103 protein-coding genes, 9 tRNA genes, 1 other RNA gene and 3 pseudogenes (1 of these 116 running past the window's edge) are annotated in these 115,343 nt (G+C 41.7%); 58 read left to right on the top strand and 58 right to left on the bottom strand.

Annotated elements, in window-relative coordinates:
* Nucleotides 1–12, top strand: partial view of a bifunctional methylenetetrahydrofolate dehydrogenase/methenyltetrahydrofolate cyclohydrolase FolD gene (gene folD / locus ACU0NF_RS03900; RefSeq protein ID WP_445660199.1) — the end only. The gene continues 837 nt to the left of window position 1, outside the view; only the last 12 of its 849 coding nucleotides appear in the window; the start codon falls outside the window, past its left edge; the stop codon is at nucleotides 10–12.
* A 165-nt stretch (nucleotides 13–177) separates the two neighbouring features.
* Nucleotides 178–846: a class I SAM-dependent methyltransferase gene (locus ACU0NF_RS03895; RefSeq protein WP_445660198.1), complete on the top strand. Its 669-nt coding sequence runs from the start codon at nucleotides 178–180 to the stop codon at nucleotides 844–846.
* A 36-nt stretch (nucleotides 847–882) separates the two neighbouring features.
* On the opposite strand, the gene ACU0NF_RS03890 is transcribed toward ACU0NF_RS03895, so the two are convergent.
* The 3 genes from ACU0NF_RS03890 to ACU0NF_RS03880 all read right to left on the bottom strand — a co-directional run bounded on the left by ACU0NF_RS03890 (nucleotide 883) and on the right by ACU0NF_RS03880 (nucleotide 4,359).
* On the bottom strand, nucleotides 883–1,311 hold the full coding sequence (locus tag ACU0NF_RS03890) for a hypothetical protein (protein ID WP_131266778.1): 429 nt from the start codon (nucleotides 1,309–1,311) through the stop codon (nucleotides 883–885).
* A 153-nt stretch (nucleotides 1,312–1,464) separates the two neighbouring features.
* Nucleotides 1,465–2,784 carry an MFS transporter gene (locus ACU0NF_RS03885; RefSeq protein ID WP_131383023.1) on the bottom strand — a complete coding sequence of 440 codons (1,320 nt, stop codon included), beginning with the start codon at nucleotides 2,782–2,784 and terminating at the stop codon, nucleotides 1,465–1,467.
* A 267-nt stretch (nucleotides 2,785–3,051) separates the two neighbouring features.
* Nucleotides 3,052–4,359: an MFS transporter gene (locus tag ACU0NF_RS03880; RefSeq protein ID WP_131383022.1), complete on the bottom strand. Its 1,308-nt coding sequence runs from the start codon at nucleotides 4,357–4,359 to the stop codon at nucleotides 3,052–3,054.
* 312 nt (nucleotides 4,360–4,671) lie between these two features.
* On the opposite strand from ACU0NF_RS03880, the gene glpD reads away from it, so the two are divergent.
* Complete coding sequence (gene glpD, locus ACU0NF_RS03875; RefSeq protein ID WP_445660197.1) at nucleotides 4,672–6,192, top strand: glycerol-3-phosphate dehydrogenase; 1,521 nt, start codon at nucleotides 4,672–4,674, stop codon at nucleotides 6,190–6,192.
* Between the two features lie 120 nt (nucleotides 6,193–6,312).
* On the opposite strand, the pseudogene ACU0NF_RS03870 reads toward glpD, so the two are convergent.
* Both ACU0NF_RS03870 and ACU0NF_RS03865 read right to left on the bottom strand, forming a co-directional pair.
* Nucleotides 6,313–6,531: pseudogene (locus ACU0NF_RS03870) on the bottom strand (hypothetical protein); the annotation flags it as partial.
* Nucleotides 6,532–6,628: 97 nt separating this feature from the next.
* Nucleotides 6,629–8,461 carry a phosphoenolpyruvate carboxykinase (GTP) gene (locus tag ACU0NF_RS03865; RefSeq protein ID WP_445660196.1) on the bottom strand — a complete coding sequence of 611 codons (1,833 nt, stop codon included), beginning with the start codon at nucleotides 8,459–8,461 and terminating at the stop codon, nucleotides 6,629–6,631.
* 417 nt (nucleotides 8,462–8,878) lie between these two features.
* Here ACU0NF_RS03865 and ACU0NF_RS03860 point away from each other — a divergent pair, with 417 nt between their 5' ends.
* The 4 genes from ACU0NF_RS03860 (at nucleotide 8,879) to groL (ending at nucleotide 12,736) form a co-directional block, all read left to right on the top strand.
* Complete coding sequence (locus ACU0NF_RS03860; RefSeq protein WP_445660195.1) at nucleotides 8,879–9,817, top strand: diacylglycerol/lipid kinase family protein; 939 nt, start codon at nucleotides 8,879–8,881, stop codon at nucleotides 9,815–9,817.
* Nucleotides 9,798–10,571 (top strand): metallophosphoesterase family protein, encoded by a 774-nt coding sequence (locus ACU0NF_RS03855; protein WP_445660194.1) that lies wholly within the window; start codon nucleotides 9,798–9,800, stop codon nucleotides 10,569–10,571. Before ACU0NF_RS03860 ends, ACU0NF_RS03855 begins: the two co-directional genes overlap by 20 nt.
* Nucleotides 10,572–10,754: 183 nt before the next feature.
* On the top strand, nucleotides 10,755–11,045 hold the full coding sequence (locus ACU0NF_RS03850; protein WP_131213838.1) for a co-chaperone GroES: 291 nt from the start codon (nucleotides 10,755–10,757) through the stop codon (nucleotides 11,043–11,045).
* A 56-nt stretch (nucleotides 11,046–11,101) separates the two neighbouring features.
* The gene (gene groL, locus ACU0NF_RS03845) at nucleotides 11,102–12,736 is read left to right on the top strand and encodes a chaperonin GroEL (RefSeq protein ID WP_445660193.1); all 1,635 of its coding nucleotides are present in this window, start codon (nucleotides 11,102–11,104) and stop codon (nucleotides 12,734–12,736) included.
* A gap of 68 nt (nucleotides 12,737–12,804) precedes the next feature.
* Here the strand turns inward: groL and ACU0NF_RS03840 are convergent, their stop codons facing one another.
* On the bottom strand, nucleotides 12,805–13,560 hold the full coding sequence (locus ACU0NF_RS03840; protein ID WP_445660192.1) for a copper resistance protein NlpE N-terminal domain-containing protein: 756 nt from the start codon (nucleotides 13,558–13,560) through the stop codon (nucleotides 12,805–12,807).
* Between the two features lie 176 nt (nucleotides 13,561–13,736).
* Entirely contained in the window at nucleotides 13,737–14,231 is a 495-nt protein-coding gene (locus ACU0NF_RS03835; protein ID WP_445660191.1) for a copper resistance protein NlpE, read from the bottom strand.
* 343 nt (nucleotides 14,232–14,574) lie between these two features.
* On the opposite strand from ACU0NF_RS03835, the gene ACU0NF_RS03830 reads away from it, so the two are divergent.
* On the top strand, nucleotides 14,575–15,162 hold the full coding sequence (locus ACU0NF_RS03830) for a 1-acyl-sn-glycerol-3-phosphate acyltransferase (RefSeq protein ID WP_445660190.1): 588 nt from the start codon (nucleotides 14,575–14,577) through the stop codon (nucleotides 15,160–15,162).
* 205 nt (nucleotides 15,163–15,367) lie between these two features.
* Here ACU0NF_RS03830 and ACU0NF_RS03825 read toward each other — a convergent pair whose 3' ends face one another.
* Both ACU0NF_RS03825 and ACU0NF_RS03820 read right to left on the bottom strand, forming a co-directional pair.
* Nucleotides 15,368–15,697 carry a hypothetical protein gene (locus ACU0NF_RS03825; RefSeq protein ID WP_445660189.1) on the bottom strand — a complete coding sequence of 110 codons (330 nt, stop codon included), beginning with the start codon at nucleotides 15,695–15,697 and terminating at the stop codon, nucleotides 15,368–15,370.
* A 187-nt stretch (nucleotides 15,698–15,884) separates the two neighbouring features.
* Nucleotides 15,885–16,619, bottom strand: a complete 735-nt coding sequence (locus tag ACU0NF_RS03820; RefSeq protein WP_171538051.1) for a sulfite exporter TauE/SafE family protein — start codon at nucleotides 16,617–16,619, stop codon at nucleotides 15,885–15,887.
* 243 nt (nucleotides 16,620–16,862) lie between these two features.
* On the opposite strand from ACU0NF_RS03820, the gene ACU0NF_RS03815 reads away from it, so the two are divergent.
* Nucleotides 16,863–17,066, top strand: a complete 204-nt coding sequence (locus ACU0NF_RS03815) for a hypothetical protein (RefSeq protein WP_131383011.1) — start codon at nucleotides 16,863–16,865, stop codon at nucleotides 17,064–17,066.
* An 87-nt stretch (nucleotides 17,067–17,153) separates the two neighbouring features.
* Here the strand turns inward: ACU0NF_RS03815 and rsmD are convergent, their stop codons facing one another.
* Both rsmD and mrdA read right to left on the bottom strand, forming a co-directional pair.
* Nucleotides 17,154–17,711, bottom strand: a complete 558-nt coding sequence (gene rsmD, locus ACU0NF_RS03810; protein ID WP_445660188.1) for a 16S rRNA (guanine(966)-N(2))-methyltransferase RsmD — start codon at nucleotides 17,709–17,711, stop codon at nucleotides 17,154–17,156.
* Nucleotides 17,712–17,714: 3 nt separating this feature from the next.
* A complete protein-coding gene (gene mrdA / locus ACU0NF_RS03805) occupies nucleotides 17,715–19,748 on the bottom strand; it encodes a penicillin-binding protein 2 (protein WP_445660187.1) in 2,034 nt (677 codons plus the stop codon).
* Nucleotides 19,749–19,981: 233 nt separating this feature from the next.
* Between mrdA and ACU0NF_RS03800 the strand changes: the two genes are divergently transcribed.
* From ACU0NF_RS03800 to ACU0NF_RS03785, 4 genes are all read left to right on the top strand, one after another.
* Nucleotides 19,982–20,500 (top strand): hypothetical protein, encoded by a 519-nt coding sequence (locus tag ACU0NF_RS03800; protein WP_445660236.1) that lies wholly within the window; start codon nucleotides 19,982–19,984, stop codon nucleotides 20,498–20,500.
* 63 nt (nucleotides 20,501–20,563) lie between these two features.
* Nucleotides 20,564–21,880 carry a hypothetical protein gene (locus ACU0NF_RS03795; protein ID WP_131383008.1) on the top strand — a complete coding sequence of 439 codons (1,317 nt, stop codon included), beginning with the start codon at nucleotides 20,564–20,566 and terminating at the stop codon, nucleotides 21,878–21,880.
* Nucleotides 21,881–21,962: 82 nt separating this feature from the next.
* Nucleotides 21,963–22,622, top strand: a complete 660-nt coding sequence (gene adk, locus ACU0NF_RS03790) for an adenylate kinase (RefSeq protein ID WP_370983843.1) — start codon at nucleotides 21,963–21,965, stop codon at nucleotides 22,620–22,622.
* 96 nt (nucleotides 22,623–22,718) lie between these two features.
* Nucleotides 22,719–22,901 carry a hypothetical protein gene (locus tag ACU0NF_RS03785; protein ID WP_131316340.1) on the top strand — a complete coding sequence of 61 codons (183 nt, stop codon included), beginning with the start codon at nucleotides 22,719–22,721 and terminating at the stop codon, nucleotides 22,899–22,901.
* 2 nt (nucleotides 22,902–22,903) lie between these two features.
* Here the strand turns inward: ACU0NF_RS03785 and nth are convergent, their stop codons facing one another.
* Nucleotides 22,904–23,599, bottom strand: coding sequence for an endonuclease III (nth, locus tag ACU0NF_RS03780; RefSeq protein ID WP_445660186.1), 696 nt, complete (start codon nucleotides 23,597–23,599; stop codon nucleotides 22,904–22,906).
* 3 nt (nucleotides 23,600–23,602) lie between these two features.
* Entirely contained in the window at nucleotides 23,603–24,397 is a 795-nt protein-coding gene (locus ACU0NF_RS03775) for an RnfABCDGE type electron transport complex subunit B (protein WP_445660185.1), read from the bottom strand.
* 345 nt (nucleotides 24,398–24,742) lie between these two features.
* Between ACU0NF_RS03775 and gdhA the strand changes: the two genes are divergently transcribed.
* Nucleotides 24,743–26,089 (top strand): NADP-specific glutamate dehydrogenase, encoded by a 1,347-nt coding sequence (gene gdhA / locus ACU0NF_RS03770; protein ID WP_370983840.1) that lies wholly within the window; start codon nucleotides 24,743–24,745, stop codon nucleotides 26,087–26,089.
* Nucleotides 26,090–26,161: 72 nt separating this feature from the next.
* Here the strand turns inward: gdhA and ACU0NF_RS03765 are convergent, their stop codons facing one another.
* The 3 genes from ACU0NF_RS03765 to rlmH form a co-directional block, all read right to left on the bottom strand.
* Nucleotides 26,162–26,926, bottom strand: coding sequence for a DUF4377 domain-containing protein (locus tag ACU0NF_RS03765; RefSeq protein WP_445660184.1), 765 nt, complete (start codon nucleotides 26,924–26,926; stop codon nucleotides 26,162–26,164).
* A 139-nt stretch (nucleotides 26,927–27,065) separates the two neighbouring features.
* Nucleotides 27,066–27,842 carry a DODA-type extradiol aromatic ring-opening family dioxygenase gene (locus ACU0NF_RS03760; RefSeq protein ID WP_445660183.1) on the bottom strand — a complete coding sequence of 259 codons (777 nt, stop codon included), beginning with the start codon at nucleotides 27,840–27,842 and terminating at the stop codon, nucleotides 27,066–27,068.
* A 232-nt stretch (nucleotides 27,843–28,074) separates the two neighbouring features.
* The gene (rlmH, locus tag ACU0NF_RS03755) at nucleotides 28,075–28,557 is read right to left on the bottom strand and encodes a 23S rRNA (pseudouridine(1915)-N(3))-methyltransferase RlmH (protein WP_131266736.1); all 483 of its coding nucleotides are present in this window, start codon (nucleotides 28,555–28,557) and stop codon (nucleotides 28,075–28,077) included.
* A gap of 155 nt (nucleotides 28,558–28,712) precedes the next feature.
* On the opposite strand from rlmH, the gene ACU0NF_RS03750 reads away from it, so the two are divergent.
* Nucleotides 28,713–29,669, top strand: a complete 957-nt coding sequence (locus ACU0NF_RS03750; RefSeq protein WP_445660182.1) for a M28 family peptidase — start codon at nucleotides 28,713–28,715, stop codon at nucleotides 29,667–29,669.
* Between the two features lie 236 nt (nucleotides 29,670–29,905).
* Here the strand turns inward: ACU0NF_RS03750 and lon are convergent, their stop codons facing one another.
* The 3 genes from lon to ACU0NF_RS03735 form a co-directional block, all read right to left on the bottom strand.
* Nucleotides 29,906–32,332, bottom strand: coding sequence for an endopeptidase La (gene lon / locus ACU0NF_RS03745; protein WP_445660181.1), 2,427 nt, complete (start codon nucleotides 32,330–32,332; stop codon nucleotides 29,906–29,908).
* 146 nt (nucleotides 32,333–32,478) lie between these two features.
* A complete protein-coding gene (locus ACU0NF_RS03740; RefSeq protein ID WP_445660180.1) occupies nucleotides 32,479–33,066 on the bottom strand; it encodes a 5-formyltetrahydrofolate cyclo-ligase in 588 nt (195 codons plus the stop codon).
* A gap of 48 nt (nucleotides 33,067–33,114) precedes the next feature.
* On the bottom strand, nucleotides 33,115–33,495 hold the full coding sequence (locus ACU0NF_RS03735) for a MerR family transcriptional regulator (RefSeq protein ID WP_131382998.1): 381 nt from the start codon (nucleotides 33,493–33,495) through the stop codon (nucleotides 33,115–33,117).
* A gap of 83 nt (nucleotides 33,496–33,578) precedes the next feature.
* Between ACU0NF_RS03735 and ACU0NF_RS03730 the strand changes: the two genes are divergently transcribed.
* From ACU0NF_RS03730 to ACU0NF_RS03720, 3 genes are all read left to right on the top strand, one after another.
* Nucleotides 33,579–36,623 (top strand): heavy metal translocating P-type ATPase, encoded by a 3,045-nt coding sequence (locus tag ACU0NF_RS03730; RefSeq protein ID WP_445660179.1) that lies wholly within the window; start codon nucleotides 33,579–33,581, stop codon nucleotides 36,621–36,623.
* A gap of 93 nt (nucleotides 36,624–36,716) precedes the next feature.
* The gene (locus tag ACU0NF_RS03725) at nucleotides 36,717–37,037 is read left to right on the top strand and encodes a hypothetical protein (protein WP_445660178.1); all 321 of its coding nucleotides are present in this window, start codon (nucleotides 36,717–36,719) and stop codon (nucleotides 37,035–37,037) included.
* A gap of 332 nt (nucleotides 37,038–37,369) precedes the next feature.
* Complete coding sequence (locus ACU0NF_RS03720; protein ID WP_370983831.1) at nucleotides 37,370–37,510, top strand: hypothetical protein; 141 nt, start codon at nucleotides 37,370–37,372, stop codon at nucleotides 37,508–37,510.
* Between the two features lie 331 nt (nucleotides 37,511–37,841).
* Here the strand turns inward: ACU0NF_RS03720 and ssrS are convergent.
* From ssrS to ACU0NF_RS03705, 3 genes are all read right to left on the bottom strand, one after another.
* A non-coding RNA gene (ssrS, locus tag ACU0NF_RS03715) (6S RNA) lies at nucleotides 37,842–38,025 on the bottom strand.
* Between the two features lie 100 nt (nucleotides 38,026–38,125).
* Nucleotides 38,126–38,410 (bottom strand): cell division protein ZapA, encoded by a 285-nt coding sequence (locus ACU0NF_RS03710; RefSeq protein ID WP_131382995.1) that lies wholly within the window; start codon nucleotides 38,408–38,410, stop codon nucleotides 38,126–38,128.
* 2 nt (nucleotides 38,411–38,412) lie between these two features.
* On the bottom strand, nucleotides 38,413–38,964 hold the full coding sequence (locus ACU0NF_RS03705; RefSeq protein ID WP_131382994.1) for a hypothetical protein: 552 nt from the start codon (nucleotides 38,962–38,964) through the stop codon (nucleotides 38,413–38,415).
* Between the two features lie 64 nt (nucleotides 38,965–39,028).
* Here ACU0NF_RS03705 and ACU0NF_RS03700 point away from each other — a divergent pair, with 64 nt between their 5' ends.
* The 7 genes from ACU0NF_RS03700 (at nucleotide 39,029) to ACU0NF_RS03670 (ending at nucleotide 46,056) form a co-directional block, all read left to right on the top strand.
* Nucleotides 39,029–39,658: a UPF0149 family protein gene (locus ACU0NF_RS03700; protein ID WP_445660177.1), complete on the top strand. Its 630-nt coding sequence runs from the start codon at nucleotides 39,029–39,031 to the stop codon at nucleotides 39,656–39,658.
* A 78-nt stretch (nucleotides 39,659–39,736) separates the two neighbouring features.
* Complete coding sequence (pepP, locus tag ACU0NF_RS03695) at nucleotides 39,737–41,068, top strand: Xaa-Pro aminopeptidase (RefSeq protein ID WP_445660235.1); 1,332 nt, start codon at nucleotides 39,737–39,739, stop codon at nucleotides 41,066–41,068.
* Between the two features lie 216 nt (nucleotides 41,069–41,284).
* Complete coding sequence (locus tag ACU0NF_RS03690; RefSeq protein ID WP_445660176.1) at nucleotides 41,285–42,235, top strand: sensor domain-containing diguanylate cyclase; 951 nt, start codon at nucleotides 41,285–41,287, stop codon at nucleotides 42,233–42,235.
* A 240-nt stretch (nucleotides 42,236–42,475) separates the two neighbouring features.
* Nucleotides 42,476–42,712, top strand: a complete 237-nt coding sequence (locus ACU0NF_RS03685) for a DUF378 domain-containing protein (protein ID WP_131266712.1) — start codon at nucleotides 42,476–42,478, stop codon at nucleotides 42,710–42,712.
* 472 nt (nucleotides 42,713–43,184) lie between these two features.
* Complete coding sequence (gene ubiH, locus ACU0NF_RS03680) at nucleotides 43,185–44,393, top strand: 2-octaprenyl-6-methoxyphenyl hydroxylase (protein WP_445660175.1); 1,209 nt, start codon at nucleotides 43,185–43,187, stop codon at nucleotides 44,391–44,393.
* Nucleotides 44,390–45,631, top strand: a complete 1,242-nt coding sequence (locus tag ACU0NF_RS03675; RefSeq protein WP_445660174.1) for an FAD-dependent monooxygenase — start codon at nucleotides 44,390–44,392, stop codon at nucleotides 45,629–45,631. The genes ubiH and ACU0NF_RS03675 overlap by 4 nt, the downstream gene beginning before the upstream one ends.
* 176 nt (nucleotides 45,632–45,807) lie before the next feature.
* On the top strand, nucleotides 45,808–46,056 hold the full coding sequence (locus ACU0NF_RS03670; protein ID WP_445660173.1) for a hypothetical protein: 249 nt from the start codon (nucleotides 45,808–45,810) through the stop codon (nucleotides 46,054–46,056).
* 79 nt (nucleotides 46,057–46,135) lie between these two features.
* On the opposite strand, the gene rsmI is transcribed toward ACU0NF_RS03670, so the two are convergent.
* Entirely contained in the window at nucleotides 46,136–46,975 is an 840-nt protein-coding gene (rsmI, locus tag ACU0NF_RS03665; protein WP_445660172.1) for a 16S rRNA (cytidine(1402)-2'-O)-methyltransferase, read from the bottom strand.
* Nucleotides 46,976–46,987: 12 nt separating this feature from the next.
* Between rsmI and ACU0NF_RS03660 the strand changes: the two genes are divergently transcribed.
* From ACU0NF_RS03660 to ACU0NF_RS03645, 4 genes are all read left to right on the top strand, one after another.
* The gene (locus tag ACU0NF_RS03660; protein ID WP_445660171.1) at nucleotides 46,988–47,923 is read left to right on the top strand and encodes a penicillin-binding protein activator; all 936 of its coding nucleotides are present in this window, start codon (nucleotides 46,988–46,990) and stop codon (nucleotides 47,921–47,923) included.
* Nucleotides 47,924–47,934: 11 nt separating this feature from the next.
* Nucleotides 47,935–48,354, top strand: a complete 420-nt coding sequence (locus ACU0NF_RS03655; RefSeq protein WP_445660170.1) for a YraN family protein — start codon at nucleotides 47,935–47,937, stop codon at nucleotides 48,352–48,354.
* A 65-nt stretch (nucleotides 48,355–48,419) separates the two neighbouring features.
* Nucleotides 48,420–49,103 (top strand): BON domain-containing protein, encoded by a 684-nt coding sequence (locus ACU0NF_RS03650; protein WP_131316299.1) that lies wholly within the window; start codon nucleotides 48,420–48,422, stop codon nucleotides 49,101–49,103.
* The gene (locus ACU0NF_RS03645; RefSeq protein ID WP_445660169.1) at nucleotides 49,093–49,980 is read left to right on the top strand and encodes an alpha/beta hydrolase; all 888 of its coding nucleotides are present in this window, start codon (nucleotides 49,093–49,095) and stop codon (nucleotides 49,978–49,980) included. Before ACU0NF_RS03650 ends, ACU0NF_RS03645 begins: the two co-directional genes overlap by 11 nt.
* Nucleotide 49,981: 1 nt before the next feature.
* On the opposite strand, the gene nudC is transcribed toward ACU0NF_RS03645, so the two are convergent.
* The 3 genes from nudC to dnaQ form a co-directional block, all read right to left on the bottom strand.
* Nucleotides 49,982–50,755 carry an NAD(+) diphosphatase gene (nudC, locus tag ACU0NF_RS03640; protein WP_445660168.1) on the bottom strand — a complete coding sequence of 258 codons (774 nt, stop codon included), beginning with the start codon at nucleotides 50,753–50,755 and terminating at the stop codon, nucleotides 49,982–49,984.
* Nucleotides 50,755–52,398, bottom strand: coding sequence for a chemotaxis protein (locus tag ACU0NF_RS03635; protein WP_445660167.1), 1,644 nt, complete (start codon nucleotides 52,396–52,398; stop codon nucleotides 50,755–50,757). The genes nudC and ACU0NF_RS03635 overlap by 1 nt, the downstream gene beginning before the upstream one ends.
* Before the next feature lie 127 nt (nucleotides 52,399–52,525).
* On the bottom strand, nucleotides 52,526–53,938 hold the full coding sequence (dnaQ, locus tag ACU0NF_RS03630) for a DNA polymerase III subunit epsilon (protein WP_445660166.1): 1,413 nt from the start codon (nucleotides 53,936–53,938) through the stop codon (nucleotides 52,526–52,528).
* A gap of 219 nt (nucleotides 53,939–54,157) precedes the next feature.
* Between dnaQ and ACU0NF_RS03625 the strand changes: the two genes are divergently transcribed.
* From ACU0NF_RS03625 to ACU0NF_RS03600, 6 genes are all read left to right on the top strand, one after another.
* Nucleotides 54,158–57,460: a LysM peptidoglycan-binding domain-containing protein gene (locus ACU0NF_RS03625; protein WP_445660165.1), complete on the top strand. Its 3,303-nt coding sequence runs from the start codon at nucleotides 54,158–54,160 to the stop codon at nucleotides 57,458–57,460.
* Between the two features lie 27 nt (nucleotides 57,461–57,487).
* The gene (locus tag ACU0NF_RS03620; RefSeq protein ID WP_445660164.1) at nucleotides 57,488–59,326 is read left to right on the top strand and encodes an extracellular solute-binding protein; all 1,839 of its coding nucleotides are present in this window, start codon (nucleotides 57,488–57,490) and stop codon (nucleotides 59,324–59,326) included.
* 39 nt (nucleotides 59,327–59,365) lie between these two features.
* Entirely contained in the window at nucleotides 59,366–60,430 is a 1,065-nt protein-coding gene (locus tag ACU0NF_RS03615; RefSeq protein WP_370983818.1) for a microcin C ABC transporter permease YejB, read from the top strand.
* Complete coding sequence (locus ACU0NF_RS03610; protein ID WP_171536673.1) at nucleotides 60,430–61,443, top strand: ABC transporter permease; 1,014 nt, start codon at nucleotides 60,430–60,432, stop codon at nucleotides 61,441–61,443. Before ACU0NF_RS03615 ends, ACU0NF_RS03610 begins: the two co-directional genes overlap by 1 nt.
* On the top strand, nucleotides 61,418–63,007 hold the full coding sequence (locus ACU0NF_RS03605; RefSeq protein ID WP_445660163.1) for an ABC transporter ATP-binding protein: 1,590 nt from the start codon (nucleotides 61,418–61,420) through the stop codon (nucleotides 63,005–63,007). The genes ACU0NF_RS03610 and ACU0NF_RS03605 overlap by 26 nt, the downstream gene beginning before the upstream one ends.
* 100 nt (nucleotides 63,008–63,107) lie before the next feature.
* Complete coding sequence (locus tag ACU0NF_RS03600) at nucleotides 63,108–64,352, top strand: NADH:flavin oxidoreductase/NADH oxidase family protein (protein WP_131384986.1); 1,245 nt, start codon at nucleotides 63,108–63,110, stop codon at nucleotides 64,350–64,352.
* Nucleotides 64,353–64,622: 270 nt separating this feature from the next.
* Here the strand turns inward: ACU0NF_RS03600 and ACU0NF_RS03595 are convergent.
* The 10 genes from ACU0NF_RS03595 to pyrC all read right to left on the bottom strand — a co-directional run bounded on the left by ACU0NF_RS03595 (nucleotide 64,623) and on the right by pyrC (nucleotide 71,527).
* A tRNA-Glu gene (locus ACU0NF_RS03595) sits at nucleotides 64,623–64,698 on the bottom strand.
* Between the two features lie 12 nt (nucleotides 64,699–64,710).
* Nucleotides 64,711–64,786 (bottom strand) — tRNA-Glu (locus ACU0NF_RS03590).
* Nucleotides 64,787–64,913: 127 nt separating this feature from the next.
* The gene (locus ACU0NF_RS03585; protein ID WP_445660162.1) at nucleotides 64,914–65,807 is read right to left on the bottom strand and encodes a hypothetical protein; all 894 of its coding nucleotides are present in this window, start codon (nucleotides 65,805–65,807) and stop codon (nucleotides 64,914–64,916) included.
* A gap of 81 nt (nucleotides 65,808–65,888) precedes the next feature.
* Complete coding sequence (locus ACU0NF_RS03580; RefSeq protein ID WP_445660161.1) at nucleotides 65,889–67,307, bottom strand: amino acid permease; 1,419 nt, start codon at nucleotides 67,305–67,307, stop codon at nucleotides 65,889–65,891.
* Nucleotides 67,308–67,418: 111 nt separating this feature from the next.
* A tRNA-Glu gene (locus ACU0NF_RS03575) sits at nucleotides 67,419–67,494 on the bottom strand.
* 156 nt (nucleotides 67,495–67,650) lie between these two features.
* Nucleotides 67,651–69,075 (bottom strand): amino acid permease, encoded by a 1,425-nt coding sequence (locus tag ACU0NF_RS03570; protein ID WP_445660160.1) that lies wholly within the window; start codon nucleotides 69,073–69,075, stop codon nucleotides 67,651–67,653.
* 134 nt (nucleotides 69,076–69,209) lie between these two features.
* Complete coding sequence (locus ACU0NF_RS03565; RefSeq protein WP_445660159.1) at nucleotides 69,210–69,371, bottom strand: hypothetical protein; 162 nt, start codon at nucleotides 69,369–69,371, stop codon at nucleotides 69,210–69,212.
* 381 nt (nucleotides 69,372–69,752) lie between these two features.
* A tRNA-Glu gene (locus ACU0NF_RS03560) sits at nucleotides 69,753–69,828 on the bottom strand.
* 20 nt (nucleotides 69,829–69,848) lie between these two features.
* Nucleotides 69,849–70,508: a ribonuclease T gene (rnt, locus tag ACU0NF_RS03555; RefSeq protein ID WP_067724098.1), complete on the bottom strand. Its 660-nt coding sequence runs from the start codon at nucleotides 70,506–70,508 to the stop codon at nucleotides 69,849–69,851.
* Nucleotides 70,493–71,527: a dihydroorotase gene (pyrC, locus tag ACU0NF_RS03550; protein ID WP_445660158.1), complete on the bottom strand. Its 1,035-nt coding sequence runs from the start codon at nucleotides 71,525–71,527 to the stop codon at nucleotides 70,493–70,495. The genes rnt and pyrC overlap by 16 nt, the downstream gene beginning before the upstream one ends.
* 154 nt (nucleotides 71,528–71,681) lie before the next feature.
* Here pyrC and ACU0NF_RS03545 point away from each other — a divergent pair, with 154 nt between their 5' ends.
* Complete coding sequence (locus ACU0NF_RS03545; protein ID WP_445660157.1) at nucleotides 71,682–72,941, top strand: GGDEF domain-containing protein; 1,260 nt, start codon at nucleotides 71,682–71,684, stop codon at nucleotides 72,939–72,941.
* Nucleotides 72,942–73,002: 61 nt separating this feature from the next.
* On the opposite strand, the gene argG is transcribed toward ACU0NF_RS03545, so the two are convergent.
* Nucleotides 73,003–74,346, bottom strand: a complete 1,344-nt coding sequence (gene argG / locus ACU0NF_RS03540; RefSeq protein WP_131266664.1) for an argininosuccinate synthase — start codon at nucleotides 74,344–74,346, stop codon at nucleotides 73,003–73,005.
* 788 nt (nucleotides 74,347–75,134) lie between these two features.
* Here argG and lldP point away from each other — a divergent pair.
* The 6 genes from lldP (at nucleotide 75,135) to ACU0NF_RS03510 (ending at nucleotide 83,274) form a co-directional block, all read left to right on the top strand.
* Nucleotides 75,135–76,799, top strand: coding sequence for an L-lactate permease (gene lldP / locus ACU0NF_RS03535; protein WP_445660156.1), 1,665 nt, complete (start codon nucleotides 75,135–75,137; stop codon nucleotides 76,797–76,799).
* A gap of 20 nt (nucleotides 76,800–76,819) precedes the next feature.
* Nucleotides 76,820–77,563: a transcriptional regulator LldR gene (lldR, locus tag ACU0NF_RS03530; protein ID WP_445660155.1), complete on the top strand. Its 744-nt coding sequence runs from the start codon at nucleotides 76,820–76,822 to the stop codon at nucleotides 77,561–77,563.
* Between the two features lie 2 nt (nucleotides 77,564–77,565).
* Nucleotides 77,566–78,720, top strand: a complete 1,155-nt coding sequence (lldD, locus tag ACU0NF_RS03525) for an FMN-dependent L-lactate dehydrogenase LldD (RefSeq protein ID WP_131213714.1) — start codon at nucleotides 77,566–77,568, stop codon at nucleotides 78,718–78,720.
* 452 nt (nucleotides 78,721–79,172) lie between these two features.
* Nucleotides 79,173–80,870, top strand: coding sequence for a D-lactate dehydrogenase (gene dld / locus ACU0NF_RS03520; protein WP_445660154.1), 1,698 nt, complete (start codon nucleotides 79,173–79,175; stop codon nucleotides 80,868–80,870).
* Nucleotides 80,871–81,053: 183 nt separating this feature from the next.
* Nucleotides 81,054–83,087 carry an oxidoreductase gene (locus ACU0NF_RS03515; RefSeq protein WP_445660153.1) on the top strand — a complete coding sequence of 678 codons (2,034 nt, stop codon included), beginning with the start codon at nucleotides 81,054–81,056 and terminating at the stop codon, nucleotides 83,085–83,087.
* Between the two features lie 97 nt (nucleotides 83,088–83,184).
* A tRNA-Ser gene (locus tag ACU0NF_RS03510) sits at nucleotides 83,185–83,274 on the top strand.
* Between the two features lie 302 nt (nucleotides 83,275–83,576).
* Here the strand turns inward: ACU0NF_RS03510 and ACU0NF_RS03505 are convergent.
* The 3 genes from ACU0NF_RS03505 to ACU0NF_RS03495 form a co-directional block, all read right to left on the bottom strand.
* Nucleotides 83,577–84,548: a methyltransferase gene (locus tag ACU0NF_RS03505; RefSeq protein ID WP_445660152.1), complete on the bottom strand. Its 972-nt coding sequence runs from the start codon at nucleotides 84,546–84,548 to the stop codon at nucleotides 83,577–83,579.
* Between the two features lie 352 nt (nucleotides 84,549–84,900).
* A complete protein-coding gene (locus ACU0NF_RS03500) occupies nucleotides 84,901–85,599 on the bottom strand; it encodes a pirin family protein (protein WP_445660151.1) in 699 nt (232 codons plus the stop codon).
* A 231-nt stretch (nucleotides 85,600–85,830) separates the two neighbouring features.
* Nucleotides 85,831–87,063 (bottom strand): L,D-transpeptidase family protein, encoded by a 1,233-nt coding sequence (locus tag ACU0NF_RS03495; RefSeq protein ID WP_131316252.1) that lies wholly within the window; start codon nucleotides 87,061–87,063, stop codon nucleotides 85,831–85,833.
* 203 nt (nucleotides 87,064–87,266) lie between these two features.
* Between ACU0NF_RS03495 and hemE the strand changes: the two genes are divergently transcribed.
* The 6 genes from hemE (at nucleotide 87,267) to ACU0NF_RS03465 (ending at nucleotide 94,185) form a co-directional block, all read left to right on the top strand.
* Nucleotides 87,267–88,337 carry a uroporphyrinogen decarboxylase gene (gene hemE / locus ACU0NF_RS03490; RefSeq protein ID WP_445660150.1) on the top strand — a complete coding sequence of 357 codons (1,071 nt, stop codon included), beginning with the start codon at nucleotides 87,267–87,269 and terminating at the stop codon, nucleotides 88,335–88,337.
* A 39-nt stretch (nucleotides 88,338–88,376) separates the two neighbouring features.
* Entirely contained in the window at nucleotides 88,377–89,177 is an 801-nt protein-coding gene (locus tag ACU0NF_RS03485) for a DUF817 domain-containing protein (protein ID WP_445660234.1), read from the top strand.
* A gap of 143 nt (nucleotides 89,178–89,320) precedes the next feature.
* On the top strand, nucleotides 89,321–89,791 hold the full coding sequence (locus tag ACU0NF_RS03480) for a DUF3015 family protein (protein ID WP_131269520.1): 471 nt from the start codon (nucleotides 89,321–89,323) through the stop codon (nucleotides 89,789–89,791).
* 76 nt (nucleotides 89,792–89,867) lie between these two features.
* A complete protein-coding gene (locus ACU0NF_RS03475) occupies nucleotides 89,868–91,754 on the top strand; it encodes an Lnb N-terminal periplasmic domain-containing protein (RefSeq protein WP_445660149.1) in 1,887 nt (628 codons plus the stop codon).
* A 141-nt stretch (nucleotides 91,755–91,895) separates the two neighbouring features.
* The gene (locus ACU0NF_RS03470) at nucleotides 91,896–93,299 is read left to right on the top strand and encodes a diguanylate cyclase domain-containing protein (RefSeq protein ID WP_445660148.1); all 1,404 of its coding nucleotides are present in this window, start codon (nucleotides 91,896–91,898) and stop codon (nucleotides 93,297–93,299) included.
* Nucleotides 93,300–93,777: 478 nt separating this feature from the next.
* Nucleotides 93,778–94,185: a hypothetical protein gene (locus ACU0NF_RS03465; protein WP_445660233.1), complete on the top strand. Its 408-nt coding sequence runs from the start codon at nucleotides 93,778–93,780 to the stop codon at nucleotides 94,183–94,185.
* Between the two features lie 203 nt (nucleotides 94,186–94,388).
* Here the strand turns inward: ACU0NF_RS03465 and ACU0NF_RS03460 are convergent, their stop codons facing one another.
* The 6 genes from ACU0NF_RS03460 to ACU0NF_RS03435 form a co-directional block, all read right to left on the bottom strand.
* Nucleotides 94,389–94,748 (bottom strand): cupin domain-containing protein, encoded by a 360-nt coding sequence (locus tag ACU0NF_RS03460; RefSeq protein WP_445660147.1) that lies wholly within the window; start codon nucleotides 94,746–94,748, stop codon nucleotides 94,389–94,391.
* A 96-nt stretch (nucleotides 94,749–94,844) separates the two neighbouring features.
* On the bottom strand, nucleotides 94,845–95,393 hold the full coding sequence (gene folE, locus ACU0NF_RS03455) for a GTP cyclohydrolase I FolE (RefSeq protein ID WP_174559560.1): 549 nt from the start codon (nucleotides 95,391–95,393) through the stop codon (nucleotides 94,845–94,847).
* 94 nt (nucleotides 95,394–95,487) lie between these two features.
* Entirely contained in the window at nucleotides 95,488–96,174 is a 687-nt protein-coding gene (locus ACU0NF_RS03450; protein ID WP_171536664.1) for a Smr/MutS family protein, read from the bottom strand.
* A gap of 15 nt (nucleotides 96,175–96,189) precedes the next feature.
* Nucleotides 96,190–96,996, bottom strand: coding sequence for an indole-3-glycerol phosphate synthase TrpC (trpC, locus tag ACU0NF_RS03445; protein WP_445660146.1), 807 nt, complete (start codon nucleotides 96,994–96,996; stop codon nucleotides 96,190–96,192).
* A gap of 19 nt (nucleotides 96,997–97,015) precedes the next feature.
* Complete coding sequence (trpD, locus tag ACU0NF_RS03440) at nucleotides 97,016–98,062, bottom strand: anthranilate phosphoribosyltransferase (RefSeq protein ID WP_370984722.1); 1,047 nt, start codon at nucleotides 98,060–98,062, stop codon at nucleotides 97,016–97,018.
* 8 nt (nucleotides 98,063–98,070) lie between these two features.
* Nucleotides 98,071–98,655, bottom strand: coding sequence for an anthranilate synthase component II (locus ACU0NF_RS03435; RefSeq protein WP_445660145.1), 585 nt, complete (start codon nucleotides 98,653–98,655; stop codon nucleotides 98,071–98,073).
* Nucleotides 98,656–99,619: 964 nt separating this feature from the next.
* Here ACU0NF_RS03435 and glnA point away from each other — a divergent pair.
* The 4 genes from glnA (at nucleotide 99,620) to ubiA (ending at nucleotide 102,938) form a co-directional block, all read left to right on the top strand.
* On the top strand, nucleotides 99,620–101,035 hold the full coding sequence (gene glnA / locus ACU0NF_RS03430) for a type I glutamate--ammonia ligase (RefSeq protein WP_171458424.1): 1,416 nt from the start codon (nucleotides 99,620–99,622) through the stop codon (nucleotides 101,033–101,035).
* Between the two features lie 98 nt (nucleotides 101,036–101,133).
* Nucleotides 101,134–101,412, top strand: coding sequence for a hypothetical protein (locus ACU0NF_RS03425; protein WP_445660144.1), 279 nt, complete (start codon nucleotides 101,134–101,136; stop codon nucleotides 101,410–101,412).
* Between the two features lie 114 nt (nucleotides 101,413–101,526).
* Entirely contained in the window at nucleotides 101,527–102,027 is a 501-nt protein-coding gene (locus ACU0NF_RS03420) for a chorismate--pyruvate lyase family protein (protein WP_445660143.1), read from the top strand.
* A gap of 32 nt (nucleotides 102,028–102,059) precedes the next feature.
* Nucleotides 102,060–102,938, top strand: coding sequence for a 4-hydroxybenzoate octaprenyltransferase (ubiA, locus tag ACU0NF_RS03415; protein ID WP_445660142.1), 879 nt, complete (start codon nucleotides 102,060–102,062; stop codon nucleotides 102,936–102,938).
* 310 nt (nucleotides 102,939–103,248) lie between these two features.
* Here ubiA and ACU0NF_RS03410 read toward each other — a convergent pair whose 3' ends face one another.
* The 7 genes from ACU0NF_RS03410 to ACU0NF_RS03380 form a co-directional block, all read right to left on the bottom strand.
* Entirely contained in the window at nucleotides 103,249–103,692 is a 444-nt protein-coding gene (locus ACU0NF_RS03410; protein ID WP_445660141.1) for a DUF2726 domain-containing protein, read from the bottom strand.
* A gap of 56 nt (nucleotides 103,693–103,748) precedes the next feature.
* Nucleotides 103,749–103,824: transfer RNA gene (locus ACU0NF_RS03405), tRNA-Asn, on the bottom strand.
* Nucleotides 103,825–103,927: 103 nt separating this feature from the next.
* A complete protein-coding gene (locus ACU0NF_RS03400) occupies nucleotides 103,928–104,179 on the bottom strand; it encodes a hypothetical protein (RefSeq protein WP_445660140.1) in 252 nt (83 codons plus the stop codon).
* Between the two features lie 257 nt (nucleotides 104,180–104,436).
* Nucleotides 104,437–104,512: transfer RNA gene (locus tag ACU0NF_RS03395), tRNA-Asn, on the bottom strand.
* A gap of 5 nt (nucleotides 104,513–104,517) precedes the next feature.
* Nucleotides 104,518–104,593: transfer RNA gene (locus ACU0NF_RS03390), tRNA-Asn, on the bottom strand.
* Nucleotides 104,594–104,751: 158 nt separating this feature from the next.
* Nucleotides 104,752–105,378 carry a superoxide dismutase gene (locus ACU0NF_RS03385; RefSeq protein ID WP_445660139.1) on the bottom strand — a complete coding sequence of 209 codons (627 nt, stop codon included), beginning with the start codon at nucleotides 105,376–105,378 and terminating at the stop codon, nucleotides 104,752–104,754.
* A gap of 153 nt (nucleotides 105,379–105,531) precedes the next feature.
* On the bottom strand, nucleotides 105,532–106,290 hold the full coding sequence (locus tag ACU0NF_RS03380) for a Nif3-like dinuclear metal center hexameric protein (RefSeq protein ID WP_445660138.1): 759 nt from the start codon (nucleotides 106,288–106,290) through the stop codon (nucleotides 105,532–105,534).
* 171 nt (nucleotides 106,291–106,461) lie between these two features.
* Here ACU0NF_RS03380 and ACU0NF_RS03375 point away from each other — a divergent pair, with 171 nt between their 5' ends.
* Nucleotides 106,462–107,643 (top strand): trypsin-like peptidase domain-containing protein, encoded by a 1,182-nt coding sequence (locus ACU0NF_RS03375; RefSeq protein ID WP_445660137.1) that lies wholly within the window; start codon nucleotides 106,462–106,464, stop codon nucleotides 107,641–107,643.
* A gap of 290 nt (nucleotides 107,644–107,933) precedes the next feature.
* Here the strand turns inward: ACU0NF_RS03375 and ACU0NF_RS03370 are convergent.
* A tRNA-Asn gene (locus ACU0NF_RS03370) sits at nucleotides 107,934–108,009 on the bottom strand.
* A 239-nt stretch (nucleotides 108,010–108,248) separates the two neighbouring features.
* On the opposite strand from ACU0NF_RS03370, the gene ACU0NF_RS03365 reads away from it, so the two are divergent.
* Nucleotides 108,249–108,707, top strand: a complete 459-nt coding sequence (locus ACU0NF_RS03365; protein WP_445660136.1) for a hypothetical protein — start codon at nucleotides 108,249–108,251, stop codon at nucleotides 108,705–108,707.
* Nucleotides 108,708–108,790: 83 nt separating this feature from the next.
* Here ACU0NF_RS03365 and ACU0NF_RS03360 read toward each other — a convergent pair whose 3' ends face one another.
* Complete coding sequence (locus ACU0NF_RS03360) at nucleotides 108,791–109,222, bottom strand: PaaI family thioesterase (protein ID WP_445660135.1); 432 nt, start codon at nucleotides 109,220–109,222, stop codon at nucleotides 108,791–108,793.
* Nucleotides 109,223–109,277: 55 nt separating this feature from the next.
* Between ACU0NF_RS03360 and ACU0NF_RS03355 the strand changes: the two are divergent.
* Together ACU0NF_RS03355 and ACU0NF_RS03350 are read left to right on the top strand one after the other, a co-directional pair.
* Nucleotides 109,278–109,708 (top strand): annotated as a pseudogene (locus ACU0NF_RS03355) (GFA family protein).
* Nucleotides 109,709–109,839: 131 nt separating this feature from the next.
* The gene (locus ACU0NF_RS03350; protein ID WP_445660134.1) at nucleotides 109,840–110,691 is read left to right on the top strand and encodes a DMT family transporter; all 852 of its coding nucleotides are present in this window, start codon (nucleotides 109,840–109,842) and stop codon (nucleotides 110,689–110,691) included.
* Nucleotides 110,692–110,815: 124 nt separating this feature from the next.
* On the opposite strand, the gene ACU0NF_RS03345 is transcribed toward ACU0NF_RS03350, so the two are convergent.
* Both ACU0NF_RS03345 and map read right to left on the bottom strand, forming a co-directional pair.
* Complete coding sequence (locus tag ACU0NF_RS03345) at nucleotides 110,816–112,051, bottom strand: pyridoxal phosphate-dependent aminotransferase (RefSeq protein ID WP_445660133.1); 1,236 nt, start codon at nucleotides 112,049–112,051, stop codon at nucleotides 110,816–110,818.
* A gap of 306 nt (nucleotides 112,052–112,357) precedes the next feature.
* Nucleotides 112,358–113,182: a type I methionyl aminopeptidase gene (gene map, locus ACU0NF_RS03340; protein WP_445660132.1), complete on the bottom strand. Its 825-nt coding sequence runs from the start codon at nucleotides 113,180–113,182 to the stop codon at nucleotides 112,358–112,360.
* Between the two features lie 208 nt (nucleotides 113,183–113,390).
* Between map and rpsB the strand changes: the two genes are divergently transcribed.
* Together rpsB and tsf are read left to right on the top strand one after the other, a co-directional pair.
* A complete protein-coding gene (gene rpsB, locus ACU0NF_RS03335) occupies nucleotides 113,391–114,140 on the top strand; it encodes a 30S ribosomal protein S2 (RefSeq protein ID WP_067724130.1) in 750 nt (249 codons plus the stop codon).
* Between the two features lie 140 nt (nucleotides 114,141–114,280).
* Entirely contained in the window at nucleotides 114,281–115,156 is an 876-nt protein-coding gene (gene tsf, locus ACU0NF_RS03330; protein WP_445660131.1) for a translation elongation factor Ts, read from the top strand.
* 103 nt (nucleotides 115,157–115,259) lie between these two features.
* On the opposite strand, the pseudogene ACU0NF_RS03325 reads toward tsf, so the two are convergent.
* Nucleotides 115,260–115,343 (bottom strand): annotated as a pseudogene (locus ACU0NF_RS03325) (IS5/IS1182 family transposase); the annotation flags it as partial.

The raw sequence follows: 115,343 nt of genomic DNA, 5'->3' as shown, positions 1-115,343 counted from the left end.
GCTTTAGGTTGATTCATATGGATGTTCCTTCTCCCTCAGGGAGAAGGTTAGGATGAGGGTGCTTTTGAAAATAATCCTCTCCCTAACCCTCTCCTTTAAAAGGAGAGGGGATTTTCATTATGATTTTAGACGATTGTATTTCTTCATATCCCAATTTTAAAACGAATAAAAAATCTAATGAGCTGTACATTCCAATTTCCTAAAGCCCCTGAACATTTAATTCAAGCTTTGCATGAGGTGATTCCCGGTTGTGAGCTGATGGCGCAGCAATTGCCTGAAACACCGATTTCACTGTGGCTGATTCCACCGGTATTTCCAACCGATCGCCTAGATGATGAAGTGATCCGCCGGATCTGGAACGATACACCGTACTGGATTTTCTGTTGGGCGTCAGGGCTTGCCATGGCGCAGTGGTTGCTTGCAGAGCCGCATCACGTTAAAGATAAGGTCGTTCTCGACTTTGGTGCCGGATCGGGCGTAGTCGCGATTGCAGCGAAAATGGCAGGAGCTAAACGTGTTATTTGTTGTGATATCGACAAAGTCAGTCTGGCGGCCTGCCGTGCTAATGCAGAATTGAATGATGTAGAGCTTGAATATCTGGATGATTTGTATAAGGCAGAACAGGTCGATGTATTGCTTGCAGCGGATGTTTTATATGACCAATGCAATCGCTTTTTTCTGGATGAGTTTTTAAAATTCGCATCTGAGGTGTGGGTTGCAGACAGTCGGGTAAAAAACTTTAGCCATCCAAAATATCAAAAATTAGATGAACGAAGTGCCACGACTTGGCCAGATTTGGATGAATCTAAAGAATTTCGAAATGTGAGTTTGTATAAGACGCTGTAAACAGCGTCTTGGTATTTAATAAGTCACTTAAAGCGATTAAGAACAGGTATAACGAACCACGCTGAGAGTTGTTGGACGCGCTTCTAAAGCTTCGCGGGTCGCCATATTTTCTCTGTTGTGTAAGTCAGGAGTATTACTTAAGCTCAAACTGGTGCGACTTTGACCCAGTTGACGGCCATATTGTGGCGTCTGTATTGCCGGGTTGGCAATTTCACTAATGCTTAAAATATCTACTTTGTATTGTTTATTTAAGCCCAATACTTTTTGACAAGCGCGTTGTAATTTTGTCTCATCGACTGTCTGGTTTTTACGACCTGACAGAGTATAAGCCAAGGTTGCCGAGTTGGCTGACTGGCTTTCAATCTGATAGCCGACATTACCATTGTATTGACGCGGTGTGCTTTGACACGCAGCAAGTCCAAGCGCCATAAAACCTAAGCCAAGCAATTTATAGGTATTGTTCATCTTCAAAAGTTCCAAGCGTTATTATTGTCTTTAGTATGCCATAAGCCTGCTTTTTTAACGATGTGATCAAGGCGTATATCCCATAAAAAAGCTTTCCAATTGTGACAACTTGGAAAGCTTTTTTAGATGATTATTCAAATAATTACATTGGACTTAGTCGTCGGTAATCATGCTGTGTTTTTTGGTGTCTTTCATAAATACATAGGTAATGAGAGATAAGCCAATCATGAAAGTAATGTAGTAGAAGAAGTAGTTTTCATGCCCCGCGTTTTTAAAGCTAAGCGCTACAAGTTCTGCTGTACCACCAAACAGGGTATTGGCAATGGCATAAGGTAAAGCGACACCCAGTGCACGAATGTGGGCAGGGAACAGTTCCGCTTTTACTACCGCATTAATGGCAGTATAGCCAGTGACAATGACCATGCCGCTCATGCAAAGCATGAATGCAGTGGTTGGATTTGTTGTTGATCCCAAGCCATTAAAAATTGGAATGGTAAACAATACACCCAATACACCAAAGGCGATCATAACCGGTTTACGACCAATTTTATCGGATAGCGCACCCACAGCAGGCTGAAGCAACATGAAGATAAAGATGGCAGCAGTGGTGATTTCGGTTGCAGTGGTTTTCTCAAAGCCAGACGTATTGACTAAATATTTTTGCAAATAGGTCGTAAATGTATTGAAAGCAAGCGTACCGCCGGCAGTCAGCATAATTACCGTAAAGGCTTGTTTTGGATATTTGGTAAATAAAGCCAGTGCGCCTGATTTAGGTCCACCATTTTTTGCTTGTTCCTGAACTTCTTTAGAAGATTGTGTTTCAACCAGACCGCGACGAATCCAGAATACGACAATTGCAAGTAAGGCACCAATTGCGAAAGGAATACGCCATCCCCATTCAGACAGCTGACCTTCAGTAAGTGTGCGTTGTAAAATGATCAGTACACATAGCGCAAGCAACTGACCTGAAATTAAAGTCACATACTGGAAACTTGAGAAAAAGCCACGATGTTTTTTACCCGCCATTTCAGTCAAATAGGTTGCACTAGAACCATATTCACCACCGACACTAAGACCTTGCAATAAACGCGCAAACAATAATAGGGCAGGTGCAAGCATACCCACAGATGCATAGGTTGGTGCACAGGCAATAATGAGCGAGCCGACACACATTAGTGAAACCGAAAGGGTTAAACCTGCTTTACGGCCTTTGCGGTCTGCATAAATACCCATAATCCATGCGCCAATTGGACGCATGAGGAAGCCGAGTGCAAATACCGCTGCTGCTTGGAGCAGTTTGACAGTATCATCGCCTTCAGGGAAAAATTGGGAAGCAAAATACAAGGTGAATGCGGCATAAACATACCAGTCATACCACTCAACTAGGTTCCCAGCGGAGCCGCCAAGGATAGATTTGAAACGAGTTTTTCCGTCAAGTTGCGGAGCTGCAACCTGAGAAGATGAATCTGTCACAACAATTCTCCAAAAGAATGTTGGCAAAACACATCCTTTTAAATTCTTCAAAACGAAAAAAATTTAAAAACATATATTTTGTTGTAGGAGGTAGAAATAAATTTTTACAGGTACGTTATACGCTCATGGTTTGGCTTCTTCATTCGACTTTAGTCTAGAAGTTGTTATGATTTTGACCGTTTAGTACATCTAATTCATTATTTTTATTTAATAGAATAGATAAATAAAAAAGCCTCTCAAAGAAAGGCTTTTAAAAATGAGGGTGGATTAGTGTTCTTTAATTTCTGAGTTATGTTTCGTATCTTTCATAAAGATGTAAACAATCAATGAAATCGAAATTAAGATAGTGACATAAATAAAGAACCACGATTCATGTCCAGCTTCTTTGAAACTCAGTGCAAAAAACTCTGCTGTTCCGCCAAAGAGGGTATTGGCAAGTGCATAGGGAAGTGCGACTCCTAATGCACGAATATGTGCAGGGAATAGTTCGGCTTTCACCACGGCATTAATTGAGGTATAGCCTGTGACAATGACCAATCCGGCTAAACAGATCCAGAATGCGGACCAGTAATCTTGGGTCTGGCCTAATTTATCAAACAGGAAATAGGTAAATAAGACACCGAGTACCCCAAAGGAAATCATCAGCGGTTTACGTCCAATTCTATCTGACAATGCACCCGCAGCTGGCTGCAAACACATGAAAAGAAACAGCGCCAATGTGGTGATTTGCGTAGCTTCAGGTTTGCTGAATCCGGAAGTATTGACTAAATATTTTTGCAGATAAGTGGTGTAGGTATAGAAGGCCACCGTACCGCCAGCGGTTAAAAATAACACCGTAAATGCCTGTTTGGGATAATGCTTAAACAGCGCAAACATACTGGATTGAGGCTGGGTTTTATCTTGTTGTGCATTTTTAAAAGATTGGGTTTCGAGCAGTCCACGACGGATATAGAACACAACAATCGCCAAACATGCACCAATAAAGAAAGGAATACGCCAACCCCAGTCATGCAGTTGTTCTTCAGTCAGGACAAACTGCAAAATCAGTAGCACGCAAAGTGCGGTAAGCTGACCGGCAATTAAAGTGACATACTGAAAACTGGAAAAGAAACCACGTCGGTTTCTTTCTGCCATTTCACTTAAATAGGTGGCACTGGCACCATATTCTCCACCGACACTTAAACCCTGAATGAGTCGGGCAACCACTAAAATAATAGGCGCAAATATTCCGATTTGATCATGGGTGGGGGAGACCGCAATCATCAGGGAACCAATACACATGAGCGTCACAGAAAGAGTGAGACCGGATTTTCGTCCTTTTTTATCTGAGTAGATGCCCATAATCCAAGCGCCAATCGGACGCATTAAAAAGCCGACTGCGAAAATGGCGGCAGCTTGAAGGAGTTGTGCGGTTTGACTGCCTTTGGGGAAGAATGCATGAGCAAAATATAATGTAAATGCCGCATAGACATACCAGTCATACCATTCAACCAGGTTACCTGCTGAGCCACCCAGAATGGATTTGACCCGTGTCTTGGTGTCCAGATTTACTTGAGGAACGTTTTGTTCAATCATGTATCAAAGTCCATTTTGTTATTGCTTTTAGATATTAAACCTATTGTTTTGACGGCATAAGCGTAGCGGTTTCCAGTTTTGTATAAAAAATGTGCGGAATTTAACTGCTTGAAAGTGAAGTAGTTGAAATAATAGTTGGATTGATGATTTATATGCTGAGTTTATTTTTTGATCTGACAACCCCATTATTATTTTATATTCATTCCATTCACCCCTGATTTCCAAGTGTCATTTTACTTTAAATAGTGTTAAGTTTCCTGGAACAACAATAAATTTAAGTCAGCTGTTTTAATATAATTAGAGGAGGTGATCATGCAAATGAGTCATCCGGTCTATGATGTGGTCGTGGTTGGTGGAGGCATCAATGGCGTTGGTATTGCAGTTGATGCAGCAGGGCGAGGGTTGTCTGTATTTTTATGTGAAAAGGATGATTTGGCCAGCCATACATCTTCTGCAAGCAGCAAGCTTATTCATGGTGGTTTACGTTATCTTGAACATAAAGAGTTTCGTTTAGTGCATGAAGCGCTGGTTGAGCGCGAAGTCTTATTGGCCAAAGCCCCGCACATTATTCGTCCCTTGCGTTTTATCATGCCTCATCAGCCATATTTACGTCCTGCATGGCTCATTCGGACGGGTTTATTTGTTTATGATCATCTGGGTAAACGAGAAAAATTAGCCGGTTCAAAGCATATTACTTTTGATGCCGCAACCATTCCTTTAAAAGAAGAAATAACGCAAGGCTTTGAATATTCAGACTGCGCTGTAGATGATGCGCGTCTGGTGGTTTTAAATGCGCTGCAAGCCCATGAGCTGGGTGCGCATATTGTTACTCAAACACGATGTAGCTCTGCATATCGTGAAAATGGATTGTGGCTGGTGCATTTGGAGAATGCGCAAGGTACTTATCAGATTCAGGCTAAAGCATTGGTGAATGCTGCGGGGCCGTGGGTCGCGCAATTTATTCAACAGAACTTGAAACAAAAATCGCCTTATGGGCTTCGACTTGTTCAAGGCAGTCATATTATTGTGCCGAGAATATATGAAGGCGATCAAGCTTTTATTCTGCAAAATGATGATCAGCGGATTGTTTTTGCGATTCCTTATCTGGAGCAATACACCCTGATTGGAACCACTGATCATGAATACCAAGGTGATTTGGATCGGGTCAAGATTACCCCAGCTGAAATTGATTATTTGCTGGATGTTTATAATGATCATTTCAAGCATCAGTTAGGTGTTGAAGATATTTTATGGACTTATTCAGGGGTTCGGTCTTTATGTGACGATGAGTCTGATAATCCATCTGCGATTACCCGCGACTATACTTTGGCAATGTCGCATGAGCAGAAAGATGATGCGCCTTTGCTTTCAGTGTTTGGCGGAAAACTGACCACCTATCGAAAGCTGGCAGAATCTGCAGTTGCACATTTGCAACCTTTCTTTCCGGAAATGAACAAGCCCTGGACTGAAAAAGCATTATTACCTGGCGCAGAAAACCTGGTTTCGGTTGAACGCTTAATTCAGAAAATTATGCAAAGCATCGAAGATGCGCCGTTGCAGTTGGCTTCGCGCTGGGCGCATGCTTATGGTTCACGGGTGTGGAAATTTATAAATGGTATTGCAGCGATGGATGAACTTGGCGAAGACTTTGGACATGGCTTATTTGCCAAAGAAGTCGATTATCTGGTAGATCAAGAATGGGCCAAAACCAGCCAGGATATTTTATGGCGCAGAACCAAGCTAGGCTATCAATTTACCGATGAGCAGATTCAGCTATTGGATCAATATCTTGCGAAGTTACTGGTTAAGAGATCGCAGGATAGTGCAGCTTAAGTTTTTTAAACATGAAATAAAAGACCGTTTTAACGGTCTTTTATTTGAGTTAAATTGCAGTATTGATCTTCAATTAAGTTTTTAGCTGAGAATGCATTTAACTTTATATTTTAGATTGTTTTAAATTTCAACGCCGCCCATTGCTGCACAGTTGACAGGCGTATTCCATTTAACTGCAGTACCCAAAATTACTGGACGTACCATGCGCCAAGGCCAGAAACCAAATCGTTGGCTGGCATTGTAGTTAATTACCACGTTACCGCCGACCTGATGTGCACGTTCTGCAAAGCGTGAATATAACTCTTCTACGCTACCATAAGTCCCTTTGGCAACTTTAATGAGATTTTCCTCTTTTATTGTTATGGAATTATTTGCGGGCTTATATTAGCGTAAAAAAAGGCCACCGAAGTGACCTTTTATAAATTAATTCAAAAAATTAAGCAGATTTTTTAACAGCTTCTAAAAGCTCGTTTTGACGTGCTTTAAGCGCAGTTGGTAAACGTTCACCCAATTTAGTGAACAATTCAGTGTGGCTTTCCAACTCTTTGATCCATTGATCTTTGTCTTGTGCCGTAACAGTTTCGAATTGCTCTTTAGAGAAGTCGATACCTGTCCAGTTCAATTGTTCATACGTAGGAACCAAGCCGATTGGAGTTTCAGTCGCTTCAGCGCGGCCTTCGCAACGATCAATCATCCACTCAAGAACACGCATGTTTTGACCGAAACCAGGCCATACGAAGTTACCTTCAGCATCACGACGGAACCAGTTTACATTAAAGATTTTAGGAAGTTTGTTGCCAGCAGCTACAGCTTTAGCACCCACTTCTTCACCAAGTTCTAACCAGTGAGAGAAGTAATCAGCCATGTTGTAGCCAGCAAATGGAAGCATCGCAAACGGATCACGACGAACAACACCTTGTTGACCCACAGCAGCAGCAGTCGTTTCAGAACCCATGGTTGCAGCTTTGTAAACGCCATCAACCCAGTCAAAAGCTTCAGAAACTAAAGGCACTGTGTCTGCACGACGACCACCGAAGATGAATGCAGAGATTGGAACACCCGCTGGATTTTCCCAGTCAGCATCAATTGAAGGGCATTGACCAGCAGCAACAGTGAAGCGAGCATTTGGATGCGCAGCTTTTTCACCAGCAACGTGTGGCTGACCTTTCCAGTTAGTCAGGTTTGCAGGCGCTTCTTTAGTCAGACCTTCCCACCAAACTTCACCGTTGTCAGTCACAGCAACGTTGGTATAGATCACGTCTTTGCTCAGTGTAGCCATACAGTTCGGATTGGTTTTGGTATTTGTACCCGGTGCTACACCGAAGAAACCAGCTTCTGGGTTGATTGCATATAAGCGACCGTCTTCACCTGGTTTAATCCAGGCAATATCGTCACCTACAGTTTCAATTTTCCAGCCTTCATAGCCTGCTGGCGGAATCAACATGGCAAAGTTGGTTTTACCACAAGCAGATGGGAATGCAGCTGCGATGTAATGTTTTTCACCTTGTGGGTTTGTCACACCAAGGATCAACATGTGTTCAGCTAACCAGCCTTGTTGACGACCCATTGAAGATGCAATACGTAACGCCAGGCATTTTTTACCCAACAATGCGTTACCGCCGTAACCAGAACCGTAAGACCAGATTTCACGAGTTTCAGGATAATGCACGATGTATTTTTCAGGGTTGCAAGGCCATGCAACGTCTTTTTGACCTTCTTCTAGCGGAGCACCTACAGTGTGTACGCAAGGAATATAGTCGCCATCCGTGCCAAGAACGTCATAAACAGCTTTACCCATACGAGCCATTTTAGACATGCTTACTGCTACGTAAGGAGAATCAGTTAATTCGATACCGATGTGTGCAATATGAGAACCTAAAGGACCCATAGAGAAAGGAACAACGTACAAAGTACGACCTTTCATAGAACCATCGAACAAACCGTTTAGACGAGTACGCATTTCAGCTGGAGCTTCCCAGTTGTTTGTCGCACCTGCATCTTCTTGTTTTTCTGAACAGATATATGTACGACCTTCAACACGAGCAACGTCAGAAGGATCAGAATTAGCTAAGTAAGAACCAGGATGCTTTTCTGCATTAAGCGCTTGCATAGTGCCGTTAGCGATCATCAAGTCGATATAACGTTGATATTCTTCTGCGCTACCGTCACACCATTCAATTTTCGCTGGTTTCGTTAATTTTGCAATTTCTTCAACCCATGCAATAAGCTTAGGGTGACGAACGAATTCTGGTGCGTTCACTTGGGTCATGGTGAGGCCTATCTCAAATGTGTACAATTGAAATGTACAAAGTACAATCCAAGCAATGGGATACATCGCCTGGATGAAAATATAAAAAAAAGTGGCTGTATTAAAGCATAAAATCGTGAAAAAAATAAGACTAAAGAAGTATGGGGAATAGGTTGGTAGATTATGCGTATTCTTGTTTAATATTTATTAAAACAATGACTTACGATTTTATTATTTACTTGTTTTTTGTATTTTTAATTATTATGAGTATTATTTATTTTAATTATGTATTTTAAAAACAATAACTTATAATTATTTTTTTTGTGAGAGTTATTATTGATTAAATAAATGGTAGTCATTCGAATTTTACATAAAGAGGCTTTTAATTGCTGATAATTTGGACAAAATTAGAGCAATTGCTTCAAAATAGTATAGAAAATGTCAGAATGTTTAAAACCCTTGTCACTCATTTACAATGAAAAGTCTGGATTTCATGCTGCAAATAAAGATGAAATTTTTGAGCAACTTATGACATGTTTAACGACGTATGGTTTTGAAATTCAGACTTTTGAAATTGGTTCTGAGGAAAATTTTGAGGACTTATTGAAAAAAATTATTTCACGGCATCAACAGGCGAGTGAACTGGGCGTGGTGGTTGCTGCGGGTGGTGATGGTACTTTAAATGCTGTAGCAGCAAAATTGATGGGAACAGAAATTCCAATGGGTATCTTGCCACTTGGAACATTTAATTATGTAGCGCGATTACTGAATATTCCACTCGATTTGTTGAAAGCTGCGGATGTAATTGCGACAGGAAAGATGCGTGAAGTGCATGTGGCACAGATTAATGATCATATTTATTTAAATAATGCCAGTTTGGGGCTATATCCCTTATTTATTCAAAAACGTGAACTCTATAATCAGCGTTTTGGGCGCTTTCCTTTAAATGCCTATACCTCTGGTCTGGATGTGCTGATTCGTGACCGTAAAGAGTTGAAACTTGAAATAGAAGTGGATGGGAAACAGTATCCTGTGAAAACGCCACTGATTTTCTTTGGTAATAACCAGTTGCAACTGGCAGAGATGAACCTGCGTATTGCTGAAGCTGCTGAAAAAGGCAAGGTCGCAGGCATAGTGGTCGCCAAAAGTGATAAACGCACCTTGTTTAAAATTTTATGGCAATTAATAAAGGGAAACTTGGACAAAGCACCAGATGTGTATAGCTTTTCTGGAGATGAAGTCGAAGTGCATTCGAAACGAAAAAAATTAACGGTTGCACTGGATGGTGAAATTGTTGAAATGCAGCCTCCGCTTAAAATTTCAGTCCGTAAAAATGCATTGAAAATACTGGTGCCTCATGATTCTGCATCTGTCTGATTTACATTTTGGGACGGAAAAGCCCGCCTGTATAGCTGCAATCCGTCTCTTTTGCCAAGAGCATCCCATAGAAGCGGTCGTGGTAAGTGGTGATTTAACCCAGCGTGCACGCTATAGGCAGTTTTATGACTGTAAACAGTTTTTGGAAAGTTTAAATCTGCCGTATTTGGTGGTGCCAGGTAATCACGATATTCCGTTGTATCAGCTGTGGAATCGCATTTTTAGTCCATTTACCCGTTATAAATTATTCTTTGGTAACATGGAAACCACCTTAGAAACTGCACATTTTTATATTATTGGGGTAAACAGTATTCGACGTCGTTATCACACCCGGGGTCATATCTCGTTGGAGCAAATCCAGCAGATTGACCAGTCGTTAATGATCGCACCTGAAGATAAAATCAAACTGATCGTGGCACATCAGCCTTTTTATACGCCACCGAATAATCCGCATGGGGTCAAAGACTGTCCGATGCTGGGACGGATGGCGTTGGAGTCCTGGAGTCAAAGTGGCTTGAATGGATTGTTGCATGGACATCTGCATCAATCGGCAGTTTATGATTTAAACCAGATTTATCATTTAGGCGTTGCACATCCTGTACTGGATATTCATGCTGGAACGGCGACTTCATATCGGCTGCATCGTGGCTTACCTAATAGTTTTAATGTCATTTATGCAAATGCAGATGTAGAGCATTATTACTTTGATGGGAAACAAAAAGAATTTGTATTAAAAGAAGAAAATGCTGAATAAATACAGAAATATTTGAGATTGAATAAAAAATATACAAAAAACAGCACTTTTTTTTGCTTACCCCCTTGAAGCGTTTTTTTCCATCCCCACAAAAGTGTCATCGAAATTATTTTGATGATGACCGATGGAATAACAAAGTCATCATTACTTCACTATAAAAGACTTAGTCTGATGGAGTTTCCAATGAGCAACATTCGTCCATTACATGATCGCGTAGTTATTCGTCGTGTTGAAGAAGAAACTAAAACTGCTGGCGGTATTTTACTTCCAGGTTCTGCTGCTGAAAAACCGGCTCAAGGTGAAATCATTGCAGTAGGTAATGGTCAGATTACTGACAATGGTGTACGTGCTTTAGACGTTAAAGTAGGGGACAAAGTATTGTTCGGTACTTACGCAGGTACGACTGTCAAAGTACAAGGCGAAGAACTTCTTATTATGAAAGAGTCTGACATTTTAGCCGTTTTAGAAGACTAATTCAGACCTGTTCCAGTCAATCAAATTTTTGAAAATTAAAATATTTGGAGTAAAGCATGTCAGCTAAAGACGTAAAATTTGGTGATTCAGCCCGCAGCAAAATGATTGCAGGCGTAAACGTACTTGCAGATGCGGTAAAAGTAACTTTAGGCCCTAAAGGCCGTAACGTAGTGATTGACCGTTCTTTTGGTTCACCACACATCACTAAAGATGGTGTGACTGTTGCGAAAGAAATTTCTCTAAAAGACAAATTCGAAAACATGGGCGCACAATTGGTTCGTGAAGTATCTTCAAAAACCAATGACATCGCAGGTGACGGTACAACAACTGCAACTGTATTGGCTCAAGCAATTTTGAACGAAGGGATCAAATCAGTGACTGCGGGTATGAACCCAATGGATTTGAAACGTGGTATCGATCTTGCTGTTCGCGCTGTGGTTGAAAACATTAAAGCAACGGCTAAACCTGCTTCTGATACAAAAGCGATTGAACAAGTCGGTTCGATTTCTGCTAACTCTGACACCACTGTAGGTAAACTTATTGCGCAAGCAATGGAACGCGTGGGTAAAGAAGGCGTGATCACTGTTGAAGAAGGTTCGGGCTTTGAAGATTCGCTTGACGTTGTTGAAGGCATGCAGTTTGACCGTGGTTATATCAGCCCGTACTTTGCAAACAAACAAGACACTTTAACTGCTGAACTTGAAAACCCTTTCATTCTTCTTGTTGATAAAAAAATCGGCAACATCCGTGAATTGATCAGTGTGTTAGAAGCGGTTGCTAAAACAGGTAAACCACTGCTTATCATCGCTGAAGATGTTGAAGGCGAAGCGTTGGCAACGCTTGTAGTGAACAACATGCGCGGTATTATCAAAGTATGTGCGGTTAAAGCACCTGGTTTTGGTGATCGTCGTAAAGCAATGCTTCAAGACATCGCGATCTTGACTGGTGGTACTGTAATTTCTGAAGAAATTGGCATGTCACTTGAGCAAGCAACTCTGGAAAACTTGGGTACAGCGCATAAAGTGACTGTTTCTAAAGAAAACACGGTGCTTGTTGATGGTGCAGGAAATGCAGCTCAAATTTCAGACCGCGTTCAACAAATCCGTGCGCAAATTGAAGAATCAACTTCTGAATACGACAAAGAAAAACTTCAAGAACGCGTTGCTAAATTAGCAGGCGGTGTTGCAGTGATCAAAATCGGTGCTGCAACTGAAGTTGAAATGAAAGAGAAAAAAGACCGTGTTGACGATGCACTTCACGCGACTCGCGCTGCGGTTGAAGAAGGTGTTGTTGCAGGTGGTGGGGTTGCGCTAGTACGTGCAGCTAAAGCACTTGATGGTGTTGTTGGCGCAAACGATGACCAAAATGTCGGTATCAACATTTTACGTCGTGCGATTGAAGCACCGCTTCGTCAAATCGTTGCAAACGCAGGTGATGAGCCTTCAGTTGTCATCAACGCTGTTAAAAATGGTGAAGGTAACTTCGGTTATAACGCTGCAACTGGCGAATATGGCGACATGCTTGAAATGGGTATTCTTGACCCAGCAAAAGTAACGCGTTCTGCACTTGAGCACGCTGCTTCTGTTGCTGCATTGATGCTTACAACTGAATGTATGATTACTGATATCCCAGAAGACAAGCCTGCAATGCCTGATATGGGCGGCATGGGTGGTATGGGCGGTATGATGTAATTCATACTGATCATTCGATCTAAAAAAATCCCCGCTTGATGCGGGGATTTTTTATATCTGTTTTTAATTTATTTAATGTTGATATAAGCCGCCTGATAAGATTCAGGATAAATAAACGATATCAGCTCATGTTGGGTTTTATTCGCTTTAATCGGTGAGATTGGATTATTTTCAAATGTAGAAATATGTTCATTATTCTTGGCATCTACTAAAACAATATCGCTGTCGCGTAATTTAAGCGCTCGATCTGAGTGATTATTAATTTCAAAAAAATATGTCAGTTTGGTGCTTTTAATGCCATTCGATTCTACTTTTTCTGATTTAAATAAATCTGCCTGAATATCTACATATTTGAGTGCATTATTCACTTCAATATTTTTCACTTGGGGAATTTGGTACTGCTCAAAATCTTTGAATTGGCTTTTATTCTGATCAAGTGCTTCTATTGAATGATCATGCAAAGAAAAATAACGATTTTGCTTGGTTTTATCGTCAATTAATTGCAATAAATTTGAATTTTTCTCATCGAAAACGAATGTGCCTGAAGACTCTTTTTGTTTCATCTTTTGTTTAAAAAGACTCGCTTCTTTTAGAGTATAAGTTTTGTCTTGATGAAGTCGCAGTGAAACAAGTTGTTTTTCACAAGCAGCACAGGGAATAAATGCTTTGTAATGGCCCACCCAATTTGGAATTTGAACGGGTATAGGCTTTGAAGGTTGTTCAGCTGGTTTAACTTTTTCATTCAGGGATGAGGTACTCGTATTATCGCAGCCACTTGAAAATAACATGGCAAAAAAACTAAGTGTAATCATCGCTTGTTTCATAATGATCATTTAATTAGGAAGATATTTTTTAACCATAAGCGTAAGTGATTAATCTCGCTAGTATTAAGCCGTCAAATAAATGATTTATTTGTAGCAAATCGTGACGAATAGATAAAAACAAAGGGACTAAAAAAGCCCTGTTTCAGGCTTTTTGTGTAGAGAAGAAAGGCATTCAATTAATTCAGATCTTTCAGTAATTTGTAGTTCAGCTTTGAATCAATCGCTTTGCCTGTATTTATGTCGCGTGCTTCAACAAAATTTTCACCTACAAAGAATTTACGATTTTCACCTGCCTTATCTAAGCGAATGACCGATGGATAATCGGGATCGAAGCTAAAAGTGCCTTTGACTTTAGATTCATTATTTTTTCCTTTACCCAAGTATTCTTGCGTTAATTCATAGGTCTTGTCTGCTTTTAACTCAAGTTCGGTTTCAATGCCTTGGCAATCCGCACATGGGAAAATACCCTTATATTCACCAATCCAATCTAGTGAGGTTTCCGCAGTATCACCGACTGATGTAGTGGGCTGTGTATTGGTGGGCTGCATAGATTGCGTTTGAGCCGCCGTATTTTCAGGTGCCTGATTAGTTTCATGCGTATCGGTGTTTGGTTTGCTGCATGCAGCTAAAGCGAGAGTGATCAGAGGCAGGATTAATATTGTTTTTTTCACGATTTATTTCCTTTTATATGACAACGCAACTTTTAAAGCTACCTATAAAATTACGAAGAAAAGGATCTTTATTAAAGAGTGATATTGTTCCTGCTTTGTTATTGTTTGCCTTGTTTTTAAAATAGATATTGCTGTTTTTACTTAACCTTTGAAATATAAATTCAATCCTGCATTAAAAAAGAATAAATTTTTCACGGTATATCAGGGTAAAGTAAAGATATATTTTATTTAAATTCCAAGTTATACATTTATATATTAATTGAGCATTAATTATACGTATTGAGCTATCTTATTTTAATGACCTTGTTAAAATCTGCGCACTTTATTAGGGTGTGGTGTTTTTGTGTTCGAAAAATTAGCTGAACAAAGTTTAAAAATGATGGGCTGGGAAATTGATAATCATTGGCCACTTGATTTAGATCAGTGCGTGATGATTGCGGCACCACACACCAGTAATTGGGACGCTTTATATGCTCGTTTAGCCCTGAAAGCGTTAGGGGTGAATGTTCGTTTAACCATTAAAGACAGCTATATGAAGTTTCCATTTGGGCCATTTGTACGTGCGTTGGGTGGAATCGGGATTGACCGTACACCAAAAGCAGAAGGCGAGCCGCGCCCAAGTATGGTTGAGCTCATGACCGATTTATTCAAAGAGCATCCAAAGTTAGTGATGCTGGTGACCCCCGAAGCAACACGTGCAAAACAAGAGCAATGGAAAACCGGGTTTTATCATGTGGCAACGAGTGCAGGTGTACCGATTGCCTTGGCCTACATGGATTATGCCAAGAAAAAAACCGGTGTAGGGAAAATTGTATATCCTACAGGGGATTATGAAAAAGATATGGCCGAAATTATGGACTTCTATTCACAAATCAACGCCAAATTCCCAGAAAACTTTAGCGTCGATAAGCGTTATTACACTGAAGCTTAATGTTTACAGGACAGGGAACATCTCCCTGTCCTGCTTTAAAAATGTGAATTGTATTTAAAAACGAGGATTGCATTTAAAAACAGGGATTGTATTTAAAAAGCATAAAAGCATTGTCTCGAGATTTCAGTATTTAGCAGCTATGGGAGTAAGTATTTTCTAGTGGGAATCAGAGCCATATGACATGAACTTAATGAGAGAAATAAGCTCATTTATTTGCTGCCGGATTAATTCCACCTAAATGCTGGCAAGCCTCCTGGTAAATAAAATATTGTTCCTTAATCACATCACTTAATGGAACATCAAATAACTCTTCACCTTCTTTATAACTTTGCACATAAGATTCGGCTTTTTGACGGCTAGAAGCCAGTGCTTGTTCGTGATATGAGGTAATGGAACTATGCGTCATTTGTGCAGTTTCAATTTTATTACACTGAAAGTATGAAAGCATTTTTTCGGCATGTTTGACATCGCGAGATGTGCCTAAGCTACAGCCTGTTAGCAGCATTATCCCTGCTAACAAAATCAAGGTTTTCATTTTTAGAAAAACTAATGGAGGGGATAAGTTATTGTATAAAACTTTCTCTTTCATTAATGGAATATGAAATATCAAGTGAGTGTTTTTTGATTAAATGAGATTTATCCCGCTTTTTGGATTGTCTTTTCAAAAAAAAATAATCCTAATTCTCGGCATATGCGTTTTAAATATTTCATGCTTCATCAGTTTAGATCCAGGTACTGAAAATTAAAAAGCCACCTGAAGCAAATAACAGACTTAACACGGTATGTTTAAATTGTCGTTCTGAAATTTTATAAAATAACTTTGCTCCCAAGATTGCCGGGAAACTGACACTGACCAGCAAGATGGCCATATAAGGCAGCAGTTGTATGTCCAGTGTGCCTTGCAGCAAATAAGCAGCTAAAGTAAATAGCTGAATGCCGAAATTGAAATGCCGTAAAATATAGCGCTGCTCTTGTTTGGATAAATTTTTCAGCATGACCCAAGCCGAAGGCAGTGAACCACAAAATCCGCCTAGACCACCCAGTATTCCCCCCATAAATCCAACCAGACTATCTGCAAATTTGCCTGATTGTTGCAGTCGAGGAAATTGCGGGTTAAAGAACATAATCGGACACCACAGCACTAAAAATAAACCTAAAACCAATTTAAAAGTTTCTGGCTGAATAATATGCAGTAAATAAGTACCTAAAGGCACACCAATCAGTCCCGCAATTAAATAGGGTAAAACCAGCGATTTATTGAGATGAGGATGCTTTTGTTCATTGGACAAGGAGATGATGTGACTCCAGACCGAAGCAAACACCACCAGAGGCGCAGCAATTTGCGGAGACAGAACCCAGACCCAGAAAGACATGGCAATTAAGGCAAAAGCAAAACCTGTGAGTCCCTGTACAAAACCTGCGACCATCGCACCAAGAATAAATAACAGCCAAGTCATAGCGATCAGGTCAAAAGGAAAGGCAGCAGTATTCTAAAGATTGCTGCAAAAGCCAAGCTTATATTTATCTGTATTTGTGCAAATCTAAGTAGAACTTTTAATAAAAGGATTTAAAGGGATGCAGATTGGATATTTTGACTATGAATAAAAAATGAATAAATCCCTACAAGAGTGCAACAATGAATCCGTTTACTCTTCATTAAATCATTTGATAATAAATGCATGCAGTGAGAGGTGATCAATATGATGAAAAAAATGATATTACTTTCTGTATTGGCAGTGTCGTTAACTGGCTGTGTGGTTGATCCTTATGATGACGATTATCGTGGTCATCGAGACCGCGACGGACATTATGACCGACAACATGGTGACCGGGATTGGAAAAATAAAGATCGTCCAAACTGGAATCATGACAGAAACGACCGTGATCGACACGATCATCGTTAACAGGTCGATAAGCTGGCCTTAAATTGACAGACTACATTTGACTAAAAAGGATTCCATTTGGGAATCCTTTTTTATTGCTTCTAATAATTAAGCCCTATTTTTTTGATACAGCCCAGCGCGAACGGTTCCTGCCTTGGTCTGTTTAATCTGTTGCCATGAAGATGGAAGTTTGAGCTGGTTTAAATCACGATCGGCTTCAACATAGATAAAAGCCTTGTCCTTAAGTAAAGGATCGGCAAGTTGTGCCAGTTCTTCCCATAAGTCCAAACTATAAGGTGGATCTAAAAACACCAGATCAAATTGTTCCTTAAGCGTTGGTAAAACCTGTTGAGCCGTGGCGACTTTTAATTTTGCATGTTGACTGGTGACTTTAAGCAACTGCAAATTATCTGTTAAAAGTGCAGCTTGAGTCCGATTCGGTTCAATCATCACCACTTGTGTCGCGCCACGTGACAAAGCCTCAAAACTTAAGGCACCCGAGCCAGCACAAAGGTCTAAAACATTCGAATTTTGAATGTCCCACATTAACCAGTTAAACAAAGTTTCACGGACTCGATCTGGCGTAGGACGTAAACCATCAGCACTGGCAAAAGCAAGCTGGCGACGTTTCCATTCACCACCAATAATGCGGAGTTGATTTTTCATTGATCATTCACTCTCTACGGGTTGTGAGTTGGTTGATGGTGATGTACTTGGTGATGTATTTGGTATTGCTTGGCTTGCAGGCTGTGCTGATTGTGCAGCATGAGCATCGGCTGCCACGGGTGTTGTACCGCTTGGCAATTCACCCGGTTTAATGCCTGCAGTCATTAGGCCGCCACTAATTTGATGACCGGCTGGACGGATTGGATCTTTTTTACGTTTAAGCAGCCAATAATCAAACATGGGACGCGCCAATTGCGCTGCTGAACCACCGTGTTTACCATTTTCCCAAACAATCGCAATGGCAATTTCAGGGTTTTCAGCAGGAGCAAAACCAACAAATAAACCATGGTCAAGTTGACGCTCGGTCAATAGTGATTCGTTATATCTTTTACCTTGGGCAATACTTTTAACCTGTGCTGTCCCGGTTTTACCTGCAATGTGATACATCGGGGTACGGATACCACGGCCGGTACCACTTTCAACCACATCAACCATGGCATCGCGCATTTTAATCCAGTCTTCGGGTTTACCATTAAACTGAATGACTCCATCTGGAGCATTGTGGGTTTCATGCGGTTTTGCACCATGACTTTCACGCAGTACGTGAGGAGTGATGTGGGAACCCTGATTGGCGGTAATGGCAGTGGCCATGGCGAGTTGTAATGGTGTGGCAGTAAACGCACCTTGCCCAATACTGACAGAAATGGTTTCACCTTTCAGCCATTTGCTTTTACGGGTACGCATTTTCCAGTCCGGGCTTGGGTATAAACCGGTACTTTCACTGGGTAAATCTACACCTGTTTTTTCACCAAAACCAAACTGACGCATCCAGGCATTCATTTTTTCAATGCCCATACGATAAGACAGAACATAAAAGTAAGTATCGCAAGACACCACCTGGGCTTTATGCAAGTTTACAGAACCATGACCGGTTTTTTTATGGTCACGGAAACGGTGGCTGTCACCCGGCAAGGTAAAATAGCCAGGGTCAGATATGGCCGTTGCCCAGTCGACATAACCATAATGAATGCCGCCTAAACCGAACATCGGTTTAATGGTTGAACCGGGAGGATAGGCCCCTTGTACGGCGCGGTTGTAAAGCGGTTGATCAAGATTATCGCGCAGGGCACTATAGTCGGTATTGCTAATCCCGGTAACGAACAGATTCGGATTAAAACTTGGACTTGAAACCAGCGCTAAAATTTCCCCAGTTTTAGGACTCAATACGACAATTGCGCCACGACGTCCGGCCAGTTGTTCAGTTGCGATCACCTGTAAGCCATAATCAATCGACAGATATAAGTCATTGCCGCGAACGGGATCTTTACGGCCTAAATTACGCAGCACATTACCGTGTGCATCGGCTTCAACCGATTCATTGCCCGGTACACCGTGTAAAAGATCCTCATAGGATTTTTCAACACCAATTTTTCCAATCAGGTTGGTGCCTGCATATAAATCTTTATCAATCGATTTTAATTCTTTGTCATTAATCCGGCCGACATAACCAATCACATGCGCAAACAGTTCACCATGCGGATAGTAGCGGGTCATTTGGGTTTCTATATTGACCCCGGGGAACTGAAATTTTACTTCACTAAATTTGGCGATATCGGTTTCAGTCAAATTTAATTTGAGTGAAACACGCTCGGTCTTTTTGGAGGTTTTTATTCGGCTGCTAAAACGGTCTATATCTTCTTCAGTTAAGGCTAAAATAGGGGTTAAACGCTTAACCGTATCGTCAATATCCTGAACATCAGCCCGTGAAATGGTCGCTGAAAACACAGGATAGTTGTCTGCAAGTAAAATGCCATTACGGTCATAGATATAACCACGTGCAGGCGCTAAAGGTTGCAGTCGAATCCGGTTCTGATCTGAGGCAGTAGAAAACTCGTCGTAATGCGCAATTTGCAAATACGCATAACGCGAAACGAGCAATAAAAGAAAGAAGGCAACAATCCCGACCGCGATAAACACCCGATTGCGATAAATGCGCTTTTCTTGTTGGACATTTTTTAAAGGAAAGTGCTGCTTCATACGCGATCGACTTACATCCAGGGGAGTGGGAAAAACTGGTGGGGTATTCTAACGCATGTCATGATTTTTTGATATTTGTTCAGGAGAACCCTTGGACTGGTTTAGCTTAAACTTTGACTTTACAGACATTAAAATTGTAAAGTGCAGTATATAAGAGTTCTGATAATTCTGCTAAAGTCAAAATTGAAAAAAGGACTGTATTAAAAATAAAATTAGGGATAACCATGAAAATAATCACAAAAGCATATTCTTTGTTGGCATTTTTTGCGCTCGCAAATGTAGCTCATGCACAAGACAATCCATATTTACCAGAAGCAAAATTGACATTAGACAGTGCTAAAACATGGAATGTAGGTGCCGGTTTTACCCAAAAATTACTCCATGCAAATGCAGAATGGGTGAACCCTTATGGAATAGCCTATGCAAAAGCCGGGGTATTCCTGAATGATGACAAAAATCCAGGGGCACAGGTGGGCTTTCGTTATCCATATCATCTGACAGGTAAGGATAAAAATGGTTATTATATCGGGGTTTATGCAGGACATATTGACAGTAAATATGTCGATAATGAATATGAAGCAAGACTGGGTGCCGGAGTAGATCTCGCCTATGTTCTGTTAAGCAAGGAACGGATTAGTAGTTTTAGTGTCGGTATTGGTGCCGGTGAAGAGCTAGAAGATAGAAATGGCAATGTGGTGGCTGAAACAGAGCCGAGAATACAATTCTCCTATACTCTAAGCATCGGTTTATAGTGAAAATGTTCAGTTTTATACGATTTAGTATTTTGTGATTAAAAATTAAAATGGATATTATGCATGCTTGAGTACGTCAACGAATTGTGGCAAGCCTTCTTGAAACGCCCAGATTTCTGGGCAGTACTTAGCATTATTCCTGTAACTGCTTTTGTGACTTGGGCGCATGTGTGGATGGCGCTTAAAATGGTCTTTTATCCCATTACATTTTGGGGATTCCATTTAGGTCCATTACCTGTCGGCTGGCAGGGCATTGTGCCACGTAAAGCCGGCCGTATTTCAGGGATTATTACCGACAACACCTTATCAAAACTGGGTTCATTGCGTGAATTTCTGGACGCGATGGATCCGGACGATATGGCGCGCATCATTGGTGAACAGATAGGGTTTGAACTTGAACACATCATTGATGAGATGATGATTGACCGCAATGCGGTATTCTGGGAAAACTTACCTTATTCGATTAAGCGCCGTATTTATGCGCAGGCACATAAACAGTTGCCAGGCATCTTAAGAGAACTTGTGACTGAACTGACCATGAACGTCGAGTCACTTGTAGATATGCGTGAAATGGTGGTTCGGCAAATGGAAGGCGATCGCCGCTTAATGGTGAATATGTTTCTTAAGGTTGGCCAGAAAGAAATCAACTTTATTTGGCATATTAGTGCGTTAATCGGGATGTTCTTTGGTATATTCCAGATGATTGTCTGGTTTGTTGTACCCTGGCACTGGACTGTACCGTTCTGGGCAGCAATTTGGGGTTTTCTGACCAACTGGATTGCGATCTGGATGGTATTTAATCCGCTTGAACCGCATTACATCCGTTATCCGCAATTCTTTGAATTAACCAAAAACCGTAAGTTTCCTTGGGTGAAACCTGTGATTCCACGTATTGGCACCTACAATATTCAGGGCGCGTTTATGAAACGTCAGGAAGAAGTGTCAGATGTTTTTGCACGAGTAGTCACAGAAGACCTAATTACGTTAAAATCCATCATGACTGAGATGATGTATGGCGGGAAGAAAAACAAAACTCGCCGTATCGTTAAACGTCATATTAACGAAATTATGGAAACACCCCTAGTTAGAACGTCTTTACAGCTCTCATTAGGGCCAAAAGAGTACGCAAAACTCAAGACGGACTTGATCGATCGCTCAATTGAAATTACGATGGTGCCTGTATGCGACCCTGCCTTTAATGCGAGCCGTGCACAGAAAATCTATCAAATGTTTAGAGACCGTATTCTAGAGCTGACCCCAAGAGAGTTTCAGAATTTATTACGTCCTGCTTTTCAGGAAGACGAATGGATTTTGATTGTCCTAGGTGGGGTAACTGGATTTATAGCGGGTACAATCCATTTGTTTGTGGCTTTCTTATAATTAGATGCTGGACTGCATGTTGAATCAACAGATTTGACATGTATAAAGTGTCATATACATTGTTAAATGAGGATGTTTTTTTATGCGCATTATATTACTCGGACCACCTGGAGCAGGTAAAGGTACACAGGCTCAGTTGATCTGTAAGCGCTACAATGTCCCACAAATTTCAACCGGTGATATGCTCCGTGCTGCGATTCGTGAAGGTACTGAATTAGGTCTTAAAGCTAAAAGCGTGATGGAAAGCGGTGGTCTCGTATCAGACGAACTCATCATCGGTCTTGTTAAAGAACGTATTGCTCAACCTGATTGCGTAAACGGTTGCATTTTTGATGGTTTCCCACGCACGATTCCTCAAGCAGAAGCTTTGGAAAATGAAGGCATTAATATCGACCATGTGATCGAAATTGATGTTCCTGATGAAGAAATCGTACAGCGCCTTTCAGGCCGTCGTCAGCACGCAGCTTCTGGTCGTATTTATCATACTGTTTACAACCCGCCTAAAGTGGAAGGTAAAGATGATGAAACTGGCGAAGATTTGGTTCAACGTCCAGATGACCAGGAAGAAACGATTCGTAAACGTTTAGCTTCATATCATACTGAAACTGAACAGTTGGTTGGTTTCTATCAGGGTCGTGCAGCTTCTGGCGAAAATGCACCGACTTATGACAAATTGAATGGTCTTCGTCCGATTGAAGAAGTTCAAAGCGATTTGTTTGCAATTTTAGATCAATCAAAATAATTCGCATGCCTTAGTGCGGCGAATGTTTTGACATTAAAAGAGTCCTAAGTCATATTAGGGCTCTTTTAATTTGTACGATATTTTGAGGACCAACCCTTGCTAAAAATTGGCTTAGTGGCATTGATGATTTTTTTTGGTATTGTGGTATTGGCTTTAATGGTTCAAAGCTTTAAATACTTGCGCCGCGTGGAAAAGCAAGAAGCTGCAGAAAAGAAAAATAGTCAACCCGAGCGTCAGCTACATCCTAAACTACAGCAGAAAAATAAAGACAAACACTGAATTTAGATTTTATCTTCAATCATTTTTACCGGAATACTTTTCGCTGCGCCAAATTCAAAACGGTCAGGCCATTGGCATACATCTGCGACCACACATTCATAGCATTTCGGCTTGCGTGCAACACAAGTATAACGACCATGTAAAATCAGCCAGTGATGCGAGTCAATCATAAATTCTTTAGGAATCACTTTGACCAGTCGATGTTCAACTTCTAGCACATTTTTGCCAATGGCCAGACCCGTCCGGTTACTGACGCGAAAAATATGGGTATCTACGGCCATAGTCGGCTGACCAAAGGCAGTATTTAGTACTACGTTTGCGGTTTTACGTCCAACACCGGGCAAGGCTTCCAGATCAGCACGGTTATTCGGTACGACGCTGTTATGCTTCTCTATTAGTATTTTGCAGGCCTTGATGACATTTTCAGCTTTAGCGTTATATAGGCCAATGGTTTTAATATATTGCTTCAAGCCATCAACACCAAGGGCATAAATTGCTTCAGGGGTATTGGCAACAGGGAACAATTTGTCCGTGGCTTTATTCACGCTGACATCGGTTGCTTGCGCAGAAAGTGTTACAGCCACTAAAAGTTCAAAAGGGCTGGTGTAATTCAGTTCGGTTTTCGGGTGGGGTCTTTGTTCACGTAATCGCTCAAAAAATACCTGAATTTGTTTTTTAGTCATATTCTTTACAGGCATTCTTTAGGCTCCTTGCAAAACATTAAGCTGTTGGTTAAGTTTATCTAATTGTAGACGTTTTTTTGTATCTTCACGCACACTAAGCTGTTTTTCCAATTTTTTGATTTGTGTACGAATTTTTGCAAGTTCGATGGTGGATTTGGCATCCAAATGAACGGTTGGTTTGGCTTCAGTCTGGGTAATCACGATGTCTGGAACACTGTCATTTTGTGCTGAAAACTGAGCAAATAATGCAGTATCGATATTGGCACGCACCACTGGACCTTTACGGTTTAAACCTCGTTTTTCTTCACGTTGAATATGTGAATAGTAACGATTTCGCAAGTCATTTTGTTCCGCAATCCGCATGGTTTCATCGGGCACTGCATGATGCTCTGCAATCAGATCAATACAGTCGACCGGGCAAGGGGGAATGCACAATTCGCAGCCTGTGCACAGGTCGGTCAAAATGCTGTGCATGAGTTTGCCCGAGCCAATAATGGCATCCACAGGGCAGGCACTAATACATTTGGTACAACCGATACATTCATCTTCGCGAATAATGGCTTTCATGCGTTGCGGACGGCCATCACTCTGAATGGGCCAAACGCTTTCTTCAGCTTTTAGCTCGGCACGACCCAATAAATTGGCTAAGGCATCGGCAACTGGCTGACCGCCAGGGACACATTTATTGGCTTCTTCACCTTCACTGACTGCTTTTGCATAAGGCAGACATCCATCCCGATGACCACATAAGCCACATTGGGTTTGAGGAAGGAGAGCATCAATATTTTGGATGAGAGCAAGTTGCGAATTCATGAGTAGACCATGCCTGCTGAAGAAATAGCAGCATACAGAAAAGAGAATTAAAACGATGGAAACAATTTTAGCATGATTTAAGCCTTTAATCTTATGCCCGAAAATAGAGCTATAAGCGCATTATTTTCGGGCAAAATATAATAAAAACACTCAGACATCATTGCTTTAGTGCCCAGATAAAAAATGGTTATAATTAAAATAAATATATGTTATTAAATATTATTTAAGTTTTTTTAAAAAAAGGTATTGTGCTATGGTTACAAAAGCTATTTAATATTTTGCGCCAAAAATTATCATTTTTTGAAAATTTGACCAATTTTGATCCATCTTTCTGCTGAGGATTAAGTGTTGAAATATAACAGCCTTAACGACTTTCTAGATTACGTTAAATCACGTGATGCACATCAACCTGAATTTCTACAAGCTGTAGAAGAAGTAATGACTAGCCTTTGGCCGTTCATTGAAAAGAACCCAGAGTATGCTGATCATGGTCTACTTGAACGCTTAGTTGAGCCAGAACGTGCGATTCAATTCCGTGTTTCTTGGGTTGATGACAAAGGCCAAACACATGTCAACCGTGCATTCCGTGTACAGTACAATTCAGCAATCGGTCCATTCAAGGGCGGTATGCGTTTCCACCCATCGGTGAACCTTTCAATTCTTAAATTCTTAGGTTTTGAACAGACTTTTAAAAATGCCTTAACTACACTCCCTATGGGTGGTGGTAAAGGTGGTTCAGACTTCGACCCTAAAGGTAAGTCTGAAGGCGAAATCATGCGTTTCTGCCAGGCACTCATGATCGAGCTTTATCGTCACCTAGGTTCAAATACCGATATCCCTGCTGGTGATATCGGTGTGGGTGGTCGTGAAGTTGGCTACATGGCCGGCATGATGAAAAAATTAAGTAATGACACTGCTTGTGTATTCACAGGTAAAGGTCTGACTTTCGGTGGTTCATTGGCTCGTCCAGAAGCAACAGGTTACGGTACAGTTTATTTCGCTGAGGAAATGCTGAAAACTCGTGGCGAAAGCTTCAAAGGTAAAGTAGTGACCATTTCTGGTTCTGGTAACGTTGCGCAATACGCTGCTGAAAAAGCGATGTACCTGGGCGCGAAAGTGGTTTCACTTTCTGACTCTGCCGGTACTGTTCACGTTAAAGACGGTTTCACTGAAGAACTTCTTGCTGAAGTGATGGAACTTAAAAACATTAAACGTGGCCGTATTTCAGAATTCGCGTCTAAACACGGTTTTGAATACCTTGAAGGCAAGCGTCCTTGGTCAATCAAATGTGATATCGCGCTTCCATGTGCAACTCAAAACGAGTTGGATGCTGATGATGCGGCTCAATTGATTGCAAACGGCGTGATCTCTGTTGCTGAAGGCGCAAACATGCCATCTACTTTGGGTGCTGTTGAGAAATTCGTTGAAGCGAACATTCTTTATGCTCCAGGTAAAGCATCGAATGCCGGTGGTGTTGCAACTTCAGGTCTTGAAATGTCTCAAAATGCGATTCGTTTAGGCTGGACTTTTGAAGAAGTTGACGAACGTCTACATGCAATCATGAAAGAAATTCACCGCAACTGTGTTAAATACGGTACTAAAGAAGATGGTTCTGTAAACTATGTTGATGGTGCAAACATTGCTGGCTTCGTAAAAGTTGCCGATGCGATGTTGGCTCAAGGCGTATTCTAAGTCTGACTTGGTTTAAGCTTTAAAAAAACCGAGGCCATCGCCTCGGTTTTTTTATATCCGACATAAGCAGAATTAGTTTACTGTGGCACGTTCTACAGTCATGTCATGCACATAGGCATATTTAGACTGATCGGCTGCCGGATTTTTAATTTCATAACGCTTGACCCGAATCACCTGACGCTCAGCAGGATTATGCTCAAAACCTTCAATCTGGTCGTAAAATAAAGTCCAGTCTTTATCGACTTGGGTTTTTACGCCACTGTCGTTATATTTGAGTTCACGGACTTGTAAACAGGTTTGCGCTGCTACACCAGTACATAGTTTAGTTTCAGGTGAAATTTCCAGAAAAATGAGATCAGCCTGAGCATTATATTTTGTTTCCGGGGTCATTTTTCCAGTAAAAACGTATTTTTGACCGGTAGCGGAAATGACCGTGAGCGTTGGATTTTGCGGATCTTTCAGGTCTAACACGAACGGTGCCTTACGATGATCAAATAAATCTTTAGCGACATTTTCCTGTTCCATGGCTTTGGTTTCACATGCCATTTGGGTCGCCATTAAATTATCAGTCACGATCTGATTATTTTCAACTTTCCAGCTGGCTCCCATACCATTGCAGCTGGTGGCAATACCCAGACGTCCTTTGTCATCAAAATTGAGTACCAGAGGTTTAGGTGCAGTACCGGTGTGGGTGCTCCATTGATACGAAGCTAAGGTCTTATCTGCATTTTGTTGTAATACGGACACGGCAACATCTCCAACTTTTTGAATATCACCAGATTGGCAAGCTGCAAGCGTGAGAGGGAAAAGGGCAATCGCTAAAAATTTAAGTTTCATTTGAAAAGTACTTGGTTTTGAAGAATTTTTAGTAGAATAACGTATAGGCTTTCAAAAAATATGGATACATTCTGATGAATTAAGTATCAAAATGTATCCATAACTATTTTTTTGTTCACTATTGATAAAAAGTTATGAGTTAGTCGAAACGATAGATATCCATACCGAGCGAACCCATACTGAAACTGCTGTGCACGATACTAAATCGATGACCTGTACCCATGGCAAAGAACAGTGGTGCAAAGTGTTCTAGGCTTGGATGGTTGCGTTGTACATAGGGAATATTTCGCCAATCCAGTACTGCTTGATAATCGCTGTGGCTCAGTTTACTAACCACATAATTACGGAAGCTTGATGCCCATTCGGGTACATCAGCAGGTTCACCACGCCAAGCCAGCTCTGCCAAGTTATGGGTAATGCTACCCGAACCAATGATCAAGACCTGTTTTTCACGTAAGGGAGCCAGTGTTTGGCCAATTTTATAAATATCTTCAGCAGACATGTTTGTTGGCAATGAAATCTCAACCACCGGGATATCTGCCTCAGGATACATATGCAGCAATGGCATCCATACCCCATGATCACGTGGACGGGTACTGTTGGCATGTGCGCTCAAGCCTGCATTGGCTAAAAGATGCAGGATTTCTTCAGCCAGTTCGGGTTGTCCGAGCGCAGGGTAGCGCATTTCATAAAGTTCAGCGGGGAAGCCACGAAAGTCATGCCAGGTTTCAGGACGTATACTGCTACTGACTTCTAGCGCATTACTTTCCCAGTGTGCCGACATCACAATAATCGCTTCAGGTTTAGGTAAATTTACACTTAAGCGCTCTAAAGCCGGCCCGACCTGCTCTGGATTAAGCGCAAGCATGGGTGATCCATGTGAAATAAATAAACCGGGTAAAGTTTGTAAATTCATGATGATGCGCCTAATTCAAATAATATCGACTGGGGTGGTGGTGATACTCGGGTAGTGATGATTATCATGCCAAAAAGGAGATATAGAATAAATAGAGTTTATTTCAACATGTTGTTGCATAAATGCAACGATGAGAACACGTACTCAGTTATCTTCTCAGCAAAGTCAAGCGCTGAGAATGACGCTATTTCAGTTTTATAAAAAACTAAAATGAATCATTCAAGCTAGTAATTTATCCTGCACGATGGTAAGGATGATTATTGTTAATGCTCATTGCGCGGTATAGCTGCTCAATCAGCATCACTCTAACCATCGGGTGAGGCAAGGTCAGCTTGGACAATGACCAGTGCCATGCAGCGGCTTTACGCACCGCTTCCGAGTGACCGTCTGGACCACCAATGGCTAAAACCACATCATTGCCTTCAAGCATCCATCCCTTCATGGTTTCAGCCAGCTTTTCAGTACTGAACTCCTTGCCACCCACTTCAAGTGCAATCAGGGTTTCATTGTGCTTCATTGCATTTAAAATGCTGTCGCCTTCAATTTGGCGATATTTTAAAATATCCGCTTCCGAATCATTTTTCCCGCGTTTTGCCATGGGTAATTCAATAATCTGCGTCTGCACAAAAGGCTGAATGCGTTTGAAGTAATCTTCAAAACCAGTGAGTACCCAGGCTGGCATTTTTTGACCGATGGTAATAATACGGATTTTCATAAGATTCGATGATTTGAAAGTCATCGTTATTATAAACATTAAAACCGGTTTTACTTATTTTGCGCAACAAATTGAAATTGAAAAGTCGTGCGAGATGCTGCATTAATCTTCAGCAAGGGATTAAAAACGAATATAAAACAGGAACCGATAATTAAATGAGATTGAAAAATGGTCTAAATTTAAGCTTAGGGTTGAGCACTTTTCTTAGCACTCTTTTTTTAACCACTTCGACATGGGCATTGCCTAACGCGCCTCCAGCCAGTAGCGATAATTTAAAGGTTTATATGGAGCAAATTATAGGCCAGCAGGGACATCGCAATTATAAAAATATAGCAGAATTGCAACGTGTATCTGCATGGATTAAAGAACAGATGCGCCTGTTTGCTATTCCATGCCACTATCAAAACTATTCGTTAAATGGTCTAGGGTATCGTAATGTGGTGTGCACTTTAACAACTGGCCATTCTGACAAAGTGATTGTCGGCGCGCATTATGACGTATTGGGTGAACAGCAGGGCGCTGATGATAATGCTTCTGGTGTTGCAGGGGTGATTGAGACAGCACGCATTTTAGCGCAGCAGAAATCGCAGCTCGCACATAATATCGAATTTGTATTTTATACCTTGCAAGAACCGCCATTTTTCAAAACCGAGCAGATGGGAAGTTATATTCATGCCAAATCGGTACAGGCGCAAAAGGATCAAATTCAGGGTGTCTATATCCTGGAGATGATTGGCTACTATGATGAAAATCTTGTGCAGCAGTATCCGGTGGGTTTGAAGTGGGTTTATCCAAGCCATGGCAATTTTATTGCGGCAATGAGTAATCTGCAGTCTTATGAGTTGGGGGCGAAGTACTGCCAATCCATGCAGACGCTGAACCGTTTAGAGTGCCAAAGAGTGGTCGCTCCATCTTTTGTATCCGCAATGGACTTTTCTGATCATATGAATTACTGGAAGTTTGGCATTCCGGCAATGATGATCACCGATACCGCATCTTTTCGAAATCGGCATCATCACAGCAAGGGAGATACCTTGAAAACACTGAATATTGGAAAAATGGCCCATGTGGTAGACGGGCTGGTTTATAGCCTAATGGCTCAATCTGAATAATAAAAAACGCAGTTCCTTAAGTGACAACTGGAACTGCGATCAAAAGGTCATCCACCTGGAGATGTAGATGACCATTCACATAACTTGTTAATCAGAAACTTACAGCCAATCTGGGTCTCTATACTAATAATTGAGGGTCAGCGGTACATTTTTCAAGCCTATACTTTATTAATAGAGTAAAACTTTTCACTATAAAAAAAGAGAGCCGAAGCTCTCTTTTTTGTATCCAAATGCGATTAATGGCGTGCAGCTTTGCTTTCTTCAACCGGTTTTACAATCGGATTTTTGGGCAAAGGTTTTGGTGTTTCAATTAAGGCAGATGGCAAGATATCATCGATACTTTTCACTGCTTTAATTTCCAGACCTGCTTTCACATTTTCTGGAATTTCCACCAAGTCACGCGCGTTTTCTTGAGGGATGAAGACCAGTTTAATGCCACCGCGATGTGCAGCTAAAAGTTTTTCTTTTAAGCCACCAATACGCATCGCACGACCACTCAGATTGGTTTCACCCGTCATGGCAATATCCGCGCGAACTGGAATACCTGTGAAGGCAGAAACCAGGGCAGTCGTTAATGCCAAACCGGCAGATGGACCATCTTTCGGCGTTGCACCTTCAGGTAAATGCACATGGATATCGGTTTCTTCAAATCTTGAAGCTTCAATACCTAAGGCATCTGCGCGGGTACGAACGACAGTCATTGCCGCGGTAATCGATTCTTTCATGACATCACCGAGTGAACCGGTGGTAATGAATTTACCTTTACCTTTTACAGCTGCAACTTCAATGGAAAGCAATTCACCACCGACTGAGGTCCAAGCCAAGCCATTTACACGGCCCACTTGTGCTTCTTCTTCGGCCATACCGAAGTCGAACTTATGTACGCCTAAGTAATCCGGCAAGTTTTCAGCAGTCACATCGATATGCAAGTTTTTGGCTTTTTTGCTTACCGCTTCTTTCACGACTTTACGCGCAATTTTTGACACTTCACGTTCAAGGCTACGCACACCTGCTTCGCGAGTATAGCGACGCACGATGTCACGAATCGCTTCTTCATGAATAGTCAATTCTTTGCCGCGCAAACCGTTGTCCTTAATGGCTTTCGGAACCAGATAACGTTCAGCAATATTGACTTTTTCCTCTTCGGTATAACCCGGCAGACGAATCACTTCCATACGGTCAAGCAAAGCTTCAGGAATATTCATGCTGTTTGCAGTACAGATGAACATCACTTCAGACAGGTCAAGATCAAGATCGAGGTAATGATCGTTGAACTTGCTGTTTTGTGATGGATCGAGTACTTCAAGCAGGGCAGAAGCCGGATCGCCACGGTAGTCTTGTGCCATCTTGTCAATTTCGTCGAGCAAGAACAATGGGTTCTTCACGCCGACTTTGGTCAAAGACTGCACCACTTTACCCGGCATCGCACCGATATAGGTACGACGGTGACCACGGATTTCCGCTTCGTCACGCACGCCACCTAAAGCCATACGTACAAATTCACGACCTGTAGCTTTGGCAATCGACTCGCCAAGTGAAGTTTTACCAACCCCTGGAGGACCAACCAGGCAAAGAATTGGACCTTTGAGTTTTTTCACGCGTGATTGAACAGCCAGGTATTCAACAATACGTTGTTTAACTTCATCTAGACCATAGTGGTCAGCATCCAGAATCTCTTGTGCCTTGTTCAGGTTAATGCTGACTTTGCTGGCTTTATTCCAAGGCGTATCTAAAATCGCCTCGATATAATTGCGCACCACAGCAGCTTCACTTGAAGCAGGTTGCATTGCTTTGAGCTTACGGAATTCAGATTCCGCTTTTTTACGTACATGTTCAGGTAAATCTGCTTCTTCAAGACGACGCTCAATTTCGGCAACGTCATCTTCAGCACCGCCGTTCATGTCGGAAAGTTCGCGCTGAATCACCTTCATTTTTTCATTCAGGAAATATTCGCGCTGGTTTTTCTCCATTTGGCGTTTTACCGAGTCATGCAAGGTTTGTTCAATCTGTTGTTCTTCAGACTGTTGTAACAAATAAGTCATGAGCTCAGTCAAATGTGCTTCAAAGTCATCATGTTCCAAGAACTTTTGTTTTACATCGATGTTCAGCGGGACACGGGTGGCCACAAAGAACAACAGTTGCAGTAAATCATCGATTTTATTTGCAGCAGTAATCAATTCACGTGCATTACGTAATTTTGCTTCTGCATATTGTGCAAATAAAGCGCGCAGTTCTTGTACACGTGTTTCTTGAGAGTCAGCTTCGACATTGACTGTCATTGGGCTAATTGCATGTTCGGCTGATAAATATTCATCATTGTCGATGATTTTTACCAGTTTAGAACGCTGCAAACCCTCAATTAAAACTTTTATACAGTTTTCATCATTTTCATGATTCACAACTTGTACGATCTTCGCGACAGTACCGTATTGATATAAGTTGTCGTGATCAATTTCTTCTGTAAGAGAATCTTGTTGTGCAACTACAAATACGAGATTGTCACTGTTACGAGCCACGTCAACTGCTTTGATCGATTTTTCACGACCTACAAATAACGCAATTTGCATGTGAGGATAAACCACCACATCTCGTAGCGCTAAAAGCGGTAATACGCTTGGAACCTGTGTAGCTAAGGTTTCTTGATTCATAATAATTTCAGACATGGGCACTCCTAATGAGTAACAACGGTGTTGCCATATTTTTATAGTGAAGTGTATTTCAAAAATTACAAGGGCAGGGTCAATGAAAATGTATAAAAAATGAGTAAATGTGTGATTTTAAAGTGTTCCTGAGTGTCAAAAATACCAGTTTAACGTTTGAAATGTAAATATTTTGAAGGTGTAATTAAGCCATCCAGCGGTTGATCCCAAGTTTCACGATGTAAGCGTTGTTGAATCAGCTGAAAGTCATGGGCAATTCCTAAACGAAAAGGTTTTTTGCCGGTACTGGCCAAGGTTTTGTCATAAAAACCGCCACCCATGCCAATGCGTGTGCCATAGATGTCACATGCGAGTAAGGGCATGATTAAAAAGTCCAGTGTAGATACATGCAAGCCGCGATTTGCCATCGGTTCTTTCATGCCAAAAGGATGATGTGAAAATCGATTGTTCCGGTATTGTTGCTGGGTGATTTTGACCCAGTGCAACTGCTGGTTCATATTGCAAATCATCGGCAGATACACTTCTTTATGTTGCTTAAAGCAGTATTCAATGATGTGTCTGGTCTGAATTTCTCCAAAGGCATGCAGGTAAACGCCAATTTTTTTTGAATGTTGAAATGCTTTAAGGCGTAAGAGCTGGTTTAACACCTGTTGTTGAGCCTGCTTTTGGACAAAAGGGGAAACGGCTCTACGTTGATGTCGAAGTTGTTTGCGTAAAATTTTTAAATCCACTGACATCGCTTATGTGTCCCCCAAAAATACAAAAATATTCATCGAAAATGAAGTTTACCTGTTTTTAAGTTCTTTCAAAATCGGGCAGCCGCTTTCATGTGTGGTTTTACATTCATCCACCCAACTGCTTAAACGGGTTTTTAAAGCCTGCAATTCCTGAATTCTTTGATCGATTTTTTCTAACCGTTGCTCAATGACCTGCCGAACCTGTTCCCGATCATCAAGTTGAAGTTGCAGCAATTCCTGTATTTCACTGAGCTGTAGTCCTGCATCTTTACCTTTTTGAATAAAGCTTAAAGTTTCAATGTCTTTGTCATTGTAATAACGATAACTCTGTGTGGTTTCCGGCACCCGCATTAAACCAATGCGTTGATAATAGCGAATGGTTTCGACATTGACCTCACACTGTTTGGCGAGTTTTCCTATGGTAAGCATAAAAGCTCCTCAATATGACTTGACTCTGTACCTAGGTACAGACTTTATGCTAGCACAATTAAAGAACAAAACAGGTGAGTCTGATGAATGAGCAACAAAAATCTCCTTGCTGTAAAAAACATGATTCAGCCCTTGAATTAATTAAGGTTGATCCTGTTTGCGGGATGAAGGTATCTGAAGATTCAGCGCATTCTTTTGAATGTCAGGGAAAAAAATATTTATTTTGTTGTGATGGCTGCAAACAGAATTTTGTCAGCAATCCTGAAAAATATCTCGTATCAGACAATAAGTCTGTTTCCGGTTGTGGCTGTGCCAGTAAAGCCAAAGTAGCTGAAAAAACAAGCTTATGCTGTGGCAGTCAAAAAACACAACAGCAGCAATATATCGATCCGGTCTGTGGCATGAGCGTGACCGATTTATCCAAGCCGCATACTGAATATTCAGGGCAGACTTATTATTTCTGCTGTCAGGGCTGTTTAAGTAAATTTCAGCAAAATCCTCAACATTATTTGGAAAAAGATAAAATCCAAGCCTCGGGCTGTGGCTGTGCATCGAAATCTAAAGTAGAAGAAAAAAAATCGTGCTGTGATCAAGCAGATCAAATCTCTGGATCAAATCCGCAAACAGTTACAGATCTGGTCTGCGGTATGCAGGTCAAAACAGATTCTAGATTTCATTCACAGTTTGAGTCACAAGACTATTACTTCTGTTCTGAGAGCTGTCTAAATAAATTTAATCAGCAACCTGAGCAATATCTGCAAAGCACTTACAAAGCATCATCCTGTTGTGGTTCACAAGCAAAAGCAGCAAAGGAAGAAAAGAAATCCAGCTGTTGTGGCGGAGCGCATCCTTCATCATCTGTTGCAGAGGTTGACCCGGTATGTGGCATGTCGGTAGATAGGTCAACCGATTTAAAAACAGATTATCAGGGTGAAACTTACTATTTCTGTAATCCATCCTGCCTAGACAAGTTTAAGGCTGATCCTGAATTTTATCTGATTCCGGCAGATCAGCGACCTGTGCCCGAAGGTGCCGCGGATATGGATTATACCTGTCCCATGGATCCTGAAATTGTGCAAAAAGGACCGGGAACCTGTCCCATCTGCGGGATGGCTTTAGAGCCGATGCAACCGACTTTAAATGATGCACCGAATCCTGAACTGGTCGATTTTAGCCACCGTTTCTGGATGACTTTACCGCTGACTTTAATTGTCTTTGTATTGGCGATGGGTTCGCATATTCATGCCTTTATTCCGCAACATATTCAGCCGTGGATTGAACTAGTGCTTTCTATTCCAGTGGTACTCTGGGCGGGTAAGCCATTTATCGAGCGTTGCTGGATCTCCTATAAAACCCGCAACCTGAACATGTGGAGCTTGATTGGTGTCGGAGTACTTGCAGCCTTTGTTTACAGTGTGATTGCGACCATTTTTCCATCCCTGATTCCTATGCAAGCCAAAACTGGTCATGGGGTTGCAGTGTATTTTGAAGCGGCGTGCATGATTGTGTCCTTGAGTTTACTTGGGCAAATCATGGAGTTAAAAGCGCGTGCCAAAACCGCAGATGCGTTAAAATCCTTGCTGAAACTGCAACCGCATACTGCAAAGTTGCTGCAGCATGACCAAGTAGTTGAAGTTGATATTGGCATGGTGAAACAAGGGGATATTCTTCAAATTTCTTCAGGTGATCAAATTCCACTGGATGGCATTGTGGTGGAAGGTAAAACCTATGTGGATGAAGCGATGATGACCGGCGAGCCTGTACCGGTTAAAAAAGAAATAGATGACCGGGTGATTGGCGGTACGGTGAATCAGCAGGGCAGTATCCGCATTCAGACCACGGCAGTGGGTGCCAATACCACCTTGGCGAAAATGATTCAAACTGTGGCAGAGGCACAGCGTTCCAAAGCGCCGTTGCAACGTCTCGCCGATGTATTTGCCAAGTATTTTGTTATTGTGGTTTTAGCCATCAGTATTTTGACCTTTATCGCCTGGATGGTTTTTGGCCAAGCACAGTTTGATTTGGCGCTCATGTGCGCAGTGGCTGTACTAATTATTGCCTGTCCATGTGCTTTAGGGTTGGCAACACCGATGTCGGTGATGGCAACCACAGGTCGCGCAGCACAAAAAGGCGTATTGTTTAAGGATGCTGAAGCGATTGAAGCCTTAAGCAAAGTGACCACGCTAATTATTGATAAAACCGGAACCTTGACCGAAGGTAAACCAAGTCTGAACGAGATTAAACTGCTTTCAGATACAGTACAGCAAGCGCAAGTGGAACAATGGATTGCATCGATTGAACAATACTCTACTCATCCGATTGCACAGACTTTGACTAAACTGGTTCCTCATCATCGACTGATTAAAGTGGATGATTTTGAAGATGTCACCGGTTTTGGTGTCAAAGGGCAGATTGAAAATCAAATACTGTATGTGGGGAGCCAAAAACTGATTGACCAACTGGGTTTAAAGCTCAATGAAACGATTCAAACACGACTTGATCAGCAAAGATCGAAGGGCAATGTGATCAGTTTCTTGGCCAATGAGCACGAAGTTTTGGCCTATATTTCGATTCATGACGCGGTTAAACACAATGCACACCAGGTCATTGATCAACTGATTGCTGATGGTATAGATGTGGTGATGGCAACGGGTGATCACGAACAGAATGCCAGACTGGTCGCGGCAGAGCTGGGTATTCAGCATGTCTATGGCGACTGTAGCCCGACCGAAAAGTTAGATATCGTGAAAAAATATCAGGCTCAAGGAAAAGTTGTGGCAATGGCAGGGGATGGCATTAATGATGCACCTGCACTTGCACAAGCGAATGTCGGAATTGCGATGGGTAATGGTACCGATATTGCCAAACAAACTGCTCAAGTCACCTTGGTCAAAGGGGATATTCGCGGTGTGGCAGATGCCCTTCATATGGCGAAACTTGGCGTGAAAAACATGAAGCAGAATTTGGCATTCTCTTTTGTCTATAACGGCTTGGGTGTGCCTGTTGCAGCCGGTATTTTCTATCCATTGACGGGTTTATTACTGACTCCGATGCTTGCCGCTGTGGCGATGTCACTCAGTTCTCTATCCGTGGTGATTAATGCACTACGTTTGCAAAAGTCTGAATAGTACTGAAAAGTGAAGCATGGATATAACGTACCCAAGATGAAAATCTTGGGTGCTTTCACCTATTTTATTGAAATTACGGGCTTTTGATTGGATGTGTGCCATACTGCAGGCTCAAAAAAATACTCACAGGTTCAAATGCCCAATACAAATTCACTGGTAGCGATAGAACAAATTTATAATTTTTTAAAAGTAACGCCTAATTATAAAATGAATAATCAGTTTGATAAGTTAAAAGATTTTTTCTTCGAACTGAACGATCACAATATTGGTGATTTTGAATCTCCTGCGCCATTAAAATTTATATTTAATTTTAATAAATCCTGGATATCCATGGATGCTGTGGCAGCTCCAGATTTTAACAATAAAACATTATTCCTAAGTTGGGTCACTGCAAGATTAAATATTATGGCTTAAAAAATGCCTATGTTTAGCTAGAGGATCTTTTTAGTTAGAGGACATTGAGTTTCAGATATAGTGAAAACCAGCTCAAGCGGTGCATGGTTTTATGCACTAATGATTGCTGCTCATGATCAGGAAATACACTCTGAGCAAAAGTTTACCAAACTGTCATTATCACAATGGCAGTTTTTTTATAATATAAAATTTTAGCTCATACAGCAGTCGAGTACCAATAGTCATTAAGGAAAGAGTCAGGTTTCGGGTGTACCGTGAACATCGAGCTGCACTGGATGACTAAAAGGATGACTAAAAAGTAATTTTCATAGTTATTGATAAATGGAGTGCATATGACTAATCAGCAAAAGAATGAAGCAAATCCACAAAAAGAATCTAATCGGGATAAAGGTAAAAAAGATCCCAGCCAGCATTCTGTTCCTCCGAAAAAACCAAATGAAGAACCTGAAAATCCGCTCAAAGAGCAAAAATAAATTTTTATAGATACGATAGGCTCTAATTCAGATTAGGGCCTATTTTTTGACTATATACTTTGATCTTTAAAACAGATGATGAGGTTGAACCATAGATTCTGGTCTTAAATTCTAGTCTCTAACAAAATAAAGGGTAATTGAATTGAACGAATAAAGGTCTTGTTTAGGTTCTTTATGGAATGTGAATGAAACTTTCTAACGATGTACTACAGCATGTAGCCATTTTTATTAAGGATATGTTTTTGGAAAATAAGGAAAAAGTCTTTTTATAATTTGTCTAAGTTCTATGACGTTGTTATTTTCTATGCGTTGTTATTTGGAAATTAAATAAAACACTCCGAAGATGCCGCTGCATGTCATTACCCTTGAACCCTAAAGTTCAAGGTGGACGCGGCGCATACTTGCTGGGTTTCCTACACGAAGGTAGGCATACACTCTAAATATACAGAACGCATCCGGGGATGTAGATATCGGCTCAGGGGAATCTGACTCGCTGGCGAACATCTCAGAGATGGAATAAGTATAACCAATAATCACGTATTGGCAAATCATCCGTGTGCAGGAACTGTAAACTTAGATTTCAACTGTCGATACTTTACCCAATTTTAAGAAAAATTAAGCCAAATCATCCACATCTTCTAAAATGGTCGCAAGTAAGCGCTCACATTGGGCATACTCTTGCAATGATTTATTCATCGCGAGCACCTCTTGCATCAGCTCCAAAGCCACCATAATGATCAGTTTAGTCGGCTCTAGACGTGGGGCTTTACGGCGGAAATCATCATATTTTTCATTTAACAATTCAGCCGCACGTTCCAAATCACCTTTTTCGGTTTCAGTGGTGGCTAAACGAAAATTATGTCCCAATACACGCAACTCAACCGCAATTTGTTCACTCATGATTAAATGTCCTCATTGGCTTCTGTTGGGTGAGCAAGTTGTTGAATCTCTTGCGCGTGCTGATCTTGAGCAGTACCTAAAATAGACAAGCGTTGAATAATCGCTTCCACCTTGGCTTTGGCATGTTCATTTTTTTGTAACAATCTTTCTCGTTCTTGCTGCAAACCTTGAATTTCCTGTTGAGCAAGACGCTGTTCATTTTGCATTTTTTCTTTAATGATACGTAATTCATTACGTTCAGCCAGAATTTCCTGAAAACGATTCTTAAGATCGGTACAACTTTTTTCCAGGCGACTATAGCGATCCGCTAAAGAGGTTGCATCGGTATTCAATTGCTTGAATTGGGACCGCGCATCGCTTAATTGCTCGCTTAGATCATCTATTTCTTCTTGTTTCTTGGTAATAATGCCGTTCTTTTGCACAATTTGGGCATGATGATGCTCGGCAGAATTTTCTTTTGCCGCGTTGAGTGCACTATTTTCACTTTCATAATGCGTAAGTCGCGTTTTTAAAACGCCAATATGCGCCTGTAGACGCTGTAATTCTTCTAACATATCGTAGTCGCACAGTATTGCAAACAAAGGTAATATATACGAAGTATAGAGATTGGATAAACGAATGCAAGACGATATTTCAGGTTGGTCGGAATGGCACCACAATTTTTCAAAAATTGAAGAGATTTCAAGCCCTAGTGAGTTACATGGCTTACTTACAGGTATTGTTTGTGTTACTCAGGCACCCACCAGTGATGAATGGCAACAAATTTTAGCAACCCTTGAAATTCCAGCATTGGATGAGCAGGTTCTAAATCTGCTCGCAGATGAAGCAGAAGATATTTCTCATGCTTTATCAGACGATGAACTCGACTATTTACCCTTGCTTCCCGATGATGAACACGTCCTTGCGGACCGTGTCCAGGCATTAGCAGATTGGTGTGCAGGGGTGGTACTTGGTTTTGGTTTGGCTTCAGGTCATATCCGTCAAGATGAAGTCGAATGGATTGAACATCTTCAAGATGTTGCAGCAGTCGAGTTTGAAGAATCTGACGATGATGAAGAAGGCGAAGCAAGCTATCAGGAGCTTTATGAATTTGTGCGCCTGATTCCTGTTAGCCTATCATTGGGACGCAAGAAAGTAGAAATTTCAGAAACGCCCTTGTTGAAAAAGCTTCGACCGCAATTGAAAAGCGCAGCTTCAACAGAGGCAAGCAGCGTTGTAGAAATGTTTACGCCACATCGTCCGAGCTAATTCGGGCGATTCGGGTTCAAACAGGCTATTTAAAAAAGTTATAAACTCCACTCATAAAAGACAAAAGTAAACTCAATGATGAAACTGACTCAAGCAGATTTTCAGGAACGTCGCGACCGCCTGGCAGAAGAAATGGGTCCGCACAGTATTGCGATTATTGCCACCAGTCCGGTTGCCATGCGTAACCGCGATGCAGATTATAAATTTCGTGCGGACAGCGGCTTTTTTTACCTGACGGGATTTGCAGAACCTGAAGCAGTGGCTGTCATTGAGACCTTTGAGTCGATTGATGAAGGTTATACCTATAGCCTGTTCTGCCGTGAACGTAACCGTGAAATGGAAATATGGAACGGTTACCGTGCCGGTGTAGATGGCGCAGTCGATGATTATGAGGCTGATGAAGCCTATGCCATTGACCTGCTCGATGAAGAAATTATCGAGAAATTGCTCGATAAACAGAAACTGTTCTATCGCATTGGTCAGCAGGCAGATTTTGATGCACGTGTAGCAAAGTGGATTGTTGAGGCCAATGGCGAATCACGTCGAGGTACCTCTGCACCTGCAAATATAATTCAGCTGGATCGTATTTTAGATGAAATGCGTTTGCACAAATCAGAACAAGAAATTAAGTTGATGCAACTTGCATCGAACATCAGTAGCGAAGCGCATACCCGTGCCATGCAAACTGTGCGTCCAGGCATGATGGAATATGCACTTGAAGCAGAAATTAATTACATTTTTGGTAAAAATGGTTGCGTGCCTTCATATAACAGTATTGTCGGTGGCGGAGTAAATGGCTGCATTCTGCATTATGTTGAAAATGACAAAGAACTGAACGATGGCGATTTAGTCCTGATTGATGCGGCTTGTGAATATCAACTGTATGCATCGGACATTACCCGTACTTTCCCGGTCAATGGGAAATTTAGCCCTGAACAGAAAGCTTTATATGAACTGGTTTTAAAAGCACAGCTGGCTGCAATTGATGCCGTTCGTGTCGGTAATTCCTACAAAGAGCCGCATCATGTTGCTGTTCGTATTATGGTTGAAGGCCTGCTTGAACTTGGCTTAATGCAGGGTGACATTGATGACATTATCCGGACTGAGTCTTTCCGTCAGTTCTACATGCATGGCACGGGTCACTGGCTGGGTATGGACGTGCATGATGTCGGTTCATATAAAATTGATGGTGAATGGCGTGCCTATGAAGAAGGCATGGTCGTCACCGTTGAGCCGGGTCTTTACATCGCACCAGATGATGAGACAGTCGATGCGAAGTGGCGTGGTATTGGCATCCGTATTGAAGATGATGTGATCGCAACTGCAAATGGTCCATTGGTACTGACCAAAAATGTTGTGAAAACGGTAGAGGACATTGAAACGTTAATGGCAAAAGCAAAAGTAGCCTAAGCGATTTTTTAGGATGAAAAGCCGGTCAGATGATCGGCTTTTTTATTATTGTATATTTACAATAAATTTTAGGAACTCTATCACGTGAACATGAAATGATTTTGTAAACTATCTATGCTGATTCAGCAGAACAGGGATTATTTTGAGTCCAAATATTATATGATAACTTTTTAAATCTCCTGCTTCGTGTCATTTCGAACATTATGGGCTGTGTTCATGCATAACATTAAATTTCAAAACTTTGTGGAAGCTGCTAAACAAGTTCTTAAATATCTTCATGAACACTTGGGTTTTGGCTTGTGGATGATCACCCGTGTCGAGGGCGAAAACTGGATTGTTTTACAGGCAGAAAATGAAAAATATAATGTTAAGGCAGGGGATGTTTTTCGTTGGGCCGATTCATTTTGCTACCATATGGTACAAGGCAAAGCGCCAAATATTGCTCCCTGTGTGAGTGATATTTCCCTGTATGCATCAGCACCAATCAATCAAGATTTATTGATTAAATCTTACATTGGTCAGCCATTATTTAATGAAGATGGTTCTGTGTTTGGCACCATTTGCGCAATTGATACTGAAATTAAGGCTAATGATATTTTAAAAGCTGCGCCTTTGGTGGAGCTATTTGGCAGTTTATTAAGCTCTATCCTGCAAAGTGAATTACGTGAAAATCAGCAACGCCGATTACGTGAACGTTTTGAAGTTGAAGCTTTAACTGACGGGCTAACAGGATTATATAACCGCCGTGCCTGGAATCGTCTTGTTGAGGCAGAAGACGGCCGATGTCAACGTTTTGGTTTGCCTGCGACGATTTTTAGTATTGATTTAAATGATTTGAAACAGGTCAATGACCAATTTGGTCATGAACAGGGCGATCATCTTATTCAGATGACAGCAGAACTGTTGTTGAAAACCACGCGAAGCAATGATGTGGTTTCGCGTTTAGGTGGTGATGAATTTGCTATTTTATGCCCTGAAATGTCGCTGATCGATGCACAAGCTTTGTCTAAGCGTCTTATCGATATCTTTTTAGAGAACAATATTCATGTTGCAATCGGATATTCGACTCGACAATTAGATTCCGATTTACATGAGGTGTTTATTAAAGCGGATACAAATATGTATGAACATAAGCGGCAAGTGAAGCTAGAAAACGCGACCGTTTAGGTACTCATGCTGATACCAATAAATTTCAGTAAAAGCCGCTCAGTTGATCGGCTTTTTTATTTACGTTTATCTCGAATAACTTAAATAAAACCAACCTAGTTAAAATTTAAAGCTTAAAAATTGACACGAATTCAACATAGAAAATCGGTTTTTAGCATCAAAGCAACATATTAAATCTGCTTTGCTTCTCATACTTTCTCTGATCCTCAAATAAACTTAAACAAGAGCGGGAGAAAAATTATGAGATTAAATACTGTAGACTGGATTGCTTATGCTTTAACCATTATTGGTGGCATCAACTGGGGCTTAATTGGCGCATTTGATTTCAATTTAGTCGCTGCAATTTTTGGTGAAATGAGCACGCTATCTCGAATTATTTATATCTTGGTTGGTTTGTCTGCACTTTACCTGATCTATACAGGCACGAAATTAGGCAGAACCGTACATCATACGGACTCTCCAAATATTGTGCGTTAACGGCCCATGATCAAAGAGATAGAGCAACATGAATCCTCATGAGTCGATTGTTGAGTCATCCATATAATCGACTTATTTTGATGAGCTAATATTTGCCCTACTCGATAAAAACGGAGCTTAAGCTCCGTTTTGTTATGGCGATGAATTAGATGACGCATTAGAAAATAGATATGTATCTGCTGGATGTATTTGCATAGATCCAGCGTTTAGTCCCCATCGCTTCAACATATTTTTTCAAGATCGAAATTTTTCAAGATCGAAACTTTTCAAAATCGAAGTTTTCAGCTCATGCATACGCTTTTTAAGTGCTGAAATTAAGTACTGAAAATCATCTGAAATTTACCCATCTTCCTATATCACTTACAAGCAAGGTACTAATTCATTATAAAAATAAAAATTTTTGAGCTAATATAAAATTAATCAAGATTAGACGTATCTAAACTTTGTAGATACCGCAGATAAGGATCAAAACATGCAACAAGAGGTCATCATTGTTGGTGGTGGTATGGTGGGGCTGAGCCTCGCTTTGATGTTAGCCAAGGCAAATATTGCAGTAAAACTGCTCGAAGCCATCAAATACCCAAATTATGATGATGCCAATCTTGCGCCGTATCACTCCAGTTTCGATGCGCGAAATAGTGCTTTGTCACGCCGCAGTGTGCAGATCTATCAGGAACTTGGGCTTTGGAATGCCTTGCAAGAGCATGCCACGCCTATTTTTGAAGTCCATATTACCGAACAAGGCAGTTTTGGTAAGGCTCGACTAAAAGCTGAACAGGAAAAAGTCGAAAGCTTTGGACAGGTGATTGAAAATGCCTGGCTCGGCCGTGTGCTACTCACAGAAGTCCGAAAACAGCCATTGATTGAACTCATTGATGGGGTGCAAGTCACCTCACTCAAGCAAGATGCTGATCAGGCCCATATTGAAGCGGTACGCGGTGAAGAAAGCTTATCTTTACAATCAAAGCTGGTCATTGCTGCCGATGGTCGTGACTCTTTCTGCCGTAAAGCCTTGGGCATTGGCGCAGATGAGCATGATTATGATCAAGTTGCTATTGTCACTACGGTACAAACCTCTAAGCCACATCATCACGTCGGTTTTGAACGTTTTAGTCCGCTTGGGCCTTTGGCACTTTTACCCTTACCGGGGGAATACCGTCGTTCAGTGGTCTGGCCGGTAAAAAAAGGCACTGAAGCTGAATGGCTCGGTGAAGAAAATGATCAACATTTCCTGGATGCCTTGCAGGAAACCTATGGTGACCGAGCTGGTAAATTCCAGAAAACCGGTCGCCGTTTTAGTTTTCCATTGTCACAAGTATTGGCCGAGAAACAAGCCATTGGCCGTGTGGTGCTGATGGGCAATGCTGCGCATACCATTCACCCCGTTGCAGGGCAGGGCTTTAACTTATGTATGCGTGATGCCTATGTTCTGGTTCGTTCGCTTAAAGAACAATTATCCAAATCAGCAGATATTGGTGAGCCAAGCATGTTACTTGCTTACGAGGAGGCACGATTAACCGATCAACAACGTGTGATCAAGTTCTGCGACACTGTGGTGCGCGGTTTTAGTAACCAAAACCCGCTGCTTAAACTGGTCCGCAATACTGGACTACTTGCTTTTGACATGATTCCGGGCGTAAAACCGTTGGTGGCAAATTACGCAATGGGGTTAAAAGCATGAGTGACGTTCTAGATGTGCTAGATGTTGTGGTTATTGGCGGTGGTCTGGTCGGTGGTTTGACCGCATTACTGCTGGCTCAAGGTGGTGTTCAGGCGACTGTACTCGATGCTGCCCCTGTTTTAGATGAAGCAAAAGTTCTTTCTGTTGCAAATCCACGTGTTTTGGCACTCAGCCAAGCCACCATTCATTTGCTTAAAACAGTGCATGTCTGGGAAAAGCTTGCCCGCCAGATGCCCTATAGCGGTATGCAGGTGTGGAATAAAAATGGCTATGGTGAAATCAATTTTGGACAATCCAGCCAAAACACACCCAGTGCTGAACATACTTTAGGTTCGATGGTGGAGCCGAGTGTTCTGAATCTGGCCATTCAGCAAAAAATGCTGGAACAGCTACAAGATTATCGCACCCAAGTCAAAGTCACACGCATAGAACAAGGGGTGGGCATTTGGCATATCCATCTGGCAGATGGCACGCAGCTTAAAACCAAACTGGTGATTGGGGCCGATGGGGCAAATTCATTTGTCCGTGAACAAGCCTTTATTGATCTGGATATCCTCGATTACAAGCAAGCAGGTTTGACTTGCGCCATTCGGACCGCACAGCCGCATCAACATGTAGCCCGTCAGATTTTCCTGGAAACCGGACCTTTGGCGTTTTTACCGATGGCCAGTTTAAAGGCAGAACAAGGTGGTCATTGGCAATCCATTGTCTGGACCTTACCCGACGATTATGCGGAAGAATATGCCGCTCTAGATGATGCCGCGTTTACTGCACTTTTAACCCGTGAAAGTCATCACATGCTGGGTGAGGTATTGCAGGCTACACCACGGGCGCAGTTCCCGCTTAAAGCACGTGCTGCACAGCAATATGTGAAAGCGGGCTTGGCCCTGATTGGTGATGCTGCACATGTAATTCATCCGCTCGCTGGGCAAGGGGTCAATATTGGCTGTTTAGATGCGGCCATTTTATGTGATGTGTTGCTGCATGATAAAAAGCGTGGCGTATGGGCACATGAACAAACCTTGCAGCGCTATGAACACCGTCGCAAAGGTCAAAATGATGCCATGATGCACAGCATGTCTGCGATTGGCTGGATGCAAACCACCGGGCTTTTCCCTATAGTCTGGGCGCGAAATTTCGGCTTAAAACAGGTTGAGCAACACAGCGCTTTAAAAGATGCCTTTATGTCTCAAGCCAACGGATTACAGGCCTTAAAAGACACTTGTTATGCAGTTTGAAACTGAACAGCTGCTTTTTGTACAAATATTCATATAAGTTTACTTTTTTGATTAAAAAAGATACGATTTTTTCGTATTTAACTCTATGCGAAACGATCAGAGATTGCTAAATTTCTTCCTAATTCAAAACCAATTCACATTGGAACGATAGACGTCATTTGTGGGGAGAAATAGAGATGACAGATATGAATGATTACGATGAAGTAGAAGAAACTGCAGTCGATGAAGATGAAGCGAAAGCTGCTGAAAAAGGGGCATCTGACAGTGAACCTGCGCCAACTGATGGTGATGTGGCTGAAGCAGAAACTTTAACCATCACTGCTAAACTCAAACAGCGTCAGGCTCTGGAAGATGAAGTTGCTGCGTTCCTTGCACGTGGTGGCCGCATTGTTGAAGTTCCAGCGGATGAGTCTGCAAAAGATTAATCAGGCCTTTACTCAATTTTGTAAGGGATAAAAAAAGCATCACGGACGTGATGCTTTTTGAGTTTTTACTGGTTGATTTTTAATCTTTATGGGTGAGTTGCAACGCACGTTGATAGGCCACTTTCTTTTTGATGCCTGTCAAATCTGCTGCCAATTGTGAAGCGGCTTTTACCGATAAATCTTGCAACAAGCGAGTCAACAACTGATCCAGTTTTTCCTGATCTAAATCTTTTTCTACTGTCGCGCCACCAATGACTAAAACAATTTCACCTTTTTGCTGGTTATGATCAGATTCAATTAGTTGAATTAACTCGGCCAACGTCATTTTCTTGATGGTTTCAAAGGTTTTGGTAATTTCACGGGCAAAACCCACCGGGCGGTCTGCACCAAAAATATCGGCCATGTCTCTGACTGAATCTAAAATACGATGTGGTGCTTCATAAAAAATTAAAGTTTGCGTTTCATCTTTCAATTTTTCTAACTGAATTCGACGCTGGGACTGGCGCGAAGGCAGAAAACCTTCAAAGCTGAAACGGTCGCTTGGCAAACCGACAGAACTGAGCGCAGCAATTGCAGCACAGGCACCCGGTACAGGAACCACACGGATATTCTGCTCTTGCGCGGCACGAACCAGTTTAAAACCCGGGTCACTAATCAGCGGTGTACCGGCATCACTAATCAGGGCCATATTTTCGCCGTTCAGTAACCTCTGGATCAATATATCAATTTTGTTACTTTCATTATGCTCATGACACGCAGTCAGTGGAGTTGATATATTATGGTGCTTTAATAATTGAGCAGAAGTACGCGTATCTTCTGCCGCGATAATACTGACTGACTTTAAAACATCAATCGCACGATAAGTGATGTCATCTAAGTGCCCAATTGGGGTCGCTACAACAAATAACTGAGCACTCATAAGGTTTCTCCAATGTTGAATAATAAAAATAATTTGATGGGCTTGATGCTGTATTGCATTTTTAACCAGGCACAAGCCGAAGTATTGGTCATTTTACCTGAATCGGGTCCTATGGCGCGAGCCGGATTGAGCGTCAAACAGGGTTTTATGAGCGCTTATCAAGCATCAGACCAGAAAACCCCGATTAAATTTGTAAACTCGGATAAAAAACAAATTGCCCAGCTGCTAAAAATAAATGTCAATAAAAAAACCCAAATGGTGATTGGGCCTTTAGCGCGTAATGAAGTAGAAGGGCTAATCAGGAGTAAACCCAAAGTGCGTGTTCTGGCTTTAAATGAAGTGACGGATCAAGCAGACAATGTCTGGCAATTTAGCTTGTCCAAGAAAGATGATGCTTATGCGCTGAATCAAATTCTGCAGAAAGACAAAATTAAGCAACTGTATGTTTTTCGCCAGCCGGGGGCAGAAGTCGACAGTGAGCTTTTTCTCATGTCTTTGGTGTCACAAATGGATTATCCCTTAACTTTTGTTGAGGAAGTGCCTAAAAAGTTGAATAAAAAAAGCAGTTTATTGCTGCTCGGAAATAATCAATGGATCAATAGCCTGACCAAGCTGCCCAATAAAAATGTTTATGTACTGGCGAATGCTATTGAGCAGCAGCAACCGGTCCCCAAAGGCGTGAAGTTTTGTGATGCACCTGCTTTATATGATCTGGCATGGCCGGATGTAATCAGGGCCTATCAACAAAATCCTGTTTCCATGCCGTATCAACGGCTACTGGCCTTTGGGGGGGATGCCTGGCATATTGCTCAGCAATATTTAGATACACCGAATTTGAAAAGTATTGAATTTCAGGGGCGTACCGGTCTGATTCAAATCAGTAATAATCATATCCAGCGTATTCCACATTGTTTTGAGAGTACCCAAAAAGGCATTAAGACCTTGTAAAGGCAATGAATATGCAAGCAAATTTAAATTTGGGACAATGGGCAGAACAGCAGGCTTTAGAATTTTTGCAAGCTCAGGGTTTCGCGCTGATCGTCATGAATTATCATTGTCGATATGGGGAAATTGACCTGATTGTACAAAAAAATCAGGAATTGATCTTTGTGGAGGTGAAAGCACGCTCCGCGACTCAATATGCACAATCCTATGAAACAATTTCATTCTCTAAACAAAAGAAGATCATGAAATCGGCATTATGCTTTCTAAATACTCATCCACAATTCCAACATTTTTATTGTCGTTTTGATGTGATTTGTTTTGATTTTTTTCAACAATTTGCAAAAACAATACAGCAAGATTTTTCTAAATTCACTTATGATCAACAATGGATTGAAAATGCTTTTACTTTTGAGCAAGAGTTTATTAATCTTTGAACAAAATCAGAGCATAAATGCTGAAATAAAATAGAATTGAAATTAACGATTAGGAGTCTTGCTGAGTGTTTAACCGTATTGCAATGACGTTACTGTGTGTAGCAAGTTTATCTGGTTGTGCAAGTTTCATCTCTGGTGGCACAGGCGCCGCCCCGGTAGGAACAGAAAGTGGTGCTCGTTCACTTGGACAAGTATTTATCGATTCATCTATAGAACGTACCGCTAAAATTAATTTATATAAACTGGATGCACGATTTAAGCAATCGCGTGTCAACATTGAAAGTTTCCATGGCAATGTCTTACTGACCGGCCAAGTGCCAGATGCCCATTTAAAGCAATTGGCTGAAGATAATGTACGCGCGATGACCGACGTCAAAACTGTACATAATTATATTACCGTCGGCAATCAAATCGGTTATGCCACCATTATGCAAGATACCACGGTCACAGCCAACACGCGTGGGCTGGTGATGAAAGCCGTGGTGGTCTCGGATAGTAAACTCCGCATTCATACTGAAGATGGCATTTTATATGTAATGGGGCGTTTAAATAGTGCCGAGATTAACGATCTGAATCAGGTGCTTGAGCAAGTCGGCAATGTCACTAAAATCATTACCCTGATTGATAATGTTGAACAATCTCGTGCAGTGACTTCAAGTTTTAGCAGTCCAGCGGTGTATGCACAACCCGTTGAACAAACCCCTGTAGCCATTGATCCTGACCAAGCTGAGCCTACGAATGCTCAATAATGTAACGCAAGTGGTCAAAACGAAACTGGAACAAAACCTTGCATTGGTGAAAATGTTTTACAAGGATTTTCGCCTTTACGATTTTGGTAGTTATGCACTGAATCGTCTAACCCCTAAAAAAGGTTATTCGGTTGTTGAAAATATTGCTTATGGCTTGAAAGCACGGCAACGCCTGGATATTTTTACTGCTGAAACCCCACGTGAACAACGTCCTTTAATTGTATTTGTGCATGGCGGGGCGTGGTTACACGGAGATAAAAAAGATTACCGCTTTGTTGGTGAAGCCTTTGCAAAAGAGGGCTATGACGTTGCGGTGATCAATTACCATCTGGCACCGGAACATGTATTTCCCAGCTATATTGATGACCTGAGTCTGGCATTAAATTATCTAAGCCAGCATCAAGCTAAACTGAATATTCGGACTGAAAAAATCGTGTTGATGGGGCATTCGGCCGGTGCATTTAATGTCATGTCGGCGCTGTATCATCCAAAGCCCTATACCTTGCACTGCCGTAATCAAATTCAAGCGATTATTGGATTATCTGGACCTTATCATTTTGATTATAAAGATGATCCCGTATGTGCCGATGCGTTTGATCAGAGTATCCCTTATCAACATGTGATGCCATATTATTTTATTGAAGCGAACACGGTAAAACATTACCTGTTTCTGGCAGCCAATGATCAAATTGTCAGCCATACCAATTCAAGAGATTTGCATCGTATTTTGCAAGAAAAGGGCAATCATAGCCAGATGATTACCATTCCGGGTACCGGGCATGTTTCGATTATGGGATCGGTTTCGAGTTTGTTTAGTCGCTATTTTCAGACCAAGAAACAAATTTTGGCAGTCTTGGATGAAGCCCTAAAACCTTAACTTATAACCATTCACGGGTGTCATCTGCAACAGGATGACCTTCGGTAATGTGTTTAATCATGGCGTATGCAATGCTGCCTTTAAAAGGAATTTCGGGCAGCTGATCCAGTTTAAAGAACTGCGCATCGCTAATTTCTTCTTCTTGAAGCTTGATCTCTCCAGAAGCATATTCAGCACGGAAAGCCAGCATTAAATTGCTTGGAAAAGGCCAGGGCTGGCTGGCAAGATACTGGATATTTTTCAGTTTTAATCCGACTTCCTCGAAGGTCTCACGGCGGACTGCTTCTTCTAAAGTTTCTCCAACTTCGACAAAACCGGCAATCAGACCATACATATTGCTTTTGTTTTTCGCATTTTTAGCCAGCAGGATTTCATCATCGCCACGTGTAATAACCGTGATCACGCAAGGTTGTACCCGCGGATATTGGTGATAACGGCAAGCCGGGCAAATCATGGCATATTCAGTTGGATGCGCCTGGGTCTGATGCCCGCAGTGACTGCAGAATTTATGGTTTTTACGCCATTCAAGCAGCTGGATTGCGCGGCTAGCCTGTTCGAATTGCTTGGTATCCCAAAGCGTCAATAACTGACGGATAGGAACCAGTTGCAAGCCTGGAGGAATAGGCTCATCTTCGAGAAGATCACGGGCAATCACTTGATCACCCGTGTTGAAGTGAAGATCACTTGCCAAACGTTCTACTTGAGGCAGTTGAAAATTTTCATCTACTAACAGTTGATGTTGATGAAAGATATAAGCAAGTGATAATTCAGACATTAGGCTACAGTTTTCAGTTTTTCGCTACTTTGCAATGCTACATTAAACATCGACTGCAATACAGGCTGTTTGTATTTTAAATTGTCAATCATCATATCGGCACTGGCTAAAGTATCGAGGGTGTGATTGATTTGCTCAACACTAATTAATGTTGAACTTTCAACTTGCTGCTGAATAAAGTCTGCTGCGGTTTTTAAGGCAGTTTGACCTGCTTCAGCATTTAAGAACAACAGTGCACCACCAATTTCACGTAATTGGGTCGGCAAATTCTCTACAGTTGCCAAATTGTTGTCTTGTAAATATTGCATTAAGGTTTGGCTAGCAAGATCAATTACAGCTTTCGACTCATTCAGCAAAGCCGCATGCGCTTCATCTAAACGGTCTAAAGAGATATTCATGTTATGCACACGAAGCTGTAAACGGCTTGATGTATGATGACGCTCCAGTACGCCAATTGAATTCATCGCAGATAGAATGCAATTCATCAATTGCTGAGCAAAACCTTCATCTTTTAGCACTTCCGCACTGCTGAGCAAGCTGGCCTGGCGCGACAAGTCATTAAAGGCTTCATTCAGATTTAGCACTTTGAAAATATTAGCAAGACTGATGAGTTTATCTTGTAATTCCTGGGTTTTTTCTGGGGTCATATTTTGATAGTTGTATTCGATGTCGTTACGAATTTGTGCCATTTCCGTGGTCACAAGTTCACTAATCGTATGCATGGTATCAAAATCGGGACCATAAAGATGACGGCTGAATACCTGTAATTGCGTATCGGTCAGATGGTCTTCACCCAGATTAAGCTGGCTGCGGATATGCTCAGCAGTCTCATCTTCCTGGCTAATGCACAGGCTTAAAATATTGGCTAAATCGGCCAGGCTGGGTTTGAAACGGTCTGGCGTGTTGAAGTATTGCGCCATATTGCGTTCAATACTGACCAATGTGCGTAAACGCGGATCATTGAGAAGCAAATGGTCGATCTGTTCAAAGGCAACATGGACCAGATTCCAGTATTGCTTGCTGGGTGTATTTTCGGCAAGACCAGCTAAATATGCCCCGGTTAATTTAATCGCTTGCAGGTCAAATTCGGTTTCTTCCTGTCTAATCAGCTTGTTTAATGACAGTTTATACAAGCGATGCACGTATTTAGATTTTTCTAAGCTTGGTGCTTTAGGAAGCTGAAAGTCAGGGGTAATAGAATCAATCAATGACTCAATATGCTGGCCTTCATGGGTAATAGGTTTACCCAAGACAATCTCAAGGCGATTCAGGGTATCGAGCAGGAATTGTGGAATTTTAACTTCACGCAAGCAAATAAATTCGATATAGCGCTTCATCATAGTGGTGCCTTCACTCAAGGCGATCACCTCCTGCGTGTTAATTTGCGCAGGATTCCCCATAATCTTGCGCATTAACTCGGCAGAATATTGAGCGATTTGAGCCAGGGTAGGGATATTAATCAATGCCAATACCTGGGCACATTGCTCAAATTGATTCAGTGCATCATCAATACCAAAAGGTAAGGTTTGGTCTTCTGCTAAGCTGCTAACCGCTGATTCGACTAGTTTAATTGAGTTATCAACCTCATTTTTTATTATCAATAATGCAGTTGGGTCAAAATGAATAGAGGTTTGGTAAGACATGGATCTGCACCTTTCCTAGTGTTTTATCTGTTTATGAGCAGCCTGTTTAAGGGCGAAACTTCTTTACATTCAACTATAACTTAACTGTTAAACGTTTAAATACAAAAAACCACTAGAAATGTAGATTTTATTTTGTAAAAAGACAAGCTGTTCCATATTTTTCTTCAAATTCCTTGATCCATGTCTCATGTGCTTCAAGTTCCTGTTCTGAAGGCAAGATCACAGGAAGCTCGACTTGTACGCTTAGACGTGCTGTCTGTGCCTCTTGTTGCTCACTCTCGGTCAAGGTATCCATGTCGAAGGAAACCTGACCACCGGTCATGGCTAAATAGACATCTGCCAGAATTTCAGCATCGAGTAAGGCACCGTGGAAAGTACGGTCGCGTTGTGGAATTTCGTAACGGCGCACCAAGGCATCCAGGGAGTTCTTTTGCCCCGGATGTTTGCTTTTCGCCATGGCCAAGGTGTCGGTAACCTCGCACACTTCAGACAAGGCCACAAAGCCCGCACGTTTGAATTCCATGTCCAGGAAGTTCATGTCGAAGCTGGCGTTATGCGCAATAATTTCTGCACCTTTTAAGTACTCAAAAAGTACATCGGCAATTTCGGCATAAACCGGTTTGTCTTGCAAAAACGCATCTGAAATACCATGGATATTTTCAGAATCACCGACCGGTTTTTTCGGGTTGATATAAATGTGAATCGAGCTGCCGGTTAGTTTACGGTTGACCATTTCAATGGCACCGACCTCAATAATCCGGTCAGTGTCCTGGAAATAGAAACCGGTGGTTTCGGTATCCAGAATCAGCTGGCGCGGACCATGAACTTGCTTGGTTCGTGGCGTAATCGCAATATGTGGATGTTCTACATTGATCAGGTCAGATGCAGCATTTTCTATCATTTCATCTTGAATTTCAGCTTGGTCATTTATGTCTTCAGGCTGAAGCATGTCTTGTTCTAAATTTTCTAAAGCTTCGCTGTCATCCTGCAGATCAGATTCGATTAAATCGAAACCAAAAGGGTCATCTAGTAGCCAGTCCTTTTCCACTTTTTTTTTATCTACAACTACAGCTTCTGCCGAGGACTGTTCCGCTTTTAATGCTGGATTTTTCATGGCTTTTAAGGTTTGGTCTGCACCCAAGTTGGCAAGCTGATCTGCCATTTCATTGCCCGGATGTCCAGCATGACCTTTAATCCAGTTCCACTCAATTTCGCGGCCCTGGCAGGTTGCATCCAGCAGTTTCCACAGGTCCGGATTTTTAACATCTTTCCAGTTTTTCTTTTTCCAGCCATGAATCCACTCGGTAATCCCTTGTTTTACATAGTTGGAATCTGTCCAGATAATCAGTTTGGCATCACTGGGACAGAATTTAATCCCTTCAATTGCCGCGCTGAGTTCCATGCGGTTGTTGGTGGTGTCCGGTACGCCGCCATACAGTTTGTGCTCTTCAGTTTCAGTAATGACATATGCACCCCAACCGCCTAAACCTGGATTGCCACGACAAGCGCCATCGACATAGAGTGTGATTGTTTGAGCCATATAAACCAAATCCGAACGAGTGAGAGTTAAATTGAAGCATGTGAATGGTGTATTGTATAACGCAATTGCACTTTTGAACTGTATAACATGCTTATTTTTTAATTTCTTGTAACATTTACAGTGAAATCGCGCTAAATTAATCTCTTGTGTCAGCGACATGCTTCACTACAATGGCATATCTAAAAAATAAATTTTATACGAGTTGTCTGGATTTTCTTTATGTATAAACCAACCGCGATTTTGTGGCAGCCTTTATTACCCAATTTTTTTAAAATTACAGTATTGGGCTCAGCTTTAGCTGCGCTAGGTTTGACGGGTTGTTCCTCGAGCCAAAGTGCAACGCATGGATCAAAATCGAAACTGGTGGGTTCTGCATATCTGGACGCCAACAGCTTGGACTCTTTGGAAGATTTGCTCTCTGCAACAGATATGCGTGCGGTAGAAGGCGATCGTCTGCTCATTTTAAAACATGGTGATGTCTGGAAACGCATGACCGTGGGTTTCAAAATGGATCAAACCCATTGGGACTCTCGTATTGAAGCACAGCGCGGCTGGTTTATTTCACGTCAACCGTATTTAGACCGTTTGAGTGCACGTGCTTCGCGTTATCTTTATCACACCGTGAAAGAAGCAGAACGTCGCGGCTTGCCGACTGAACTGGCTTTGTTGCCGATTATTGAAAGTTCCTATGACCCTGCGGCAACCAGTAGTGCAGCAGCAGCAGGGATGTGGCAATTCATTCCAAGTACCGGACGTATTTATGGTTTAAAACAAACCAGTTTATATGATGGTCGCCGTGATGTGGTCGAATCGACGCGTGCAGCTTATGAATTTTTAGGTGCATTGTACAATCAGTTTGGCTCGTGGGAACTGGCTTTGGCGGCATACAATGCAGGCCCGGGACGTATCCAGCAAGCGATTAACCGTAACAAAGCGGCAGGTTTACCGACAGATTACTGGTCACTGAAACTGCCACAAGAAACCATGAACTATGTGCCGCGTTTTTTGGCGGTGGCACAAATTATTAAAAATCCGGCTGCATATGGAGTGTCTTTACCTCCAATTGCCAACCGCCCGCACTTTAGAGAAGTATCCGTTGGACCGGTAAGTCTGAATGAAATTGCCTCGATTACTGGCTTAAGCCGTGCTGAGCTATATCAGTTAAATCCGGGGCACCGCGGTGATCGTATTGATAGCGAAAGTCCAATGCGGATTATTATTCCTGCAGATTTAAGCCCATCAATTGATGCTCGAATTAAAAAACTATCACCAAATTCAGGTGGTTTATGGGCAAATACTGCAAAACCTTTTACCCCGGAAAAGTCTAATCCGCCTGAATTAAATACCCGGGTGATGAGTCCGGTAAAAACAGCTCCGCCAGTATTGACTACAACGACTACAAAAAATTCTCAGCCTGCTGCAACTGTAGCGGTTAAACCAGCCAGCCCTGTAACAACAACACAAGCCTCGAATAGCCGCGTCTCTACCCCTCAAGGTTCAGCGGCGTTGGCATCGTTTGCAGCGAATAGCGATATTCCAAGTGCGCCACGTATACCTGTTGCTGTGACACCCGTTGCCAATGTTAAGCCTGTAACGGTTGAGCCACCATTATCTACAGCTGAACGTGAGCAAATTTTGGCTGCGGTAAAAGCTGAAGGTGCAAATAAAACAGTCGAGCAGGTGCTGCAACCTGTAGCCAGCAAAGCTGAACAAGACAAAGTGGTTGCAGAACTGAAAGCCATTGCACCGCAAGGTACAGAAATTACCGATCCATTTGACGGTAAAATTAAACTCACAGCGATTCAAACCAGCCAATCCATCGCAGAGCAACAAGGTAAAGAGCTGACTAAAGGTTTCTCTTATCCAAAAGGTGTAGCGGAAAATACCAAAGCCGATTCTGACGAAGCACAACGTAACCAAGGCAAAAACTACCTGAAGACGGATTCAGAAGTTGTGGTGGTCGCGCCTAAAGGAAAACGCAGTACTTATACCGTTCTTCCGGGCGATACTCTGGCCGTTATTGCAATGAAAAATGGTTTGAACTGGCGTGATGTGGCGAAGTGGAATCAGATCGATCCAAATTCACCACTGTATGTGGGAACCAGTATTTATCTATATGATGCTAAACCGCAAAGTACAGAAACGTCTGCAACAACCAAGACAAAAACACAGCCTGAAACTTATGTGGTTCAAGCCAATGACAGTTTGACTGGGTTGGCTAGCCAGTTTGGCCTGTCGGTGAAACAGCTTGCGGATTACAATAATTTATCCGTCAGCAGCGGTTTGCGTGTGGGGCAAAAATTATCCTTAAAAGAAACCGCTCAAAGCAATTCCAATACTGCAGATAACAAGACCAATAACGCAACACAAGCCGCTAAAGTGAAAACCAAGTCCTATGTAGTCAAGCGCGGCGAATATTTAAAACTGATTGCTGACCGTTATGCCTTGTCTAATCAGGAACTGGCAGATTTAACCACGGGCTTAACTTCGGGCAGCAGTTTAATGGTGGGGCAAAAAATTAATGTTCCATTACATGAAGTCGAAAACAAGCTAGAGACGAAGCAGGAAGAAAAAGCCACTGCTGTTAAAGTAGAAACGGTAGTTCCAGACACTTCGTATAAAACTGAAAATTATCGGGTACAACGTGGTGATACCTTATCCAGTATTGCTGCACAGTCGAAAATTTCTTTAACTGAATTGGCCCAGCTTAATAAATTATCCAACAGCAGCGGTTTACAGGTGGGTCAAAGCCTTAAAATCCCTGCAGGTTCAACCGTGCCTGAAAGTTATACCGTGCAATCCGGCGACAGCTTGTCGGCTATTTCGGCCAAATATAATTTGGGCATGGATTATATTGCCAATATTAACGGCATTAGCCGTAATACAGGCTTGCGTGTTGGACAGCGTTTAAAACTCAGTGGTGAAGCTGAACCTGCAGTTCAGCCTGTAAATGAAACAGTCATCGACAAGACTGAAAGAGCAGTTAAAGGCGTGAAGCCAAGTGTGCACGTGGTGAAATCAGGTGAGACTTTAAGTTCGATTGCACGTCAGCATTATCTACAGCTTCAGTACTTGGCCGATCTCAATCAGATTCGTACCAACAGCACTGTACGTGTTGGACAGCGGCTAAAAATCAGTTTACCGCCTGAAATTGAAGAAAGAGCCAACAGTATTCGTCCTGTCGCTGCAAGTCAGATAGAAACCAAATCTTCATCTCCTAAAGGCACTGATAGCTATACGGTAAAATCAGGTGAGTCTTTAAATGCAATTGCGAATCGGGTAGGGGTATCGGTTGCAGAACTGGCAAGCATGAATAAACTCAGTAGTAGTGCCGGTTTACGCGTGGGTCAAAAGATTGTGCTGCCTAAAACAGTCACAGAATACAAAATCAAGCGCGGTGATACCCTGATCGGTTTAGCTAACCGTTATGGACTGGATACAGATAAACTGGCGGAAATGAACGCGATCAAACCGAATACTCAATTGCGTATTGGTGAAGTGATTAAAGTTCCAAACTTATAATAATAACAAGACAGGGAGTCAGTTTAGATGTCATTTGCTATCGCAAAACGCTTGAGTTTTGCCTGCGGGATGAGTCTGTTGACTCAAGGGCTGTGGGCTGCTGTGCAGACTACGCCTTATATTGCGGTACATAGCCAGCCGAAATATGCTGGTTTGGCCGTCATGCCTTATGCCAATGCCCATGCGCCAAAAGGCGGTTATTTAAGTACCGCCAGCAATGGAACATTCGACAACTTAAATAGTATGAATGGCAAAGGCAGCTCAATAGAGGGCATTGAGCATTTGTTTGACTCGCTCATGTCGAGCTCACTGGATGAGCCGGGGGTGATGTATCCCTTGCTGGCAGAAAAAGTGACTTATGATCCGGATCAAACCCAATATGTCATTTTCCATCTCAATCCCAAAGCACGCTTTAGTGATGGCAGTGAAGTGACGGCACAAGATGTCAAATTCAGTTTTGACACCTATAAAACCAAGTCTAATCCAGGCTTGCAGATGTATCTGGCCGATCTGGATAAGACCGAAGTGTTGTCCAAATATGCGGTCAAGATGAGTTTTAAGTCTGACAATAACGCGGAGATGCCGCTGATCTTGTCGCAAATGCCGATTTATTCAAAACGCGATTGGCAGAACAAGGATTTCACCCGTGTCACCATGCAGCCGATTCTGGGTTCAGGACCGTATCTGATTGATCGCATTGATGCCGGTCGCAGTATTACTTACAAACGTAACCCGAATTATTGGGGTAAAGATTTACCGGTCAATAAAGGTCGTTATAACTTTGACCGTTTGAAGTATGTGTATTACCGCAGTCTGGATATTGCTTTTGAGGGGTTTAAGTCAGGTCAATATACCCTGCATGAAGAGTTTACTGCGCGTAAATGGGTGACTGAATATCATTTTCCTGCAGTAAAAACCGGGATGGTGGTGAAATACAAGTTTCAGCACAATAACCCGATTCCCACACAAAGTTTTGTCTTTAATACCCGTCGTACACCTTTTCAGGACATCAAATTCCGCCAGGCCATTAGCTATGCCTACGATTTTGAATGGCAAAACAAAGCGCTATTTTATGGGCAATATCAACGCTTACAGAGTTACTTTGCCAATAGTGAACTGGAAGCCAAAGGTGTACCAAGCCCTGCAGAGTTGGCGATTTTAAAACCGTATTTATCCAAATTAACGCCGATTCAACGTCAGGGTGTTTTGAAGGATTGGAAATATCCGGTGTCTGATGCCAGCGGATTTAACCGCAATAATCTGCTGACCGCACGTCAGTTACTCATTAAAGCTGGCTATACCTTTAAAAATGGCCGTTTGCTCGATACCAAAGGCAAGCCGATCCGGATTGAATTTTTAATTCATCAGGATGGTTTACAACGTACGCTGATGCCGTTTATACGCAATATGAAACGTCTGGGTGTGGATGTGGCCATTCGTCATGTCGATGTGCCGCAATACATTGAACGCATGCGTAGCAAGGACTTTGACATGACCACCAATGTAATGCCACAGTCACTCAATCCGGGTAATGAACAGGCACAGTTCTGGGGCAGTGCATCGGCAGATCAGCCGGGTAATTATAATTATGCCGGCATTAAAAATCCGGTCATTGATGAGATGATCCAGCAGCTCATCCGTGCACCTGATCGCGAGCAATTGGTCATCAGAACCAAGGTGCTGGATCGTTTATTGCGTGCCGGTTATTATCAAATTCCGACCTATGGTAAAGGTGAAAACTGGTTTGCCTACTGGAACATGTATCATCAGCCCAAGGTGAAACCGAAACTTTCAACCGGGATTGACTATTGGTGGAGTGATGCCGCACAAGCCAAAAAAGTTACCCAGTATTTAAATCAAAAATAAACGATAAGCAAAAGCCAAGGCGCAAGGAACATTGTTTCGATGGGCATATATATATTAAAAAGACTGCTGCTGATTATTCCGACACTGTTTTTCATTTTATTGATTAACTTTGTGGTGATTCAGATTGCACCCGGAGGTCCAGTCGAGCAAGCCATTCAGCAGGCCGAGGCTTTTCAGGGCATGGGCGCAACCGGTGGTGAAACCGCGACGGCCAAAAGCAACTATCAGGGTGCAAAAGGCTTGAGCGAAGAAATGGTCGAGAAGATTAAGGCGCAATATGGTTTTGATCAGCCGGCACCCGAACGCTTCTGGATGATGCTGAAAAGTTATGTCACTTTTGATTTTGGCAGCAGTTTTTTTAAAGATAAGCCTGTGACCCAACTGCTGTGGGAAAAAATGCCGGTGTCCTTGTCATTAGGATTATGGAGCACTTTGCTGATCTATCTGGTCTCTATTCCTTTAGGCATTAAAAAAGCGCGGCAACATGGCATGCTGTTTGACAAATCCACCTCGATGTTATTGGCGATTGGTTATGCCGTACCTTCTTTTGTCTTTGCAGTCTTGCTGATTGTGTTTTTTGCGGGTGGTTCCTATTTTCAGTGGTTCCCGCTACAGGGACTGGTTTCGGAAAATTTTAGTGAACTGAGCGTGTTTGGAAAAATTAAAGATTATTTTTGGCATATGACTTTGCCTTTGCTTGCGATGGTGATTGGCGGTTTTGCCAGCCTCACCTATTTAACCAAATATTCATTTATGGAAGAGTTGAGCAAGCAGTATGTCTTGGCTGCACGTTCTAAAGGTTTAACTGAATCACGGGTGTTATACGGACATGTTTTCCGTAATGCCATGCTGATTGTGATTGCGGGTTTGCCTGAAGCCCTGATCGGCATTTTCTTTGTCGGCAACCTGTTTATTGAAATCATCTTTAATCTGGATGGTCTGGGACTACTTGGTTTTGAAGCAATTCAACAGCGCGATTATCCTGTGATTTTCGGGACATTGTTCCTGTTTACCTTGCTAGGTTTGATTCTACGTTTAATCAGTGATGTGTTGTATCAGGTGATTGACCCGCGTATTAATTTTGATTCGCGAGGTGCTGAATAATGTCACCTTTAATGCATGCACGCCTGAAACGTTTTAAGGAAAATAAGCTTGGTTTTGGCTGCTTAATCGTCTTTGCCGTGATCTTGGTTTTATCGCTTGCTTCTGAACTGATCGCTAACGATAAACCGCTTTTGGTGAAATACGATGATTCACTTTATGTGCCGGTTTTTAAATCCTATCCGGAAACGGCTTTTGGCGGGGTATTTGAAACCGAAGCCGATTATAAAGATCCTGTGGTACAGCAACTCATTAATGATAAAGGCTGGGCAGTCTGGCCGTTAATCAAATATTCCTATCAAACACCGAATCTGGAACTGGCGGTTCCTGTACCTTCTGCACCTACCTCACAAAACTGGCTAGGTACCGATGACCAAGGGCGTGATGTACTGGCGCGTATTCTTTATGGTTTGCGCGTATCGCTGTTGTTTGGATTTGCTTTGACCATTGCTTCAGCACTGCTTGGAATCGCTGTCGGGGCGATTCAGGGCTATTATGGTGGATGGATTGATTTGCTCGGTCAGCGCATTCTGGAAGTGTGGGGCGGTTTGCCGATGCTATTCATGGTGATGATTCTGGTCAGCATGTTTACCCCGAACGTCTACTGGCTGTTTCTGATTATGCTGCTGTTTGGCTGGACTACTTTGGTGGGACTGGTTCGCGCTGAATTTTTAAAGGCACGTAATCTGGATTATGTCCGTGCCGCACGTAGTCTGGGTGTAGAGGATCGAACGATTATGTTCCGTCACATCTTGCCCAATGCCATGAGTTCCAGTTTGTCACAGTTACCCTTTATGTTGACGGCCAATATTACCGCACTGACTGCATTGGACTTTTTAGGCTACGGTTTACCACCAGATGCTGCATCTTTGGGTGAATTGTTATTACAAGGCAAATCTAACCTGAATTCACCGTGGCTGGCACTCTCTGGCTTCTTTACCTTGGCCATTGTCTTATCTTTATTGATTTATATCGGGGAGGCGACACGCGATGCATTCGATCCAAGACGCCAATAATCCAGAAGCGGTATTAACTGTAGAACATCTTAATATTCAGCATGAACAGCAGGTTCTGGTGGATGACCTGAACTTTAAGCTGCATGCAGGTGAAACCATTGCCATTGTCGGGGAAAGCGGTTCAGGGAAATCGATTAGCAGTCTGGCTTTGCTTGGGCTTTTGCCCAGTACCTTAAAAATAAAAGGACAAGCTTGGCTTGGGCAACACGATCTGTTGGCACTGAAAACTGAGCAGCTGAGACAAGTTCGTGGCCAGAAAATTGCCATGATTTTCCAGGAACCGATGACGGCTTTAAATCCACTCCATCGGGTGGAAAAAATTATTGGCGAAACTTTATTATTACAAGGTTGGTCAAAGCAGAAGACCCAAGCGCGCATTATCGAATTGCTGAATGATGTCGGGATTAGCGAACCTGAAGATAAATTACGCCGTTATCCGCATGAACTTTCCGGTGGGCAGCGTCAACGGGTGATGATCGCCATGGCATTGGCTTTAGATCCGGACATTTTAATTGCTGATGAGCCAACTACCGCTTTGGATGTGACTTTACAGGCGCAAATCTTACATCTGCTTAAGTCATTACAGCAAAGCCGCAATATGGCGATGATTCTGATCAGCCATGACTTAAATCTGGTACATCGCTATGCCGATCAGGTGATTGTGATGAATAAAGGAATGGTCGAAGAACAGGGCAGCGTTGCGGAAATTTTTAACAACCCCAAACACGCCTATACCCGAGATTTGCTGAATCATGATTTTGGTGAAGCCATTCAAGTTGCAGACAGTCCGAATATATTGGCTTTACATAATGTCGCGGTGAAATTTCCAATCAAGCAAGGCTTGTTGAATCGGGTCAAAGACTACTTTGTTGCAGTTGAACCGCTGGATTTACAGTTGGCCCAAGGGGAATCGATCGGCATTGTCGGTGAAAGCGGTTCCGGTAAAAGCTCACTGGCCTTGGCGATTACCCGCTTAATTAAAAGTGACGGTGAAATTGTGCTGCTTGGCACAGATTTGAACCAATGCAATGAAAAGCAGTTACGTCCCTTACGTGCCGAATTTCAGATTGTATTTCAAGACCCGTTTAGCAGTTTAAATCCACGCTTGAATGTGGAACAAACCATTGGTGAAGGCTTGGGCTTAAAAAAACTGGCTACCGCGGAAATATCCCAGCGGATTGATGAAGCCTTGGAAAAAGTCGAATTGCCGGTTTCTTTTCGAACCCGTTATCCGCATGAACTTTCCGGTGGCCAGCGTCAGCGTGTTGCATTGGCACGAGCTTTGGTATTACGGCCTAAGTTACTTATTCTGGATGAACCGACCTCGGCACTGGATCGCACCACTCAGCGTGCGATCGTGAAATTGCTTAGACGCTTACAACAGGAACATCAGATCAGTTATGTATTTATCAGCCATGACTTGCAGGTGGTGAAAGCGCTATGTCAGAAAGTATTGGTGCTACGCCATGCTCAAGTCATGGAATTCCAGAGTACGGAACAATTATTTTTAAATCCACAAACTGAATATACCCGGCAACTAATTGAAGCCAGTCAGTACGTTTAAATTTACTGACAAGTCATATTGTCAGAATAGTCATTGACGGATTGCAGAATAAGGTTAGGGTATTAAATCTAGATAAATACAAATAAATCAGGATAGAAATATGAGCCATCTTGCTGAAGCGACCACCATTGGAAATGTCACTTTTAAAAATAGAATTATCAAAGCTGCGATGAGTGAAGCCTTGGCAAATGATGCAGGTCAGCCAAGCCAGTTACATTTTAATCTTTATGAAGCTTGGGCCAAAGGTGGCTTGGGTTGCGCGATTACCGGCAATGTGATGGTAGATTTCCGCGCCAAAAATGAACCGGGCGTGGTGGTGATTGAGTCGGAACGTGATTTGGCCAAGCTACAGCAATGGGCAGAGATTGGTAAACAGCATGGCATGGTGCAACTGATTCAATTGTCCCATCCAGGCCGTCAGTGTCCTAAAGGCTTAAACAAGGAAACGGTTGCACCGTCGGCAGTTCCTTTTAGCCCGGTGCTTGCCACCACATTTGGTACACCGCGTGAATTAGGTGAAGATGAAATTCTCGACATTATCCAGCGTTTTGCCACTTCTGCCCAAATCTGTGAAAAAGCCGGTTTTGAAGGCGTGCAGTTGCATGGTGCGCATGGTTATCTGATCAGCCAGTTTTTATCGCCCTTGACCAATAAGCGTCAGGATCAATGGGGCGGCTCGATTGAAAACCGCATGCGTTTCTTGCTGGAAATTTATAAAGCAGTTCGTGCGGCAACGTCGGAACAATTTATCATTTCGGTGAAACTGAACTCGGCAGATTTCCAGCGTGGCGGAATTACAGAAGATGAAGTCATTGCAGTGTTTAAAGCGATTGATGAAGCGGGAATTGACCTGATTGAAATTTCAGGCGGAACCTATGAAGCCCCGGCAATGGCTGGAGCAAAAGCAGATAAACGTAAAGTCAGCACCATTGCCCGTGAAGCGTATTTCCTCGATTTTGCCGAGAACATTCGTAAACAGGTCAAATGTCATTTAATGGTGACAGGCGGTTTTCGTACGGTAGCAGGAATGAATGCAGCGCTGGATAGTGGTGCATGTGAATTTATCGGAATTGCCCGTCCGTTGGCGGTGGAAACCGACTTAACCGATCGTTTGATAGCGGGACAGGATGTGCGTTACGCAGTAGATAAAATTAAAACCGGCATCCCGATGGTCGATAAAATGGCGATTATGGAAATTATCTGGTACGCCGCACAGTTTAAAGATATTGCGCAAGGCAAACGCCCTAATCCAAAACTTTCACCGCTGAAAGTGTTCTTGAAATATGCCACAGGCAATATTACCGCCATCATTAAAGGCCAGATTAATTCACGTCGTAGTGCTTAAGCGGATTACCATGCTTTAGGCCAATACCACTCAAACTCCAAAGCAGACCATTGTCCTTTTTCCGCTGCACGTTGAAAGGCCTGTCTGTTTTTTTATGGGATATTTAAAAGAGCATTATCTTTTTTAGAAAAATATTCAGAGAAAATAGTAATAGTTTTACGATCTGGAAAGTACGAAATAAAAAGCAGTTTGGAATTTATAATATTTAAAAACAAAAAAGCCTGAGTCAAAATGCTCAGGCTTTTTTATGAGATTTTTCAATCTCGAATATGGCGACCCTACGGGGATTCGAACCCCGGTTACCGCCGTGAAAGGGCGATGTCCTAGGCCTCTAGACGATAGGGTCATCTATATGAATTGGCGTCCCCACGGGGATTCGAACCCCGGTTACCGCCGTGAAAGGGCGATGTCCTAGGCCTCTAGACGATGGGGACGTTTCAGAGGTGGGCGTATAATAGGGTGGATATTAATACCTGTCAAACCTTTTTCGGAGATAATCTTTAAAAACCCAATCAAGTGAATAAAAATAAAACAAATATGTGAAATATACTCTGAAATTCGCTATTTTTTGCATTTTAAGGCATCCACGATGCTTTTGATGACCGCGGGATGCTGTAAATAGCCGCTAATGCTATGTGGATTGTTGATGGGTGTTCTGATTGCCTGATTAATAATCGGTGGTTCAAAATTGAAGGGGGCATTACACAAAGGGAAGGCAGTTAAAAAATCATCAGGTGAATAAAAGTTGAACCAGTCACCATAAAGTTGAGGTGGTCTGGAAATAGGGGTGACAAGTTTTTCCTGAATGACTTTAAAGGCCAGAGGCGAGCCTAAAGTAATAAAGCGCTGAATTCTGAAATGCGGATATTGATGCAACAGGTTATAGGTAATGACCGACCCGAGTGAATGCGCGACAATAATATGATCCAGCTCTGGATGAAGATAAGACATGATCCGCTGATGAACTTCCTGCATAAAATCCGGGTTGGAGAGATATAAGTAAGTTTCAATTAAGAATTTATGAATTAATGTTTCATGCAGCTTGGGATAATGGTTGAGAAACAGAACCAGCTCTTTAAAGGCATGATCTCGGGTCAATGCTGTAAACACGGCCAGGCGCTGGGTCAGTGACTTGGCGTATGCTGGATTAAAATCCGGTAATGCGCTGACACAGGGATGAGGCTCCGGGGCGATGGTGCTGTTATGCCTTAAATGAAAGGGTAGATGTAAATGCGCAATAGACTTGGGTAATAAAGTATCTAAATCCAGGTTGTTATACAGTTTATGTTTGCTGAGTAAATCACCATAAAAGGGTAACTTGATATCCAGTGAGTTTAGTTCAAGATCGAGATGTGAATGATTTAAACCGGACTGAAAGGCATTTAACCAATGTTGTCTTAATGAATCTGCATCATAGCTTTGCTGATTCATGCCGTGAATAAAAATGATTTTCATACCGGGTCAGACTTTTTATAGAGGTTATTGTCTTTATTGAGCTTAAAAAAAAGAGTGGTACTTGACCACTCTTTTTATGTGTTAGTTTTGCTTTCGATAGAAAACATAATAACTGAGATAACACGCGGCAATAAAGATCAAACAACCAATAAAGCCCGGTAGCATTTCAGGGTCAGTTGCCATACTGATACAGGTAATAAAACAGAATACAAAACCTAAGATCGGCACGATTGGAAACAAGGGTGCGGCAAAGCCTAATTCTTTTGCAGTATGACCTGCTTTATACCATTGACGACGGAAATTGAACTGGCTCAAGCAAATGCTCATCCAAACCACAACCATGGTAAATGCAGCTACACCTAGCAAGTTTTTGAAGATGGTTTCAGGTGCAAATTGTTCTGACAATAAACCCGGTAATGCACCTAGCATGGTGACCATGATCGCAATAAATGGAATACCGCGATGATTCACTTTAGAGAACACAGCAGGGAGTTGTTTTTTATCAGATAACGACCACATCATACGTGAAGCGGCATATAAACCCGAGTTGGCTGCAGATAACAGCGCCGTAATAATTACAAAGCGAATAATATCTTCTGCATGTGGAATACCAATATAGGTAAATACAGTGACGAATGGACTGCTACTGACACCTTCAGCACCCAAGCCTGCCAGCTGGTGTGGCAACAGCGCGCTAATCACGACAATGGTACCGACAAAGAAGATTAGCAATCGCCAGATCGCTGCATTGATCGCTTTAGGCACATTCTTGGCAGGGTCTTTGGTTTCACCGGCAGCCACACCAATCAGTTCGGTGCCCGAGAAGGCGAAGTTCACAATCAGCATGGTTGCGAAAATAGGGAACAAGCCTTGAGGGAACCAGCCTTGAGCGGTCAGGTTGCTAAATAAAGGCGCAGATGAGTAACCCTGGAATGAAAATATCCCAAAGATTGCCAATAGACCTAAAATAATAAAGCTGATTACCGTGACCACTTTGACGAGTGATAGCCAAAATTCAGATTCTGCAAATAATTTGGTTGAACTCATGTTGAGTCCAAAAACAATGGCTGCAAAACCAATGGTCCAAATCCAGACCGAAATTTGCGGAAACCATTCCTGCATCAGCAAGGCTGCCGCAGTAAATTCAGTTCCCAGCGTGGCTGTCCAGGTTAGCCAATATAACCAGGTAATCATATAGCCCGTACCCGGACCAATGAATTTGTGTGCATATGTTCCAAAAGAACCCGATTCGGGCATATGCACTGCAAGCTCGCCTAAACAAAGCATGACAGCATAGGCAATTAAACCACCTAATACATAGGCGATGATGGCACCTACAGGCCCCGTTTGTGCAATGACTTCACCCGAACCTAAAAACAAACCTGTTCCGATTGCGCCACCAAGCGAAATCATGACCAGATGTCGAGTACTCATAGCGCGTTTTAAAGGCGCAGAATTGCCCTGATGCGAAGCATCATTCGGAGTATGAGATGACTGCATAAGAGAAAAACAAAAAAGAGAAATGAAGCAAGCTATTGTAGTGAAAAACTACAAATCTGCAATGTAATAATGAGAACTGTTGAAGCTTGAATGATCGTATGAAACGATATATGGCGACCCTACGGGGATTCGAACCCCGGTTACCGCCGTGAAAGGGCGATGTCCTAGGCCTCTAGACGATAGGGTCGTTAGGAGGTGATGCGTATATTATGGATTTTTAAGGAGACTGTCAAACCTGTAATTGCATTATTTTTAAAATATTGAATTGATTGCATAAAAAATGACAAATCTCTATAAAAAAGCGCAGTTTTAAACTGCGCTTCCTTGATATGGCCATCACCAACTAATTTTTATTATGATACAACCAATAATAACTGGCATAGCAGCCTGCCATAAACAGCAGGCAGCCAATAAAACCAGAAATCATTTCAGGATCTGCAGCCATGCTTAAACCTGTCGCTGTACAGCAAACAAAACCGAGAATCGGTACCAGCGGAAACCATGGGGTACGGAATTTAAGTTCTGCAACCTGATGACCCTGTTTGAGCCATTGACGGCGGAAATTAAACTGGCTCCAGCAGATACTCATCCAGACAATGACCATGGTAAATGCAGCAACACCGAGCAAGTTTTTAAAGATGACATCTGCGCCAAACTGTTCTGAAAGCAGACCCGGTAAACCACCAATCATGGTGACCAGCACCGCCAGTACAGGAATACCAGATTTGCTGACTTTAGCAAATACACGAGGCAGCTGGTTCTGTGCTGCCAAAGCCCACATCATGCGGGAAGCGGCATAAAGTCCAGAGTTTGCAGTCGAAAGTAATGCGGTAATAATCACAAAACGGATGATATCAACCGCGTAAGGAATGCCCATCAGGTTAAACACCGATACAAATGGACTGCTACTTAAACCATGACCGGCATTGAGTCCTGCATCCTGATAAGGAAGCAGAGAACTAATCACGATAATCGTTCCCACAAAGAAAATGATTAAGCGCCAAACAGCCGCATGAATGGCTTTGGGGACATTCTTCTCTGGATTTTGGGTTTCACCCGCCGCAATCCCGATCATTTCCGTACCATTAAAGGCAAAATTGACAATCAGCATGGTGGCAAAAATAGGAAATATGCCGTTAGGTAACCAGCCATGTTCAGTTAAATTTGCAAACAGTGGGGCAGATTCATAACCTTGAAAAGGAATGAAGCCAAAAATAGCGCCAAAACCTAAAACAATGAAAACCAGAACCGTCGCCACTTTAATCATGGAAAGCCAAAACTCAGATTCGGCAAATGTTCGGGTGGAACTCAAGTTGGACAGCAGAACCCCACTGGCAAAAATCAGCGTCCATATCCAGATAGAGGTACTGGGAAACCATTCCTGCATCAGTAATGCGGCGGCAGTAAATTCAGTACCTAGCGTTGCTGACCAGCCAAGCCAGTACATCCACGACACCATATATCCTGTACCGGGGCCAATATAATTGGATGCGAAGGCACCAAAGGAGCCAGACACGGGTAAATGCACGGCAAGCTCGCCTAAGCAAAGCATGACCATATAGGCAATTAAACCGCCAATAATATAGGCAATGACTGCACCCAGCGGACCTGCTTGTGAAATGACTTCACCAGAACCCAGAAATAAACCGGTACCGATTGCACCACCAAGAGAGAGCATAATGAGATGACGCTTGGTCATGGCTCTTTTTAACGAACTGGTTTGCCCCTCGGCAGCTGAATGCTGCGAAGGCTGAATAGGAGATTGCATAATCTAGAAAAAGAGTTGAAAGAATTATTTTAATTGTTGATTGCGTGAATATTCATATAAATCGTTTTTTTCTGACTCATTACTAAATTTAATAAGAAAACCAGATAAATAAAAAGAATGACTTAAACCGCGCTTTAATGATCCGGTGTTTGATATTTTGGTAATTGTTGCGCAGGTGCCTGTTTAGGTGCAGCAGAGGAAGATTCTTGGGCAGGTTTGGCATCTTTGCTGGCAAGATAAATATATACGGCCGAAGGCAGCAGAATCATGAACACAATAAAAACGTTTTTCAACATCATCGAGGCAGTATTGAAGGGAGAGCTTAACCTTAGCATGCAAGCTGAGATAAAAAAAGAGCACCAAAGTGCTCAGGAGTTAAACTTTTAAAATTAGAATTTAAAAGTAATATCGGCAATAAATTGGCGAGCGGTTTTAATGTTCGTGGCTCCATCATTATTTACATCGCTATTTTATGGACTGATCAGATGATTAACCATTAGACCTAAGACGGATTCAAATTTCTGGAAATTGAAAATATCGCTTGGCAATTAAAATAGAATAAAAGCCGTTTTAATCGAAACTAAAATAATGAATAAATAGAGGGACTTAAAAATAAGCAAAATCTAAAAAATAGAATACTTTTAAGAAATTGAATGAAAGCGAGAAGAAAGAATAGATGGCGTCCCTACGGGGATTCGAACCCCGGTTACCGCCGTGAAAGGGCGATGTCCTAGGCCTCTAGACGATAGGGACGTTTAGAAGATGGCGGTATCTTATTGATCCGCCACCAGAGTGTCAAGTAGATGAGGTGCGAGTTTGTTCAAAATATAGCAAAACAGTTCAGCAGTCTTTTGAGTATCGTATAAAGCAGAGTGTGCTTCCTTACCATCGAACTCAATTCCAGCGTGAATACACGATTTTGCCAGTACGGTTTGACCAAACATGACCGCACTTAAAGTCACGGTATCGAACACAGAAAAACTGTGAAACGGATTTTGATTTTTAGTTCCGGTACGTGCAATGGCTGCTTGTACAAAACCTAGATCGAAATGCGCATTATGACCGACCAAAACGGCGTGGGTACAATTCTGCTGGCGACGAACTTCATTTACAGATTTAAAAATACGTTTTAAGGCACTTTTTTCATCTTCAGCCATAGCCATACGCATCGGATTAAATGGATCAACCCCAATAAAATCCAGTGAACGACGGTCTAAATTCGCCCCTTCAAAAGGATTAATATGTGCATGATGGGCTTCGCCTGGCACAAATTGACCTTCTTCGTTATAAATAATGGGAATTGCTGCAATTTCCAATAAGGCATCGGTCTGTGAGTTAAAACCTGCTGTCTCGACATCGACAACAACAGGTAGAAATCCACGGAAACGCTGACCAATTATTGGTTGGGTTTCATCTGTCACACTTTTCTCCATTGGATGGTATTACCCGCATATAGTGGGATAATTTTTTCACCATCCAAGTAGTCTAAACTTGTCGGAATAACTTGCTCTTCTTTGACCAGGGTAATGGTGTTGGTATTACGCGGCAGACCATAGAAGTCAGCACCGAAGTGGCTGGCAAAACCTTCCAGACTGTCAATTTTACCGACTTGGTCAAAAGCTTGAGCATATAATTCAATTGCGGTAGGGGCACTATAGCAACCTGCACAGCCACATGCATTTTCTTTGGCATTTTTTGAATGCGGCGCGCTGTCTGTACCCAAGAAAAATTTAGGATTCGAGCTGGTCGCCACTTCAAGTAATGTTTGCTGATGGGTTTGACGTTTTAAAATCGGCAAACAATAGAAATGCGGTTTCACGCCACCGACCAGCATATCATTACGGTTAAACAATAAATGCTGCGGGGTAATCGTCGCAGCAACATTGCGGTCTTGTTCGAGCACAAAATGTGCAGCTTCACTGGTAGTAATGTGTTCAAGCACCAGTTTAAGCTGAGGGAACTGTTTTAAAAGCGGAGACAGCACTTCATCCAGGAAGCGTTTTTCACGATCAAAAATATCGACATGGTTGTGAGTGACTTCACCATGAAGCAATAAAGGCACTTGATGCTCTTCAAGTTGCTCGATTACGGCATAAACTTTACGAATATCGCTGACACCATTGTCTGAATTTGTCGTTGCACCAGCAGGGTATAGCTTGATGGCATTTACATGTTCAGATTCTTTAATTTTTTTAACTTCACTCGGTTGGGTGAAGTCGGTAAAGTAAAGCACCATACGCGGATCAAATGAGATGCCTTCAGGCACATGCGCCAAAATACGTTCACGATAAGCAATCGCTTCTTCAACTGTTTTCACAGGAGGAACAGTGTTTGGCATACAGATTGCGCGTGCAAACTGTTTGGCTAAATCTGGAACCGTACGTTTTAAAGCAAGACCATCACGAAGGTGAGCGTGCCAATCATCTGGCTGGAGGAGAGTGATTGTATTCAAGGCCATTTCAATCGAGGAAATAAAACAAATGATAATCTATAAAGTGTGAAAATGGTAACGAGAATTAAAGACAAATGGTGATATATATTTAAATATAAACCATAAAATTGTGTTACTTTTAAGTAACTAAAAAATAACTACATAATGCTTGCGAATGGAATACAAGTATAATCTGGCTAAATTACAGTATGATAAAGAAAAAGTAGAAGAACTGATTACGCAGCAAAGTCGCCGCGTAGGACAAGTTTTTCCAAAAAAATTAGAACAGGAATTTTGGTCTAAAAATTTAGAACGCGCGCGTAAACATATCGAAAAATACTTTTGGGGTGGCGTTTTAACCTATTTTGTTTTTATGGTGGTCATGATTCCAAGTGACTACTGGATTATCGACCAGCAATATTTCGTCCATGATTTCGTGCGCTGCATGTTAGGACTGGTGAATGGTGGCTCTTGTTTAATGGTCTTGTTCTGTTTTGCTTATTACCCTAAATTACGTCCATATTTTGCCCATGCTGCGATGGGACTCAAGTTTTGGGCGATTGTCTCCATGTCATGGTTGACCATGACTGTAGATACGGTTGTGCTGCAGCATCAGGCCATGGCGATATTATGTATTATTTATATTCTTGGTTATATTCTGACCGGGGTAAAACCCTTTCACATGTTAGTGACAGGCGTATCGGCAGCACTGTTCACCATTGTTCTGTTTTTAGGGCTGCAAGTTAATTTTGATGCGATGGTGCTGGGGCGGATTCTCACGGGAAGCTGTGTACTTGGTTATGTAATTAGTCATATGATTTTTGCACGTGAACGGATGATTTACTTATATTCGATGCGGGCCAGAATTAGTGAAAAAATTCACCGTATTCATAATTCAGAATTGCTGCATTTGAGTCAGCACGATGAACTGACTAAAATTTCAAATCGTCGTACTTTTGATGAAATGATGGAAGTTTTTTATCAGCAAACTCGCCTAGAGCATAGCTCTTTATCCGTTTTGTTTATTGATGTCGATTTCTTTAAAAACTATAACGATTTTTACGGCCATCAAAAAGGCGATGATGTCATTTTTTCCATTGCCAAATCCATTAAAAATGCCATCCGGCATATGGACTTTGTCGCACGCTATGGTGGCGAAGAGTTTGTGGTGTTATTGCCAGAAACAGATGCTCATGGTGCCTATGCAGTTGCATCAAATATTTTTAAGGCCATAGAGCGTTTGGAAATTCCACATGCTCAATCATCGGTGTCGAGCTATATTACGATTAGTTTGGGGATTACCGTGTATCGAGGGGAAAATGAGCTGAGCAAAGAAGAATTGCTCAAGATTGCCGATCAAGCCTTGTATCGGGCCAAACAGCTTGGACGCAACCAGATTTATTATCAATCTATTCGTGCGGCCAATATTGCTTAGCGTCGCAAAATTCAGCGATAAAAAAACCGCCATTTAGGCGGTTTTTTGACATCAAACAAACTTATTTGTTTTTGTCTTTTAATTGAGGCACTGCAGAACCTGTACCCACAGCAAGAAGACCTGCGTTGGTATAGATGCCGAGTTTCGCACGTGTATCGGTAATGTCCAGGTTACGCATGGTTAACTGACCAATACGGTCCATAGGCGTAAACATAGAATCACCTTTCTCCATCGTCAAACGCTCAGCTTCATAAGTGAGGTTCTCAGATTCAGTGTTCATGATGGTGAAGTCATTACCACGACGAAGTTCTAGCGTTACGGTACCAGTCACGGCTTTAGCCACCCAGCGTTGAGCGGTTTCACGAAGCATAAGCGCTTGAGAATCGAACCAGCGACCTTGGTAAAGCAGACGGCCTAAACGTAAACCGTTGATACGGTATTGCTCAATGGTATCTTCGTTATGAATACCGGTTACAAGGCGTTCGTAAGTGATATGAAGAAGCGCCATACCTGGTGCTTCATAGATACCGCGAGATTTCGCCTCGATGATACGGTTTTCGATTTGATCCGACATGCCTAGACCATGACGACCACCGATACGGTTCGCTTCAAGAATCAATTCAACTGGATTGTCAAAACGTTGGCCGTTCAATGCAACTGGAGTACCTTCTTCGAAAGTCACAGATACAAGTTCAGGTTTAACCTCAACCTCGTCTTTCCAGAACGCAACACCCATGATTGGATCAACGATTTTGATACCGGCATTCAGGTATTCAAGATCTTTGGCTTCGTGAGTCGCACCCAACATGTTTGAGTCAGTCGAGTAAGCTTTTTCTTTTGACATTTTATAGTCAAAGCCGTTGTCGATTAAGAATTGCGACATTTCGGCACGGCCACCCAATTCATCAATAAACGTTTGGTCTAACCAAGGTTTATAGATTTTAAGGTTCGGGTTGGTGAGCAAACCATAACGGTAGAAACGTTCAATGTCGTTACCCTTATAAGTTGAACCGTCACCCCAGATGTTTACGTCGTCTTCTTTCATTGCGGTAACAAGCATGGTACCTGTTACTGCACGACCCAATGGAGTCGTGTTGAAATAAGGAACACCGCCAGTGCTAATATGGAAAGCGCCACATTGAATCGCAGCAATACCTTCAAGTGCAAGCTGTAAACGGCAGTCAACTAAACGAGCTTTTACTGCGCCATAAGCTTCAGCTTTCTTAGGAATCGCATCGTAGTCTTCTTCATCTGGCTGACCCAAGTTTGCTGTATAAGCATAAGGTTCAGCACCTTTTTGTTTCATCCACAATAAAGCAGCTGAAGTATCAAGGCCACCAGAGAAGGCAATCCCGACTTTTTTGCCTACTGGTACATTCTGCAAGATAGTTGCATTGTCAGTCATTGTAAGTCCTAACGATATAAAATAGGCACCACGATAATTGGTAGCCGAGGAGAATCTATAGTTGCTTCAATTGTAGCACTTTTAGGTAAAAATTTTTTCGTAAAAATAAACAATCAAAAAAATATCTGTACTTTTTAAGCGGATCGTATAGTGAAAGATCATTAACAGATGATTTAAGGACAGTGAAAAGGAATTTAATTAAATAATTTACCCTGTAAATTAAAAGTGAAGAGTTAGAGCCTAGAACCTCTTTATGGATTTGGTAGAGCACAAGAATAACAAGAGTTGAGTAAAGCCAGCATTTGCTTTACTCCATTGTCACCGCGTTGAAAACGGTAAAAAATTATAGTCCAATTTCTGAGCTAATGAAGTCTCCTGATGCCTGCCAAGTTGAAAGGCTGGAGGAAACGGAACAGGTTGTTTTGAGGGTTAAAATATATAATATGGAACAGCAAGTTAGATGGATTAGACTAAAGTTGCATACATATATAGAAGTCAAAATATAATTTAAAAAAAAATTAAATAAAAACAAAGCTAAAGTTTCTGTCGAATCATTTTTAGCGCATTTTAAAAAACAGTCTCTGATTTAAATTCCTGTATTTATTGGTCTGACCGATAATATTTTATTTAGACCGCTATTGATCTTTAATTAAACAAAAACTAGTATATTTGCTTAAATATGAATTATTTTTTTGTTTTATTTATTATTGGTCATACCAATAATGATTTAATCTTTAAAATAATCAGACCAATTCTAATCGCGCCGTGAGCATTTCAAGGAGAAGACAATGCTTCAATCTTGGCAACAGATTTACGATCCTATGGGGAATATCTGGATTTCCAGTGCAATTGCCCTTATTCCCATTATCTTTTTCTTCCTCGCATTGGCGGTTTTTCGATTAAAAGGTAGTGTGGCGGGAACCATTACAGTTGTTTTAGCACTGCTGGTTTCTCTTTTTGCTTATCAGATGCCTGTTGCAGTCGCTTTTGCCTCCATGATTTATGGCTTTTTCTACGGCTTGTGGCCGATTGCCTGGATTATTATTGGGGCGGTATTTTTATATAAAATTTCAGTAAAAACCGGACAATTTAATATTATCCGTTCTTCAATTTTATCCATTACCGAAGACCAACGTTTGCAAATGCTGCTGGTGGGTTTTGCTTTTGGTACCTTTCTTGAGGGTGCGGCAGGTTTTGGTGCACCGGTTGCCATTACGGCTGCCTTACTGGTCGGACTGGGCTTTAAACCATTATATGCAGCAGGCTTATGTTTAATTGTAAATACTGCACCCGTTGCCTTTGGCGCGATGGGGATTCCGATTATTGTCGCAGGGCAGGTGTCTGGCGTGGATACCATGGAAATTAGCCAGATGGTGGGCCGTCAGTTACCGTTCATGGTGCCGATCGTCTTGTTCTGGATCATGGGGATTATGGATGGCTGGCGTGGTATTAAAGAAACCTGGCCTGCCGTGATTGTGGGTGGTGGCTCTTTTGCAATTGCACAATATTTAACCTCTAATTTTGTTGGTCCAGAACTGCCGGATATTACTGCAGCCATTGCATCTTTAGTGACCTTGACGATTTTACTTAAATTCTGGAAACCTAAACACATCTTCCGTTTTAGCAATGAAGACGGCAATGTTGATGAGAGCTTAGAAGCCGATAAGCAAAAAAAATACACACTGCCACAGATTGCCAAAGCTTGGTCGCCATTTATGATTTTAACCGTAATGGTGACCATTTGGAGTATCAAACCCTTTAAAGATTTGTTCACCAAAGACGGTGCATTACATGACTGGGTGTTTTCAATCAAGGTGCCGTATTTGCATCAACTGGTGCAGAAAATGCCGCCGGTGGTTCCACAAGTTAAAGACTACGATGCTATTTTTAAATTTGACTGGCTCTCTGCCACAGGGACAGCCATTTTTATTGCAGCGGTCATTACTATTATTTTCCTAAAAATGAAGCCAAAAGAAGCGGTTGTGACTTTTGGTGAAACGCTTAATGAATTAAAAACCCCGATTTATTCCATTGGTATGGTGTTGGCCTTTGCGTTCATTGCTAATTATTCAGGCATGTCGGCAACATTGGCATTGGCGCTGGCACATAGCGGTAAAGCCTTTACTTTCTTCTCGCCATTCTTGGGCTGGATCGGGGTGTTTTTAACCGGTTCCGATACTTCAGCCAATGCATTGTTTGCAGCGCTGCAAGCCACCACCGCTCAACAGATTGGGGTGCCGGAAGTGCTGCTGGTTGCGGCCAATACCAGTGGCGGGGTCACCGGAAAAATGATTTCGCCGCAATCCATTGCAATTGCTTGTGCTGCGGTAGGACTTGTAGGTAAAGAATCTGATCTGTTCCGTTTTACCGTTAAACACAGTATCGTCTTTACCATCATGATGGGTATTATTATTACCTTACAAGCTTATGTGTTCCCGTGGATGATTCCATAACACGCAATTGAGGTCAGCAAATGAAAGTCTCCGACAAAGTCGTACAAAGCCTGCGCATATTGATTGAGCAAAACAATATGAAAGTTGGAGATCGTTTGCCTGCTGAACGGAAATTATGTGAACAACTGGGCGTATCTCGTTCCTCTTTACGCGAAGCCATTCAGCAACTGACCAGTCGGGGAATGTTACTGAGTAAAGTCGGAGCAGGTACTTTTTTGCAGCAATTGCCGACCAACTGGTCGCAACATCAAATCGTGCAGCCCTTAAGTGACTTGATTGATCAGGATCCTGCTTACCGTTTTGATGTGCAGGAAGCACGAACTATTCTGGAAGGTGGGACAGCGTGGTATGCCGCAGAGCGTGCCACCCCTGAAGACCTGCAAAATATTCGGGATTGCTATGCGCAGATCAGTCATTTTCAAGCCATTGGTGATGATGATCAGGCGGCACAGGCCGATGCCAGATTTCATCTTGCCATTGCTGAAGCTTCGCATAATCTGGTGCTGATCCAGATGATGCGTGGCTTATTTGATTTATTGCAATTCAACGTGGTTCTGGGACGCCGAAAAGTGTATTCCGAACCGCATCGTTTTGATCAGTTGCATTTACAGCATCAACAAGTGATAGATGCGATTGAACGTCGAGATCCAGAAGCTGCCAGACAGGCAGTGTGTGGACATATTGAGTTTGTTATTCAACAAGTGCGCTCGATTGATGAGGAAGATGCCCGTCGTCAGCGTGCGAGTCGATTAAATAGGATTTAACCATGATTATTTCTTCTGCTAATGATTACCGCGAAGCCGCTAGACGTCGCTTGCCACCCTTTTTGTTTCATTATATTGATGGGGGAGCATATGCGGAATATACGCTCAAGCGTAATGTGGAAGACTTATCCAAAATTGCCTTAAGACAGCGTGTTCTGAACGACATGTCGTCTTTAAGTCTGGAAACCCGATTGTTTGATGAAACCTTGTCGATGCCTGTGGCTTTATCGCCGGTCGGATTGACAGGGATGTACGCGCGTCGCGGTGAAGTGCAGGCGGCAGTCGCGGCAGATAAAAAAGGCATTCCTTTTACTTTATCGACAGTTTCAGTCTGTCCGATTGAAGAAGTGGCACCAGCCATCCAGCGCCCAATGTGGTTTCAGCTTTATGTGCTACGTGACCGCGGTTTTATGAAAAATGCCTTGGAGCGTGCCAAAGCGGCAGGTTGTTCAACTTTAATTTTTACTGTGGATATGCCCGTTCCAGGTGCACGTTACCGTGACGCGCATTCTGGAATGAGTGGTGCCAATGCCGCCATGCGCCGTTATTTGCAATCAGTACTGCATCCGCAATGGGCATGGGATGTGGGATTGCATGGCCGTCCGCACGACTTGGGCAATATTTCTAAATACTTGGGTAAACCGACTGGGCTTGAAGATTATATCGGCTGGTTAGGCAATAATTTCGATCCGTCTATTTCATGGAAAGATCTGGAATGGATTCGGGAATACTGGGATGGACCCATGGTCATCAAGGGTATTTTAGATCCTGAAGATGCCAAGGATGCGGTACGTTTTGGTGCCGATGGGATTGTGGTGTCGAATCATGGGGGACGTCAGCTGGACGGCGTTTTATCCAGTGCCCGCGCTCTACCGCCGATTGCCGATGCAGTCAAAGGCGAGATTAAAATTTTGGCCGATTCCGGTATTCGTAATGGTTTAGATGTGGTGCGCATGTTGGCTTTGGGTGCAGATACTTGCATGCTCGGTCGTGCCTTTATTTATGCTTTAGGTGCAGCAGGCGGAGCCGGTGTTTCTAATCTACTGGATTTAATCGACAAAGAAATGCGTGTAGCAATGACTTTGACCGGGGCTAGAACGATTCAAGATATTACGTCAGATTGTTTGGTGAAGCTGAATAGAGAGTTGGCTGAGTGATGATCTATCCGAACTCTTTTTTAAAAAAGAATGAGTTCCCTCTCTTTATTAAAGAGGGGGTTAGGGAAGATGTTGAGAATTTATAAATTCTAAATTTCAGAAAAATGGCTCCGCTTTTTTAGTTTTTCTCCAGGTATCTGTTAATCCTATACAGAAGAAATTCAAACAAGACGACTTTAGACGGAGTCTTATCATGAAAAAGCAAATATTTGGAGCTCAGCTATTACTTTGGTTTCGCCCAAAGTAACCAAAGGCATTTGTCATCCGTTGAACTCGTCAAATAACAAAACGAATGAACCTCTCGCAGAAACATTGAAGCTCCTATTTTAGTCAGCCTCAAACAGCAACGGATGACTTTTTCGCGTATCAAATATTAGTTATGACGTTATTTTTTAAGCATATTAAAAAGAGCGGTGAGTAGCTCAAAAGGACTTTAGAAAAGGATTGGAAATATGTTCACGCAATCAGCTGCACCGCACACTATTCAAAAACTCATTAATATTGTCGGTAGGCAACATGTATTGACCGATGAAAATGACACCCGTTTATATCGTCAAGGTCGTCGTTACGGATCCGGTCAGGTTCTGGCGGTGGTGGTGCCTGGTTCTTTAGTTGAGCAATGGAAGGTATTACAAATTGCTGTTCAGGCTGACAGTATTGTGATTATGCAGGCAGCCAATACTGGACTCACTGGAGGTTCAACGCCTTTTGGTGATGATTATGATCGTCCTGTAATACTCATCAACACTCGGCGTTTAGTTGGCATTCAAGTGATTAATGATGCAAAACAAGTGGTTTGTTTGCCTGGGGCAACTTTGGATAAATTAGAAAAGCAGCTGGCACCGTTTAATCGTGAACCACATTCCGTGATTGGTTCATCCTGTATTGGTGCGTCAGTATTAGGTGGAGTCTGTAATAATTCGGGTGGAGCCTTGGTTCGCCGTGGGCCGGCTTATACTGAACTGGCGCTGTATGCACGAGTGAATGATTCAGGACAGCTTGAACTGGTCAATCATTTAGGCATAAATTTAGGAACCACCCCCGAAAAGATTTTATCAAGATTAGAGAATCAGCAATATCAGATGAATGATATTCAAGATGATGCTAATTGTTGTGCCTCAGATCAGCATTATGCACATGATGTCACTCAGGTCGATGAAAATACCCCAGCACGATTTAATGCCGATCCATCGCGTTTGTTTGAAGCTTCCGGTTCGGCAGGTAAAGTTTGTGTTTTTGCGGTACGTCTGGACACTTTTGAAAAAATTCCCAGTCAGGTGTTTTATGTCGGTACCAATAACCAAGAAGATTTAACCGCAATCCGCCGTTTCCTTTTGAAAGACTTACCGCGCCTGCCGATTGCAGGAGAGTATATTCACCGTGTCGCTTATGATATTGGCGCCGAATATGGTAAAGATGCTTTCATGTTTATCGAGAAATTCGGGACTGCCAAAGTACCCGCTGCTTTCGCCATGAAAGATAAAGTCGATGGCTACTTGGAAAAAATCGGCATGAAAGGGCTGTCAGATAAAGTCTTGCAAATGGTGAGCAAATTTTTGCCGTCGCATTTGCCGAAACGCATGAATGAATTTCGTGATCTGTATGAGCATCATTTGGTGCTGCGTATCGAAAATCAGGATGTAGCACAGGTTCAGCAATTTTTAAAACAGTATTTTTTATCTCATACCACTGGAAATTATTTTCTCTGTACTGAAGAAGAAGGGCTTAAAGCCTTTTTACATCGTTTTGCCGTTGCAGGCGCAGCGATTCGTTATCGCGACACGCATCGCTCAGAAGTAGAAGATATTGTCGCGCTGGACATTGCTTTACGGCGTAACGACCGTGAATGGGTCGAAACTTTGCCTAAGGAAATGGATGAGCTGATTATCCATAAACTGTATTATGGTCATTTTTTATGTCATGTGTTCCATCAAGACTATATTGTGAAAAAAGGTGTTGATCCTTTAGCGATAGAGCATCAAATGTGGCATTTACTGGATCAACGTGGGGCCGAATATCCTGCCGAGCATAATGTCGGACATTTGTATGTGGCCAAGCCTGCGCTCAAAAATCATTATCAAAAGTTGGATCCCACCAATAGTTTTAATGTCGGGATTGGCCATACCTCCAAATTAAAAGGTTGGAGTTAAAACCTAGAATTAAAATATAAATAATCATGGTTTTTATCTGTGGTGCAGTCTAAAAACTGCACCTTTTTTATGGAAAATTGACTGTTTCGTCAGACAATGTTGCAAAGATGTCATAAACAAATAAATAAAAATAGGTAAAGTAGTATGCAACAAGTTGCAAAGCCAATAAATTAAGGATTCATCATGACAACTCGCTATGCAAATATTTTAAAACCGCTACATTTGGGCTTTACGACCATAAAAAACCGTGTCGTGATGGGTTCTATGCATACCGGTCTGGAAGACCGATTTTATAATTATCCAAAATTGGCGGCATATTTTGGGGAACGTGCAAAAGGCGGTGTGGGGCTGATTATCACTGGCGGGATTTCACCAAACCGTCAAGGCTGGTTACTGCCGGCTGGTGGGACCATGAACAATTTGGGCGATGTGGCACCGCATCGTTTAGTAACCCATGCGGTACATAAGCATGGTGCAAAAATTTTGATGCAGATTCTGCATTCTGGCCGTTATGGTTACCAGCCTTTTGTGGTTTCTGCCAGCCCAATCAAGTCACCGATTTCACCATTTAAACCGCGTCAAATGAGCGAAAAGCAGATTCTGGATACCATTGAGGATTATGCTCATACCGCCAGTATTGCTAAAAAAGCCGGCTATGACGGTGTGGAAATTATGGGTTCTGAAGGTTATTTGCTGAACCAGTTTTTAAGCCGCCATGTCAATATCCGCGACGACCGCTGGGGTGGTGACATTGAAAACCGCATGCGTTTTGCAGTAGAAATTGTACGAGCGATTCGTGAAAAAATTGGTGAAAACTTTATTATCTGTTTCCGCCTGTCGATGCTTGATCTGGTGCATGATGGCAATACCATGCAGGAAGTGATTACAGTGGCTCAAGCTCTGGAAAAGGCAGGAGTTACCTTGCTCAATACCGGTATCGGCTGGCATGAGGCACGTATTCCCACCATTGTGACTTCAGTTCCGCGTGCTGCATTTGCAGACTACACCGCAGAAGTGAAAAAGCATGTCGCAATTCCAGTGATTGCATCCAACCGCATTAACATGCCCGAAACAGCCGAAGCCATTTTAGCGGCTGGAAAAGCAGATATGGTGCAGATGGCGCGCCCATTCTTGGCAGATGCTTTCTGGGTTAATAAAACAGCGACCAATCGGGTGGATGAAATTAATACCTGTATTGCCTGCAACCAGGCCTGTTTAGATCATACTTTTAAAAATAAACGCGCAACCTGCTTGGTCAATCCACGCGCTGCATATGAAACAGAACTGGTTTACTTAAAAACCAAAGCGCCTAAAAAGATTGCTGTGATCGGGGGTGGTGTGGCAGGAATGTCTGCGGCAACAGTGGCTGCCAGTCGTGGTCATAAGGTCACTTTATTTGAAGCTGCAACAGATGTCGGTGGGCAATTTAACTTAGCCAAAGTCGTTCCAGGTAAAGAAGAGTTTCACGAAACTATCCGTTATTTTAAAGTTCAGATTGAAAAAACTGCGGTAGAGCTTCGATTAAATACCAAGGTAAATCGTGAACAACTTGAACGTGAAGGTTTTGATGAAGTGATTGTGGCAACGGGAGTTATACCGCGTGCACTTAAAATTGACGGTAGCGATGCACCGCAAGTCTTGTCTTATGCAGAAGTATTACGCGGTGCGCCAGTTGGCCATAAAGTTGCTGTTATTGGAGCCGGTGGTATTGGTTTTGATGTCTCTGAATTTTTATTGAGACCTGAACATCAGCCTCAACCACAGCCATTGGCTGACTGGCAACGTGAGTGGGGCATTGACCCAAATCCGAATTATATCTCTGAAGGCGGCATGCAGCCTGCTGAAGTAGATCCACCTGTCCGCGAAATTTATTTGTTGCAACGTAAAACGACACCGCTGGGGATTGGATTGGGCAAGACTTCAGGTTGGGTCCATCGTGCCCAGTTGAAAAAACATGCAGTGAAGATGCTGCGTGGTGTGCAATATAAATCCATTAGCAATGAGGGTCTATGGATTGAAACCAATGGTCATGACCAACTTTTGCGTGTAGACACCATTGTGGTTTGTGCAGGGCAAGAGTCAGTGAAAGATATTATGCCGAATGAAGGTGAACATACCTTGGCGAATTATCACATTATTGGCGGCGCAAAACTGGCAGCAGAGCTTGATGCGAAGCGCGCGATCCGTGAAGGTGCTGAATTAGCAGCCAAATTATAATTTTTTAAGTTAATTTGGTGAAACAATATTCATTTGAATGGTTTGGTTGTAATTTTTGCTTGTCAGTTTTTAAAAAGATCCGTATTATGGCGCACATGGAAGCGTGGCAGAGCGGTTTAATGCACCGGTCTTGAAAACCGACGAGGGTGCGAGTCCTCCGTGAGTTCGAATCTCACCGCTTCCGCCAAATTCAAAAACCCTGATCAATTGATCGGGGTTTTTTTATTGGCTATTGTTTTTAGATATTCTCTTTAAGCGAACTTAGAGAAGATTTACTGACTGAATATAATCCGCTAAAACACTCGTTGCTAGAATATTCGCCCCTATACTATTTCAGCAATTTTAAATTCGACCCAATTTAAAATTGCTGAAATAGATTAAAGTTTTATAAGTTTGATATTTTTATTCGAAAACAAAAGGCGATGCTTAATTTGAAGCGCATAGGCCAAAAATTAGTCCATATTGATCTGTTCTTTATCTCAATAATTTTTAACCCATCATTTCCAATTTCACCAAAACCAAAGCAATCCTTTCTATATGTTGATAAGCCGGCTCATTCAGTTCTTCGCCAAAAATATCGGGGTCAATTTCTTCATAAGACCAGTTTATATTTGAATAAGGGTTAAGCAATTTTTCTAAGTGTTCTAAAAATGGATTACCGTTTGGTCTTATTGCGACACCCGTATATAAAAATAAACATCCCTGGGTATTCAGACGTTGCATAGCTTGTTTTACAATATTAAATGCCAATTCATTACCATCTAGCTCAGTGCCTCCGTGACGATATTGACGCTGATCTGCATCGATTAAATAAGGTGGATTGGCAAATATAAGGTCAAACTGTCCTTCAAGATTCGTAAATAAATTGCTGTAGACCGGAAGGATATGATTTAAACCTGCAAAACCCGCATTGATTTGACTATACAACAATGCTTTCGGATTAAGATCCGCCACCATCACTTCATTAAAGTCTGAATAATATTTGGCAATGCTAATCGCAGTAGCAGAAGTACCACAGCACAATTCTAGACCTCGCTTGAAGGCTTGAGGTTTACCGGCCAAATACTGTTTTAAATGATAAACAAAGCGATAAGTATCCGGTCCAAAAAAAACCGCGTCTTGTTGGACTGTGGGGAAACTCGAGTGAATAAACAATTGATCATCTAGGGAAGCGACTCGGACATGAGTGAACCACTGACCATCTTGAAAATGGATAAGCTGATTTTTTTTTAAAATTGCGAAAAGGCTGGGTTCCAGATCTGTTTCTGTGAATGCTAAATTCCAGCCGAATATATCCCGAAGGCTAATGGCTTGGTTTTTTGTATTGTTGTTTCGGTTCAGAATACGCTGATGGGAAAGAGGAGTAATTGCTGTAAAGTGATAGTCTTTTTGTTTTAAATAATCCAATAAAAAAAGCAAGGCCTGCTGCTGCGTAGTCTTAACATCCAAAATTTGGTTCATATGGATTTTCTCTTCCTGATGATTAAGAAACAATTTAAGCTCTATAGATGTTATTTAAGCCTTTCTAATGCAATGACCAAACCAGGCCTTATTCATTAACTCAAATTTCCATTTGATGATTTAAAAAATAAATAAGATTGATATTCTCTTAAAAGACAATTTATTTGGGTAAAAATATGATGTTTATTGGTTTGATTTTTACTTTTTATAAAAGTGGATTCAAAAAGATATAACGCTAATTTTTAGCGTGAATAGACGGTCAAATGTATTTTTAATATTTAATGTCTAAATCTCTGTTGAGATGATTATTGGGCAATAATCATCTCAAGTCGGGAATTATCAATAGATAGGGTTAATTTTTCGTCTGCGGTAAATCAAACCAGATAAATTGACTATCTTCTAAGGCTCTAATCTCACTATTTTCTGCAAAAAGTAGCGCATCGCCTGCTTTCACTATTTGATCTTCAATCTGGATTGCACCTGAAATGACATGCACATAATTGACTTGCTGGGTCGCTTCAACAGCAAGCAGGTGATCTTTTTTCAAGACGGCAGTTTTTACTTCAGCCTGTTGGCGAATATGCATCGCTGCATTGTCATTTGGTCCAACAATTAAGTGCCACTGATTTGGCTGCTGATGCGGATTACACTGAATCTGTTGATAATTGGGTTCTGCATCTTGCACATCCGGGTGAATCCAAATTTGCAACATATGCACAGGAGTATCGCCATTGTTCATTTCGCTATGTTGAACTCCCGTACCTGCACTCATGAGTTGCCATTCACCCGCAGTAATCTGACGTTCATTGCCCATGCTGTCTTTATGTGAGATGGTGCCATCCAGTACACAGGTTAGGATTTCCATGTTTTCATGTGGATGGGTGCCAAAACCATGATGAGCAGCGATGGTGTCATCATTAATGACGCGGAGTACGCTCACTCCCATATATTTCGGGTCATACCAGCTCCCAAAAGAAAAACTATGTTTGGTGTCTAACCAGCCGGCTTGAACATGACCTCGATTTTCAGCATGATGTAAAAAAGCATTCATTTTTGATGCTCCTTATTATTTGAAATTAGCATAATAATAACGTGCTATAAAATTGATAAAAATAGTATAAAAGCGACATATCATTCTATTTATGCAACATTGAATTTTTATTGTTCATATTTATAATATGTAGACTGGATCACATTATGGGTAATTCAAAGATAAATGGCATTTTATTTTTTGTAAAAAAAGCCCACATAAATGCAGGCTTTTTGATTATCACTAATTTGATTATTCTAGGAATTTAACGGTTACGCCAGATTTCACTTTTTTACCTAAGTCGTTCGCATCCCAGTTGGTTAAACGGATACAACCATGCGATGCAGTTTTAGAAATTGCAGACGGGTTTGGTGTACCGTGAATACCGAATGATTTTTTACTTAAACCAATCCAGATGTTTCCAACAGGACCATTTGGACCCGGTGGCAGTGAAAGCGGTTTAGTATTTTTACCTTGCACAAAATTGCTTGGTGAGTAGCTATACCAAGGATTTGGTGCTACGCCAGTGACTTTATAAGTCCCTGTCGGAGATGGAGTGTCCGAGCTACCAATGGTGGCAGGGAATGAACCAATCATCTGGTTACGATTGTTAAACAAGTACAGTTGTTTGGCACCTTTATGCGCAACGATCAGATGAATATCTTCAGGTACTTCATTGCGGATGTTGGCGACAATGATTTTCTCACCCGCTTTCTTGAAAGTTGCTTTCGGATTTAACTTTTTCAAAAAGTCTTCATCCATATGAAACTTTTCACTCAACATTTCAGTTACACGAGTGTAATACAGACCTTTCATTTTTGCCTGTAATGCATAATCGCGAGGAATAGATGCGGCATAAGGACCTTTCAAGTCAGCATCGGTAACGGTGTATTCAATAAATGCAGGTTTAGAACCTTGTTTAGCAACTAAAGCATCCCATGTTTCCTGGGTCAAAGTTCCTGTAGGTTTAATACCGCTGATTTGCTGGAAGGATGCAATCGCTTTCAGGGTGTTTTTACCACTTGAACCGTCAATCGCACCCGGTGAAGCATGGGCATTATTTAACATGACATGGGCACGCGCATAGACAGGGAACTGGCCTTTACCGATATTTTCATACCATTGGGCCTGGTTCATGCCATCTAATGTCCATGAGGCTTTGGCTGCTGCAGCACTGTTATTGGTGGTGCTTGGTGTTTTTGTGGTCGGTGAAACGCCAATCGCAGCATTATCATCTTCACTATTTTCAAGATCTTCTAAGGTTTTCGATGCCTTATTCAAGTCTCGCTGTTCTTGTTGTGTAATATGGGCTTCAGTGCTTTGAGCGCTTGATGCCGCTTCGGTTGCAAGTGGATCAATCGGATCCTGAACTGCAGTATCAGCAATCTTTTGGGGATTTAAAGGCTGTTCAGCAGTAGATGCGGCAAACGCTGTACCCGCAAAAATGCAACTTAAACTCATAGCGAGTAATGTGCGAACGAACATGGAATTCAACCTTAAAAAATATTCATTAACAATTTGATAAAACTACACAAGTATTGCAGAAAAAATGAGGAGATGCAGTAGTTGTTTTGTGTAAAAATTATTTTACATTTCCCATGATTGATTTTTAGATGTGAGAGAAGTTACTAAATTTTCTGGGTTTTTGCTATGATGGTTCGAAGACTAAAAATGAGATGGGAAAGTAAATGACGACGCTAAAAAACGATCGTTTTCTGCGGGCCTTATTGTGTGAGCCGGTAGATACCACACCAGTTTGGATGATGCGTCAAGCCGGGCGTTATTTGCCTGAATATCGCGAAACACGTGCCAAGGCAGGTGATTTTCTTTCCTTATGCAAAAATAATGATTTTGCATGTGAAGTCACTTTGCAACCTTTGCGTCGTTATGACTTGGACGCCGCGATTCTATTTTCAGATATTTTAACTGTGCCGGACGCTTTGGGGCTGGGCCTGTATTTTGAAGCGGGTGAAGGTCCAAAGTTCCATAAAACCATCCGTACCGAACAAGATGTCGCGAATTTACCGAACTTTAATGCCAAATCTGATTTAGATTATGTGATGAATGCAGTAACCACCATTCGTTCGGCATTAGGCGGTCAAGTGCCATTGATTGGTTTTTCCGGCAGTCCGTGGACGCTTGCAACCTATATGGTGGAAGGTGGGTCCAGCAAGGATTTCCGTTATACCAAACAGATGATGTATGCCCAGCCTGAAGTGTTACATGCTTTGCTCGATCGATTGGCCATTACCGTGATTGATTATCTTAATGCGCAAATTGATGCTGGTGCACAAGCCATTCAGATTTTTGACAGTTGGGGTGGGGCACTTGCTCACCGTGAATATGTCGAATTTTCATTAAACTACATGCAGAAAATTGTTGCAGGTTTAAAACGTGAAAATGAAGGCCGTAAAGTGCCGGTGATTTTATTTACTAAAGGTGGCGGTCAGTGGATCGAGCCGATGCTGGCAACGGGTGCGGACGCCTTAGGTCTGGATTGGACTACACCATTAAATGTAGCCCGTCAAACGGTCAATGGCCGTGCTGCTTTGCAAGGTAACCTGGATCCAGCCACTTTATATGGCACACCGGCATCCATTGCAAAAGCCACCAAAGCCATGCTAGACGATGCTTATGCGGGCGGTGAAAAAACCGGTTATATCGCCAACTTAGGCCATGGTATTACCCAATGGGTCGATCCTGCAAATCCTAAAGTATTTATTGATACGGTACATGAATATAGCGCCAAATATCTATAAGTACATGTGAGTAAATTCATTTTTTAGGATTCAACCTTGATCAGTCTTTTTAAATCATGTTTTGAGTTCTCATTTAAGGCAGCTTCGGCTGCCTTATTTGGGATTTTACTGCTGATTGCTTTTGTACTTACAGCCTCTATGGGCAGCCAAGAGTTTTACGGCTTTTTTCGTTATGACTATTTGTTGTTTTATGCCCTCATTATCCAGGTTTGCTTGCTGTATTTAAAGCTGGAATCATGGTCAGAAGCCAAAGTCATTGCCTTGTTTCATATCATGGCAATGGTGATGGAAATTTTCCTGACGCATCCGCAAATTGCTTCATGGCAGTATCCTCAACCCGCAGTATTTAGAATATTGACCGTACCATTATTCGCCGGATTTATGTATTCAGCAGTGGGGAGTTTTTTTGCCCGCTCATTAAGGCTGTATCAGGTCTCATTTGAGAAGCTGCCTAGTTTTCCCAATATGATCGCTTTGGCGGTGCTCTCCTATATTAATTTTATGAGTAAATTTTTTGTTCCAGATATACGCTTTCTGCTGTTTGCCTGGAGTGTCATCATTTTCTGGAAAACTAAAATTCACTTTCAGCTACAACAGCATCAAATCCAGCTCCCGATGTTACCTGTGCTTGCAATTTTAGCGTTCATCATTTGGATTGCGGAAAACATCAGTACCTTTTACAAAATCTGGCTCTATCCAAGTCAGGTCGATGCCTGGCATATGGTCGGTTGGGGCAAGCTGGGTTCTTGGTATCTACTGTTATTGCTGAGTTTGGTGCTGGTGCTGAAAATTTTAGGCACACGTCATTCTGAAGGCAATTGGACGCTTAAAAATCATTAAAACAACACGTATTTATCGTTAGCTAAAGCATACATTTTTTCCATTGCACCTCACTTGACTTCCCGCTAATCTGCTAAGTGTGTAATTTAAATTACATGACTAGAGTAATAACAAGATTGCATGAGAATAATTGGAGAATAAGCATGTTGAAAAAAATAATGCTGGCCGCTGTACTGGTCACAGGTTCAGGTATGGCCATGGCCGATAATGATGTCGGTTGTGGTATTGGTAGTCAGGTATGGGAAGGTCAGTCCGGTATCATTCCTAAACTTCTGGCAGGTACAACCAACGTTCTTTTCACTAACCAATGGATCGGGATTACTTTTGGTACTTTAGGATGTAGTCAAGGCGGAAGAGTCACCGCTCAGGTGGTCACTTTCACCAATGAAAATTCCGAAACTCTCGCGCGCGACATGTCGGTAGGTGAGGGTGAAAGCCTGAATGTGCTGGCTGAATTGCTCAATATCAAAGCTGAAGATAAAGCACGTTTCTTTGCGGTATCCAAGCAGAATTTTTCTGAAATTTATTCTGATAAAAATCAGGATACGCTTCAAGTATTAAGCTCTCTACAAACTGTTATGGCGAAAGATGATGTATTAAAAGCTTACATCTAAGCCCATGTCTGAAAACCCTGTCACCGTGGCAGGGTTTTCTTATGAATACAAGAATTGAAGAGAATAAGATTACTGAATGAAATATGCCTTTTTACTGTTTGGTCTGACCTGTACCCATTTAAGTCATGCAACCGAAATAAAACCGCAAATCCAGACCTATCTAGATCTGGCTGAGACGAAACAGCTGGATCAGGCGCGTACCTGGCAACGTCTCATGTATGCCAATGCACAAGGTAAAAGCGAGGTTCACTATGCAGGTTATTTTCTGGCCGAGCAGGGATCAACCGACCTTAAAAAGGAAATGCAGCAGAATATACAGGCTTTATTTACGGTAGCAGAACCCAATCAGTCGATACGGTGTAAATTTCCGGCACGAAGTCACTGGCTGATGCAGCAACTGAACCTGTCTGAACAGCAATTACCCGCCGTAAGCTGCCCCGAATTTGAACAGTGGATCGGTCAGGTCAAACCTTATAAGGCTACCCTGATCTATGCCACAGATTTCATGGGCAATCCCAGCTCCATGTTTGGTCATACCTTACTGCGTCTGGATCCAAAAGATCAGCAGCAGTTAAACCTGATTTCCTATGCAGTGAACTATGCCGCTACAGTAAACAGTAATGACAACTGGTCTTTTGCCTGGAAAGGTCTCACCGGACAATATCCCGGTGAATATTCCCTGATGCCTTATTATCGTAAGGTTAAGGAATATGGCGACTTTGAAAGTCGTGATTTATGGGAATATGAGCTGAATTTAAACCCGGAAGAAACGCAGTTTCTAGTTCAGCATCTGTGGGAAATGCAGAAAGTCAGTTTCCCGTATTATTTTATCAACGATAATTGTGCTTACCGTTTGCTCGGACTTTTTGATCTGGCACGTTCCGAATTGAATCTTCAGCAACAGTTCAACTCTGCTGCTATTCCTATAGAAACCCTGAAAGTTGCTGAACAGCAAGGTCTGATCAAGAGTAAAATCTATCGGCCTGCTCTGGAAACACAATTATTGGCGCAGACTAGACAGCATGGCAAAACTTTAGCTAAAACTGCCCATCAGATGGCATACGCAAATACAGATACACAGCCTTCAATACTACAAAAGTTTTCGGTGCAGGATCAGGCTAAAATTCTGGAAATGGCCTATGATCATTTATATCTGGATTTTCTCAGACAAAAAGTGGATAAATCTTTTGCCCAGCCCCGTTTTCGTCAGTTACTGGGTCTAAGAAGCCAACTTGAGATAGAAAAGCAGCGTAAACCACCGCTACCTCCAGAAACAGATCCGACCCAGAGTCATAACGCACAGCATATTTCAATTCAGGCTGGGGAAATACAGGGTGAAAAATTTATCGAGCTTAATCACCGGCAGGCCTATCACGACCTGATAGATCCCCAGAGCGGTTTTCGTACCGGCACACAGCTGCTATTTTTCAATGCTGCAATACAGTATCGTGATGAAGAGCTGAAATTCGAGCAATTTGATCTGATGACAGTCAATTCCTATAACCCGATTACGCCGTTTAACATACCACTGAGTTGGGGTTTTAATTTGGGCTGGCAACAGGAAGCATTAGAGCAGGATGGTCAGTTTAGTGAACACAAGCAACATGGCGTAGCCAATTTAAAAGTTCAAATGGGCTATAGCTATGCTGATCAAGCGCGTGAGCATTTATGTTATGCACAGCTGCAAAATCATATTCAAGCCGGCAAGGCGTTAGAGGATGGCTGGCGCGTTGGAATGGGGCCCACCCTAGGCTGCCAAAATATCTGGTCAGATAAAATTAATTCTTTAATTCAATTGGAATTACCGTATTGGCAAGATTCACACCAGTGGCAATTGAAATTAAATACTGAATGGCAATATGTATTGAACCAGCAAAATGCGATTCGACTCGGCTGGGAATATCAGCAACAAGACAGCAAAGACTGGATGAAAACCAGTGTGGGATATGTGCGATTCTTTTAGAGCAAACTATCTAATAAATGTTGGTTTTAGCTCGTTATTTATATAAAACAACTATTAGTTCACACAGTATTTTTTGTAATTTTTTTGTTATATTAATAACGTAATTTTCTCCCTCTCCTAAAAAGTCTTGGAATCAATTGTATGAATACTGAAGGTATTGCCGTACTTGCTGCTCAATGGAAGTCGGTTTGTCAGGATTTTTCAATAACTGATTTAAATGACACTTTTCAATTTATTCAAGCGCATTCCCAGACACTGGTTTATGAATTTTATAAAAATATGATGCAGGAAAAGGAAGCTTCCTATTTTCTCTCGGATGATATTGTTCAAAGCCGCTTGAAAGCCACGTTAAATCAGTGGTTAATCGATTGCTTTCAGGTACCGCTGCATCAGAACTTCGAACCGATTGTACAAAAGCAGTTAATGGTCGGCAAAGTCCATGCACGTATCGGTATTCCATCCTGGTTAATCATGCGGGGGATCGGTGAAATTGAAAAAAAAGTCTTTGTACTTCAGGCAAAACAAGATCAAGAAAATAGTTTGCGCATGATCTCTTATATCGTACAGATATTAGGCTTTGCATCAGAAATTATGTGCCGCTCATATGAAGTCAATCTGGAAAAAAATAATGATATAAAACATACCTACCGTTTATTTTCTGCCATGCAGGACGTTGCGGCGCAAAAGGACAAGCAGCGCAGCTCATTATTAAACTGGGAAAATGAGCTGATGTTTAAGGTCTTTTCCCATGAGCCGAAATTTACTCATCCCTTGTTGTCAAAATCTGAATTTGGCTTATGGTTTATCCATAAAGCCGCTTATGCATTTACCGGGTCGGAGCAGGGTAAGGCCATTGTTGATCGTATTTACCAGATTGATACGCTGAGTCAGCAGGTTTTAAATGCTGCCGAAAAAGATGAATCCATCCGGTTGATTCAGGATATTCGTGAAAAGAATAGAGAGATTCAGCATCTGGTCGATCAACTTTTTCAGGTGGCAGACTATATCGACTCAGGCAGTGATTCCCTGACTCAATTGCTCAATCGACGCTATCTGAATACCATTGTTTCGCGTGAAATTAATTTTTCGCGTAAAAATAATGTGCCATTGTCTTTGCTGGCCATAGATGCAGATCACTTTAAACGGATTAATGACAAATTCGGACATGCAGCAGGTGATTCGGCTTTGCAGTTTATTGGTGAAGTATTGCTGGATTGTATTAAGGGCAGTGATTATGCCTTCCGTGTGGGCGGGGAAGAGTTTTTATTATTGCTGGTCGATAGCGATTTGATTCGTGCGCAAGAAATTGCAGAACAGATCCGTAGCCGGATTCAGGAAACCACCATTGGCACCCGACCGGGCAGCAGCTTTAATTTTACCGTCAGTATCGGCTGTGCACTGTATGATGGTCATCCAGACTATCAGCGTTTTATAGATGCTGCAGATACGGCACTGTACGCAGCCAAGAATAGTGGCCGAAACCGTGTTTATTTGGCTAAAAACGAGTTAAGACACTCAAACATTGATTTGACTGTACAGAGCTAATCTAGCACTAGATATTAGACTGCTGAAGCTAGGCTTGGAATTTCTGTTTCTGTAAGACATATTCGGGATGGGCGTGGGCTGCATCCCGTTTGTAAAAATGCGATCCGTATCTGCACCGACAAAATCGTTCTGTTATAAATAGCCTAAGAAAAGCAGATAACTTTTTCGCTAATCATCTAGGACAGATGGCGAGCGGAGAGAAGGATTGGTGTAATGATTTATGTAATGAAATCTAGTGAGCCAGTGAGCGCGCTAGTGCTTTAAAATTTGGTTATCGCACTTACATGCTGTCATTTGCAGTAATTAGAATTCAGTAATCTAGATACCATTACGACCCATAATGGCATTAGGCAACGACACAACCAATGTCATTTTTAAGTATTTGCGACACAATGAATGTCATTTCCTGAAAAATGAATTTCGATTTGAGCGTTGCTATACTGTTAATACTTATCGAATAAATAAGAGAATTAAGTTTGTGCAATATACAAAAGAAAAAATAGTGAAAGCTCTATTACTTGCTCCTTTACCTTTACTTTTTTTCACAGCATTGCTGTTTGTCATAATGAATCATGAATACAGTCTATATTCGATTTTCGTGGTTTTTGCGGGGCATGGTCTTGTTTACTTGGCTTATTGTATTTTGACTGTACCTTTTAGCTTCATGATCTCAGTTCTTTTAAATCGTTATCGCATTCTCAACTTGCTAACCGTTTGTATGAGTTCCCTCATTATTGCTATGCCATTTTTTATTATTTTTGGATGGAGTCATGCAGGAGAGCTTTCTAACGAATGGTGGAAAATCTATGCCGATATCCCCACCATTCTTCTGGCTCTATTTCCTGGCTTATGTTATTGGTTATTTTTAATAGAATTAAAAGCTTAATAGTAATTTTATAAAAATATTATATATCAGCGGTTTATATTTTAAATTAACGTAAGTGACTCTATTTTATAAAAAACTCTATTCAATTTTTATTTCGAAATAAAAAACCGCCAGTAAGGGCGGTTTTTTTATGAATGACAACTTATGTGTCGCGTGACGAATTTTTATAAAAGTCTCAAAGAAAAAATCTGTATACACAGATTTTAGACTTCAACCACGACAAAATACTTTCGAACTGCTTCAACCACTTCAAATTTTCCAGTAAAGCCGGGCGGAATAATACCAGCTTCACCTGCTTTGATTTCGACAAAACCCTGCGTATTGGCATCATGTAAACGTACCAGACCTTCAATCACCTGAAAGAATTCCTGTTTATTGGCAGCAAATTGAATATTCCATGTACCTACTTCACAGGTCCAGATGCCACAGTTCATATTGGGATGCTCATATAAACTTTGGGTTATACGTTTAGGATTGCCTGCAACCAGACGATCAGGACGGGGATAATCAACAGTAGATTCACTTTGAGTTAAACCGTGACCTGCTAACCAAATTGATGCCATGATTCTTCCTTGAAGTTAAAAATTTCTTAAATACAATAAGTTAAATTCTACATAAAAAAGCCCCGAACAATCGGGGCTTTTAAAATCTGAAGAATCTTAGAGGCTTTCAGGTAAAGCAGCCAAAAATTCACGACGTTCATCTTTATTGGTTTTGAAATCACCGACAAAAGAAACCGTACGGGTAGTTGATTCCTGTTTGCCGACACCGCGCATCATCATACACATATGTGCAGAATCAATCATTACGGCAACACCACGTGCTTTAGTCACTTCAGCCACCGCTTCGGCAATTTGCTGAGTCAGGTTTTCCTGAATTTGCAAACGGCGCGCAAACATTTCAGTAATGCGGGCAAACTTGGATAAACCTAAAACATTACCTTCCGGTAAATAAGCAATATGCACACGACCGTAGAAAGGCAATAAATGATGTTCGCATAAAGAATAGAATTCAATATTCTTGACTAAAACCATTTCACGGTTGTCAGAAGGGAAGACCGCATTATTGGTCACTTCTTCTAAAGTTTTGCTATATCCAGACGTTAAATACGAAAAAGCTTTAGCAGCACGCATTGGCGTATCTTTTAGACCAGGACGATTAAGATCTTCACCAACGGCAGTCAGAATGTTGGTGTAGGATTGCTGCATAGACATAAGACGTGTTCACTTACACTGATATCGAACAAGGACGGCATTGTAGCAGAAAACCGCTACAATGCCCTGTTTTGAGGAAAAATTCCGCTTACTGTTTAAATTTAGGGTTCTTTTCTGCGCGTTTTAATAAAACCAAAACGGCGCCCGTGCCACCCTGTTTTTCAGGTGCACTGACAAAGGCTAAAACATCACGGTGTTGACGCAGCCAGCCATTCACATAGGTTTTTAAAATGGCTTCTGGACCTTTGCCGTGTACAATCTTAATGACATTCTGATTTTCATCTTTGGCCATTTGAATGATTTGTAACACCGCAGCCCGCGCATCTTCAACCGTACAACCATGTAGATCCACTGCTTCAAACCAGCGCAGGTTACCGGCTTTTAAATCTTCAAACACTTTGTGCTGTAACGTGCCAATGCGATAGCTTAATGTGGCCTGACTGGCAACAGGATTCAGCATGGCTTGGGTATCGGAAAGCTCTGCATGATCTGTTTGCATTGGGCCAGTTGCTGCGGCACGTTTTGCTAAAGTTTGCGCATCAATTTTTTTCTTCTTGTCCTTTTCAATCTTTGCAATATTGCCGGTGTCCATTTTTTTGACACCTTGCATGGATTTCTGGAACAAGTCGAAATCATCTTCCGGTTCTTGCTGGGCCGGAGCTTTAGGCTCAGGCTGTTTGGCAAGGGCAGTCGAATGCGGATTGGTGATTTGCTTTTTAAAGGCTTTCAGTAAGTCGAACTGACCTTTAGAAAGCGAAGAATCATGTTTACTCATAATCTTAATTATTCATTAAACAGTTTCAGGCTGACCAAATAATGCAGTGAATGCATGATCGGGACGAGGCTGTTTCATAAAACTTTCACCCACAAGGAAGGCATGAATGTTATGCTCTTGCATCATGTGGACATCATTTGGGGTGGCAATACCACTTTCAGTCACCAGTAAACGTGAAGGCTCAAGCAATTTTTTCAAGCGTAGTGATGTGTTTAAATCGACATCAAAAGTTTTTAAATTACGGTTATTCACGCCTAACAGGCAACGCTCTGAAAGTCGAAGTGCACGTTCAAGCTCATGTTCATCATGGACTTCAACCAGTACATCCAAATTGTGTTCAAAAGCAGTTTTAGACATTTCTTCCAGTTGCTGGTCAGACAGACACGCCACAATCAGAAGAATACAGTCGGCATGCAAAGCACGCGCTTCAATCACGCCATAAGGATCGATCAAAAAATCCTTACGCAGTGCAGGAAGGGCACAGTGTGAACGTGCAATAGCGATATTTTCATCTGCACCTTGGAAAAAGTCTACATCAGTCAATACCGATAAACACGCTGCGCCTGCTTGTTCATATTGCTGGGCAATTTCAGCAGGGTTAAAGTTTTCACGAATCACGCCTTTAGAAGGGGATGCTTTTTTAATTTCAGCAATTACACCGGGACGTTTGCTTAACAGGTTTTGTGCAAAGCCACGTACAGGTGTTGCTGCCTGCGCGAGTTCTTCAACATCCTTTAAGCTATGTTGTTTTAAACGTGCAGCAAATTCTACCTGTTTGCGGTCAACAATTTTACCTAAAATCGTATTTGCGATATCTAGCATGGCAATATTTCCTTATAGCTTAAGCTTCGTATTCTTTGAGGGTTTTGGTGAATTCAGACAAAACGCTCATTTTTTCTAAAGCTTGTCCACCGTAAATAATATCATGTGCCAGTGCGACGCCTTGTTTGTAGCTGGTGGTCAAGCCGGATACATAAATGCCCGCACCTGCATTGAGTGCAATCATGTTGGCCGCTTTTTCACCTTTCGCTGATTTTTTCTTGCCTAAAGCATCTTTAATTAAAGCCAGACTTTCAGCGGAATCTTCAACAATCAAACCGGTTAAAGTCTGTGATTCAATATCGACATCTTCAGGGTTAATCATCCATTCGGTGATCTCGCCATTTTTGAGTTCAGCCACATAAGTAGAAGATGCCAGACTGATTTCATCCAAACCATCTTTGGAATGCACCACCATGACATGCTCAGCCCCCAGTTGTTTCATCACTTCGGCAATCGGGCGGCACAGTTCATTCGAGAATACACCCAGCACAAAACGTTGAACCCCCGCCGGATTGGTCAGCGGACCAAGCAAGTTGAAAATACTGCGAATACCCAATTCACGACGTGGACCCACTGCATATTTCATGGCTTTGTGATGATTCGGTGCAAACAGGAAACCCACACCCATTTCACGAATACAGCGTTCAGTTTGCTGCATATTCAGGTTCAGGTTAATGCCCGCTTGTTCTAGCAAGTCAGATGACCCTGATTTTGAAGACACGCCACGGTTACCGTGCTTGGCAATGGTTGCGCCAGCAGCAGCAATCACGAAACTTGATGCCGTAGAGACATTAAACAAATTTTGACCGTCACCGCCGGTACCGACGATATCCACTAAATGAGGAATATCGCTGACATCAATTTTAATCGCAAATTCACGCATGACCCGTGCAGCGGCAGTAATTTCGTCAATGCTTTCGCCTTTTAAGCGTAAGCCCATCATCAGCGCACCAATTTGTGCATCGGTTGCTTCACCGGACATGATGCTGCGCATCACATCTTCCATTTGCGGCTGAGTCAGATGAATCTGTTTGGTAATATTATTTAAAGCTTGTTGAATATTCATTGTGTTCACTATGCATAAATTTCTAAAAAGTTCTGGAAGATTTGATGACCATGCTGGCTCAAAATTGATTCAGGGTGGAACTGCACGCCTTCGACGGCCAATGTCTTATGTTTTACACCCATGATTTCTTCCATGCTGCCATCGGCTTCATTGGTCCAGCAGGTCACTTCCAAACAATCCGGTACAGTCGCCTGATCAATCACCAGTGAATGATAGCGCGTTGCCGAAAATGGAGAAGGCAGGTTGCTGAAAATGCCTTTGTCGCTATGATACATATCGGACAAACGACCGTGCATGACGTTCTTTGCGCGAATAATATTCCCACCAAAAGCTTGTCCAATGGCTTGATGACCTAAACACACACCCAGCAATGGAATTTTGCCGGCAAAGTGCTGAATCGCGGGAATCGAAATTCCTGCTTCACTTGGTGAACACGGGCCAGGGCCAATCACCAAATACTTGGGTTGCCATCGCTCGATATCTTCCAATGTCACGGCATCATTACGGACTACTTTTACGTCTTGATTTAACTCGCCAAAATATTGGACGATGTTATAGGTAAAAGAGTCATAGTTGTCGATCATTAAAAGCATGAGCTAACCTATTGAAATTTACGCACTTAAATGTGCTCGAATAGTCCAGGAATACTCGCATGATTGCTGGTTTTACTGGCTCGTCTGATTTAAAGCAGACTAAGCAAAACAAGTCAAAAATGGAGTGCGAATAATCATAGCAAAAAATAAGCATTTTCTGCTGAACTATTTCTATGATAATGATTTTAGAAGAATCGCAGGATGAGAATAAGCTGATTTATTTGCATTTTATATTGAATGAAATTCATCGATGTTTATTTCAACACTTGAAAGTAACTTTAAATCATATGCAGGCTTTATTTAGATTTAAAAGCAATAAATGAATAGAGAAAATTAAATTTAAGTAATAGGCTAACTATAAGTAAGTTTAGTTTGCATTTATATTGGATTAGTTGAAGCTGAGCTTCATAAAGGGGCATTAAAAGCAGGAAATAATATTTCGCAATTATCACCAAAATGGCGCACGGTCTTTCTTTCTTCATTTGCTGAAAAAATGTGTGGGTTAAATTGGATAAATTATAAAATTATGAAAAAATAATGAGATAACAGCACTTGAAATTTAAATTTATAAGCGCAGTTAAAATTCAATAGTTGAAATATTAAGCATTAAAATCATCAACATGGTTGAAAATTAACTTTTAAGTATTTATTTTAATCTGAGATGATAAATATTAAGTCAAATACAGATAAAAAAAGATCATTTACAACTTATTAAAAATAAATTCGCACCATTTTGATACACTTAAAGCAGCTTTTTAAGCAAAAGTAATGAAGAGTGTTTGAATATGGTGCATTTACATTTACACACAGTATAATAGTCTCAAACTAAAGTATCTAAATCTTCTATTCTGATAAAGAATTCAATATTTTATCTTTATTTTTTAAAGTTGGTATGAGATTTGCTTAATAACTGCCAACTACTAACACGCACTTAGCAGGTGCAACAAAAAATCATCGGAGCACAATGAGCATGGCGAACAAGGTCCTTCAACTCATCCAAGAAAGTGGCGCAAAATGGGTCGATTTTCGCTTTACTGATACTAAGGGTAAAGAGCAACATGTAACTTACCCAGCAGATACGATTGACGAAGATACATTTGAAGACGGTAAAATGTTTGATGGTTCTTCAATCGCCGGTTGGAAAGGCATCGAAGCATCTGACATGATCTTACGTCCAGATCCTGCAACTTGCTTCCTTGACCCGTTCTTTGCTGAAGCAACAGTTGTTGTCACTTGTGACGTGATCGAGCCTTCAACTGGCCAAGGTTACGACCGTGACCCGCGTTCAATTGCTCGCCGTGCAGAAGAATATTTAAAATCTACGGGTATTGGTGATACTGCATTCTTTGGCCCAGAACCAGAATTCTTCGTTTTTGACGAAGTAAAATGGGAAATCGATATGTCTGGCGCGCGCCACACATTAATCGCCGAAGAAGCTGCTTGGTCTACAAACAAAGACTACGAAGGCGGTAACTCTGGTCACCGTCCACGTGTTAAAGGCGGTTACTTCCCAGTTCCTCCTGTGGATTCTTCACATGATATGCGTGCAGAAATGTGTGCAAAAATCGAAGACATCATGGGTCCTGGTCGTGTAGAAGTACATCACCACGAAGTTGCATCTTGCCAGTTAGAAATTGGTGTGAGCTTCAATACCATGGTTCGTAAAGCGGACGAAGTTCAACAGTTTAAATATGCTGTTTGGAACGTTGCGCACCAATATGCAAAAACTGCAACCTTTATGCCTAAACCAATGGTTGGCGATAACGGTTCTGGTATGCACGTTCACATGTCGATCTCTAAAGATGGCAAGAACTTGTTTGCTGGTGATGAATATGCAGGCTTGTCAGAAATGGCGCTTTACTTCATTGGCGGTGTGATTAAACATGCGCGTTCATTGAATGCAATCACAAACCCTTCTACAAACTCGTACAAGCGTTTGGTTCCACATTTTGAAGCACCAATTATGCTTGCTTACTCAGCACGTAACCGTTCTGCTTCTATCCGTATTCCATACGTGTCTAGCCCTAAAGGCAAACGTATTGAAGCACGCTTCCCAGATCCAATGATGAACCCGTACTTAGGTTTCGCAGCATTGTTGATGGCTGGTCTTGACGGTATTCAAAACAAGATTCACCCAGGTGAAGCTGCTGACAAGAACTTGTATGACCTTCCTCCTGAAGAAGAAGCGAAAATCCCAACAGTTGCGCATAGCCTAGAAATGGCGCTTGAAGCGCTTGAGGCGGATCACGACTACTTGTTAAAAGGTGGCGTATTCACTCAAGAAATGCTTGATGCCTATATCGAACTTAAAACTGAAGAAGTACGTCGTCTTAACACGACTACTCACCCAGTTGAGTTTGACATGTACTACAGCCTATAATTCTGATCTGAATTTAAGCTTTAAAAAACCCGCTCTTGTAGCGGGTTTTTTCTTTTCTTGAGTTAATATAAACACCAGATTTCAAAATTAAAATTGTTATGGCTAAACCACGTAAAAAACATACCAGCTTTTATCCATGGATTGATCCTAAAGATCATGACAAAGGCTTTAAAATGAATTTTTCTGAAGTCACTTATGTTGAGGTCGGTCGCACTGGGGAAGGCTATAAACAAGCGGAATTTGTAGCGCTAAAAAATCCAGAACTCGCTCTAGATTTTGATTATCCTAAAAGTTTCTATTTAAGTGCTGAAGGGATGATTCTCATCAAGACCTCGCAGGGCAAATTTGAAGCGATTGCCAAAACAGATAACTGTTAACCGCATTTGATTGGATATGGTGGGGAAAGGGTGATGGCTGAGTTAACATTGGCTATTGCTAACATGATGTATATATGAGATTAAAATTGATCAACCTAAACGAGCAGGGGACTTATGCAAAACAAGCGAGCATGTAAACGACAGGATAAACAGATTCCTGCTGAATTACGTGAATGGTTGTATGCATCAGGTTCACTCACGCAGCAACTGACAGATTTGGCGGATGGAGAATTTAAAGTACAGCCCATCCAGGAGCATTTTTTGCGTTTAAGCTTTGCAGACAGCCACTGGATGAATATGCCGCATCAGCATACCTCATGGGTGCGTGAAAGCTATTTATATGGCTGTGAAGCGGAGCCTTGGGTCAAAGCGAAAAGTATCTTTCCGATTTTAAGTCTGCAATCCCGTGCACGTATCTTTCAGCATATTGGTAAAAAACCGATTGGCTGGTTCTTGTTTCAACGAACCAATCCACATTGCGAGCGCCGTGTGATTCTGCTTGAAGATGGCTGGACACGGCAAAGTTGCTATACTTGGCATGGTTGTAAATTTATTGTTCAAGAGACTTTTCTACCTGCATTTGAACAATTTATTCAGCAAAATACTTCACAATAAAATATTTAACAGAAATCTGGTTAAGGACAGTCATGGACACTGCGCAACAAACTACATGGCGTGAGCGTTTAGCAGCGTATTACTATTTATGTCGTTTTGATAAGCCCATTGGCACAGAGTTGGTGTTTTGGCCAACCATGTGGGCATTGTGGATTGCAACAAAGGGCATCCCTGACTTCGAAATACTGTTGTTGATGATCTTGGGTGTGGTTTTTATGCGTGCAGCGGGCTGTGCCATAAATGACTTTGCAGACCGTAAAGTAGATGGGGCGGTTGCCAGAACCAAAGATCGGCCTTTAGCGACGGGTGTGATTAAGCCCATAGAAGCCATCTGGGTGTTTTTGATTCTGGTTGCTGCTAGTGCTTGCCTGTTGTTCTTCTTACCGATAGAAAGCTTTTACTGGTCATTTGGAGCGTTGTTTTTAGCATTTATATATCCCTTTATGAAGCGCTATACCAACTTGCCTCAGCTTTTTTTAGGTGCGGCATTTTCATGGTCCATTCCGATGGCCTATACCGCAGTCGGGCAAACCCCTGATTTGACCTGTTGGCTTTTATACTTTGGTAATTTGGCTTGGACAGTGGCTTACGATACGCAATATGCCATTACCGACCGTGAGTATGATTTAAAGATTGGGGTGAAATCAACAGCGATTTTATTCGGAAAATATGACATCGAAATCATTTCGCTATTACAGGTAGCAAGTGTGTTACTGATAGGTGCAGCTTTGTTCCGAGAGGCATTACTTGTCCCTTTTGGATTAATGGCTTTGCTTGTGGTGGTGGCTGACTTTATTTATCAGTGGACAAAAACCAAGGACGGAAATCCGCAACTGTGCTTTTGGGCATTTCGGCATAACCGTTGGGTGGGGCTAATTATTTTTGCCGGGATCTTTATTGCATTGCTTTAATTGTGAACCGGTCTGAAAGTTAAATTTTATGAAAAGCATCTGGTTAAATATAATTTAGCCAGATGCTTTTTTTATGCTGAATTAAAATGTTGTAGAGAAGAAATGATGCAAAATAAAAAAGCATGCATAAGAGTTGAATAATACCGCTTTGTGCAAATTATCCTGTCCATTACAAGCCTAGTAAATTGTATTTTTAAGAGGTCAGTTTTTCTCAGATTAACCGGGATTTCATTCTGCTAGCTGTTTTAGCGTTGATGACGCTACCTTTAGTGGTTTGGCTATTTAGGAATAGACTTTCATAAAGGGGTTGTTAAAGAATATCTTTATGCAGTTGTCTGACATTTGGAATCTCGGTGTAGCGTAATACGCGATATCCCGCTTCATGCAGCATATGGTCGCGAAATCTATCTTCTTCAACTTTGTATAAATGCGTTGGGTCATCTAGTTCAATAATCACCAAAACTTGCAGCGATTCGTTGAGTAAAACGAAATCAGTGACTTTGCGATTGAATTTGTTGCGAATTTTAAGGTTATGGCTGGTAATTAACGCACTAAAGGCCACCTGTGCCAAGACGTGGTATTGAGGAAAGGCCTCTTTTAAGCGAACGTACATTCTGCATTCATACGGCGTAATGACACGTTTGGGATAAAACTTTTTTTTGGTTTTAAAATATTGCTGAGCACACAGGATGATCAATGCAAGACTGGCAATAATACCAATAATAAGAAAGGTAGATGAACTGGAATTAAACACGATATGAATCTACAGATAAGAAAAAACCCACTCAAGTAGAGTGGGTTTTTAGAATTTGGCTCTCCAACCTGGGCTCGAACCAGGGACCTGCGGATTAACAGTCCGTCGCTCTACCGACTGAGCTATTGGAGAATCTGATACGCATTCTATGTATCTAAGCTGAAGGGGTCAAGGGCTTATGCTTAAAAAAACCATGAAAATGAATTGAATGTTTTAAAAATAAACTTATTGCTGATTATTTAAGTGATTTTATGAGGTCTATATAATTTTCTTTGCTTTGTAAGGGATGTGCTTTACGGCATTCGTTGATCAATTGCATCAGCTCGGCTTGAGTAAGCTCAGGTTTGAGTTGTTGTTGAATGTGTTTTAAAACCTCTGGGTTCTTTTGGGGTAAGTTACGGGTGCAATCAAATAAGCGTTCATACATGAGCGCGGAAGCCTGCTTTTTATTTTCAGAATTTTGACTGCATTGAAAGACTGCGAACATGACAATAAGCAGAATAATCCAGAAAATCAGAGATTTTAACCAGGTGGCATTCATAGGATTTATTAAAATATTTTTATTAGCCTGAACATAACTAAATTTTAATAAGCGAACAATAGATAGGGGAATAATCTACGATTTAAATAAAAGGGATTGGTTAAGGATCAGAGATCAAAAAAAGTATGTGTTGTATAAGAAGTAAAATAGAAATGTGTTAGATAAAAAAAGCCCACTTCATGATGAGTGGGCTTTTTAGAATCTGGCTCTTCCACCTGGGCTCGAACCAGGGACCTGCGGATTAACAGTCCGTCGCTCTACCAACTGAGCTATGGAAGAATAGATGGCTCTCCAACCTGGGCTCGAACCAGGGACCTGCGGATTAACAGTCCGTCGCTCTACCGACTGAGCTATTGGAGAATCTGATGCGCATTTTAGGGATGAAAAGCTAAGCCGTCAACACGTAAATATAAACAAATGAATCATTTGCCTTATAAATATGCAGATATGCCCTAAAAATAAAAAAACCACCCATAACGGGTGGTTTTTTATGCAAAAAATAAAATTTATTTCAAATCTTATTTTTCAACGCCAGCTTCTTGGCCAGCATATTTAGCATTTGCATAATCCCAGTTTACCAAGCTTTCTAGGAAAGTTTTGATGTAAGCAGGACGTGCATTACGGTAGTCGATGTAATAAGCATGTTCCCAAACGTCGATTGTCAATACTGCAACTTTACCGTGAGCAAGTGGAGTATCAGCATTTGAAGTTTTAAGAATAGAAAGGTTGCCATTTACTTCGTCAGCAACCAACCAAGCCCAGCCTGAACCGAATTGAGTTGTTGCAGCAGCAGCGAATTCTTCAGCAAATTTTTCGTAAGAACCGAAAGCTTCATCAATTTTAGCAGCCAAAGCACCAGTCGCTTTACCACCACCGTTTTTAGTCATACAGTTCCAGTAGAATGTATGGTTCCAAACTTGAGCAGCGTTATTGAAAATGCCCGCTTTAGAGGTATCACCAGCAACAGCTTTAATGATTTCTTCTAAAGTTTTACCTTCAAGGTCAGTACCTTTGATCAGGTTATTCAAGTTTACAACGTAAGTGTTGTGATGTTTGTCGTGATGGTATTCTAAAGTTTCTTTGCTGATGTGTGGAGCAAGATCTTCGTAACCGTATGGAAGTGCCGGTAAAGTAATCGTTGTCATGTTTTCAATTCCTTGCGTTTTGCTGGGTTTTGACATTAAGTGGCCTTATTGTAATGGATTCTTTGCCTAAATTGCGCATTGCTTATAAATAACAATACAGAATAAAGCCTGAATTTATACGTATAAAGAAAATGTCAAACCATCAGATTTGAATTAAATCGGATTGTTTAATTCGAAGTAACTATACTCAATATCGAACTGTTCCGAAATAGCTTTTGCAAGGCGTTGTACGCCATAACGCTCGGTTGCATGATGTCCGCAGGCATAATAATGCACATTCAATTCTTTGGCTTCATAATAGGTACGCTCACTGACTTCACCAGAAATATAAGCATCACAATTTTGCTCCGCCGCTTTGCCAATAAAATCTTGTGCACCACCCGTACAGAAACCGATTTTTTGGATTGAGGTTTTAGCAGCAGGAAGATGAATGGCATTAAAATCTAAACGCTGCGACACATACAGCTTAAACTCTTCAGCAGACACGGGCTGTTTTAAATAACCAATATTACCAATCGGATTGCGTTCGCCTGGATCTAAGGCTTCAATATTTTCTAAGGCTAAAATATCCGCAATCGCCGCATTATTACCTAAAGTTGGGTGACTATCTAAAGGTAAGTGATAACCGACCAGTGAAATATCATGCTGAATGAGGCTCTTGATGCGTTTACCGCGCATGCCGGTAATCGGGTAGGGTTCACCTTTCCAGAAGTAGCCGTGATGAACCAGCAGCAAATCTGCACCTTGTTCAATCGCTGCTTCAATTGCATCTTGTGAAGCAGTTACCGCACACAAGATTTTATTTACATCAGGTTTACCTTCAATTTGCAGACCATTTGGTGCATAGTCTTTAAATTCGTGGGATTTCAGGGTTTGGTTGCACCACTGAATAATTTCATTGAGCTTTGCCATAAATTTCTCAAAAGCCTAAATATTTAACATCATCAAAACACATTTTGAATTGTAACTAAAGCATGACAAAACTCTTGCGCTATTTTTATGTTTCCTGCTGTATTTCATTTTACAATGGCGCATAAATTACTTAGTCATCAACGAATTAAAATATTGTTAGAGGAAATTAACGTGCGTCGCACATTTACATGGTTACCTTGGATTTTACTCATTCTGGTCACGCTCGGTTTTCTTGCATGGCAACAATACCAGCAGCCTAAAGCACCTGTTGCGGCTGATGGCGTAAAAATGCCGGTAGAAAAAGTAGAGCCTTTAGTCAGTACCTCAAGAACAGGCGGTGTTGATTCTTACAATGCTGCGGTTAAAGTTGCTGCGCCTGCGGTGGTGAATATTTTCACCACACAAAAAGTGAAGCAAACTGAACATCCTTTGTTAAATGATCCTGCATTTCGTGAGTTTTTTGGTGATCAAGTACCCGATCAATTCGGTCAGGAACAAAATGAAAATAGCCTAGGCTCGGGTGTTATTGTTCGTTCGGATGGTTATATCTTGACCAATAATCATGTGATTGCGCAGGCTGATCAAATTGTGGTTGGATTAAATGATGGGCGTCGCGCTGTAGCAAAAATTATTGGGACAGATCCAGATTCAGATCTTGCCGTGATCAAGATTGAACTCGACAAGCTTCCTGTTTTGCCATTTAAACTGAGTGGTAATGAGGTGGGAGATGTGGTTCTTGCCATTGGTAATCCGTTTGGTGTGGGGCAAACTGTTACTCAGGGGATTATTTCTGCAACCAATCGTTCGGATTTAGGCATCAATACCTATGAGGATTTCATTCAAACCGATGCCGCGATTAATCCAGGTAACTCGGGTGGTGCACTCATTGATGTTGCGGGTAATTTGATTGGTGTGAACACGGCTATTTTCTCCCAGTCTGGGGGGTCGTTGGGTATTGGTTTTGCCATTCCTGCGAAAGTTTGTCAGCAAATCCTGAATTCAATTTTGAAAGATGGACGTGTGGTTCGTGGCTGGTTGGGGATTAGCCTGATGCCGGTGCAACAGGAAAACATTCTTGAACCTAAGCAAACTGGTGTTGTGGTTGCAGATGTGCTTCCTCAAGGTCCAGCAGCTAAAGCGGGAATTCAAAAAGGCGACAAGATTATTCAGGTCAATGGCGAGCCGATTACTTCTGCTTCACACTTGATTAATTATGTTGCGTTGCAAGCTCCAAACAGCACCATCAAAGTTGAAGTGGTTCGAGATGATAAACCATTAAGTCTGAATGTAGTGGTGACTGAACGTAAAGCACAGAATAATACTTCCCAATATATTCCTTTACCTCAGCAATAAAACGATCTATCTCCATCCAATCTTGAGATAGGATAAATAAGGAAAAAGCGCATTTCGATGCGCTTTTTTTTGATTGCTTATTTATTATTTCAAAATGATTTTTCTATATCTTTAAAAAATTTATAGCTATGAATAGCGTAGCTTGATATCGGATAGGGATTTGCAGATTTAATTTAAAAACATAATTTAAAAACAAGAAATTAAGATCATTGTTTTCATAATGACTTAAATTTTTATGAATTATTCAGGCAAAAAAAAACCCGCTTTAATGCTGCGGGCTTTTTCGTATTTGGCTCTCCAACCTGGGCTCGAACCAGGGACCTGCGGATTAACAGTCCGTCGCTCTACCGACTGAGCTATTGGAGAATCTGCATGCGATTATAAGGAGATTTTGTAGAGGGTCAAGCTAAAAGTGTCATGATTCCTTAATTTTTGTGCTGTATGCTTTTTATTTAGACAAATAAATCAAAAACGTTAAAAAAACTTGCACAGCCAAAATCGGCTTGTTAGATTAAATGCATAACAGAGCGTTTGAATGAAAGTTCAAACAGTGTGGATTTAAAACCAACTTGCCAGCACTAAAATGGCTAAACAGGAGAAAGCGAATGCATACGCTGACGATTGCTGAAATCTTTTCAAATTTATCTTTTTATCAAGACAACTACCTTTCTATCATTCAAGATCCACAGCGCTATCAAACTGCGGTTGAAGATGCTTATGTCCAAGTCTGGCCTGTAGGAACTCGAGCCTTATATCTGGGTGATTTGTTGCAGCTTTGGTTTAGTGATAAATGGTTGATTGATTCACCCTGTCAACTATTACTAGAAAGCTATTCAAATGGTCGTAAGCAACCTTTGCAACGTGATCATGATCTGTATTTGTATCAACTGAATGGCAGCGCCTTATCCGGACGCAATAACTCGAAAGTTTGGTCAGTATCGGAACAGAAGAAACTCGCTGTATCTCTCGATAGTGTGTTCAAATATTTATGTATTTATAAAGCGACGTCACGTCCAGAAGTGCCTTTTCCAGAGTTAACTAAATCACTTAAATCGGCTGTCTAATGATGAGTGATTGCTAGAACTTAAGTAACTTAATTTAAGTTCTAGTTGAATTAGGACGTGCGCCAAATACAGTATTTTTTGTATTAACGAATAATCATACAAGTCACAGTAGCATGCGCATAAAGTTTGCCATCTTCATCAATAATTTTACCTTCAGAAATACCCGAATTCTTGCTGATATTAATGATGGTGCCCACGGCATGAAGTTCTTTGTCTGTGGGATTGGGACGGCACATTTTTATATTCAAGTCGATGGCGCCATAGCCTACACCAGCTTCCAGCATACTGTGTACCGCACAACCGGTGACGGAATCCAGTAATGTTGCGGCAAAACCGCCGTGTACGCCCCCTAAAGGATTTAAGTGGCGATGATCTGCTTTTACTTTGAAATGAATCGTTCCTGCTGAAACTTCATAGGGCTGCATTGGTATGGTCTCACTAATACTTGTAGGTGGGATTTTCCCTGTACACATGGCTTGTAAAAGTTGCAGTCCTGTCATTTCTTTGGGATTCATTCTATTTATTTCCTTAGCGTGCTATTTTTTAGAAAAACAAAAAAAGGATAAAAAGATGCAAGGCCAATGCTTATGTGGTTCGACGACTTTTAAGGTTCAATTACAAAATCATCATGTGCACGTTCTTGCGGCGTGACCGCCTCATGCTCGATGTGCCGTCGGCAAAACAGTACGATGATGATGACAATTGATGCGAGTCAGAACAGTTTAGTCTTTTCTGACAAGAAAAATTTATCAATTTATCCTTCTTCGGAATGGGCTGAGCGTGGCTTTTGTAATCGGTGTGGAACAACTTTGTTTTGGCGTAGCCGTGAGTTTAACTATTGTGCAGTCAATGTCTTTGCTTTAAATGAGCAACCATAAGATTTGAAGCTGGATATGGAAATCTATATTGATCATAAACCAGAGTTTTATCGCTTTGCTAATGATACCCAAAAGCTGACAGAAACAGAGGTGATTGCGTTGTTTTCTAAAGATCAAGAATAAAAATAATGGTGGATGGATATCAAGGTATTTGTTCATTTGTGTTTTTTTTAAATTGAATCAGCAAATCACTATGGATTTAAAAAGTTAGATTGGCTATATCTAAAGTAGGTTGTTGATAGGGATGCTCAACCATGCTGTTTAAAATCATGATTGCCATGTTGGCTTTTGCTGCCAATTCGGTTTTATGCCGTTTGGCATTGGCAGGCCAGCAAATTGACCCGATGAGTTTCAGTCTGATTCGTGTCTGTAGTGGCGCTGCTGTTTTATCGATGCTTTACCTGTTTTCTGCACAAAAAGCTAAAATTGAGTGGCGTGTTAAAAACGGTTTTTTTCTGGCGCTGTATATAGTCGCCTTTTCACTGGCTTATTTACACATAGATGCCGGTGTCGGGGCATTACTGTTATTCGGTACGGTGCAGCTCAGTATGGTCGGTTATGGTTTATGTCATGGTGAAAAAATCAATCTGCGCCGTGGTGCCGGGTTGTGTATTGCGATTATCGGCATTTTCATTCTCTTGCTTCCGGGCGCAGATGCTCCAAATTTGGTTTATGCAGCCATTATGGTGCTTTCAGGAATAGGCTGGGCAATGTACAGCATTGCGGGTAAGGAAATGCAAAACCCATTGGCAAGTACTTTGGCTAATTTTGTGCTGGCGATTCCTTTTGTCTTGCTGGCGTATGCAGCGTTTTATGCAAAAAGCTTTATACAACCTCAAGGTATACTTTTAGCGGTGCTGTCAGGCGGTTTGGCCTCAAGTGGTGCCTATGTGCTGTGGTATGTCATTGTCAAACAGATTGACCGCGTGACAGCCAGCAGTGTACAGCTATCTGTACCGTGTTTGGCTATTTTAGGTGGCGCGCTGTTTATTGGTGAGACTTTAAGCTGGCGGATGATCATGTCTGTCATCATTGTTTTAGTAGGAATTGCTTTGGTGATTAGAACAACGCCTGATCAGAAGCATGTACAGAGCACATTGAAATAATTAAAATGTGTTTAGAAAAGAATTAATCTGGATGTTTTTAGATTTAAAAAGATAAATTCTGAGATAGAAAAAAACCCGCGATCAACGCGGGTTTTTTTCTTAAAAACTTAAGAAAGTCTTTAAATTATTTTGCAGCTTTTTCAGCTTCGATAGATGCAATTGCAGCATCAACGCCTTCGATTGAATCAGCAGCTTTCTTGATACGAGCAAGCGCATCAATAAGAACTTCGTCAGCAGTTGCGTAAGAAATACGCATGAAGCCGCCAAGACCGAATGCATCACCAGGAACAACGGCAACACCAGTTTCTTCCAATAACCATGCAGAGAATTCTGTGCAAGATTTTAAGCCTTTTGCACGAATCAATGGTTTGATGTTTGCATAGGCATAGAATGCACCATCAGCAGGAAGGCAAGAAATACCGTTGATTGCATTTAATCCATCCATCACTAGGTCATGACGACGTTTGAATGCTTCAATCATTGGCTCAAGCACGTCTTGAGGACCATTCAATGCAGCTTCAGCAGCAACTTGTGAAATCGAAGTTGGGTTTGAAGTTGATTGAGACTGGATTTTTTTCATTGCACCAATGAGTTTAGCAGGACCCGCTGCATAGCCAATACGCCAGCCAGTCATGGCATAAGCTTTAGACACACCGTTAAGCACGATTACGCGGTCATAAAGGTCTGGAGCAACAGTTGCGATGTTGTAGAACTCGTCATCCCAACGGATTGGTTCGTACATGTCATCTGAAGCAACCATAACTTCTGGGTATTTACGCAGAACTGCAGCCAAAGCTTCTAATTCAGCTTTAGTGTAGATCATACCTGTAGGGTTAGATGGGCTGTTAAGCACCACTAAACGGGTTTTATCAGTGATTGCAGCTTCTAGTTGAGCAGGAGTAATTTTGAAACGTTGTTCTTCACCACATTTAACAACAACTGGAACACCTTCAGCGATGATCACCATGTCTGGATAGCTTACCCAGTATGGCGCAGGGATGATGACTTCATCACCTTTGTTTAACAAGGCAAGTGCCAAGTTAAAGAATGACTGTTTACCACCGCAAGAAACCAAAATTTGGTTTGCTGCATAGTCAAGATTATTGTCGCGTTTAAATTTCGCGATAATCGCTTTTTTAAGACCTGGAGTACCGTCAACAGCGGTATATTTGGTAAAACCGTTGTTAATCGCAGTAATTGCTGCATCTTTGATGTGTTGTGGGGTATCAAAATCTGGTTCACCTGCACCCAAACCAATTACGTTTTTACCAGCAGCTTTAAGTTCAGCAGCTTTATTGGTAACAGCAAGTGTAGGGGACGGTTTGATGGCATTGACACGATCAGAGAGACGTACGTCCACGGCAGTATTCCTTCTTATAGGGATTAAAAAATAAAAAAGCACACTATCTTAGCCTAAAAAACAGGAGAAAGGGGTGCAAGAAATATACGATATGTAAAAAATATATTTTTATGAATAACTGTTTTCATGGTTTTAGCTTTAATAGAGATGATTTTATATTTTTAGAAGCATAGAAAATAACCCAAAAAATTGAATATTTAGAAAAATCTTTAATGTAAATAAAGTGACTGAATAAAATAAAAAAGTTTAAACATAAAAATGGCTACATTGAAGTAGCCATTTTTAAGATGCAATTAAATAGAATAATTACATGAAGCGAGATAAATCTTCTTCAGGACGTGCAGTGAGTACTTCAACACCTGTTTTGGTTACTAAAAGAGTGTGTTCATATTGTGCAGATAACTTATGATCTTTAGTAACAACAGTCCATTTGTCACCTAATAATTTAGTTTGCCAAACACCAGCGTTCACCATAGGTTCGATAGTAAAGGTCATGCCTTCTTCCAGAACCATACCGGTATTTGGTTGACCGTAATGAAGGACTTGAGGTTCGTCATGGAATACAGTGCCAATACCATGACCGCAATATTCACGTACGACACTGAAACGTTCAGATTCAACATATTTTTGAATGGCATTACCGATGTCACCAATGGTTGAACCGGGTTTAACCGTTTCTATACCACGGTACATGGCTTCCTGAGCAACTTTACACAGGCGGTCAGCCAAAATGGAGGTTTCGCCACCGACGATGTACATCATGTTGGTATCGCCGTGGTAACCATCTTTAATGACAGTAACATCGATATTTAAAATATCGCCTTTCTTTAATACTTTAGCGTCAGATGGAATGCCGTGGCACACCACATGGTTCACAGATGTACAAATCACATGCTGGAATGCAGGGCGGCCAGGCGCTGCACCGTAACCTAAACATGCTGGAATGGCATCCTGTTTGTTGACAATATAGTCATGACAAATCGTATCAAGCTCAAGGGTCGTCACACCCGGAACAATATGCGGTTTGATCATATCCAGAATTTCAGCTGCTAGTCGCCCCGCTACACGCATTTTTTCAATTTCGTCAGGGGTTTTAATGAGTCGACGGGGAGCTTCGTAAGTACTGTTCATGATCTCTAAAAACTTTTGGAAATTTGTATGTGACTATGGTATAAATAGCCGCCCATTTTATCAAATGCTTTTTCGTGAATAAATTTCACGGGCTTTGTGCGATGGGGCAAAAAATCCGCACATATATCGACACATTTCTCTGGGTGCTCTGCAAAGAGTGGAGAATGCGGATATATGGAGGCCTAACCCAAACTTTAAGGTATAGAAAATGGCAGATTACAACGTAAGCATGCGCGACCTTCTTCAAGCTGGCGCGCACTTTGGTCACCAAACTCGTTTCTGGAATCCAAAGATGCGTGAATACATCTTTGGTGCGCGTAACAAAATTCACATCATCAACCTTGAACACACTGTTCCTGCGTTAAATGATGCTTTGAACTTTGTTAACAATCTTGCTAGCAAAAAGAACAAAGTATTGTTCGTTGGTACTAAACGTGCTGCATCTAACATCATCCGTGAACAAGCGCAACGCGCTGGTCAACCATATGTTGATCACCGTTGGTTAGGTGGTATGTTGACGAACTGGAAAACTCTTCGTCAATCAATCAACCGTTTAAAAGACCTTCAAACTCAATCTCAAGATGGTACTTTCCTTAAGCTTACTAAACGTGAAGCTTTAGAACGTACTCGTGAGATGGAAAAACTTGAACGTGCTTTAGGCGGCGTTAAAAACATGGGTGGTTTACCTGACGCATTATTCGTAATTGACGTTGACCACGAATCAATCGCGATTAAAGAAGCTAAAAACCTTGGTATTCCTGTAATCGGTATCGTTGATACAAACTCTAACCCAGACAACGTAGACTACGTTATCCCGGGTAATGACGATGCAATCCGTGCTGTTACACTTTATGCTTCTGCTATGGCTGATGCGATTCTTGCTGGTAAAGAGTACGCTCAATCACAAGCAAACGCTCAAGCGAAAGCTGAAGAAGTTAAAGAAGCTCCAGAGGCTTAATGCGTTTTGACGCAAGGTTGTCATTTTTGCGACATGTAATGGTGGCAAATTAAGCGTCAAGAAAGCAGAACGGCCCAGAGAACACTTTGGGCCGTTTTTGTTGAACAGATTCATTTTTCTACCGTATTTAGGAGAACAACATGACTGCAGTTACTGCGAGCATGGTAAAAGAATTACGTGACCGTACTGGTCTTGCAATGATGGAATGCAAAAAAGCATTAACAGAATCGAATGGTGATGTTGAATTAGCGATTGATAACCTTCGTAAATCTGGTCAAGCAAAAGCTGCTAAAAAAGCGGGTAACATTGCTGCTGATGGCGCGATCACGATTGCTCAAGAAGGCAACAAAGCACTTCTTTTAGAAGTAAACTGCCAAACTGACTTCGTTGCTAAAGACGAAAACTTTGCTGGTTTCTCTGCTAAAGTTGCTGCTGCTGCTCTTGCTGCAAATGAAACTGATGCTGCTAAAATTGCTGAATTGAAACTTGAAGATGGCCACACTGTTGAAGAAGCGCGTATTGCTCTTGTTCAAAAAATCGGTGAAAACATCCAAGTTCGTCGTGCTAAAATTGTTGAAGGCGAAAACCTTGCAGTTTACAAACACGGTTTAAAAATCGGTGTTGTTGTGTCTTACACAGGTGATGCTGCGACTGGTAAAGGTATTGCAATGCACGTTGCTGCGTTCAACCCAGTTGCTGTAAATGCTGAAGGCGTATCTGCTGATCTTATCGCTAAAGAAAAAGAAATTGCTGAAGCGAAAGCATTAGAATCTGGTAAACCTGCGAACATCGTTGAAAAAATGGTAACTGGTTCAGTTGAAAAATACTTGAACGAAGTTGTTCTAGAGCGTCAAATGTACGTAATCGACAACGACAAGAAAGTTGCTGAAGTTCTTAAATCAACTGGTACTACAGTTGCTCAATTCGTTCGCTTCGAAGTAGGTGAAGGTATTGAGAAGAAAGCAGAAATGAGCTTCGCTGAAGAAGTTGCTGCTGCTCAAGCTGCTGCAAAATAATATTAGCTTAATTTTTTAAGTTAAATTGTTTTGAAAAAAGCCCCGTTTGGGGCTTTTTTTATAAAGATTATTTATGTGAAGACAATTAGGGTCTGTTGACATTTCAAGTATAGAATTTACCCGATAAAGGTAGCCAAATAAATACACAAGCTAATGCAACTGCACCCTCATAGCTACACTTTAGCTT

The sequence above is a fragment of the Acinetobacter sp. F16 genome (genome assembly GCF_052712855.1).
Note: the sequence above shows the minus strand (reverse complement) of the source record. Positions and strands in the feature narration are given on the sequence as shown.

What these genes read in the sequence shown, in the direction of transcription:
- ACU0NF_RS03895 (WP_445660198.1), top strand. Translation starts at nt 178, where the DNA reads ATGAGCTGTACATTCCAATTTCCTAAAGCCCCTGAACATTTAATTCAA.
- ACU0NF_RS03890 (WP_131266778.1), bottom strand. Translation starts at nt 1,311, where the DNA reads ATGAACAATACCTATAAATTGCTTGGCTTAGGTTTTATGGCGCTTGGA.
- ACU0NF_RS03880 (WP_131383022.1), bottom strand. Translation starts at nt 4,359, where the DNA reads ATGATTGAACAAAACGTTCCTCAAGTAAATCTGGACACCAAGACACGG.
- glpD (WP_445660197.1), top strand. Translation starts at nt 4,672, where the DNA reads ATGCAAATGAGTCATCCGGTCTATGATGTGGTCGTGGTTGGTGGAGGC.
- ACU0NF_RS03865 (WP_445660196.1), bottom strand. Translation starts at nt 8,461, where the DNA reads ATGACCCAAGTGAACGCACCAGAATTCGTTCGTCACCCTAAGCTTATT.
- ACU0NF_RS03860 (WP_445660195.1), top strand. Translation starts at nt 8,879, where the DNA reads ATGTCAGAATGTTTAAAACCCTTGTCACTCATTTACAATGAAAAGTCT.
- ACU0NF_RS03855 (WP_445660194.1), top strand. Translation starts at nt 9,798, where the DNA reads ATGATTCTGCATCTGTCTGATTTACATTTTGGGACGGAAAAGCCCGCC.
- ACU0NF_RS03850 (WP_131213838.1), top strand. Translation starts at nt 10,755, where the DNA reads ATGAGCAACATTCGTCCATTACATGATCGCGTAGTTATTCGTCGTGTT.
- groL (WP_445660193.1), top strand. Translation starts at nt 11,102, where the DNA reads ATGTCAGCTAAAGACGTAAAATTTGGTGATTCAGCCCGCAGCAAAATG.
- ACU0NF_RS03840 (WP_445660192.1), bottom strand. Translation starts at nt 13,560, where the DNA reads ATGAAACAAGCGATGATTACACTTAGTTTTTTTGCCATGTTATTTTCA.
- ACU0NF_RS03825 (WP_445660189.1), bottom strand. Translation starts at nt 15,697, where the DNA reads ATGAAAACCTTGATTTTGTTAGCAGGGATAATGCTGCTAACAGGCTGT.
- ACU0NF_RS03820 (WP_171538051.1), bottom strand. Translation starts at nt 16,619, where the DNA reads ATGACTTGGCTGTTATTTATTCTTGGTGCGATGGTCGCAGGTTTTGTA.
- ACU0NF_RS03815 (WP_131383011.1), top strand. Translation starts at nt 16,863, where the DNA reads ATGATGAAAAAAATGATATTACTTTCTGTATTGGCAGTGTCGTTAACT.
- rsmD (WP_445660188.1), bottom strand. Translation starts at nt 17,711, where the DNA reads ATGAAAAATCAACTCCGCATTATTGGTGGTGAATGGAAACGTCGCCAG.
- mrdA (WP_445660187.1), bottom strand. Translation starts at nt 19,748, where the DNA reads ATGAAGCAGCACTTTCCTTTAAAAAATGTCCAACAAGAAAAGCGCATT.
- ACU0NF_RS03795 (WP_131383008.1), top strand. Translation starts at nt 20,564, where the DNA reads ATGCTTGAGTACGTCAACGAATTGTGGCAAGCCTTCTTGAAACGCCCA.
- adk (WP_370983843.1), top strand. Translation starts at nt 21,963, where the DNA reads ATGCGCATTATATTACTCGGACCACCTGGAGCAGGTAAAGGTACACAG.
- nth (WP_445660186.1), bottom strand. Translation starts at nt 23,599, where the DNA reads ATGCCTGTAAAGAATATGACTAAAAAACAAATTCAGGTATTTTTTGAG.
- ACU0NF_RS03775 (WP_445660185.1), bottom strand. Translation starts at nt 24,397, where the DNA reads ATGAATTCGCAACTTGCTCTCATCCAAAATATTGATGCTCTCCTTCCT.
- ACU0NF_RS03765 (WP_445660184.1), bottom strand. Translation starts at nt 26,926, where the DNA reads ATGAAACTTAAATTTTTAGCGATTGCCCTTTTCCCTCTCACGCTTGCA.
- ACU0NF_RS03760 (WP_445660183.1), bottom strand. Translation starts at nt 27,842, where the DNA reads ATGAATTTACAAACTTTACCCGGTTTATTTATTTCACATGGATCACCC.
- rlmH (WP_131266736.1), bottom strand. Translation starts at nt 28,557, where the DNA reads ATGAAAATCCGTATTATTACCATCGGTCAAAAAATGCCAGCCTGGGTA.
- ACU0NF_RS03750 (WP_445660182.1), top strand. Translation starts at nt 28,713, where the DNA reads ATGAGATTGAAAAATGGTCTAAATTTAAGCTTAGGGTTGAGCACTTTT.
- lon (WP_445660181.1), bottom strand. Translation starts at nt 32,332, where the DNA reads ATGTCTGAAATTATTATGAATCAAGAAACCTTAGCTACACAGGTTCCA.
- ACU0NF_RS03740 (WP_445660180.1), bottom strand. Translation starts at nt 33,066, where the DNA reads ATGTCAGTGGATTTAAAAATTTTACGCAAACAACTTCGACATCAACGT.
- ACU0NF_RS03735 (WP_131382998.1), bottom strand. Translation starts at nt 33,495, where the DNA reads ATGCTTACCATAGGAAAACTCGCCAAACAGTGTGAGGTCAATGTCGAA.
- ACU0NF_RS03730 (WP_445660179.1), top strand. Translation starts at nt 33,579, where the DNA reads ATGAATGAGCAACAAAAATCTCCTTGCTGTAAAAAACATGATTCAGCC.
- ACU0NF_RS03720 (WP_370983831.1), top strand. Translation starts at nt 37,370, where the DNA reads ATGACTAATCAGCAAAAGAATGAAGCAAATCCACAAAAAGAATCTAAT.
- ACU0NF_RS03710 (WP_131382995.1), bottom strand. Translation starts at nt 38,410, where the DNA reads ATGAGTGAACAAATTGCGGTTGAGTTGCGTGTATTGGGACATAATTTT.
- ACU0NF_RS03705 (WP_131382994.1), bottom strand. Translation starts at nt 38,964, where the DNA reads ATGTTAGAAGAATTACAGCGTCTACAGGCGCATATTGGCGTTTTAAAA.
- ACU0NF_RS03700 (WP_445660177.1), top strand. Translation starts at nt 39,029, where the DNA reads ATGCAAGACGATATTTCAGGTTGGTCGGAATGGCACCACAATTTTTCA.
- pepP (WP_445660235.1), top strand. Translation starts at nt 39,737, where the DNA reads ATGAAACTGACTCAAGCAGATTTTCAGGAACGTCGCGACCGCCTGGCA.
- ACU0NF_RS03690 (WP_445660176.1), top strand. Translation starts at nt 41,285, where the DNA reads ATGCATAACATTAAATTTCAAAACTTTGTGGAAGCTGCTAAACAAGTT.
- ACU0NF_RS03685 (WP_131266712.1), top strand. Translation starts at nt 42,476, where the DNA reads ATGAGATTAAATACTGTAGACTGGATTGCTTATGCTTTAACCATTATT.
- ubiH (WP_445660175.1), top strand. Translation starts at nt 43,185, where the DNA reads ATGCAACAAGAGGTCATCATTGTTGGTGGTGGTATGGTGGGGCTGAGC.
- ACU0NF_RS03675 (WP_445660174.1), top strand. Translation starts at nt 44,390, where the DNA reads ATGAGTGACGTTCTAGATGTGCTAGATGTTGTGGTTATTGGCGGTGGT.
- ACU0NF_RS03670 (WP_445660173.1), top strand. Translation starts at nt 45,808, where the DNA reads ATGACAGATATGAATGATTACGATGAAGTAGAAGAAACTGCAGTCGAT.
- rsmI (WP_445660172.1), bottom strand. Translation starts at nt 46,975, where the DNA reads ATGAGTGCTCAGTTATTTGTTGTAGCGACCCCAATTGGGCACTTAGAT.
- ACU0NF_RS03660 (WP_445660171.1), top strand. Translation starts at nt 46,988, where the DNA reads ATGTTGAATAATAAAAATAATTTGATGGGCTTGATGCTGTATTGCATT.
- ACU0NF_RS03655 (WP_445660170.1), top strand. Translation starts at nt 47,935, where the DNA reads ATGCAAGCAAATTTAAATTTGGGACAATGGGCAGAACAGCAGGCTTTA.
- ACU0NF_RS03645 (WP_445660169.1), top strand. Translation starts at nt 49,093, where the DNA reads ATGCTCAATAATGTAACGCAAGTGGTCAAAACGAAACTGGAACAAAAC.
- nudC (WP_445660168.1), bottom strand. Translation starts at nt 50,755, where the DNA reads ATGTCTGAATTATCACTTGCTTATATCTTTCATCAACATCAACTGTTA.
- ACU0NF_RS03635 (WP_445660167.1), bottom strand. Translation starts at nt 52,398, where the DNA reads ATGTCTTACCAAACCTCTATTCATTTTGACCCAACTGCATTATTGATA.
- dnaQ (WP_445660166.1), bottom strand. Translation starts at nt 53,938, where the DNA reads ATGGCTCAAACAATCACACTCTATGTCGATGGCGCTTGTCGTGGCAAT.
- ACU0NF_RS03625 (WP_445660165.1), top strand. Translation starts at nt 54,158, where the DNA reads ATGTATAAACCAACCGCGATTTTGTGGCAGCCTTTATTACCCAATTTT.
- ACU0NF_RS03620 (WP_445660164.1), top strand. Translation starts at nt 57,488, where the DNA reads ATGTCATTTGCTATCGCAAAACGCTTGAGTTTTGCCTGCGGGATGAGT.
- ACU0NF_RS03615 (WP_370983818.1), top strand. Translation starts at nt 59,366, where the DNA reads ATGGGCATATATATATTAAAAAGACTGCTGCTGATTATTCCGACACTG.
- ACU0NF_RS03610 (WP_171536673.1), top strand. Translation starts at nt 60,430, where the DNA reads ATGTCACCTTTAATGCATGCACGCCTGAAACGTTTTAAGGAAAATAAG.
- ACU0NF_RS03605 (WP_445660163.1), top strand. Translation starts at nt 61,418, where the DNA reads ATGCATTCGATCCAAGACGCCAATAATCCAGAAGCGGTATTAACTGTA.
- ACU0NF_RS03600 (WP_131384986.1), top strand. Translation starts at nt 63,108, where the DNA reads ATGAGCCATCTTGCTGAAGCGACCACCATTGGAAATGTCACTTTTAAA.
- ACU0NF_RS03585 (WP_445660162.1), bottom strand. Translation starts at nt 65,807, where the DNA reads ATGAAAATCATTTTTATTCACGGCATGAATCAGCAAAGCTATGATGCA.
- ACU0NF_RS03580 (WP_445660161.1), bottom strand. Translation starts at nt 67,307, where the DNA reads ATGCAGTCATCTCATACTCCGAATGATGCTTCGCATCAGGGCAATTCT.
- ACU0NF_RS03570 (WP_445660160.1), bottom strand. Translation starts at nt 69,075, where the DNA reads ATGCAATCTCCTATTCAGCCTTCGCAGCATTCAGCTGCCGAGGGGCAA.
- ACU0NF_RS03565 (WP_445660159.1), bottom strand. Translation starts at nt 69,371, where the DNA reads ATGTTGAAAAACGTTTTTATTGTGTTCATGATTCTGCTGCCTTCGGCC.
- rnt (WP_067724098.1), bottom strand. Translation starts at nt 70,508, where the DNA reads ATGGAGAAAAGTGTGACAGATGAAACCCAACCAATAATTGGTCAGCGT.
- ACU0NF_RS03545 (WP_445660157.1), top strand. Translation starts at nt 71,682, where the DNA reads ATGGAATACAAGTATAATCTGGCTAAATTACAGTATGATAAAGAAAAA.
- argG (WP_131266664.1), bottom strand. Translation starts at nt 74,346, where the DNA reads ATGACTGACAATGCAACTATCTTGCAGAATGTACCAGTAGGCAAAAAA.
- lldP (WP_445660156.1), top strand. Translation starts at nt 75,135, where the DNA reads ATGCTTCAATCTTGGCAACAGATTTACGATCCTATGGGGAATATCTGG.
- lldR (WP_445660155.1), top strand. Translation starts at nt 76,820, where the DNA reads ATGAAAGTCTCCGACAAAGTCGTACAAAGCCTGCGCATATTGATTGAG.
- lldD (WP_131213714.1), top strand. Translation starts at nt 77,566, where the DNA reads ATGATTATTTCTTCTGCTAATGATTACCGCGAAGCCGCTAGACGTCGC.
- dld (WP_445660154.1), top strand. Translation starts at nt 79,173, where the DNA reads ATGTTCACGCAATCAGCTGCACCGCACACTATTCAAAAACTCATTAAT.
- ACU0NF_RS03515 (WP_445660153.1), top strand. Translation starts at nt 81,054, where the DNA reads ATGACAACTCGCTATGCAAATATTTTAAAACCGCTACATTTGGGCTTT.
- ACU0NF_RS03505 (WP_445660152.1), bottom strand. Translation starts at nt 84,548, where the DNA reads ATGAACCAAATTTTGGATGTTAAGACTACGCAGCAGCAGGCCTTGCTT.
- ACU0NF_RS03500 (WP_445660151.1), bottom strand. Translation starts at nt 85,599, where the DNA reads ATGAATGCTTTTTTACATCATGCTGAAAATCGAGGTCATGTTCAAGCC.
- ACU0NF_RS03495 (WP_131316252.1), bottom strand. Translation starts at nt 87,063, where the DNA reads ATGTTCGTTCGCACATTACTCGCTATGAGTTTAAGTTGCATTTTTGCG.
- hemE (WP_445660150.1), top strand. Translation starts at nt 87,267, where the DNA reads ATGACGACGCTAAAAAACGATCGTTTTCTGCGGGCCTTATTGTGTGAG.
- ACU0NF_RS03480 (WP_131269520.1), top strand. Translation starts at nt 89,321, where the DNA reads ATGTTGAAAAAAATAATGCTGGCCGCTGTACTGGTCACAGGTTCAGGT.
- ACU0NF_RS03475 (WP_445660149.1), top strand. Translation starts at nt 89,868, where the DNA reads ATGAAATATGCCTTTTTACTGTTTGGTCTGACCTGTACCCATTTAAGT.
- ACU0NF_RS03470 (WP_445660148.1), top strand. Translation starts at nt 91,896, where the DNA reads ATGAATACTGAAGGTATTGCCGTACTTGCTGCTCAATGGAAGTCGGTT.
- ACU0NF_RS03460 (WP_445660147.1), bottom strand. Translation starts at nt 94,748, where the DNA reads ATGGCATCAATTTGGTTAGCAGGTCACGGTTTAACTCAAAGTGAATCT.
- folE (WP_174559560.1), bottom strand. Translation starts at nt 95,393, where the DNA reads ATGCAGCAATCCTACACCAACATTCTGACTGCCGTTGGTGAAGATCTT.
- ACU0NF_RS03450 (WP_171536664.1), bottom strand. Translation starts at nt 96,174, where the DNA reads ATGAGTAAACATGATTCTTCGCTTTCTAAAGGTCAGTTCGACTTACTG.
- trpC (WP_445660146.1), bottom strand. Translation starts at nt 96,996, where the DNA reads ATGCTAGATATCGCAAATACGATTTTAGGTAAAATTGTTGACCGCAAA.
- trpD (WP_370984722.1), bottom strand. Translation starts at nt 98,062, where the DNA reads ATGAATATTCAACAAGCTTTAAATAATATTACCAAACAGATTCATCTG.
- ACU0NF_RS03435 (WP_445660145.1), bottom strand. Translation starts at nt 98,655, where the DNA reads ATGCTTTTAATGATCGACAACTATGACTCTTTTACCTATAACATCGTC.
- glnA (WP_171458424.1), top strand. Translation starts at nt 99,620, where the DNA reads ATGAGCATGGCGAACAAGGTCCTTCAACTCATCCAAGAAAGTGGCGCA.
- ACU0NF_RS03425 (WP_445660144.1), top strand. Translation starts at nt 101,134, where the DNA reads ATGGCTAAACCACGTAAAAAACATACCAGCTTTTATCCATGGATTGAT.
- ACU0NF_RS03420 (WP_445660143.1), top strand. Translation starts at nt 101,527, where the DNA reads ATGCAAAACAAGCGAGCATGTAAACGACAGGATAAACAGATTCCTGCT.
- ubiA (WP_445660142.1), top strand. Translation starts at nt 102,060, where the DNA reads ATGGACACTGCGCAACAAACTACATGGCGTGAGCGTTTAGCAGCGTAT.
- ACU0NF_RS03400 (WP_445660140.1), bottom strand. Translation starts at nt 104,179, where the DNA reads ATGTTCGCAGTCTTTCAATGCAGTCAAAATTCTGAAAATAAAAAGCAG.
- ACU0NF_RS03385 (WP_445660139.1), bottom strand. Translation starts at nt 105,378, where the DNA reads ATGACAACGATTACTTTACCGGCACTTCCATACGGTTACGAAGATCTT.
- ACU0NF_RS03380 (WP_445660138.1), bottom strand. Translation starts at nt 106,290, where the DNA reads ATGGCAAAGCTCAATGAAATTATTCAGTGGTGCAACCAAACCCTGAAA.
- ACU0NF_RS03365 (WP_445660136.1), top strand. Translation starts at nt 108,249, where the DNA reads ATGCATACGCTGACGATTGCTGAAATCTTTTCAAATTTATCTTTTTAT.
- ACU0NF_RS03360 (WP_445660135.1), bottom strand. Translation starts at nt 109,222, where the DNA reads ATGAATCCCAAAGAAATGACAGGACTGCAACTTTTACAAGCCATGTGT.
- ACU0NF_RS03350 (WP_445660134.1), top strand. Translation starts at nt 109,840, where the DNA reads ATGCTGTTTAAAATCATGATTGCCATGTTGGCTTTTGCTGCCAATTCG.
- map (WP_445660132.1), bottom strand. Translation starts at nt 113,182, where the DNA reads ATGAACAGTACTTACGAAGCTCCCCGTCGACTCATTAAAACCCCTGAC.
- rpsB (WP_067724130.1), top strand. Translation starts at nt 113,391, where the DNA reads ATGGCAGATTACAACGTAAGCATGCGCGACCTTCTTCAAGCTGGCGCG.
- tsf (WP_445660131.1), top strand. Translation starts at nt 114,281, where the DNA reads ATGACTGCAGTTACTGCGAGCATGGTAAAAGAATTACGTGACCGTACT.